This is a genomic window from Halobaculum sp. XH14, from assembly GCF_032116555.1.
In the GTDB taxonomy this organism is placed as follows: domain Archaea; phylum Halobacteriota; class Halobacteria; order Halobacteriales; family Haloferacaceae; genus Halorarum; species Halorarum halobium.
Window position 1 is genome coordinate 115344 of record NZ_CP134951.1, and the last position, 80756, is coordinate 196099.

Annotated in this window: 84 protein-coding genes and 2 pseudogenes (1 of these 86 only partly in view); 52 read left to right on the top strand and 34 right to left on the bottom strand. The window is 71.3% G+C overall.

The features are described from left to right. Positions 1-231: the 5' portion of a CBS domain-containing protein gene (locus RJT50_RS18210; RefSeq protein WP_313696162.1), read on the bottom strand. Its footprint begins 174 nt before the window's first position; the window shows 231 of its 405 coding nt (coding positions 1-231); its start codon is at positions 229-231; its stop codon lies beyond the left edge, outside the window. Positions 232-538: 307 nt separating this feature from the next. Here RJT50_RS18210 and RJT50_RS18215 point away from each other — a divergent pair, with 307 nt between their 5' ends. Genes RJT50_RS18215 through RJT50_RS18235 form a run of 5 tightly spaced genes read left to right on the top strand, consistent with a single transcriptional unit; the run spans position 539 to position 6097 of the window. Further along, positions 539-2305, top strand: a complete 1767-nt coding sequence (locus tag RJT50_RS18215) for a nitrite/sulfite reductase (RefSeq protein ID WP_313696163.1) — start codon at positions 539-541, stop codon at positions 2303-2305. After that, positions 2298-2435 (top strand): hypothetical protein, encoded by a 138-nt coding sequence (locus RJT50_RS18220; RefSeq protein ID WP_313696164.1) that lies wholly within the window; start codon positions 2298-2300, stop codon positions 2433-2435. Before RJT50_RS18215 ends, RJT50_RS18220 begins: the two co-directional genes overlap by 8 nt. Then, positions 2432-4612: an assimilatory nitrate reductase NasA gene (nasA, locus tag RJT50_RS18225; RefSeq protein ID WP_313696165.1), complete on the top strand. Its 2181-nt coding sequence runs from the start codon at positions 2432-2434 to the stop codon at positions 4610-4612. The genes RJT50_RS18220 and nasA overlap by 4 nt, the downstream gene beginning before the upstream one ends. Next, positions 4605-5933 carry an MFS transporter gene (locus RJT50_RS18230; protein ID WP_313696166.1) on the top strand — a complete coding sequence of 443 codons (1329 nt, stop codon included), beginning with the start codon at positions 4605-4607 and terminating at the stop codon, positions 5931-5933. The genes nasA and RJT50_RS18230 overlap by 8 nt, the downstream gene beginning before the upstream one ends. Continuing rightward, positions 5933-6097 (top strand): hypothetical protein, encoded by a 165-nt coding sequence (locus tag RJT50_RS18235; protein WP_313696167.1) that lies wholly within the window; start codon positions 5933-5935, stop codon positions 6095-6097. The genes RJT50_RS18230 and RJT50_RS18235 overlap by 1 nt, the downstream gene beginning before the upstream one ends. A gap of 18 nt (positions 6098-6115) precedes the next feature. Here the strand turns inward: RJT50_RS18235 and RJT50_RS18240 are convergent, their stop codons facing one another. Together RJT50_RS18240 and RJT50_RS18245 are read right to left on the bottom strand one after the other, a co-directional pair. Then, positions 6116-6544, bottom strand: a complete 429-nt coding sequence (locus tag RJT50_RS18240) for a Rieske (2Fe-2S) protein (RefSeq protein ID WP_313696168.1) — start codon at positions 6542-6544, stop codon at positions 6116-6118. 86 nt (positions 6545-6630) lie between these two features. Beyond that, positions 6631-7611, bottom strand: coding sequence for an oxidoreductase (locus RJT50_RS18245; protein ID WP_313696169.1), 981 nt, complete (start codon positions 7609-7611; stop codon positions 6631-6633). A gap of 198 nt (positions 7612-7809) precedes the next feature. Here RJT50_RS18245 and RJT50_RS18250 point away from each other — a divergent pair, with 198 nt between their 5' ends. Beyond that, positions 7810-8370: a sugar O-acetyltransferase gene (locus RJT50_RS18250; RefSeq protein ID WP_313696170.1), complete on the top strand. Its 561-nt coding sequence runs from the start codon at positions 7810-7812 to the stop codon at positions 8368-8370. A 138-nt stretch (positions 8371-8508) separates the two neighbouring features. Next, entirely contained in the window at positions 8509-9564 is a 1056-nt protein-coding gene (locus tag RJT50_RS18255) for an AI-2E family transporter (RefSeq protein ID WP_313696171.1), read from the top strand. 62 nt (positions 9565-9626) lie between these two features. Here the strand turns inward: RJT50_RS18255 and RJT50_RS18260 are convergent, their stop codons facing one another. After that, complete coding sequence (locus RJT50_RS18260; RefSeq protein ID WP_313696172.1) at positions 9627-11948, bottom strand: PQQ-dependent sugar dehydrogenase; 2322 nt, start codon at positions 11946-11948, stop codon at positions 9627-9629. Between the two features lie 379 nt (positions 11949-12327). Between RJT50_RS18260 and RJT50_RS18265 the strand changes: the two genes are divergently transcribed. After that, on the top strand, positions 12328-12957 hold the full coding sequence (locus RJT50_RS18265) for a cupredoxin domain-containing protein (protein WP_313696173.1): 630 nt from the start codon (positions 12328-12330) through the stop codon (positions 12955-12957). Between the two features lie 70 nt (positions 12958-13027). Here the strand turns inward: RJT50_RS18265 and RJT50_RS18270 are convergent, their stop codons facing one another. From RJT50_RS18270 to RJT50_RS18290, 5 genes are all read right to left on the bottom strand, one after another. Next, the gene (locus tag RJT50_RS18270; protein ID WP_313696174.1) at positions 13028-13288 is read right to left on the bottom strand and encodes a PRC-barrel domain containing protein; all 261 of its coding nucleotides are present in this window, start codon (positions 13286-13288) and stop codon (positions 13028-13030) included. A 72-nt stretch (positions 13289-13360) separates the two neighbouring features. After that, a complete protein-coding gene (locus RJT50_RS18275; RefSeq protein WP_313696175.1) occupies positions 13361-13744 on the bottom strand; it encodes a DUF7344 domain-containing protein in 384 nt (127 codons plus the stop codon). A 237-nt stretch (positions 13745-13981) separates the two neighbouring features. Further along, complete coding sequence (locus RJT50_RS18280) at positions 13982-16024, bottom strand: bacterio-opsin activator domain-containing protein (RefSeq protein ID WP_313696176.1); 2043 nt, start codon at positions 16022-16024, stop codon at positions 13982-13984. A gap of 237 nt (positions 16025-16261) precedes the next feature. Continuing rightward, on the bottom strand, positions 16262-17089 hold the full coding sequence (gene otsB / locus RJT50_RS18285; protein WP_313696177.1) for a trehalose-phosphatase: 828 nt from the start codon (positions 17087-17089) through the stop codon (positions 16262-16264). A gap of 1 nt (position 17090) precedes the next feature. Then, positions 17091-18677 carry an alpha,alpha-trehalose-phosphate synthase (UDP-forming) gene (locus tag RJT50_RS18290; RefSeq protein ID WP_313696178.1) on the bottom strand — a complete coding sequence of 529 codons (1587 nt, stop codon included), beginning with the start codon at positions 18675-18677 and terminating at the stop codon, positions 17091-17093. A 564-nt stretch (positions 18678-19241) separates the two neighbouring features. Between RJT50_RS18290 and RJT50_RS18295 the strand changes: the two genes are divergently transcribed. After that, positions 19242-20096 (top strand): GNAT family N-acetyltransferase, encoded by an 855-nt coding sequence (locus RJT50_RS18295; RefSeq protein ID WP_313696179.1) that lies wholly within the window; start codon positions 19242-19244, stop codon positions 20094-20096. 52 nt (positions 20097-20148) lie between these two features. On the opposite strand, the gene RJT50_RS18300 is transcribed toward RJT50_RS18295, so the two are convergent. Next, positions 20149-20457, bottom strand: a complete 309-nt coding sequence (locus tag RJT50_RS18300) for a DUF7553 family protein (RefSeq protein ID WP_313696180.1) — start codon at positions 20455-20457, stop codon at positions 20149-20151. Between the two features lie 53 nt (positions 20458-20510). After that, positions 20511-21020 (bottom strand): hypothetical protein, encoded by a 510-nt coding sequence (locus RJT50_RS18305; protein ID WP_313696181.1) that lies wholly within the window; start codon positions 21018-21020, stop codon positions 20511-20513. 294 nt (positions 21021-21314) lie between these two features. Here RJT50_RS18305 and RJT50_RS18310 point away from each other — a divergent pair, with 294 nt between their 5' ends. From RJT50_RS18310 to RJT50_RS18325, 4 genes are all read left to right on the top strand, one after another. Next, the gene (locus RJT50_RS18310; RefSeq protein ID WP_313696182.1) at positions 21315-22244 is read left to right on the top strand and encodes an endonuclease/exonuclease/phosphatase family protein; all 930 of its coding nucleotides are present in this window, start codon (positions 21315-21317) and stop codon (positions 22242-22244) included. A gap of 202 nt (positions 22245-22446) precedes the next feature. Continuing rightward, the gene (locus RJT50_RS18315) at positions 22447-23436 is read left to right on the top strand and encodes a CDP-glycerol glycerophosphotransferase family protein (protein ID WP_313696183.1); all 990 of its coding nucleotides are present in this window, start codon (positions 22447-22449) and stop codon (positions 23434-23436) included. Continuing rightward, entirely contained in the window at positions 23424-24086 is a 663-nt protein-coding gene (locus RJT50_RS18320; RefSeq protein ID WP_313696184.1) for an NTP transferase domain-containing protein, read from the top strand. The genes RJT50_RS18315 and RJT50_RS18320 overlap by 13 nt, the downstream gene beginning before the upstream one ends. Before the next feature lie 50 nt (positions 24087-24136). Beyond that, a complete protein-coding gene (locus RJT50_RS18325; RefSeq protein ID WP_313696185.1) occupies positions 24137-24289 on the top strand; it encodes a hypothetical protein in 153 nt (50 codons plus the stop codon). 22 nt (positions 24290-24311) lie between these two features. Here the strand turns inward: RJT50_RS18325 and RJT50_RS18330 are convergent, their stop codons facing one another. Next, the gene (locus tag RJT50_RS18330) at positions 24312-24521 is read right to left on the bottom strand and encodes a dodecin family protein (protein WP_313696186.1); all 210 of its coding nucleotides are present in this window, start codon (positions 24519-24521) and stop codon (positions 24312-24314) included. Between the two features lie 397 nt (positions 24522-24918). Beyond that, a complete protein-coding gene (locus RJT50_RS18335; protein WP_313696187.1) occupies positions 24919-25806 on the bottom strand; it encodes a CBS domain-containing protein in 888 nt (295 codons plus the stop codon). A gap of 163 nt (positions 25807-25969) precedes the next feature. Here RJT50_RS18335 and RJT50_RS18340 point away from each other — a divergent pair, with 163 nt between their 5' ends. Then, the gene (locus RJT50_RS18340) at positions 25970-26329 is read left to right on the top strand and encodes a hypothetical protein (protein WP_313696188.1); all 360 of its coding nucleotides are present in this window, start codon (positions 25970-25972) and stop codon (positions 26327-26329) included. 17 nt (positions 26330-26346) lie between these two features. On the opposite strand, the gene RJT50_RS18345 is transcribed toward RJT50_RS18340, so the two are convergent. Further along, positions 26347-27213, bottom strand: a complete 867-nt coding sequence (locus RJT50_RS18345; RefSeq protein WP_313696189.1) for a helix-turn-helix domain-containing protein — start codon at positions 27211-27213, stop codon at positions 26347-26349. A 74-nt stretch (positions 27214-27287) separates the two neighbouring features. Continuing rightward, positions 27288-27626 (bottom strand): DUF5789 family protein, encoded by a 339-nt coding sequence (locus RJT50_RS18350; RefSeq protein WP_313696190.1) that lies wholly within the window; start codon positions 27624-27626, stop codon positions 27288-27290. A 138-nt stretch (positions 27627-27764) separates the two neighbouring features. On the opposite strand from RJT50_RS18350, the gene RJT50_RS18355 reads away from it, so the two are divergent. From RJT50_RS18355 to RJT50_RS18435, 17 genes and pseudogenes are all read left to right on the top strand, one after another. After that, a complete protein-coding gene (locus RJT50_RS18355) occupies positions 27765-28100 on the top strand; it encodes a TFIIB-type zinc ribbon-containing protein (protein ID WP_313696191.1) in 336 nt (111 codons plus the stop codon). 133 nt (positions 28101-28233) lie between these two features. Continuing rightward, positions 28234-28902, top strand: coding sequence for a helix-turn-helix domain-containing protein (locus tag RJT50_RS18360; protein ID WP_313696192.1), 669 nt, complete (start codon positions 28234-28236; stop codon positions 28900-28902). 251 nt (positions 28903-29153) lie between these two features. Then, positions 29154-29426 (top strand): annotated as a pseudogene (locus RJT50_RS18365) (winged helix-turn-helix domain-containing protein); the annotation flags it as partial. Between the two features lie 181 nt (positions 29427-29607). Continuing rightward, positions 29608-29910, top strand: coding sequence for a DUF8036 family membrane protein (locus tag RJT50_RS18370; RefSeq protein ID WP_313696193.1), 303 nt, complete (start codon positions 29608-29610; stop codon positions 29908-29910). A 141-nt stretch (positions 29911-30051) separates the two neighbouring features. Further along, complete coding sequence (locus RJT50_RS18375; RefSeq protein WP_313696194.1) at positions 30052-30717, top strand: COG4315 family predicted lipoprotein; 666 nt, start codon at positions 30052-30054, stop codon at positions 30715-30717. Between the two features lie 53 nt (positions 30718-30770). Then, entirely contained in the window at positions 30771-31091 is a 321-nt protein-coding gene (locus RJT50_RS18380; protein ID WP_313696195.1) for a DUF7471 family protein, read from the top strand. Between the two features lie 25 nt (positions 31092-31116). Beyond that, complete coding sequence (locus RJT50_RS18385) at positions 31117-31635, top strand: winged helix-turn-helix transcriptional regulator (protein ID WP_313696196.1); 519 nt, start codon at positions 31117-31119, stop codon at positions 31633-31635. A 57-nt stretch (positions 31636-31692) separates the two neighbouring features. Next, positions 31693-32100 carry a hypothetical protein gene (locus tag RJT50_RS18390; RefSeq protein ID WP_313696197.1) on the top strand — a complete coding sequence of 136 codons (408 nt, stop codon included), beginning with the start codon at positions 31693-31695 and terminating at the stop codon, positions 32098-32100. Between the two features lie 55 nt (positions 32101-32155). Beyond that, positions 32156-33451: a DUF7405 family protein gene (locus RJT50_RS18395; protein WP_313696198.1), complete on the top strand. Its 1296-nt coding sequence runs from the start codon at positions 32156-32158 to the stop codon at positions 33449-33451. Between the two features lie 191 nt (positions 33452-33642). Next, positions 33643-35058: an ATP-binding protein gene (locus RJT50_RS18400; RefSeq protein WP_313696199.1), complete on the top strand. Its 1416-nt coding sequence runs from the start codon at positions 33643-33645 to the stop codon at positions 35056-35058. A 226-nt stretch (positions 35059-35284) separates the two neighbouring features. Continuing rightward, complete coding sequence (locus RJT50_RS18405; RefSeq protein ID WP_313696200.1) at positions 35285-36424, top strand: ABC transporter ATP-binding protein; 1140 nt, start codon at positions 35285-35287, stop codon at positions 36422-36424. After that, the gene (locus RJT50_RS18410; RefSeq protein ID WP_313696201.1) at positions 36417-37202 is read left to right on the top strand and encodes an ABC transporter permease subunit; all 786 of its coding nucleotides are present in this window, start codon (positions 36417-36419) and stop codon (positions 37200-37202) included. Before RJT50_RS18405 ends, RJT50_RS18410 begins: the two co-directional genes overlap by 8 nt. Then, on the top strand, positions 37199-38002 hold the full coding sequence (locus tag RJT50_RS18415; RefSeq protein ID WP_313696202.1) for an ABC transporter permease subunit: 804 nt from the start codon (positions 37199-37201) through the stop codon (positions 38000-38002). Before RJT50_RS18410 ends, RJT50_RS18415 begins: the two co-directional genes overlap by 4 nt. 66 nt (positions 38003-38068) lie before the next feature. Then, positions 38069-38677, top strand: a complete 609-nt coding sequence (locus tag RJT50_RS18420; protein WP_313696203.1) for a TetR/AcrR family transcriptional regulator — start codon at positions 38069-38071, stop codon at positions 38675-38677. 154 nt (positions 38678-38831) lie between these two features. Beyond that, positions 38832-39617 (top strand): rhodanese-like domain-containing protein, encoded by a 786-nt coding sequence (locus tag RJT50_RS18425; RefSeq protein ID WP_313696204.1) that lies wholly within the window; start codon positions 38832-38834, stop codon positions 39615-39617. 129 nt (positions 39618-39746) lie between these two features. Then, positions 39747-40826 (top strand): DUF7350 domain-containing protein, encoded by a 1080-nt coding sequence (locus RJT50_RS18430; protein ID WP_313696205.1) that lies wholly within the window; start codon positions 39747-39749, stop codon positions 40824-40826. 167 nt (positions 40827-40993) lie between these two features. After that, positions 40994-42136 carry an MFS transporter gene (locus tag RJT50_RS18435; protein ID WP_313696206.1) on the top strand — a complete coding sequence of 381 codons (1143 nt, stop codon included), beginning with the start codon at positions 40994-40996 and terminating at the stop codon, positions 42134-42136. Between the two features lie 24 nt (positions 42137-42160). Here RJT50_RS18435 and RJT50_RS18440 read toward each other — a convergent pair whose 3' ends face one another. Continuing rightward, positions 42161-44791: a heavy metal translocating P-type ATPase gene (locus RJT50_RS18440; protein WP_313696207.1), complete on the bottom strand. Its 2631-nt coding sequence runs from the start codon at positions 44789-44791 to the stop codon at positions 42161-42163. 151 nt (positions 44792-44942) lie between these two features. Between RJT50_RS18440 and RJT50_RS18445 the strand changes: the two genes are divergently transcribed. After that, positions 44943-46223, top strand: a complete 1281-nt coding sequence (locus RJT50_RS18445; protein WP_313696208.1) for a CaiB/BaiF CoA transferase family protein — start codon at positions 44943-44945, stop codon at positions 46221-46223. 50 nt (positions 46224-46273) lie between these two features. On the opposite strand, the gene RJT50_RS18450 is transcribed toward RJT50_RS18445, so the two are convergent. Then, entirely contained in the window at positions 46274-46750 is a 477-nt protein-coding gene (locus tag RJT50_RS18450) for a cupin domain-containing protein (RefSeq protein ID WP_313696209.1), read from the bottom strand. Between the two features lie 108 nt (positions 46751-46858). On the opposite strand from RJT50_RS18450, the gene RJT50_RS18455 reads away from it, so the two are divergent. The 5 genes from RJT50_RS18455 (at position 46859) to RJT50_RS18475 (ending at position 49952) form a co-directional block, all read left to right on the top strand. Continuing rightward, on the top strand, positions 46859-47197 hold the full coding sequence (locus tag RJT50_RS18455) for a CHY zinc finger protein (protein ID WP_313696210.1): 339 nt from the start codon (positions 46859-46861) through the stop codon (positions 47195-47197). 72 nt (positions 47198-47269) lie between these two features. Next, entirely contained in the window at positions 47270-47689 is a 420-nt protein-coding gene (gene nikR, locus RJT50_RS18460) for a nickel-responsive transcriptional regulator NikR (protein WP_313696211.1), read from the top strand. 121 nt (positions 47690-47810) lie between these two features. After that, positions 47811-48203, top strand: coding sequence for a VOC family protein (locus RJT50_RS18465; protein WP_313696212.1), 393 nt, complete (start codon positions 47811-47813; stop codon positions 48201-48203). Positions 48204-48442: 239 nt separating this feature from the next. Beyond that, entirely contained in the window at positions 48443-49135 is a 693-nt protein-coding gene (locus RJT50_RS18470) for a GNAT family N-acetyltransferase (RefSeq protein ID WP_313696213.1), read from the top strand. A 115-nt stretch (positions 49136-49250) separates the two neighbouring features. Then, a complete protein-coding gene (locus RJT50_RS18475; protein WP_313696214.1) occupies positions 49251-49952 on the top strand; it encodes a YqjF family protein in 702 nt (233 codons plus the stop codon). A gap of 10 nt (positions 49953-49962) precedes the next feature. On the opposite strand, the gene RJT50_RS18480 is transcribed toward RJT50_RS18475, so the two are convergent. The 6 genes from RJT50_RS18480 to RJT50_RS18505 form a co-directional block, all read right to left on the bottom strand. Beyond that, positions 49963-50661, bottom strand: a complete 699-nt coding sequence (locus tag RJT50_RS18480; RefSeq protein ID WP_313696215.1) for a hypothetical protein — start codon at positions 50659-50661, stop codon at positions 49963-49965. A 144-nt stretch (positions 50662-50805) separates the two neighbouring features. Beyond that, a complete protein-coding gene (sod, locus tag RJT50_RS18485; RefSeq protein ID WP_313696216.1) occupies positions 50806-51408 on the bottom strand; it encodes a superoxide dismutase in 603 nt (200 codons plus the stop codon). Between the two features lie 106 nt (positions 51409-51514). Next, positions 51515-52813: an ABC transporter permease gene (locus tag RJT50_RS18490; protein WP_313696217.1), complete on the bottom strand. Its 1299-nt coding sequence runs from the start codon at positions 52811-52813 to the stop codon at positions 51515-51517. Then, positions 52813-53781, bottom strand: coding sequence for an ABC transporter permease (locus RJT50_RS18495; protein WP_313696218.1), 969 nt, complete (start codon positions 53779-53781; stop codon positions 52813-52815). The genes RJT50_RS18490 and RJT50_RS18495 overlap by 1 nt, the downstream gene beginning before the upstream one ends. Next, entirely contained in the window at positions 53778-55136 is a 1359-nt protein-coding gene (locus RJT50_RS18500) for an oligopeptide/dipeptide ABC transporter ATP-binding protein (RefSeq protein ID WP_313696219.1), read from the bottom strand. The genes RJT50_RS18495 and RJT50_RS18500 overlap by 4 nt, the downstream gene beginning before the upstream one ends. Beyond that, positions 55133-56161 (bottom strand): ABC transporter ATP-binding protein, encoded by a 1029-nt coding sequence (locus tag RJT50_RS18505; protein WP_313696220.1) that lies wholly within the window; start codon positions 56159-56161, stop codon positions 55133-55135. The genes RJT50_RS18500 and RJT50_RS18505 overlap by 4 nt, the downstream gene beginning before the upstream one ends. 201 nt (positions 56162-56362) lie before the next feature. Between RJT50_RS18505 and RJT50_RS18510 the strand changes: the two genes are divergently transcribed. After that, entirely contained in the window at positions 56363-57463 is a 1101-nt protein-coding gene (locus tag RJT50_RS18510; RefSeq protein ID WP_313696221.1) for a hypothetical protein, read from the top strand. 13 nt (positions 57464-57476) lie between these two features. Here the strand turns inward: RJT50_RS18510 and RJT50_RS18515 are convergent. Together RJT50_RS18515 and RJT50_RS18520 are read right to left on the bottom strand one after the other, a co-directional pair. Then, positions 57477-57692, bottom strand: a pseudogene (locus RJT50_RS18515) (ABC transporter substrate-binding protein); the annotation flags it as partial. 24 nt (positions 57693-57716) lie between these two features. Beyond that, the gene (locus tag RJT50_RS18520; RefSeq protein ID WP_425499743.1) at positions 57717-58637 is read right to left on the bottom strand and encodes an FAD-dependent oxidoreductase; all 921 of its coding nucleotides are present in this window, start codon (positions 58635-58637) and stop codon (positions 57717-57719) included. A gap of 442 nt (positions 58638-59079) precedes the next feature. Between RJT50_RS18520 and RJT50_RS18525 the strand changes: the two genes are divergently transcribed. Then, the gene (locus tag RJT50_RS18525) at positions 59080-60174 is read left to right on the top strand and encodes an ATP-binding cassette domain-containing protein (protein ID WP_313696223.1); all 1095 of its coding nucleotides are present in this window, start codon (positions 59080-59082) and stop codon (positions 60172-60174) included. Beyond that, positions 60171-60941: an ABC transporter permease gene (locus RJT50_RS18530; RefSeq protein ID WP_313696224.1), complete on the top strand. Its 771-nt coding sequence runs from the start codon at positions 60171-60173 to the stop codon at positions 60939-60941. The genes RJT50_RS18525 and RJT50_RS18530 overlap by 4 nt, the downstream gene beginning before the upstream one ends. 113 nt (positions 60942-61054) lie before the next feature. On the opposite strand, the gene RJT50_RS18535 is transcribed toward RJT50_RS18530, so the two are convergent. Next, a complete protein-coding gene (locus RJT50_RS18535; RefSeq protein WP_313696225.1) occupies positions 61055-61963 on the bottom strand; it encodes a DMT family transporter in 909 nt (302 codons plus the stop codon). Positions 61964-62646: 683 nt separating this feature from the next. Next, entirely contained in the window at positions 62647-63045 is a 399-nt protein-coding gene (locus RJT50_RS18540) for a MaoC family dehydratase (RefSeq protein WP_313696226.1), read from the bottom strand. An 87-nt stretch (positions 63046-63132) separates the two neighbouring features. Between RJT50_RS18540 and RJT50_RS18545 the strand changes: the two genes are divergently transcribed. Further along, positions 63133-63942: an alpha/beta fold hydrolase gene (locus RJT50_RS18545; protein WP_313696227.1), complete on the top strand. Its 810-nt coding sequence runs from the start codon at positions 63133-63135 to the stop codon at positions 63940-63942. Then, positions 63935-65626, top strand: coding sequence for an AMP-binding protein (locus tag RJT50_RS18550; protein ID WP_313696228.1), 1692 nt, complete (start codon positions 63935-63937; stop codon positions 65624-65626). Before RJT50_RS18545 ends, RJT50_RS18550 begins: the two co-directional genes overlap by 8 nt. A 130-nt stretch (positions 65627-65756) precedes the next feature. Here the strand turns inward: RJT50_RS18550 and RJT50_RS18555 are convergent, their stop codons facing one another. The 4 genes from RJT50_RS18555 to RJT50_RS18570 form a co-directional block, all read right to left on the bottom strand. After that, positions 65757-65978, bottom strand: a complete 222-nt coding sequence (locus tag RJT50_RS18555; RefSeq protein ID WP_313696229.1) for a hypothetical protein — start codon at positions 65976-65978, stop codon at positions 65757-65759. After that, entirely contained in the window at positions 65975-66139 is a 165-nt protein-coding gene (locus RJT50_RS18560; protein WP_313696230.1) for a hypothetical protein, read from the bottom strand. The genes RJT50_RS18555 and RJT50_RS18560 overlap by 4 nt, the downstream gene beginning before the upstream one ends. A 144-nt stretch (positions 66140-66283) precedes the next feature. Beyond that, a complete protein-coding gene (locus RJT50_RS18565) occupies positions 66284-66631 on the bottom strand; it encodes a DUF7344 domain-containing protein (protein WP_313696231.1) in 348 nt (115 codons plus the stop codon). Between the two features lie 45 nt (positions 66632-66676). After that, a complete protein-coding gene (locus RJT50_RS18570) occupies positions 66677-67360 on the bottom strand; it encodes a helix-turn-helix domain-containing protein (protein ID WP_313696232.1) in 684 nt (227 codons plus the stop codon). 231 nt (positions 67361-67591) lie between these two features. Between RJT50_RS18570 and RJT50_RS18575 the strand changes: the two genes are divergently transcribed. Beyond that, positions 67592-68293: a helix-turn-helix domain-containing protein gene (locus tag RJT50_RS18575; RefSeq protein WP_313696233.1), complete on the top strand. Its 702-nt coding sequence runs from the start codon at positions 67592-67594 to the stop codon at positions 68291-68293. A 46-nt stretch (positions 68294-68339) separates the two neighbouring features. Here RJT50_RS18575 and RJT50_RS18580 read toward each other — a convergent pair whose 3' ends face one another. Further along, positions 68340-68774 carry a hypothetical protein gene (locus tag RJT50_RS18580; protein ID WP_313696234.1) on the bottom strand — a complete coding sequence of 145 codons (435 nt, stop codon included), beginning with the start codon at positions 68772-68774 and terminating at the stop codon, positions 68340-68342. 191 nt (positions 68775-68965) lie between these two features. Here RJT50_RS18580 and RJT50_RS18585 point away from each other — a divergent pair, with 191 nt between their 5' ends. From RJT50_RS18585 to RJT50_RS18610, 6 genes are all read left to right on the top strand, one after another. Next, the gene (locus tag RJT50_RS18585; RefSeq protein WP_313696235.1) at positions 68966-70390 is read left to right on the top strand and encodes an ABC transporter substrate-binding protein; all 1425 of its coding nucleotides are present in this window, start codon (positions 68966-68968) and stop codon (positions 70388-70390) included. Then, entirely contained in the window at positions 70391-71257 is an 867-nt protein-coding gene (locus RJT50_RS18590; protein WP_313696236.1) for an ABC transporter ATP-binding protein, read from the top strand. It abuts the gene before it with no gap. Positions 71258-71295: 38 nt separating this feature from the next. Beyond that, positions 71296-71988, top strand: coding sequence for an ABC transporter ATP-binding protein (locus RJT50_RS18595; RefSeq protein WP_425499744.1), 693 nt, complete (start codon positions 71296-71298; stop codon positions 71986-71988). Between the two features lie 92 nt (positions 71989-72080). Continuing rightward, positions 72081-73061 (top strand): branched-chain amino acid ABC transporter permease, encoded by a 981-nt coding sequence (locus RJT50_RS18600; protein ID WP_313696327.1) that lies wholly within the window; start codon positions 72081-72083, stop codon positions 73059-73061. 247 nt (positions 73062-73308) lie between these two features. Further along, positions 73309-74499 carry a branched-chain amino acid ABC transporter permease gene (locus RJT50_RS18605; protein WP_313696328.1) on the top strand — a complete coding sequence of 397 codons (1191 nt, stop codon included), beginning with the start codon at positions 73309-73311 and terminating at the stop codon, positions 74497-74499. Further along, a complete protein-coding gene (locus RJT50_RS18610; RefSeq protein WP_313696238.1) occupies positions 74496-75560 on the top strand; it encodes a 3-oxoacyl-ACP synthase in 1065 nt (354 codons plus the stop codon). The genes RJT50_RS18605 and RJT50_RS18610 overlap by 4 nt, the downstream gene beginning before the upstream one ends. A 141-nt stretch (positions 75561-75701) precedes the next feature. Here RJT50_RS18610 and RJT50_RS18615 read toward each other — a convergent pair whose 3' ends face one another. Together RJT50_RS18615 and RJT50_RS18620 are read right to left on the bottom strand one after the other, a co-directional pair. Beyond that, a complete protein-coding gene (locus tag RJT50_RS18615; RefSeq protein WP_313696239.1) occupies positions 75702-76541 on the bottom strand; it encodes an ABC transporter permease subunit in 840 nt (279 codons plus the stop codon). 88 nt (positions 76542-76629) lie between these two features. Beyond that, entirely contained in the window at positions 76630-77331 is a 702-nt protein-coding gene (locus RJT50_RS18620) for a TOBE domain-containing protein (protein ID WP_313696240.1), read from the bottom strand. Between the two features lie 65 nt (positions 77332-77396). On the opposite strand from RJT50_RS18620, the gene RJT50_RS18625 reads away from it, so the two are divergent. Genes RJT50_RS18625 through RJT50_RS18635 form a run of 3 tightly spaced genes read left to right on the top strand, consistent with a single transcriptional unit; the run spans position 77397 to position 80320 of the window. After that, positions 77397-78443, top strand: coding sequence for an extracellular solute-binding protein (locus tag RJT50_RS18625; protein WP_313696241.1), 1047 nt, complete (start codon positions 77397-77399; stop codon positions 78441-78443). A gap of 6 nt (positions 78444-78449) precedes the next feature. Beyond that, complete coding sequence (locus tag RJT50_RS18630; RefSeq protein ID WP_313696242.1) at positions 78450-79256, top strand: molybdate ABC transporter permease subunit; 807 nt, start codon at positions 78450-78452, stop codon at positions 79254-79256. Further along, complete coding sequence (locus RJT50_RS18635; protein ID WP_313696243.1) at positions 79253-80320, top strand: ABC transporter ATP-binding protein; 1068 nt, start codon at positions 79253-79255, stop codon at positions 80318-80320. Before RJT50_RS18630 ends, RJT50_RS18635 begins: the two co-directional genes overlap by 4 nt. Positions 80321-80756 lie beyond the last annotated feature (436 nt).

Genomic DNA, 80756 nt, shown 5'->3' on the forward strand with positions numbered 1-80756 from the left:
GGTGCTCATGTACGCGGAGACGGGCGTCTCGTCCTTCGGGCGGCGTTCGGCGACGATGCGGACGAAGTCCGTGGAGGTGAGGATGCCCGCGAGTTCGCCGTCGTCGTCGGTCACCAGCACCGAACTGATCTCGTGGTCGAGCATCGTTCCGGCCGCGTCCTCGACGAGCGTGTCCGGCGCGACGGTGATGGGGTCGGAGGTCATGAGTCGCGCGACGAAGATGTCGTCCATGGAACTCCGTTCGTCGGTCGGGTGTTAAGAGTTGTCGTGAGGATGACTCACAACGGGGCAAACGCTGACGGGTGTCGAATTATCCGGTTCTAGACCTGGAGAATAATGTCCGTTCGTAGTGTGTATCCCATTCGAGACGATTATACATCCCCCGGAAACGCATATTCGTGATAACTCTTCCAGCAATTTGGCTATAACTAGGACGATTCAGGAGTAGATTTTTACCCGAGATTCCGTACGGATCGGACCGAAACGGCTGTCGTTTGGGCACGATTGAGCCCAGGAATCACCCGTTCACCCACGGACCATGGTACACGAGAAGGAGCACTGGAAGGAGGAGTTGTACGGCGACGACCTCCGGGAGCGGATCGAGTCGTTCGCCGAAGCGGGATGGGAGTCGATCCCCGAGGACGAGCGCGAGGAGTGGTTCTCGCGCTTCAAGTTCTGGGGCGTCTTCCACCAGCGGAGCGGCCAGGAGAGCTACTTCATGCTGCGGCTGACGAACTGCGGCGGCGTCCTCGAACCGGGACAGCTCCGGGCCATCGGCGAGGTCGCCCGCGAGTACGCGACCGGGCCGGTCGAGAACCCGGAGTTCGGTGACGCCTGGATCGACCTCACGACCCGCCAGTCGGTCCAGCTCCACTGGCTCAAGCTGGAGGACATCCCCGACGTGTGGGAGAGGCTGGAGGCCGTCGGCGTCTCCTCGCGCTCGGCCGGCGGGGACACGATGCGGAACGTCTCGGGCTGTCCGGTCGCGGGCAAGGACGAGCACGAGTACGTCGAGACGCGCCCGCTGCTGGATCGCATCCAGCACGAGCTCCGCGGCGACGACGCGCTCTCGAACATGCCCCGGAAGTTCAACATCTCGGTCACGGGCTGTCGGGAGGGCTGTGCGCAGGACGCCATCAACGACGTCGCGCTCGAACCCGCACGGAAGCTCGTCGACGGCGAGGCGGTGACGGGGTTCAACGTCCGTGCGGGCGGCGGGCTCGGCGGGCGCGAACCGCGCCGCGCCCGCCCGCTCGACGTGTTCGTCACCCCCGACCGGGGGTACGAGATCGTCCGGACGTTCGTGGAACTGTACCACGAGGCGGGCGACCGGAGCAACCGGAGCAAGAACCGTGCGCGCTTCTTCGTCGACGACTGGGGGACGGAGGCGATCCGCGAGGAGCTCGCCGACCGGGTCGCGTTCGACCTCCGGCGTGCGGGGACGAGCTTCCGCACGGAGTACACGTACAACGCCGGCCGGAAGTCCGAACGCGGGAAGCACGACCACGTTGGGGTCCACGACCAGCCCGACGGCCGGAACTACGTGGGGCTCAGCGTCCCGGTCGGCCGCATGGGTGCCGAGGAGACCATCGAACTGGCCGACATCGTCGACGAGTACGGCAGCGGCGAGGTGCGGCTCACCCGCCGGCAGAACCCCGTCATCGTGGACGTGCCGGACGGGGCGCTCGAGGACTTGCTCGCCGAGCCGCTGCTCGAGACCCACACGCCGGAGCCGGGCGTGTTCGGCCGGGGCGCGGTCGCCTGCACCGGCACGGAGTTCTGCTCGCTCGCGCTGACCGAGACGAAGGCTCGGACGGCCGCGATGCTGCGCTGGTTCCGGCACAACGTGGAGGTCCCCGATGACGTCTCGCAGCTGAAGCTCCACTTCTCGGGCTGTACCGCGGACTGCGGGCAGGCGATGACCGCGGACATCGGGCTGCAGGGGATGCGCGCCCGCAAGGACGGCGAGATGGTCGAGGCGATGGACGTCGGCGTCGGCGGCGGCGTCGGCGCGGAGCCCTCGTTCATCGAGTGGACGCGCCAGCGGGTCCCGGCCGACGAGGTGCCGGGGATGATCCGCAACCTCGTCGGGGCGTTCGCCGCGCTCCGGGAGGACGGCCAGACGTTCCGCGAGTGGGTCGACATGACGGGCCACGAGACGCTCGTCGAACTCGCCGAACCGGAGGAGACCTCCTACGAGGACCCCTGCCTCCACGACGCGAAGCAGTCGTGGTACCCCTTCGACGACGGCGAGAGCCCGGCCCCGACCGACGTGAACGACGAGCCGCTCCCGAGCGATGACTGAGGGGGACCGGCACCCGGCGACCGGCCGCGAGCACGCGTCGATGGACGCGGCACCGGAGCTGTTCCCGCTCGACTGGACCGCCCCGGACCCGGTTCTCGACAGGGAGCGGCCGGAGGGGGGCGAGCGGTGACCGACCCCGTCCCGACGACCTGTATGCGGTGTGCCGTGGGCTGTGGCCACCTCCAGCACGGCGTCGACACCGGCTACGGCATCGCCTCGGTGCGCGGCGACGTCACCCACCCGACGAACCGTGGGCTCGCGTGCCAGCGCGGCATCCGCGAGACGGCGGACCCTGCGGGCGAGTGGCTCACCCGACCGCTGATCCGCGAGGGCGACGCGCTGCTCCCGACGACGTGGGACGTCGCGCTCGACCGCGTGGTCGAGGGGTTCTCGAACGCGCTCGCGGGCGACTCCGACGGCCTCGCCGTCCTCGGCAGCGGCCAGCAGACCAACGAGGCCGCCTACGCGCTTGGGAAGCTCGCCCGCGGCGGCGTCGGCACGCGGTACTACGACGCGAACACGACGCTGTGCATGGCCAGCGCGGTGACGGCCTACTACGACGCGTTCGGCAGCGACGCGCCGCCGTGCACGTACGACGACGTCGACGACGCGGCGACACACGTCGTCTGGGGGGCGAACCCGGCGGTCGCGCATCCGGTGATGTTCCGCTGGATCGAGGAGAGCGCCCGCGAGGACGACAGCAGGCTCGTCGTCGTCGACCCCGTCGAGACGAAGACCGCGGGCGTCGCCGACGAGCACGTCACCCCTGACCCGGGCACCGACCTCGCGCTCGCCCGAGCGGTCCTCGCGCGGGTCGTCGAGCGCGGGGGGGTCGACCGCGCGTTCGTCGACGCGGCGACGGAGGGGTTCGCGGACCTGGCTGCCGCCCTGCCGTCGGTGGCCGACGCCGCCGAAACCGCCGGCGTCGACGTCGAGACGGTCGACGCGCTGGCGGCGGCGTTCGCCGACCCAACCCTGGTCTACTGGGGGATGGGCGTGAACCAGAGCGTCCAGGGGACCGACACCGCGGCCGCGCTCGTCGACCTCTGCCTGGCGACCGGGAACCTCGGTCCGGGCACGGGGCCGTTCTCGCTCACCGGCCAGGCGAACTCGATGGGCACGCGCGTCGTCTCCTCGAAGGGGTCCTGGCCCGGACAGCGCTCGTTCACGGACCCCGACGAGCGCCGGGTCGTCGCCGAGGCGTGGTCGGTCCCCGTCGACCGCCTGCCCGCCGACCCCGGCCCAGGCCCGGTGGGAACCGTCGAGGCCGTCGAGGACGGCCCGGTGGAGGCCGTCTGGGCCGTCGCCACGAACCCGGTTGCGGGGATGCCCGACGGCTCCGTCGTCCGCAAGCGCCTCGAGGACGCGTTCCTCGTCGTTCAGGACGCCTTCCACACCGAGACGGCCGAGGTCGCCGACGTGGTGCTCCCGGCGGCGACGTGGGGCGAGTCCGACGGCACGACGACGAACATGGAGCGCCGGGTCTCGCGCGTCCGCCCGGCGATGGACGTGCCGCCGGGGGTCCGGACCGACCTCGACGCCATCACGACGGTCGGCGACCGGCTCGTCCCGGGGCTGTTCGACGCGACCGAACCCGAAGCGGTCTTCGAGGAACTGGCCGCGCTCACCGCCGGCACGCCCGCCGACCTGTCGGGCATCAGCTACGACCGGCTGGACGCGGCGGGAGCGGTCCGCTGGCCGGCGCCCGACGCCGTCTCGGAGGGCGGCTACCGCTACCTCGCGGACGGCGCGGCCGGCGAGCCGGACGGTTGGACGTTCGAGACTCCGTCGGGCCGGGCGCGGTTCTCGTCGGCCCGCCACGCCGGCGTCCCCGAGCCCGTCGACGACGACTACCCGCTCACGCTGACGACCGGCCGCGAGGCCGACGGCTACAACACCGGCGTCCGGTCGCGCGACGCGGACTCGCCCGCCTCGCCGCTGGCTCGTGTCAACCCGGCGACGCTCGACGCGACGGGCGTCGCGGCGGCGACGGGAACTGGCAGCGGCGACGGCGACGCAACCCCCGGGGACGAAGGCGACCACGGCGACCGGGGCGACGGCGGAGCGACCGCGCTGCTCGACTCCCGCCGCGGGCGCGTGCCGGTCCGCGTCGATTCCGACCCGGCGGTCCCGGAGGGGCTCGTCTGGCTCCCGATCCACCACCCGCGGACGAACGAGCTGACGCTGCCCGAAACCGACCCCCGCTCCGACGAGCCGAACTTCAAGCAGTGCGCGGTCCGGCTAACGCCGGCGACGGGGACGGGCGAGAGCGCCGTCGCGGACGCGGAGGCGATCCGCGGTGACTAGCAAGGTCGAACAGCTCTGTCTCGCCACGCTCGGGTTCTTCTGGGCGTTCCTCATGTGGTTCTCGACGGCGGCGTTCAGCCCGAGCATCGGCGTCGCGTTCGGGCTCACGACCGGCGAACTCGCGCTGCTGGCGAGCTCGGCGCTCTGGCTCGCCCCGCCGGGTCGCGTGCTGGCGGGCTGGGCCGCCGACCGCGTCGGCGCCCACACCACGTTCACCGTCATCCTCGCGGTCACCGGACTGGTGAGCATCGTCTCCTCGTTCGTCACGAGCTACGAGGTGCTGTTCGTGGCCCGACTCGTCGTCGCCTCGGCGGGCATCAGCTTCGTCGTCGGCATCCAGCACGTCGCCCAGTGGTTCGACGAGCACGAGATGGGCACCGCGGAGGGGCTGTACGCCGGCACCGGCAACGTCGGCGCGGGCGTCGGCGCGCTGGTGCTCCCGCGGCTCTACGGCGTGAACTTCGGCGACGCGTTCCTTCACCTCGGCGTGGGCGCGCTGCTCATCGCGGGGCTCTACTGGTGGCGGGGCGTGCCCGCGAAGGACGCCGCGTCGGCCGAGGTCGCCCGGTCGAACGCGTCGCTGAAGGACACGCTGTTCGTCTGGACGCGCTACTCGGCCATCGCGCTCATGCTGGCGTACGCGATGTCGTTCGGCCTCGAGACGGCGATGAACTCGTGGCTGCCGAGCTACTACGCCACGGGCTTTGCGAACGAGATCGGCGATCTGGGTTTCGAGGGCGTCGCCGCCGTCCAGACGGCCGCCGGGACGTTCGCGGCCGTCCAGTCGTTCAACGCCTCGCTCTGGCGGCCGTTCTCGGGGTACATGTCCGACCTCTGGCAGCGCAAGGGGTGGACGCCGTACCCGGTGCTCGCGGACGACCGACCGTACTCCCCGCGGGTCCACTGGCTGCTGACCGCGCTCGTCTGCATCACGGTCCTGATGGTCGCGCTCACCGTCGTCGGGATGCTCGGGCTGCTCCCCGCCTCGGTCGTCGTCTTGGCGGCGTTCGGCGTCGCGGTCAGCTTCGGCACGGGCGGCGTGTTCGCCATCGTGCCGGTCCTGTTCCCGGATCGACCGGGGACAGCCTCGGGGTTCATCGGGGGGATCTCCACGACCGGCGGCATCGTCTACCCGGTCGTGTTCGGCGGCGTCGGGAGCATCCACGCGGGCTACGCGGTCGTCGCGATCGCGTTCTTCCTCCCGATCATCGCCTTCTACGTCCGGGTGATGGGTCGCGGCGGCGGGGTCGCGGAGGGTGGAATCGGCAGCCGGGAGCGCTGGCTCGGCGAGGAACCGGCCGTCGCCGGGGGCGACGACTGATGTCCGGCGGCGAGCCGACGCCAGACGAGGACGACGGTCGCGGACACGACGACTGGTACCGCTGGGGGCGCGCGGTGCTGTACGCCGAGATGGCGCTCGCGGTGCTGGTCACCGTGTTCTCGCTGTATCTCGCGTTCACCGGGCGGGCCGGGCTCCTGACCTGACGCGCCCGCCGCCCGCCCTCAAAACGAGAGGTGGGAGGTCGAACTCGGGCCGTCGTCGTCGCCCCAGCCGTCGTCGTCCTCGATGCCGCCCTCGTGGACGAACGCGTAGCCGTCGTCGGTGAGATACACCGTCCCGTCCTCGACGCTCACGTCGACGCCGACGAGCGTCGTGTGGGCGGCGTCGCCGTTGTCACAGTGGCCCGAACAGGAGTCGAACGTCGACCCGTGTTTCGGACAGATCAGCTCCCCGTCGCGCATCGCGACGCCCATCCCGCGGTCGAGCCGCTGGGCCTCGTGCGTACAGCGGTTCACCCACGCCTCCACGCCGTCCTCACAGGGGACCAGGATCACCTCGTCGTCGGTGCCGTGGGCGTCGGTGGCCGTGAACAGCCACGAGCGCCCCTCGCGGACCGCCTCGACCGTCGTGAGTTCGGTGCGTGTGCTCACATCCGCGAGACCCGCCCGTCGGCGAAATTTCTTTCCCTCGGCGCGTCCCCGCGACCGACGTCCCTCCGAACCCCGTGCAGGGACCGCTACTGCTCGGCCGGAGGGGCCTCGTCCTCGGGGCGCGGCAGCGGGAACGAGACGCCGGTCTGCTCGCGCGAGACGGCCCAGAGCCGTCGCGCGGCGGCCCGGTCGTGCGAGCGGTCGGACGACTCCTGCCGCTCGGGCGCGCCGCGCATGTTCATGAGCCCGCCGGGACCGTAGTACGCGCCGCCCTCGACGTCCGGCGCGGTGGCGGCGTACAGCGACGGGAGCGCGCCGGCGGCCGCCGACTGGCCGAGCACCGCGTTCGCCGCGCGCATCACGAGTGCCTTGAGGCGCGAGCCGTCCATCTCCGCGCCGCGGGACTGGAGGTTCGTGGCGGCGTAGCCGGGGTGGACCCCCACGCTCGTCACGTCGGCCGGAACCGAATCTGCCGCTGTTTCCGCCGATTCTGCGTCGTCCGCGCGCCGATCCAGTTCGTACGCGAACAGCAGGTTCGCCAGTTTCGACTGGCCGTAGGCGTCCCACCGGTCGTACTCCCGCTCGCCGTGCAGGTCCTCGAAGTCGATGCGGCCGTTCTCGTGGAGGCCGCTGGAGACGGTGACGACCCGCGCGTCGTCCGCGAGGTCCTCGAACAGCAGGCCCGTGAGCGCGAAGTGGCCGAGGTGGTTCACCCCGAACTGCGTCTCGAACCCGTCGGCCGTCTCGCGCCGGGGGATCGCCATCACGCCGGCGTTGTTGAGCAGCACGTCGATATCGGGCTTCTCGCGCTCGTCGGCCGCGAACGACCGGACCGAATCGAGGTCCGCGAGGTCGAGTTCCGCGACCGTCAGGTCCGCGTCGGGGACGTCCCCGCGGACGTCCCTCGCGGCCGACTCGCCGCGTTCGACGCCCCGGCACGCCATCACGACCGTCGCGCCGGCGCGGGCCAGTTCTCGGGTCGCCTCCAGTCCGATGCCGCTGTTCGCCCCGGTCACGACCGCGCGTCGGTCGGACTGGTCCGGAACGTCCGCCGCCGTCCAGGTCATACCGGTCCGTGGGGTGCTACGACCTAAACCTGTGGCCCCGACCGGCGCGCCGCCCGAACCCGCGTTCCGATACACCTAAGAAATAAATGTAGTATTGAAATCTGTTACGTTCGAAGATCGATCCGGCTCCTCCGGGGAGAGGCCCTCGCCGGCGGGAACCGCGGGGACCTTTGCGGTCCGTCCACGTAGCCGGAATGAATGGCCTCCGAACGCGAGAGGATGCTGAACGGCGATCGCTACGACCCGACCGACCCGGAACTCGTGGCCGAGCGCGAGCGGGCGAGGCGACTCGTCCGACGGTACAACCGGACGACTGCGGACGAGTCGGACCGACGGGACCGGTTGCTCGCGGAGCTGTTCGGCACGGTCGGTGACGACCCGTACGTCGAACCGCCGTTCCGCTGTGACTACGGCGACAACGTTCACGTCGGCGAGAACTTCTACGCGAACTTCGACTGCGTCGTGCTCGACTGCTGTCGCGTGGAGTTCGGACGGGACTGCAAGCTCGGCCCCGGCGTCCACGTCTACACCGCGACGCACCCGCTCGACCCGGCAGAGCGGGCCACCGGCACGGAGTGGGGCGAGCCCGTCACGGTCGGCGACAACGTCTGGATCGGCGGGCGGGCGGTGCTCAACCCGGGAGTCACCGTCGGCGACGACGCCGTCGTCGCCTCCGGCGCGGTCGTGACCGAGGACGTCCCCGACGGCGTCGTCGGGGGCAACCCTGCGACGGTGATCAGGGGGAGCACGCGGGACTGACTCGGCCCCGATCCGCGGGCCGAACTCGTCCAATCATTTCGAACTGTCTCATGTACTGTCAGTATACATATCTTTTCTCGTCTTCCCGGATTCGACCGTCGGGAGAGCGCTTTTCGCGTCTCCCGCCGAGATGAGGGTATGGACGGCGCCTGGGAGCAGAACCGCGAGCGGCTCGCGTGGGCCGCCGTCGGCCTCCTCATCACGGGACTCGCGGCCTACCTCGCCCGCTCGTTCGTCGGCTCGATCGTCGTGGGCGTGTTCCTCTACTACGCGACACGGCCCGTGTTTCGACGGCTCGCGGCCCGGACCCGCCGCCGTGACGTGTCCGCGCTGGTGACGCTGCTGGTCGTCGGGCTCCCGCTGCTGCTCGTCATCGCCTACACCGGGCTCGTCGCGCTCCGCGAGGTCGGACAGCTGTTCCAGGGCGATCAGCTCGAAGCCTACCGGGAGATGCTGGCCCCGTACGTGAACATCGCGTCGCTGGCGCGGCCGGACGAACTGGTCGGGCTCCTGGGTGAGAACGCCGACCTGCTCGCGGACTCGGCGGGGGCCATCTTCATCTGGTTCGTCCGCCTGTTCGTCATCCTCACGGTCGCGTTCTACCTGCTCCGGGACGGCCACGCTGCCGCCGCGTGGTACCGCCGGACGTTCGGCGGCGTCGACGGCGCGGTGGCGTTCGCGGAGGCCGTCGACGCCGACCTCTCGACGGTGTACGTGGGCAACGTCCTCACCGTCGCCATCACGGCGGTCATCGCCGCCGTCGTGTTCCTGGCGTTCAACCTCGTCGCCCCGCCCGACGCCGGCGTCACCCCGCCACTCCTGCTCGCGCTGCTCGTCGGCGTCTTCACCCTCTTGCCGGTGCTTGGCATCAAGATCGTCTACGTCCCGTACGCCGGCTACCTGCTCGTCCGGAGTCTCACCGGCGACGTGGTGCCGCTGTGGGTTCCGGTCGCGTTCTTCGTCGTCACCGTCGTCGTCGTGGACACGGTTCCGGACGTGTTCATCCGCTCGTACGTGTCGAAGGGGAACGTCAACATGGGGCTGATGCTGCTCTCGTACGTGTTCGGCACGTTCGCGTTCGGCTGGTACGGGCTGTTTCTGGGTCCCGTCGTGCTGGTGCTGTTCGTCCACTTCGCCACGCGGATCCTCCCGAACCTGGTCGAGACGGGTCGGAAACGGGTGTTCACCGAGTGACCGGTCACCCTCGTAGCGGTCGCGGGGCGGGGGAAACGGCGGCCGGCGAACCCCGGCCCGTCCTACTCGGTAGTGTTGGTGGTATCAATGGCGTCGGTGGCGGTGGTACCGTCGGTCGTCTCGGTCGTCTCGTTGCCCATCGCGGTTCCGGTCGCCGTCCCCGTCGCGTCGGTTTCGTTTCCGACGGCGTCGGTCCCGGTCGGCGTCCCCGTCTCCTCGGGCGTCTCGCCCTCCTCCGGCGGGACGATCCTGACGACGCGGCCGGTGTCGCCCTCGGGGACGCCCTCCTCGTTGACGAGGACGTACAGCTCCCCGTCGTTGTCCCGCCCGAACATCCGGACGAAGAAGCTGAACCCCTCGGTGAAGACGAGTTCCTCCATCTCCCAGAGCTCGTCGCGCGGCACGTCGCCCTCGGAGGGCCCCCCGGGGGTCCCCGTTCCAGTTCCGGTCCCGGTTCCGGTCTCCGTGCCGCCCCCGGTCTCGTTGCCGACGGCCGTGCCGGCGTCCGACTCGTTCCCGCCGGCGGTCCCGGTACCGTCGGGCGTCGTGGTCGCCCCGTCGCTGTCGAACCCCGCGGGCGGCGTCGCCGTGAGCACCCGACCGTCGGGTTCGGCACGGGCCGGGTCCGAGGTCCACACGCCGTAGACGTACTTGCCCGTCAGGCCGGGGATGGTGCTCGCCTCGTAGCGGTGGCCGCCGACGATGGTGATGCCGACGCTCTCGCCCTCGTACTGGTGGGGGAACTCCACGATGGGGTCCTGCAGTTCCGACCCGTCGTAGGGAGCCTCGTTCGGCTCCGTGTCGGGACAGTCGGTTACGGCGTCGACCTGGCTCGGGTCCTCCGTGCTGAAACAGTGGGTACCCTCCTTCACGTTCCAGCCGTAGTTGCCGCCGTTCTCGACGAGGTCGGCCTCCTCCCAGAGGTTCTGGCCCGCGTCGGCGACGAACAGGTTCCCCTCGCCGTCGAACGAGATGCCGAACGGGTTGCGGAAGCCGTAGGCGTAGATCTCGTCGAGGCCGGGGGTATCCTCGCCCGCGAACGGGTTGTCCTCGGGGATGCCGTAGTTCCGGGCTCCGGCGTCGCCGTCGCCCGGAGCGGCCGTCTCCGTGCCCTCGGGCGTTCCGGTCCCGTCTTCCGTCGCGGTGCCGGCGGGCGTCCCCGTCGGCGTGTCGGTTCCCGTGCCGGTTCCCGCGTCGCCCGCGGCGTCGCCGCCGTCGACGTCGATCCGGAGCACGTCGCCCAGGAGGTTGTCCTCGACGTCCTGCCCGTTTCCGCCCGCGTTGGCGTCGTACCAGTCGTCGACGTGGCCGTACATGTCGTCGTTGGCCCCGCCGCCGTCTCCCATCGGGACGTAGAGGTAGCCGTCCGGGCCGAACGCGATGGGGCCGCCGTCGTGGTTGTACTGGGGCGAGGGGATCGAGAGCAGGCGCGTCTCGCTGTCCGCGCTCGCACTGCTCAGGTCTTCGGCCGCCTGGAACTCGGAGACGACCTCCACGTGGTCCCAGCCCATGTCGATGAGTTCCTGGGTCGGGGGCGCGCTGTAGTGGAGGTAGAACCGCCCGTTGCTCGCGAACTCGGGGTGGAACTCGACGCCGAGCAGGCCGCGCTCGTCGTACGACTGCGTCTGGCTGGCGTAGGAGCCGTAGAACGTCCCGAGTTCGACCATCAGGTCGCTCACGTCGACGAACGGCTCCGACCGGCGGCCGCCCTCGGGGGTGACGACCCAGAGTTCGCCGGTCTGGTCGGCGACGAAGTAGCGTTCCTGCTCCCCGTCGGCGACCGCGAAGTCCGTCGGCGCGGTCATCCCCTCGGCGACCGTCTCGTAGCCGACCTCCGTGCCGGGGGCGAAAAAGCCCGTGTTCCCGAGCGCGTCGGTCCCCCCGCCGCTCCCGCCCGCCGTCTCGACGTCGCCGATCATCGTGTTCGGGTGGGCCTCACAGAGGTACGTCGTCATCTCCTCGCTGGCCGTGAACGTCACCGTCTGGGTCGCGCCCTGCTCGCTCATGAGCTCGGTCCGGACGAGGTCGTTCCCCTGGTCGTCCTGCACGACGAAGTTGTGCGGCTGTCCGTCGCCGTTCTCCCACGTCACCTCGTACTCCTGGCCGGGCTGTAGCCGGAGGGTCGGGTTCGTCGTGCTCGTCCCGCCGATGTACGGCGCGGACGTGTCCCCCTCGTACTCCCACCCGGGAGTCACGCCGAGCAGTTCGATCACGGTCGTCTGCTGGGCGAAGCTCGCGCCGGCGAAGCCGGACGCGATTCCTCCCGCCGCCGCGGCACCCAGGAGCCGCCGCCGTGACGTCCGCCAGGTCCCCCGTGGTTCGCGGCCGCCCGCCTCGTCCGTCGACGCCTGCTCGTGCCGGTCGGATGTCTCATCTGGTGGCATGAGCGAAAACGTATCGACCTGCCGTTCAAAAAATGCCCACGTTCGTTTACCCGTGCTCGACCGGAATAACACCGTCATTCGTCCCGTCAGGTGCTGAAACGGTGTCTTACGTCCGCGATGTCGGCGTCGTCACTCCGCCGGACGGGTCGCGTTCGCTCCGATCCCGTTCGGCGGGCTTACCGCCGATAGCCACCGTCTATCCCCCGGAACGGTCGAGTATCTGAACGAACCATCGCTCGGCGGGGCCGCGAGGGGCCGCCGGCGTCTCACGCGCGGGTCGTGGCGACGAGGATAGTCCCGTCGAACGGACGGTAGGAGGGCTGAAACCCGGCATATACAACCCGACCCGTCAAGCGGACGCTGTCGCAACGCGGGAGGTATGGACCGTCGGACGCTGCTTCGTGGAGCGAGTGTCGTAAGCATCGGCGTCGCCGGCCTCGCGGGGTGCTCGTCGCCCCAGGACGGCGAGGGGCTGGGCACCGAGACGGACGCCGGCGACGGAACCGAACCCGCGACCGGAACGCCGACACGAACCGCGGAGGAGACGTCGACGGAGACCGACACCACCGCGGGGGAGGCGACCGACACCGCGACCGGGGAAGGGACGGACACCGAAACGGGGACCGAAACCGACGCCGCCACCGGGACCGAAACGGGGACCGGAACCGAAGCGGGAACCGAAACGGCCGGCGGTGCGGGCAGCTACGAGTTCACCGGGGTGGTCGAGGCGTGGACGGGCGAGGCTCCCGCCGCGATCGCCGGACGGGAGAACCCGACGCTCCAGTGGCAGGCGGGCCAGCAGGTTGAGGTCAGCTGGGAGAACGGCGACGGCCAGCCCCACGACTTCACGGTGCAGGACGCCGACGGCAACGTGCTCGAACAGAGCGAACGGACCTCCGAGCAGGGCGTGGTGACGACGTTCTCGTTCACGGTCACCGAGGAGATGACGACCTACGTCTGCACGATCCACCCGACGACGATGGTCGGCGAGATCGCGGTGAGCGCCTGAGGACGGATCCTCCACGCGTCGGCGGCCGAAGAAGATCGGCGGGGTGACCCGGTCGGTCCGGGCGTCCGTGCTACAGGTCGGTTCGGAGACGGACCGCGTCGTCGGTGACCCGCGCCACCGTCTCCTCCTGGAGCGGATACGCTCCCTCCTCGTCCGACGCGTCCGCCCAGCCAAGTTTCGCCGAGATGGTCTCGACGATTCCCGGGTCGGGGTCGACGTACGCCGTCCCGTGTCGCACGTCGACGATTCGCCCGACGGTGTCCTCGCCGTACACGACCTCCTTGCCGACGTCGTCCTCGGTGACCGAGCGGTCGGTGTCGTTGTTTTCCATCGCGGGAGACGATTGGTCAGGTGCCGGAAAACCCCCGTGCCCGTATTTGCAAGCGGGACGCCCGTCCGGGGGTCAGTCGACCGACGAGTCGACGAGCGAGCGGAGCCGGGTCAACAGCGCCAGTTTCTCCCCGTCCTCGACGGTGACCGTCTCCGTGCCGTAGTCACAGTCGACGAGTCCGACGTCCTCCAGTTTCGGCAGGTGGCTGTGGAACATCGTCAGCCGGACCTGGTCGTGACGCTCGACGTCGGGGCCCTGGCCCCGCGCGCGGCGCTCCTGCCGGACGACGTCGGCGACGAGGTCGTCGAGGGGCCGTTCGTCGGCGTCCTCGAGCGCCCGGAGGAGGTACCGGCGACGCGGGTGACGGAGGACGTCGAACAGCTCGTCGACCTCACTCGACTCCAGCGTCCGGATTCCTGCAGGCTGGGGCGACGCAGTCCTGTCGGTGTGGGGCATACAGGTGGAGATGGAACCGCCGAGGGATATGCATACAGCCTCAACACTTAGGCACTGCGTGTGCACCGGTAATCCGATCCCACCGACGGACGGCGTTCCGGCGGGACGGCGCGTCGCCTGCTCGTCGAATCGGCGTGGGACGGACGTCGAGTGAACGGCGTGCGTCCGTCGAGGTGTCATCGGGCGCACGGTGAGCGCACCGACCGGCCGCCGGAACCGGCCCGCGACCGCAACCGCCTACGACGAGACCGCGACCTCCGAGAGGAGCTGTTCGAGCACGGTGCCCTGGGCCTTCCGCAGGTGCTGGTGGAACGTCGACCCGGCGATGTCGAGCGACTCGGCGACCTCCTCGCCGGTCGCGCCGCGCGGCCACTCGAAGAAGCCGGCGAAGTAGGCCGACTCGATCACGGTGCGCTGGCGCGTCGTCAGTTCCCCGAGCACCGACGTCCCGAGCGTCCCGGGCCGGGGCGACGGCTCGGACACCTGGCGCTGGGAGACGAACTCCACGTCGGGGTACGACTCCCGGACCGTCCGCAGGACCCGCCGCACGTCGGTTCCCGGCGACAGCTGCACCACGATGTGGTAGTCGCCGTCCCTCACGACCGCCTCGGTGAGCCGGCTCCCGCGCCTCGCCATGATGCAGCTCAGCGGCGGCTCCGAGAGTCGCGACTCGAACCGGACGCGCGCGTCGGTCTCCTCGCGGACGTGAAGCTCGTCCACGAAGTCGAGCCGGTCGGGCAGCAGCCGCAGCGTCTCGACCATCTCCGGCGTCGCGGTCCCGTACTCGAGGTACTCGCCGCCCTCCAGCGGGATCGCGCGCTCGAACCGGATCTCCCCGTCGGCGTCGGGCAGGTCGAACGCCGACGGGAGGTCCCGGAGGCGCAACTCGAGTTCGACCATCTCGTCGTTCGTCAGCGCCCGCTTCCGCTCGAGGGCGGCGATGGCGTGGCCGACCGTCCTGCCCAGCCCGTCGACCATCGCCCGGCGCTCGCCCGCGAACGCGTTCGGGCGGCCGGCGTACACGTTCAACACGCCGTAGCGCGTGTCCTCGTGGCTGATCGGGACGGCGACCGCGGAGCGGTAGCCGTGCTCGCTCGCGTGTTCGCGCCGGTGCTCGTACTCCGGGTCCGCGCGCACGTCCGAGACCACCTGCGGCTCGCCGGTCCGGACCGCCCGGCCGGTCGGTCCCCCGCGACCCTCCTCCCGGAACTCGATCCCGGTCCCGTCGAGATACTCCTCGACCCCCGCCTCCGCGCGCAGGGTCACCTCCTCGCTCCGGGAGTCGATCCCGCCGATCCAGGCGAACGCGACGGCGTCGACGGCCGCGAGCCGGTCGCAGACGAACCGCTCGATCTCGTCCCGGGTCGGCTGCCGGACGACGCCCGCGCTGATCCGGCTGACGATCGCCGCAAACTCGTCGTCCCCGCCACGTCGCTCCCCCGTCCCGTCGGCCGGATCGCCCGCGGCCGTCCGGTCGGTGGCGTCGACGACGACGCCGTCGATGGCGACCGGCTCCCCGTCCGGCCCGCGAACCGCCCGACCGTACTCGTTGACCCGACGGGTGCCGCCCCCGGCGGGCCGGATGCGGTACGCCGTGGCGAACGAGTCCCCCCGGGTCACCGCCTCCCTGACCGCCCCGCGGACGCGGTCGCGGTCCTCGGGGTGGACGACGTCGTCGCGCCAGCCCACCGCGCCCGACTCCAGCGCCTCGGGGTCGTAGCCGGCCACGTCGACGCTGCCGTCGGTGACGACGTCCGGGGTCCCGCCGGGGTCACGGCAGCGGTAGGCCATCGCCGGCAGGTCGTCGACGAGCCCCGGGAGGTCCGGGCTCGCGTCGATCGACCCGTCGTCGGCCGGCTCGCCGAGGACGGCGACGGTCCGACCGGCCGCGGCGGGGCGGGCCGCATCGAGCCTGAGTTCGCGCGCGAGGCGCTCGCCGTCGCCGGTCACGAACCGGGCGCGGACGGCGTCGAACCGCACCCCGTCGGTCGCGTTCTCCGAGTCGTACCAGCTCAACACGGCGGAGAGACGCGGGCGGTCGTCCGCCACGACGAACGCCGAGAGCGCCTCGCCGAGCAGCGCCGACCGCTCGCGGCCGAGGGTTTCGAGGAACGCGCCGTTGACCTCGACGACCGCGCCGTCGGCGTCGAGCCGACAGACGCCCGTCTCGAGCAGCCCGAGCAGCGGGTCCCGCTCCGCTCCTCCCGTCAGGTTCCGGTCCCCGTCCGTCGTCCGGTCCCGGCCCGAGCCGAGCCTCGACTGCGCGTCGCGGTCGGACATCCTGATTGGTCAAGGTGTAAGGCCGTACAAGAAATTACTGGGTTGAACCGACGAGAGAGACGATGAGGACCGATTTTTCGTCGTTTTCCGTCCAGTTTATATCGGGTTACGTGCCTCCCGATTGGCGGAAAGTCGTACGTGGTTACCAGTAGGCTTCGTTTGCTCACCGGTACCCGCCGCCTGCTCTTCGTGGCCTGCTCCCGGCCTGGTGACGACTCCCGCCCGTCGAGCCGCCGGTCAGGTGCCGGCTCCCGGGCCGTCCGCGTCGGCGCGAACGTCCGCGACCCAGTGGAGGAACGCCGCCGCGTCGTCAGGGGCCGGCACGCGGATCGACGCCGCCGTGTCCTCGCGGTCGCCGACGAGGACGGCGACGCCCTCCGTCGGGAGCGCACGGAACGCGTCCTCGTCGGTGACGTCGTCGCCGACGAACAGCGGGAGCGCGTCGGGGTGGTGCTCGCGGAGCCGCCGGACCGCGCGGTCCTTCCCGCCGGGGACGTCGGGCCGCAGTTCGAGCACGCGCTTGCCCTCGGTGAGCCGGAGCCCGTCGGTCGCGGCGGCAGCCTCGCGGGCCGCCTCGCGGACGGTCGGGACGTGTTCGTCGGGCGTCCGTCGGTAGTGGACCGACGCGGTGACGCCCTTGTCCTCGACGATGCAGCCGGGGACGCCGTCCAGTTCCGCCCGGAGCCGCGCGACGGCGGCCTCGACGGCCGGCCGTCGCGCGACGGCCTCCGGGTCCACCGTCGACGCCGAGCCCTCGTCGAGTTCGAGCCCGTGGTTGCCCGCGTGGACGACGTCCGCGACGTCGACGCGCTCGCGGAGGTCCGCGAGCGAGCGACCGCTCACGACCGCCACCGTGACGGTCGGATCGCCGGCGAGCCGCTCCAGCGCCGCGCGGGCCGCCGGGAGCAACTCGGCGTCCGCGGGGTCCTCCACGATGGGCGCGAGCGTCCCGTCGAAGTCGAGACAGCACAGGATTCCCGGCGCCGATGCGAGCCGGTTCCCGAGCGCCGGATGCGGCTCCAGATGGGTGAGCGCCGGGGGACCGTCGGCGATCCCGTCGGACACCTCAGCTCCCCCCCGGTCTGGCCTCGCGGACCGCCCCGGCCGTCTCCAGCACGTCGTCGAGCCACGCCGAGAGGTCCCCCTCGTGAACCCGGCGGCGGAGCGCTCGCATCCGGGAGCGGCGCTCCCGGTCGTCCATCTCGATGGCGCGCTCGATGGCGGCCGCGCCCGCCGCCGTGTCGTACGGGTCGAGTTCGACCGCGCCCTCGGCCAGCGCCTCCGACGCCCCCGCGAGCGGGCTGAGCAGCAGCACGCCGTCGTCCTCGACCTGGGCCGCGACGTACTCCTTGGCGACGAGGTTCATCCCGTCCCGCAGGGGGCTGACGAGCGCGAGGTCGCTGAACCGGTAGAGCTCACAGAGCCGGTCGTAGTCGAACATCTCGGTCGTGTACACCACCGGCTGCCAGTCGTCGGTGCCGAAGCGGTCGTTGATGCGCTCGACGCCGTCCTCAACGCGCTCGCGGAGCCGCTGGTAGGCGGGGACCCGCTCGCGCGTCTCGCCGCCCTTCTGGACGTACGTGAGCTCCCCACGCAGCGACGGGCGCGTCTCGAAGAGGTGTTCGAGCATCTCCAGGCGCTCCGGGATGCCCTTCGTGTAATCGAGGCGGTCGACGCCGAGCGCGACGGTCACGTCGTCGTCAATGTCGTGGGCGTGCCGAAATCGCGTCCAGAAGATGCCGTCCGCGCCCTCGCTCTTGGCCCGGATGTCGTCGGCGTCGACGCCCAGCGGGAACGCCCGGACCGTCGTCGTGTGGCCCTCGTAGTGGACCTCGCCGCCGCCCCAGTCCACGGCCGCGCTCGGCAGGTGTTCGTCGACGCACTCGAGGAACCGGGCGCAGTACTGGGGACAGTGGAAGCCGAGGAGGTCGTTCCCCAGCAGCCCGTCGAGCAGGGCCGCCCGCTGGGGACAGATGCGGAGCACGTCCGCGGCCGGCCACGGGATGTGGAAAAAGTGCATCAGGAACGCCTCGGGTTCGGCGGTCTTGACCATCCGCGGCGCGAGCGCGAAGTGATAGTCCTGGAACCAGACGACGCCGCCCGACTCCGCGTGGGAGAGGACGGCGTCGGCGAACTCGCCGTTCACGTCCCGGTACCGCTCCCAGTGGTCGGCGTCGAAGCGCGCCCGGCACGTCGCGGTGTGATAGAGCGGCCAGAGCGCCTGGTTCGCGTAGCCGTCGTAGTAGCCCCGGACCTGCTCCTCGGACAGTCGGACCCGCTGGAGCGTGTAGGCCGGGTCCTCGGGCGGGACGGCGACGCGGTCCGCCTCGTCGGCGACCGCGAAGTCGGCGTCGCCGTCGCCCCAGGCGACCCAGGTGCCGTCGAGCCGACGCATCACCGGGTCGAGCCCGGCGGTTAGCCCGCCGACCGGGCTGTCGACGGCGACCCGCCGCCCGTCCTCGGCCGACCCGCCGCCCCCTCCTTCGTCGTCGCCCGCCTCGTCGGTTCCCGCGTTCTCCCCCCCTGCGTTGTCGACTGCCTCGTACCGGTGACGGTACGGCTGACGGTTCGAGACGAGCACGAGGTTCTCCCCGATGCCGTACGTCTCCGGCCGCGTCCGGCCGACCGGAGTCGACTCCGAGTTCGGATTCATGTACCCGTCGTCCCCTTCCCGTGCTGGACCCTATCCTCGTTGCCGGCATATTCATCCCGCCCGCTCGGCGGCGCGGGACCGCGGCCGAACGACGCGCTTACACGGGGCAGGCGAGGCCCCCGGGACCGCGACGCGAGGCGGACGCCGGCCGTCGTGTCGGGGGGAAAGCGCCTCGAAACCGGCGCGGTCGGGGCGAGGCTCACCGGTTAGGCGGGCCGTCGAACGGCCCCGGTGACCGCTCGAACCCGGTAACCTGGGCTGAACGACTCCCGCGTGACTGCGGGGCGGTCGGCCGGCCGCATGTGCTTGAATCTGCAAGCCGAACAGTTTCGTCCCCGTACGGGACCGCCTCGCCCGCCGGGAATCGGCCGCGAGACCCGTCGAGCGCCGCCGGCCACTGCCGGCACGACAGTTACGGATGGCGGTGGGTCCGTCCCGGAGCCTGGCGCCGGACGGGGCGTTTGGAGCGCCGGGCGGCGGTGGCAGGGTGGTTGGCGGCACAGGGCGACCGCGCTGGGCGGGGGCGCGAACGGATTTATTGGCCGTGGCGACGAACCGGAGCCCATGGAGTTCGTCCCGCTCGACGTCGCGCGCGACGCCGCGTCGGTCGCCAACGTCGTCTCCCGCTCGATGCGGGCCTCGTACGCGCTGAGCCCCGACCAGATCGACGCCGTCGTCGACGAGGAGTTCGCCGAGGCGGCGCTCGCCGGGAAAGCCGACCGCGAGGACGTCGTCATGCTCGTCGCCCGCGGGGAGGGCGACGCCGGCGGCGGGCCGGCCGGAGCCGCGGACGAGACGGGGGACGGCACGGAGGTCGCGGAGCCGGGGGAGGGAAAACCGGTCGAGGGGTTCGCGGAGGGCGAGTTCGGGGACGACGGCGCGGTGATCCGCTGGCTCCACGTCGACCCCGAGGCGCGCGGCGCGGGCGTCGGGACGGCGCTGTTCGAGCGGCTCACGGACGCGTTCGACGAGCGCGACGCGCGGACGGTCCGCTCGAACGTCCTCGCCGAGGACGTCGAGGGCGGCACGTTCTGCGAGCAGTTCGGCTTCGTCCGCGTCGACCGCGCCGACGTCGAGTTCGGCGACCTCTCGCTCGTCGCGGAGGTGTACGCCAGCCCGAACGCGGTCGACCCCGCCGAGACCGAGGGGTTCGACCCGCTGGCCGAGGGCGAGGAGCCGCCCGAACGCGCCGAGGCTCCCGACGGGACCGAGGTGTTCGTCGACCCCGAGGACCCGCTCTCCGGCACCATCGCCCCGTTCTTCGCGGCGTTCGAGTCCGCGGAGTTCGAGGCGCGCCACGGCTACTTCTGCGGGGCGTGCCGGACCGTCACGACCGAGGTCGACCAGCAGGACCGGGTCGTCTGCCCGGCGTGTGGCAACCGCCACCGGCCGTCGGACTGGGACGGGTCGTACCTCTGAGGACCCGACGGTCCGTGGTCGCCGCGGCCGCGTCCGGATCGGCGCCGGCGTCTCACTCCTCCGAGACGTCGCGCCAGTAGCCGGCGATCAGCGCCTCCGCCGTGTTGATTCGCCGGTTGACCTCCCCGTCCGTCCGGCCCGCGAGCGCCGCGAGCTTCTCCTCCAGCTCCTCGATCCGGTCGGCGTGCGGGGCGGCGTCCGCGGTCGCCTCCCCGCCCACGATCTCCCGGAACCCCTCCTCGATGGAGCGGAGCTGTTCCCTCCGTTCGGCGTCGGCCGCGGCGGCGGCGCGGTCGAGTTCCTCCAGGGCGCGCCCGGGTCTCCGCCCTCCCTCCGACTGGCCGTCCTCCTCGTCCACCATGGGGACCGTTGGCCGAGCAAAGAAAAAAGCGTACGGCCGGCTGGTCCCGGCCGCTACTCGTTCGACCCGACCCAGGTGCCGAGCGTCAGCCCGTAGACGAGGTGGCTGACGTGGAAGACGAACCGCTCGTCGGGGTCGAGGTCCAGGCCGAGCAGGCGGTCGAGGAGGACGGCGACGCCGAACGCCGACAGCAGCGCGCCGTAGGCCGCACCCAGCGCCGTCGCCCGGCGCTCCCGCGTCGCTTCCGCCCCCGACAGGAACGGGTCGGTAAGCACGCCGAAGACGCCGCCCGCGACCGTCCCGTACAGCAGGTGCAGGAGGAGGCCGACCCCGACGTGGTCGGACGGATCCCCGCCGCGAACCCGTGCGAGGAGCCACGCCGTCGGCGGCGGCGACCGCGCGACGGGAAGTCGGAACGCCGACATGACTCCCGTGGCCAGTGCGCCACCGGACAGGCCGACGACCGCCGCGTGCAGGCGTCGCTCCGCGTCGCTCGCCGCCCCGTCGTCGCCGTCCGTGACCGACCGCGCGGTCGACCGCGCGAGTGACTTCAGGCTCGTCACCGTGGGGAGACTGTCGGACGGCAGCGGGAAAAACGTGGGCGCTGCAGGGGCACGGCGACGGACGGCCGGGTCGACGACCGATCGGTGTCGACCGCCGGCCGGCCCCACCGGAGTAGGGTGACCTTTCCAACCGCCGACGGACGGGGTGAACCGATCCACAAGGCATATGCGTAGGCTGGCATCCAACCCGAGTATGAGGACGGACGACCCGCGCGGCGCGGGACAGGGGGGTTCGACCGGCCGGGGGGACGGCCCGGCGGGACCGCGGGGAGCGGTAGGACGGGTGAAACCGCAGTGAGTGACGATGACGCCGGGACGGCGGGCACGACGACGCGGCTCTCGGTGATGTCGTACAACGTGCGCTTCGACAACCCGCCGGTGGACCCGTTCACCTGGCGCGAGCGCCGCGACGACGTGGCGAGCGTGGTTCGGTTCCACGGCCCCGACGTCGTCGGGCTCCAGGAGGCGCTCCACGACCAGCTCGCGGACCTGCGCGAGCGGCTGCCCGGCTACGAGTGGCTGAGCGCGGGCCGGGCGGCGGCGCGCAACGCCGGCGAGTACGCCGCCGTCGGCTACGACGCCGACCGGTTCGAGCGCGTCGACGGCTCGACGTTCTGGCTCTCGGAGACGCCCGACGAGCCGGGGAGCGTCGGCTGGGACGCCGAGTTCCCGCGGCTGGTCCGGTGGGTTCGCCTCCGCGAGCGGACGACCGGCGCGGAGCTCGTCCACTTCAACACGCACTTCGACCACAAGGGCGAGACCGCGCGGGTCCGGAGCGCGGAGCTGCTCCGCGAGCGCGTCCGCCGGCACGCCCCGGGAACGCCGGTCGTCGTGACCGGCGACCTGAACTGCCTCGCCGGCGACGCGCCGTACCGGCATCTGGTGGGGACCGAGCGGGCCGGCGAGGTGGACGAGGCGGACCGCGGAGACGAAGCGGCGACGCCGTCCCTCCGGGACTGCCACCACGCCGCCGAGACGCCCCACCACGGCCCGCTGACGACCCGGACCGAGTTCGACGCGCTCGTCCCCGACCGCAAGATCGACCACGTGCTCGCCTCGCCGGACGTCCCGGTCACGAGCCACGCGATCGCCGCGGACACGACCGCCGACGGCCGCTACCCGTCGGACCACCTGCCCATCGTGGCCGACCTCGCCGTGCCGGTGCCCGACCGGGCGGGCGTCTCGACGCCGGCGACGGGGACCGGCAGCCCTGTCGGCGAGTAGGGGCGGCGTACGTCGCGGTCGCCGCCCGTCGGCCCGCCCGCGTTCCGGCGATAGCGGCGTCGAATCGGACGAATTCGACCCGATCGGGGGTCGCGTGGCGCACCTTTATGCGGTAGTCGGTAAAACAAACGGTGTCATACGGGCCGGTATGGAGCGGCCGAGCGCTATCGCCGTCAGCTCCCGAGAGGCCCACCGAGGTGATATGATGGTACCTATCCTGTACACGTTCGATCGGCCGTTCATGCGGAAGACGTACGAGGCGATCGACCGACACGTCGACGTCGAGTCGGCCTTCCTCGCGCTCGGGCCGGAGGCCGAGGGATGCTCGGACGCGCTCCGGGAGGTCGAGCGCGAGCCGGGCGAGTCCATCGACGCCGCCGTCGAGCGGGTCGACCCGGCCGTCGTCGTCCGGAACCACACGCTCGACCCCGGCGGGTTCGCCTTCGATGGCGAGCGAACCGTGGTCCACGTCCGCCACGGCGCGTCCGTCGGGCGGGGCGAGGTCGGGACGACGCTCGGGCGGCTCCGCGACGTCGTCGACGTCGCGCTCGCGCCGGGCGAGCGCTGGGGCGAGCGCTACCGCGAGGGGTTCCCGGACGGCGTCACGGTGGCAGTCGTCGGCGTCCCGGAGGCCGACGCGCTGGTCGAGGCCGACCCGCCCCGCGAGGGGCGAGTACTCTACGCGCCGACGAACCACAACTACGGCGGCGGGAGCTACCTGCACACGGCCGAACACGTCCTCGACACGTTCGCCGACACCGAGTACGAACTCCTGTTTCGCCCGCACCCGATGGATCGGCGAGAGGAGCCAGGGAAGTCGGTGACAGAACGGTGCCGCGAGCGCATCGCGTCGCTGCCGAACGTCACCTTCGACGAGGGAGGGACGCCGGGCGAGAGCCTGCTCTCGGCGGATGTACTCGTCTCCGACTACTCCGGCATCGTCACCGAGTGGCTCCACACGGACCGCCCGCTGATCCAGCTCACGGCCCTCGACGCGGACGACCGCGAGGTTCCGCCCGCGGGCTACCGGACCGATCGACTCGACCTCGAGACGGTGGACGACCTGTACGCGCACGGCCCGCCCGAGGCGGTTCGGGAGCGCCGGGCGGCGTTCCGGGCCGACCTCGGGATCCCGATGGACGGTCGTGCCGGCGAACGCGCGGCGACGGAGGTGCTGGCATGCACGCGGTGATCCTCGCCGCCGGGGAGGGGAGTCGGATGGGCGAACACACCGAGGACGTGCCGAAGGCGTTCATGGAGGTCGGCGGGCGGACGCTGTACGAGTACCAGCGCGAGGCGATCGACCCGCACGTCGAGGACGTGACCGTCGCGCTCGGCTACCGCCATGAGAAGGTGCTCGACCGCGTGCACACGGCCCAGGCCGTCGTCGTGGAGGCGTGGGACGAGTACGACAACGCCGAGTCGCTCTACCGGGCGCTGGAGGGGATCGACGACGACGTGCTCGTGCTCAACGGCGACGTGGTCGTCACGCCCGAGGCGGTCGCCAGCGTGCGCCGGCGCTACCGGGACCTCGAGGGCGAGAGCGTCGTCGTCCACCTGCCCGGGATCCAGACCGAACACACCGCCATCCGGCTGGACGAGCGGAGCCGAGTCACCGACTACGGGGAGATCACCGGCTTCCGCCACGCCGGGATGGGCGTCCTCGACCGCGAGCACATCGACGCGGCGGCCGCCCACCTCCGCCGGAACCGGGGCGGCTGGTACCCCTCGATGTACCTCACCGTGCCGACCCGCGGCGTCGAGATCCCGGAGTCTGACCACGTCGAGATCAACCGTCCGCGGGACAGGCGCGCCGCGAAAGGACGGCTGCCGCTGGGCTGAATCGGTGCGCCGGACACCCGTCCACGCGGCGAACACGCCGGGGTGAGCGGATGGTCGAGGCCTACGAGGTCGCGCTCGTCGGGGCAGTCGTCCTCCTCTCGGCGGTCGTCCACGGGGTCTCGGCCAGCGCCGTGAAGGACGCGGTCGACCGCCGGACGGACGCCCGGGTCGACGCGGAGGCCGGGGACGGGACGGCCGAGTAGCCCCCGCGGGGAGCCTCCCGCGTTATCGCTCGTCGTGGACCGGGAACGCCACCTCCGCGGTCGCCTTGTACTGGGTGATCTCCCCGTCCTCGACCTCGGCGGTCCAGCCCTCCACCTCGACGCCGTGGATGTCGTCGATCGTCTCGTTCGCTTCGGCGATGGCCTCCTTCGCTGCGTCCTCCCAGGACTGCTCGGACGTCCCGAGGACTTTGATTATCTTGATCGTCGTCACGGGCGTAGTACGACGAACTCGGATTAGGTTCTTGGGGTGGTTCGCTCCGTCTCCCGGCCGAAGCCGTCGCGTTCGGCCGAACGGAGGGAGACTGACGCGACGTAAGAAGAGCTTACCCCCGCTCCCGACGTGGAGCCGGGGAACCGGGACGGGTTGTTACAGTACTAGCTCTGTAATTGCGTTGGCTCCCCCACGCGTCGGACGTGCGGGACGCCCCCGCCGGAGTAAGCCGGTGTTAGCCCGGAGTAGTCGGCGTGAATCGTCAGCCGGGGGCGGCGTGGGGGGTCGTGCTCCACGCGGCGGTAGGTCGGGTGAAACCCGCGGCCCGGGCGGCTCCTCGTCCGCCGGGTGTGCTCCCGGATTCGGCCGACTCGGGCGGCTCGGCCGTCCGACGGCGTCAGTACCGGGGCGACTGTGCCCGGATGATCGCCGCTGCGTCGTCGAGTTTCGAGCCGAGCAGGACGAGGACGTCGTCGAGCGTGACGATTCCCTCGAGCCGTCCGTCGGCGTCGACGATGGGGAGCCGGCGGACGCCGGCCTCCTCGAGGACGCCGATGGCGTCGAAGACGCTCGACTCCATCGTCGCCGTCACGGGGTCGGTCGTCATCACTTCCTCGACGTCTCGCTCGGCGACGTCGGGCGTCGCGTCGAGCGCCAGCGCCACCGAGCGGTCGGTGACGATGCCGACCGGCCGGTCGTCCTCGACGACGACGATGCTCCCGACGACCTCCTCGGCCATCGTCCCGACGGCCGCCGACACCGGCTCGTCGGGCGCGACGGTGACGACGTCGGTCTGGACGACCTCCTCGAGCGCTACCGGCCGAAGCCGGGCGCGCCCCCCGAACTGCTGGTCGCCGCCGGCCTGCGCGCTCGGTGGCTGCATCTGAGACTGCATCCCTCGTCCCTGGGGCTGCTGCTGTGACGCGGTGTTCGGCTGGTGTCGATACTGGGGCGTTCCCCGGGGTGGCTGCTGGGCGTACCCCTGCTGAGTCTGCTGTCCCTCGTAGCCGGACTGGCCGCCGGCCCCCTGGGGGTGCTGGCCGTAGCCCTGCTGGTCGAGTCCCTGCTGGTCGAGTCCCTGCTGGCTCACTCCCTGCTGGTTCATCCCCTGCTGAGTCTGCCGTCCCTGCTGTTGTCGCTGCGGGTTCTGCCGGGAGCGGGCCCCCGCCGGCTGCTGGCCCTGCTGCCCGTAGCCCTGGCGGCTCCGCCGTGCTGACTCGCGCTGGGGGTGCTGATACGACGCTTCCGTGCGAGCGTAGGGGTCGTTCTCCGTTGGTCCGTACATGGTGATACCTGCTAGCCGACGCGCCGGCGCTAGCAAGGAGCCGATACGCGTGACGTCCCGATAAAACCGGGGGCACGCCACGGGCGTCGGCCGCCCGCGAGGGGACAGCCGCGGACGCGCGTAACCCGGCTATAACAAAGCCTGCGGCCGTGGGGGAGGAGACATGGCACTCATCGACACCGTCATCGTCTTCCTCGTCGGCCTCCTCATCGGGGCCCTCGGGATCTACGTCGGGGCACGGGTGCTCACCGACGCCGACGACTACACGTACGCCATCGTGACCGCCCTGATCGGCTCGGTCGTCTGGGCCGTCATCGCCTTCTTCGTCGGCGGGATCCCCTTCCTCGGCCCGCTGCTGGCGCTAATCGCGTACCTCGGGGTCATCAACTGGCGCTACCCGGGCGGCTGGACCACGTCGGCCGGCATCGCGCTCATCGCCTGGGTGTCGGTGCTCGTCATCCTGTACGTCCTGGCGTTCCTGGAGCTCGCCACGTTCGAGGCCGTGGGGGTCCCCGGGCTCTAGGGCGGCGAGTCAGTCCCTCACAGAGCGCGGGGTCCGTCGGGACGCCGTCGGCGTGGCCGGGGCGGGGATCGCCGTCGATACCGCCAGCCGTCGCCACGGACACGACTCACGCCGGGAAGCCGGGCGAACGCGGGGCGGACGAGTCCGGCCGTCCACGCGTCCGGCGTCGGGTAACCGGCGGGGTGGTCCGGGAACGTGGCGGCGGCGACGTCGCGCTCGGACGCCTCGCCCCGCCGCCGGACGACGCCGAACGCGGCCCGGACGGCCTCCCGTTCGGCCGGAGCGAGCGCGAGCGACTCGATGGCCTGTTTCACGCTGCCGAACGGACGATGGCCGCCGCGGCCGAGCCGCCGCGTGCCGTCCGCGCCCGACGTCGCCGATTCGGGCGGGCCGGCGTACCGCCAGGAGTCGGTCGGCCGCGTCGGCGCGACGACGCGGGGGAGCGCGGCCAGCGGGTCGCGCACGCAGTCGGTCCACCACGTGTCGCCGGTCGCGTACCCGGCGGGTTCCTCACGGTGGATGGCGTCGATCAGTTCGTCCGGGGTGGCCCGCCCCCAGTAGCGGAGGAACGCGAACGAGTCCCTGACGGCGTCGGCCTCGTCCGGACGGAGCCGGAACGTCGCGAGCACGCGCTCGACGGCCGGCGTGGTGTCGATGCGGCTGTCGGTCGCGCCGGCACGCCTGGCGGCGACGCGACGACCGCTGTCGGTCCGCCGAACGTCGCCCCCCGTCGACTCCGTGACCAGCCCGTTGTCCGCGAGCGCCCGCAACCGACTCCGGAGTTCGTCCGACGGGCGGTCGAGGTCGGCCGCGAGCGCCTCGACCGTGTGCTGGTCGTCGCCGAGCGCCGACAGGAGCGCCTGGTCCGTCCCATCGAGTTTCATTCGCGGATGTACCGACGGGGGCCCGGGGCTTCAACCTGCACGCTCGGCCCCGGCGGACTGACGCGGGACGCGACTCAGCGGTCCGTGGTCGACCCGCCCTCGCTCCCCTCCAGGCGCCCCTCCTCGAACTCGGAGACGAGCGCCTCGAACGCTTCGTCGGGATCCGCGAAGCTCCGGTCGAGGCGGCCGAACGCGCTGCCGAGCGACTCCGTCTCGTTCGGCAGGTCCGTCGGGTCGTCGGCGTAGTAGGCAGCCAGGTCCTCGCTGGTGACGGGGTACTGGTGGGTCCCGAGGTCCGCCCGAACGGCCTCCAGGGTGGTCTCGACCGACTCGGCGCGCTCGTGCTGCCGGCGCTCGGCGGCGTCCTGGACGCTGTCGCGAGCGTCGCGCTCGGCGGGGTCGTCGGGTGCCATGGGTGCGTGTCGGGTGCGATGACTCAAGTATTCACGGTCGCGGGTCCCTCCCGACCGTCTGGGGTCGCCCGTCCCGCGCTTCGGGACGGGTCGGAGCCCACGGATAGACCTTTGCTCCCAGCCCCCGAATCGGGTCGTATGAGCGGACGTGGAGAGACGCCGATGGAGGAGGGCGAGGACGCCGGCGCCGACGGAGCCGACCTCGCGTTCGGACAGACGCTGTACACGGAAGAGGGCGACCCGGTCGGGATCATCCGCGGCCTCGAGGAGGGTGGCCTGTTCCTCAGCCTCCGGGACGGCGTCGAGTCGCTCAGCATCGCGCACGCCCGCTCGGGGCAGGCGTTCGGCGAGGCCGAGCTGATGTGGCGCTGTCTGAACTGCGGCGAGATGGGCGAGATCGACGACGGCCTGCCCGCGCGGTGTCCCAACTGCGGCATCGAGCGCGAGGCGCTGATGTACTGGACGGAGGACTGACCGTGCGGGCAGCGTCCCCGGGCCGCTCGACCGCGCGCGGCCCCTCCGGCCCACCACGGCACGCCCGCCGCGAGGGACCTCAACAGTTAGGGGAACACCTCTTATCCGATAGTTGTGAATCCACCATAGCACCATGACGACGATCGTGAGAGCCACGCTACCGGCAGGACAGTTCGCGCTCGAGAACACGTTCCAGCGGGTGCCCTCGGCCGAGTTCGAGATCGTGCGCGTGGTCGCCAACAGCACGGACCGCGTGCTCCCGCTCCTCTGGGCGACCGCCGACGACGGGGCCGCGTTCGACTCGCTTCCCGACGCCGTCCGGGAGGACCCGACGACCCGGGAGGTGTCGGTCGTCACCGAGTTCGACACCGAGTACCTCCTGAAACTCGAGTGGGAGATGCACGTCCGCGTCCTCTTTTACGTCCTCCAGGAGGAGGACGCGACCATCCTCGACGCGAGGACGAAAGCGGACGACTGGCACTTCCGGATCCTGTTCCCGGAACACGACTCGGTCGCCTCGATGTACCAGTCGTGCCAGGAGTACGACGTGTCACTCGACATCAAACAGATAACTCAACTTTCCGACTCGTTCAGGCGGGGGTGGTTCGGACTGACCGAGCACCAGTACGAGACCATCGTCGGCGCGTACCGGGAGGGGTACTACGCGGTCCCGCGGGAGGCGAACCTGGAGGAGCTCGCGGGCAGCTTCGGCGTCTCGCATCAGGCGCTCTCCGAGCGGCTCCGGCGCGGTCACGAGAAGCTCATCGCCAACGCGATGCATCTGGAAACGTCCACGGTCTGAATCGGCGGCGACGGTGACGGCCGCGACGTGAGCGATGTGTTCGCGGTGAGACGTGGTACTCTTTCCGGAACTACGTCATAGTTCCTTTCGAACTTCTTAGTTTTCTTCTTTTAAGTACCTGACCGGATCGAACGGCGGCGGAGCCGGGCGAGGAGTTCGGTGCGGGACCGGGCGTCTCGGGCGGGCGGCCGTCAGTCGCCGCCCGGGGCGTGGGAAGGAGTAAAACCCCCTCCCCGGAAACGGGACCCCCGATGGAGGACGTGCTCTGGTACCTGCTCGCGAGTTCCCGCGGCGGGCCGACACGGACGCGTCTCCTCCGACTGCTCGACGAGCGGCCGCGCAACGCCAACCAGCTCGCGACCGCGCTCGAGCTCGATTACACGACCGTCAGACACCACCTCGACGTGCTGATGGACAACAACGTCGTCCGGCGGGCGGGCGACGACTACGCGGCCGTCTACCTGTTCACCGAGCAGGTCGAGACGAACTGGCACACGGTCGAGGAGATCCTCGACACCGTGGACGGCGGAGACGCCGCGGCGACGGGTGACGAGACGGGAGCCGGAAGCGAGCCGGAGACCGGGGCGGAAAACGGGAGCGGGACGGCGACCGAGGAAACCGACACGGAGGACACCGAAGGCTCATGATTTCGGACGAATATGGGACAGCACTGAAAGGGGCGGCCGACCGACCGCGGAGGCGACGATGACCATCTGGCTCGAGGCCGCGCGGGTCGCCGCGGGGGTGAACACGCTGTTGCTGCTCGCGCTGGGCACCGTCTGGCTCCGGAACTACCGGCGGCACGGCGCCGAACACACGCTCGGCCTGCTCGTCGTCGCCGGATTCCTGCTCGTGGAGAACCTGCTGTGGCTCTACTTCTATCTCGCCCACCCGGCGTTCATCGGCTGGTTCGTGGCGTCGGGGGCCGACGTGCAGGCGGGCGTGACGATGCTGTGCGGGCTGGAACTCGTCGCGCTCGCGTTCCTCGCGCGGCTCACCCTGCGCTGACCGACGACCGACCCGACGCCGTCCACAGCCCCCGCACCGGATCCGACGCCGCTCCCGCCGAGCCGAACGTCACGCGACGTTGGACGAACTTTGGACGGAGTCCGGAAAACGTTCTTTCGCCGATTTCGCGTCCTCCCGGCCATGGCACCGACACGACGCGCGCTGCTCGGCGCTGCCGGCGCGGCTGCCGCGACGCTCCCCCTCGCGGGCTGTATCGGCAGCGACGGCGGCGACGGCGGCGACGGCGGCACGGACTCGCCAGGGTCGACCGAGGAACCCACCGTGGAGCCGACCGACGAGCCGACGGCTGCATCGACCGACGGAACCACGACCGGATCCGACGCCGCGGAGGCGACGGTCGCCGTGCGCTCGCATCCCGAGCACGGCGACGTCCTCGTGGGTCCGGACGGGCTGACGCTGTACATGTTCGACTCCGACACGCGGGGCGCGGGCGCGAGCACCTGTTATGACGGCTGCGCGTCGGCGTGGCCGGCGCTCACCGTCGACGGCGAACCGACCGCAGGCGAGGGCGTCTCGGCCGAACTGACGGCGTTCGAGCGCGAGGACGGGGCCACGCAGGTCTCGGCGAACGGCTGGCCGCTGTACTACTTCGCCAGCGACGCGGAACCGGGCGACGCCAGCGGCCAGGGAGTCAACGACGTCTGGTGGGTACTGACGCCGGCGGGGGTTCCGATCCGTCCCGGCGAGGGGACGACGACCCCGGCGGGGACTGCCGCGACGACCGCCGCCGGGGAAACCTCGACCGCCGCCGACGGGGACGGTTCGGGCGACGGCGGGCGCTACTGAGCCCGCGTCGCGGACCGAAAGCCCGACGTACTCCGGCCGCCGAAGACGGACGAATGCGATCTGTGCTCCTCGCCGGCGGCCACGGCGGCGACCCGTGGTACGCGCTCGTCCTCGGCCTCGCGGCCGTCGGCGGGGCGATCCTGCTTGGCGGGGGGTTAGCGGCGTTCCTCCGGCGCGGCACGCGGTCGTACCTGCTCGTCGCGCTCGCGCTCGGGACGCTCCTGGCGCGGACGGCGCTGGCGGTCGGCGCGGCGTGGGGCGCGGTCGACGCGAACACGCACCACTTCGGCGAGCACGTCCTCGACGTGGCGATGGCGGGGCTGGTCATCGCCGCGGTCGTCTACGCCCGCAGGACGGGAGGTGTCGGCTCGTGAACCGCCGGGGGAGGTGGCTCGCCCGATGAGCCAGCCCCCGACCCGGGAGCGGGTCGCCTCGTACGTCCGGAGCCACCCCGGCCTCCACTTCAACGAACTCGTCCGCCGGCTCGACCTCGCGCCGGGGCAAGCCCAGTACCACCTCCGCGGGCTGACCGGCGACGGCGACCTGTGCCGCGAGGAGGTGTCGGGCCGGACCCACTACTTCCCTGCCGAGTACGGTCCCGACGACCGCCTGCTCGTCGCGCTGTTGCGCCGCGAGACCGCGCGGGACGTCTGTCTCGAACTGCTCGAGACGCCCCGCCGACCGGCGTCGCTGGCCGAGGACCTCGACGTCGCCCGGAGCACGCTGGAGTGGCACCTCGACGGCCTCGTCGACGCCGACGTGGTCCGAAAGCGGCGCGACCAGCGCGGGCGCGTCACGCTCGAACTCACGGACCCCGAGGCGACCGCGCGGGGGCTGCGGGTCGTCCGCCCGTCGCTCCCGGACCGCCTGCTCGACCGCTTCACGCGGCTGGTCGACGGGCTGCTGGAGGGCGAGTGAGTTCGGGACGGCCGAATCCGACGAAAGGACTACCCGTCAGCCGCCCCTGCGGCCGCCGTGTTCGACGCGGAACCGGGGCGGCGCGTCCTCGCCGTCGGCCTCGCGGGCGTGGCGGTCGCCGCGCTCGGCACCCTCCTCCCCTGGGTCGCCGAGACGCGGCTGCAGGTGTACGTGCTCGGGATGGACTCGGGGCTCGAACGCCGCTGGACGAGGGCGCTCGCGCTCTGCCTGCCGATCGGAACTGTCGCCGTCCTCGCGGCGGTGGGACGGTTCGATCGGGGCGGCCTCGCCGCGCGGCTGCTGGCCGTCCTCGGCGGGCTCTCGGTGCTCGTCGCGGTGCTGGCGAGTCCGCTCACCGGCCGCTGGACGCCCGGCGTCGGCGTCTACGTGACGATTCTGGGCGGGGTCCTCCTGCTCGTCCCCGCCGCCTCCGCCGGGTCGAGGCTCCTCCCCGACGCGACGTGAGGCGTTCGACGGCCACACCACAACCCCCTTTCGTGCGGCCCGATTACCGCCGGCAATGACCGACACCGACGGCCTCTCGCGGCGCGAGTTCGGGAAGGCCGCCGTCGCCGCGGGCGGCGCTGCCGCGCTCTCGGCCTGCGTCGAGCGGCTCGACCCGGCCGACCCCATCCCGTCCGGCGACGGTGCCGCCGCACACCCGACCGGCCAGCACGAGTGGAACGAGTTCCTCCGCACCGACGACGCGGGCAACCATCGGCTTCCCCGACACCACGTGTTCCTCTACTGTTCGGTCTCGGGCGGGGGGACGCCCGGGACGGCCGCCCGCGAGTCCGTCGCCGGGGCGTTCGACGCGCTGGACGAGGCGTTCGCGTGGGGGCCGGAAGGGCTGTTCCACTCGGTCGGCTACTCGCCCGCGTACTTCGACCGCTACGACGGGTCGCTCCCCGACTCGGTCGACCTCCCGCACCCCGAGCCGCTGGCGCCGTTCGAGACGCCGACGTTCGACGAGCAGGACCTGCTCGTCCACCTCGCCTCGGACCGTCCCGACGCCGTGCTGGCCGCCGAGGAGGCGCTGACGGGCGAGCGCGACCGGGCCAACGGCGTCGCGGTCCCGTCCGCGCTCGCCGGGGCTGCAACGGTCGACTCGCGCCGGACCGGCTTCATGGAGGTCGGCAAGCCCCACGCGGAGGGCGACGACCTCTCGGGCGTGCCACAGCCCAACCCCATCCCCGAGGAGTCGCCGCTGTTCATGGGGTTCGTGGCCGGCCTCCGTGCGAACCAGGCGACCGAATCGTACGTCACCCTCCCCGAGGGCCCGTTCGCCGGCGGCACGACGAAGGTCGTCTCCAACTGGCGACAGCGCCTGAACGACTGGTACGGAGAGCAGGGCGACGAGGAACGCGTCACCGAGATGTTCTCGCCCGGCCACACGGCCCGGGGGCTCGTCGAGGGCGTCGGGGAGAACCTCGGCGACGACAGCGGCGTCGACGCCTTCATCGACGACGTCGTCGCGGACGCCGAGGAGTACGGCCGGGTCGGCCACGCGCAGAAGGCCGCGCGGGCGAACCGCGACGAGGACGGCAACGTGCGGCTGCTGCGCCGGCACGTCGAGTCGACCGACGACGACGCGGCGAGCCTCCACTTCCCGGCGCTCCAGCGCGGGATCACCGCGTTCGAGGAGGTGCGCCGCGCGATGAACGGCACCGACGCGACGGCGGCGACGCCGGCGGTCCGCCAGCGGGTGAACAACGGCATCCTCGAGTACATCTTCGTCCGGCGGCGCGGCTACTTCCTGATCCCGCCGCGGGACCTACGGGCGCTGCCGCGACCGGTCGGGGGCGCCGGGGGGTAGCGGCCGCGTCGGAGGGTCGGAGGAGGTTGGGGACGACGTGCAGTGGGAGTCGGCGGGGGCGACCGCCGGCGGTGGCTCGACCGGAACGCCGTGCGGGAGCCGGTGGATCGGTGGGATAATTAGAGTTCAGACTATAATAGTCTTGTTTCTAACTCCGAAGAGCCTATGTCGCCCCGGTCCCACGTGCGGCCGTGAAACAGTTCGTGGATCGCGCCGCCGAACTCGACCGGCTTCGGACCCTGTACGGGACCGACGAGGCGGAACTGGCGGTCGTCTACGGTCGGCGACAGATCGGGAAGAGCGAACTCGTCCGGCAGTCGATCGCGGGCCGGGACGACGCGGTGTACTACCAGGCGGTCCAGGGGACGCCCACCGTCCAGTTGAACCGGTTCGTGGAGGCCGCCGAGGACGCGTATCCGAGCGTCACGTCGATCAAGGAGGAGTGGGAGCCGCTGCTCGCACACCTGATCGATCGGGACGCGGTAGTCGTGATCGACGAGTTCCCGTACCTCGTCGAGTCGAACGAGGCACTTCCGTCCGTCGTCCAGCACCTGTGGGACACGAGCGTGGACGGGAGCCGGGCCACGGTCGTGCTGACCGGCTCCGCCGTCGGGATGATCCACACGCACGTCCTCGACGGGGGCGCGCCGCTCTACGGGCGCGTGTCGCAGCATCCGAACGGTCGGATCGAACTGGAACCGCTCCCGTTCCGGGCGACGAAGGCGTTCGTTCCGGGGTACGACGCCGAAGAGCGGGTGTTCGTCCACGGCGTGTTCGGAGGGACCCCCCGGTATCTCGACCCGCTCGACGCCGATTCGAGCGTCGGGGAGAACGTCTCCCGACTCCTCCTCGACCCCGACGGGACGCTCCACGACGAGCCCGAGACCGTGCTGCAGATGGAACTCACGGAGGTGAACACGTACTTCTCGCTCCTCGAGTCGATGGCGAGGGGGAACCGGAGCCGGAACGACATCGCCCAGGACGCGGGCGTCGAGAGCACGAACACGTCGTACTACTTCGACCGCCTCGAGACCCTCCGGATCGTGGGAACCGACCACCCGGCGCTCGCCGACCCCGCACGGAGCAAACGGACCCGCTACCGCATCCGTGACCCGCTGTTCCGGTTCTACTTCCGGTACCTGTACGGGCGGGACGGTCGGTACGAACTGTACGGCGAGGACGCCTACGCCGACCTCGTCGAACCCGAACTCCCGGACTTCGTCAGCGAGACGTTCGAGTCGCTCTGTCACGGGGCGCTTCCCGCGCTGTATCCGGCGTACACGCTCACGCGGGTGCCCGGTCAGTGGTGGCGCAAGGGGCGCGAGATCGACGTCGTCGCGCCGACCGACGAGGGGACGCTGCTCGTCGGGGAGGCGAAGTTCACCGGCGGCCCCCTCGGGTACGGGGTGCTCTCGACGCTGGAGGAGGACGCCCGACGGGTCGACTGGACGCCCCCGGGGGGCGGCGAGCCGACGTACGAGTACGCGCTGTTCAGTCGGAACGGGTTCACCCGGTCAGTCGGGGAGGCGGCGGCCGAGCGCACCGACCTCGAACTCGTCCACCTCGCCGACGTGGTCGCCGCGCTCGACGGGACGGGAGCCGGGTGAGCGACCGCGGGAGAGCGACTGCGGGTGAGCGGCTGCGGGAACACGAACGACGAGGCGGAGACCGAACCGACACGGGCCCGCCGAGCGGGGTGAAGTCGTACCCTTCGAGCCACAACGGTATCGGCCGTAATCTGTCGGAAGCAGCGTCGTACGGGGCGGGATCATCTCATACCATCGTAATGAACGAAATATTCAAATGTTCATGATCCGAACCTCGACGTGCCAAATGACGCCGATTCACCTGGACGACCTGACGAAGTACTACGGGGAGACCCGGGGGATCGAGGACCTCTCGTTCGACGTCCGCGAGGGGGAGGTGTTCGGGTTCCTCGGGCCCAACGGCGCGGGCAAGACCACGACGATCCGCACGCTGATGGGCTTTCAATCCCCGACCGGCGGGAGCGCGACCGTGCTCGGCCACGACGTCACCGACCGGGCGGGGATGATCGAGGCCAAGCGGCGGATCGGCTACGTCCCCGCCGAGATGGGGTTCGACGAGGGCGTCACCGGGCGGCGCTTCCTCCGATACCAGGCGTCGCTCAAGGGCGACGAGCGGAGCGGGGAGCTGTTGGAGCTGTTCGACCCGCCGATGGACCGGAAGATCGGCGAGTACTCGACGGGCAACAGGCGAAAGCTCGCGGTCGTGCTCGCGTTCATGCACGATCCCGACCTCGTCGTCATGGACGAGCCGACCTCGGGGCTCGACCCGCTGATGCAGGAGCGCTTCTACGAGTTCGTCCGCGACGAGCAGGAGCGCGGGACGACGTTCTTCTTCTCCTCGCACGTCCTGAGCGAGGTCCAGAAGATCTGTGACCGGGTGGGGATCGTCCGGAACGGCCACCTCGTCGAACTCGAGGACGTCGGGACGCTGCTCGACCGGGGCGGCAAGCGCGTCTCGGTGCGCGTGAGCGGGCCGGTCGACGCCCGGGAGTTCGCCATCGACGGGGTACACGACGTTACCGTCTCCGGTGACGAGCAGTCGCGGGAGCCCGCCACGGCCGACGGCGGCGAGCGCGACCGGTCGGCCGACGACGGGTCCGAGCGGGCCGACGACGTCCCGGCGACCGAGGACGCCGAACGGCCGGACGGGGCGGGCGACTCCCCCGGCTCCGGCGGGCGCCAGGGGACCTCGGTGAGCTTCACCTTCACGGGCGATTACAACACGCTGCTCGAACACCTGCTGGGCTACGAAATCCTCGATCTGGACGTCTCGGACGCGCCGCTGGAGGACGTGTTCATGCGCTTCTACGGCGACGTCGACCCCCAGGGAGGGACCGGGGCTCTCGAGGGGCGATCAGATGGCGGGACGGTCGGTGAGGCGCGGGCTGGTGGGGAAGGAGGCGACGGGGGATGGGCGGATGTTTGAGGTCGCGCGCTACGAGGGCGAGCGCCGGCTGGTGCTCGGGGCGACCATCGCGGCCGCGGCGAGCTTCTACGGCGCGATGTTCGTCGCGCTCTCGCCGGCGTTCACCGACTTCGACGTCGAGGCGATCTTCGCGAACTTTCCCCGACAGTTCACCGAGGGGCTCGGCGTCACGGCGCTCGACACCCTCGCTGGCCTGCTCGCGGTCGAACTGTTCCAGGTCGGCTGGGTGCTGGTGCTCGGCCTCTATCTGGCCTACAGCGCCGCCTCGATGATCGCGGGCGAGGTCGAGTCGGGCCGGATGGACACCCTGCTCGCCGCGCCGATCTCCCGGTCGAGGCTCGTCCGCGAGGAGTTCCTCTCGCTCCTGGTGCCGATCCTCGCCGTCAACGTCGTCACCCCCATCGTGCTCTACGTGGGCTCGGTGGTCATCGGCGACCCGCTCGTCGTCGCGAACCTCGTCGTGCTCCACGCGCTGGCGGTGCCGTACCTGCTGTGCTGTGGGGCGGTCGGGTTCGCGGCGTCGGCGTTTCTCCGCGATGAGAGCCTCGCCCGGTACGCCTCGATGGGCGCGCTGCTCGTGGCGTTCCTGGTCGAGACGCTGCTCATCGGCACCGACTACGAGGTCCTCGGCGTGATCGCCCCGATGAACTACTTCGACCCGACCGAGATCCTCGTCGAGGGCACCTTCGACTTCGCGGGCGGGGCCATCCTGCTCGCGGCCGCCGCGGCGCTGGTGCTCGCGGGCCAGTGGCGGTTCGAACGGGTGGACGTCCGATGACGCTCGACGTGTTGCGCTACGAGGGGAGCCGCCGGGTGAGGAGCGCGCTCGGGATCAGCGTCGCGTTCGCGCTGCTGGCGCTGCTGTTCGTGGCGACCGCCCCGCTGATCACGACCGACATCGCGGCCAGCGCCGAGTTCGAGCGGGTCATGTCACAGCTCCCCCAGCCGTTCGTCGAGGCGTTCGGCCTCCGGAGCATGACGAGCCTCGCGGGGCTGCTCGCCGGGGAGTTCTACACCCTGATCTGGGCGGTGTTCTTCGGCATCTACCTCGCGTACAGCGCGGCGGGGTCGATCGCGGGCGACGTCGACGCCGACCGGATGGACGTGCTGCTCTCCGCGCCCGTCTCGCGCACGAGCGTCCTCCTCGAGAAGTTCCTCGCGCTGCTCGTGCCCATCGTCGTCGCGAGCGTCACCACGCCGGCCGTCGTCCACGTCGGCTCGCTGTTCATCGACGCCTCGATCGACCCCGCGGCCCTGCTCGCGGTCCACGCGCTCGCGGTGCCGTACCTGCTGTGCTGTGGGGCCGTCGGGCTCGTGTGCTCGGTGTTCCTCGACGGCGAGGACGCGGCCCAGAACGCGGCCGTCGGCGTGCTGTTCGCGCTGTACCTGCTCCAGTCGTTCGTCCCCGTCACCGACTACGGCTGGCTGGCGAACGTCGCCCCGATGACGTACTTCGACGCGAACGAGATCATGCTCGACGGGACGTACGACCTCGCGGGCGCGGGCATCCTGCTCGCGGCGACGGTCGTGCTGCTCGTCGTGAGCCAGGTCAGGTTCACACGGATGGACATCCGGTGAGCCGAGTTGCGCGCGAAACCGGTGGAACCACACGCATGACCCCCGAACCCACTGACGACACCGACGATGCCACGCTTCACTGACGAACGGCGGGAGCGGATCCGGGAGACGCTTCACGAGACCGGGCGCGAACTGTTCGCCCGGTACGGGCTGGGAAAGACGACGATCGCCGAACTGACGGAGCCGGCCGGCATCGCCACCGGCACGTTCTACCAGTTCTACGACTCGAAGGAGGAGCTCTACATCGAGATTCTGGAGGCGTACGGCGAGGAGCTGATCCCCCGGCTGCTCGGCAACTCCTTCGAGGCCCACGACGATCCGGAGGAGGCGATCACGGCGTTCCTCGAGCTGCTGCTCGCCGAGTTCGAGTCGAACCCGTTCGTCCACCAGATCATCGTCGAGAACGAGTACGAACGCATCAAGGCGCAGTACACCGAGGAGGAGCTGGAGGCCGAGCGCGAGCGCGGCGCGGCCTACATCCTGCCGTACGTCGAGGAGTGGTACGACGAGGGCCGGATCGACGGCCCGGACCCCGAGACGATCGCACACGCCATCGAGTCGGTGTCCTACGTCGCGCTCCACGAGGACGACATCGGCGAGGAGCGCTACCCGGCGGTCCGGGACACGGTCATCTCGGCGGTCGCGGCCGGGCTGACGAGCGACGAGCCGTCCTGACCGACGAGCCGCGGGAGCGACGAGCGGCAGGGTCGACGGTCCGGGGCCGCCGCGCGCACGCGACGGCGACCGCCGGCGACGCCGACGCGGCGACCGCCGCCCGGTTCGACGGGCGAACCAGAACCCCCTTCTCCCCGAAGCCGATAGCGGGAGCATGGACAGACGTTCGTTCCTCCGGGCCGCCGGCGCGGCCGGGATTACCGGGACCGCCGCCACGGCAGGCTGTCTGGGCGGCTCGGGCGGCGAGCCCGTCGAACTGACGAACGAGACGGACGGCTACCCGCAGCCCCCCGAGAACGTGCCCGAGGAGCGCTCCATCGACACCGCGAGCTTCTCCACCACGAGCGTCGAGGGGACGGACGTCCCGCTCGCGCCCATCGAGGCCGCGCTCTACTGGCACCGGCGCCGCGAGGCCCGGTTCGCCGACGCGCGCGGCGAGAGCCAGTACGAGCGGTCGCGGATCACCGGCGCGGTGCTCAGCCCCGCGCCCGACGGCGGCGACTCCGACCCGGTCGCGGCCTGGCCCGAGGAGGACCGGATCGTCTGCTACTGCGGCTGTCCCCACCACCTCTCGTCGTTGCGGGCCGCGAGCCTCATCGAGAGCGGCTACGAGGAGGTGTACGTCATCGACGAGGGGTTCTGGGCGTGGCAGGACGGCGGCTACCCGATGGCCGGCTCGGCGGTCACCGACCGCCCCGAGACGCGGGCGATCCGCGGGCGGACGGGCGCCGAGTTCGCCGGCGAGATGGCCTGGGCGTGGCACGACGCGTCGGGCCAGCGGGAGGCCGCGCCGATCGACGCCGACGGGGGGTACCTGCTGGAGCTGAAGTTCTCCGGGCTCACCCGGACGACGCCGATCCGCGTCGAGACGCCAGCCTACGAGCTGCAGGCGCCGCTGGGCGACCTCCTGTCGGGGGTCGTCACCGGGCCGGACGAGTAGCGTCGGACGGGTCCGGGCCGGTGACCTGCGGCGCGCGTCGAGCCCGGCACGTCGTCGAGCCTCGGCCGACCGGCAGCCGTTCGAGAGCCGTACCAGAACCCCCTTTTCCGCGGCCCCGATAGCGAACGCATGGACAGACGAACCTTCCTCCGGGCCGCCGGAGCCGCGGGACTCGCCGGGACGAGCGCGACGGCGGGCTGTCTCGGGTTCCAGCTCTCGGAGGGCGGCGTGCCGCCGGTCGTCGAGGACCGCCCCGACGCGGTGTACTACCCGAGCCACGTCGAGGGGATGGAGATGGCCGGGATGGGAACGGGCGGGGACTACCAGGTCGCGGTGATGTACTCGTTCCCGCACCGCTTCTGGAACGTGAACGCCGAGTCGGTCGAGCGGACCGACATCCGGGGCGAGGACGCTGTCCACCTGATGACGGCGATCTGGGACCCCGACACAGGGCAGATCCTCCCCGACACGGGGCTCTCGGTCGAGATCCTGCAGGACGGGGAGCTCGTCTCACAGGAGGTCATCTACCCGATGCTCTCCCAGCCGATGGGCTTTCACTACGGGGCCAACTTCCCGCTGCCCTCGGACGGCACCTACACCGTCCGCGCCGACGTCGGCGCGGTCACCACGCGCAAGACGGGCGCGTTCCGGGAGAAGTTCGCGGAGGCGGCGACCGTCGACGTCGCGTTCGAGTACAGCCAGTCCGCCGTGGACGACATCCAGTTCGAGACGCTCGACGACGCCGGCGAGACGGGCGCGGTCGAGCCGATGTCGATGGAGATGCTCCCGCCCTCGACCGCGCCCGCGACCGACGAGCTCCCCGGGCGAGTCGTGGGCGAGGCGACGAGCAACGACGCGGTGCTGGTGGCGACCGTCCTCGACTCGCCGCCCGAGGGCGTCGAGGGCGACGGCTCGTATCTGGCCGTCTCCGCCCGGACGCCGTACAACCGGATGCTCATCCCGGCGATGGGGCTCGACGCGGCGCTGACGCGCGGCGACGAGTCCGTCTACGAGGGCGAACTGACCGCGACGCTCGACCCCGACCTCTCGTACCACTACGGCGCGGTCGTCGACGGCGTCGAGGACGGCGACGAACTCGAACTGACGCCGACCGTCTGGCCCCAGACCGCGCGCCACGAGGGGTACGAGACGGCGTTCGGCGCGCTCCAGGGCGGAATGCCCCCGGTGACGATCACGGTCGGGAACTGAGCCCGCGCGACCGAAACCGATCCGCGCGCTCGACCGACCCCGCCCGCTGACTGCCGTCGGCTCCACGACGGTCGACGGTCTCAACGACGGTCGGCCCCTCCACAACGCGTTCCTACCGGACGAAAGGCGGGTGCTAACGATGGCTCCGGGGACGGACCCTCTCCACGATGGCGAGCGAGTCCGACGGGCAGGGGCGCCTCCCGACCGGAATCCCCTGGTCGTCGCCGACCGTCCGCGTCGTCCTGTTGAGCACCGTGCTGGCGCCGCTGGGCGTGCCGCTGATCAGCCCCGCGCTCCCGACCATCAGGGACGTGCTCGCGCTCACCGACGCGCAGGCGAGCCTGCTCGTCGACCGCGTCGGCCGGCGTCGCGTGCTTATCCCGTCGCTGTTCGCCTTCAGCCTCCTCGGGGCCGCCGTCGCGCTCGGGCCGCCGTACTGGGTCGTCCTCGCGGTTCGCGTCGTGCAGGGGACCGCCGCCGCGGCGCTTTTCATCACCACGGTCACGCTCATCGGGGACACGTTCGAGGGCGTCCGGCGGAACACGGTGCTCGGGGTGAACGTCGCGGTCCTCTCGGCCGGCGCGGCGGTCTACCCGCTCGTCGGCGGCGCGCTCGCGGCCGTCTCCTGGAACGCGCCGTTCGCGGTGTACCTCGTCGGCCTCCCGGTCGCCGTGCTGGCCTACCGCGTCCTGCCGGAACCGGCCGGCGAGCGCGAGCGCCGGTCCGTCTCGTACCTCCGGAACGTCGTCTCCGCGCTCCCGGCGCGGGAGGCGGCCGCCCTCTACGGCTCGGCGTTCCTGATCGAACTGCTGCTGTTCGGCGCCGCGCTGACGGCGGTCCCGTTCCTGCTCGACGGCACCTACGACCTCCCGGCGGTGCTCATCGGCGCGGTGGTGACGCTGACGGAGGTCGCCTCAGTCGTGACGTCCGCGCTGAACGGCGGGTTCTCGAGGCGCGTCTCGAACCACGGCATCATCGCCGCCGGCTTCGGCATCGTCGGCGGTGGCCTCGTGGCGGCGTGGTGGGCACCCACGCTGGGCGTGCTCGTCGCGGCGACGGCCGCGCTCGGCGCGGGCTGGGGGACGGTGCTCCCGTCGCTCGACGCCGGCGTGAGCGAGGGCGTCGAGACGCGCTTTCGGGCCGGGGCGCTGAGCTTCCGGAACAGCACGACGTTCCTCGGCCGGGCGCTCGGGCCGTGGCTGTTCACGACGCTCGTGGTCGGGCGCGGCTACCGGCCGTTGTTGCTCGTCGCCGGCGGCTGCGCGCTGGCTTTCGTGCCCGTCGTGCTGTTACTGGGACGGCGAGGGTGACGAGTGGACGACCGCCGGGGGTCGCTACGCCTCGGACGCCGCCGTCACGGCGTCCCCGGATTCGGCGCCCTCGTCCGCGGGCGAGATGCGCGCCAGCCGCATCGCGTTGGCCGTCACGCCCGTCGTCATGCCCGCGTCGCCGACGAGGACTGCCGCCCAGATGGGGACCAGCCCGAACGGGACGCCGAGCGCGAGCGCTGCCTTCGCCGCGAGGCTCGTCCAGACGTTCTGCCGGATGATGCCGTTGCCCGTGTTCGCCAGCTCGTAGAGGTACGGGAGCTTCGTGAGGTCGTCGGCCAGCAACGCGATGTCGGCCGTCTCCAGGGCCGTGTCCGTGCCGGCCGCGCCCATGGCGACCCCGACGGTCGCGGTCGCCAGCGCCGGCGCGTCGTTGATGCCGTCCCCGACCATCGCGGCCGTGCCGTGCTCGGCCTGCAACTCCTCGACGGCCGCCACCTTCTCCTTGGGCAGGAGTTCGGCGCGGTACTCGTCGACGCCGACCTCCTCGGCGATGGCCCGCGCCGTCCGGTCGTTGTCGCCGGTGAGCATCGCGGTGGCGACGCCGGCCTCGCGGAGCCGTTCGACGGTCCGTCTCGCCTCGGGGCGGACTTCGTCGGCGACGGCGATGACGCCCTCGAGTTCGTCCTCGGTTCCCACCAGGACGACCGTCTTCCCCTCCGACTGGAGCGCCGGGACGGTGTCCTCCAGCAGGTCGAGACAGTTGTGGCGCTCGCAGAGTTCGCGGGTCGTTCGGGTGACGACGCCCCCGTCGGTCGCGGCGTGGACGTGCGAGAGGTCGAAGCCGAGCTCCTCGAACAGCCCCGGCTTCCCGGCGTAGTGCTGCCGACCGCCGAGTTCGGCGGCGACGCCCTTGCCGGTGATGCTCTCGAAGGCCGAGATCTCCCGCTCGGCAGCGTCGCCGGCCGCGCCGTTCGATCCGGCCGATCCGGCCCTCCCGTCCCCGTTCCCCTCGGCGTGCTCGACGATGGCGTCGCCGATGGGGTGCTCCGAGCGGAGTTCGAGCCCGCGGGCACACTCCAGCACGTCAGCCTCCGAGCGGTCGCCCAGCGGGACGACGTCCGTGACCGCCAGTTCGCCCCTCGTCAGCGTGCCCGTCTTGTCGAACGCGACCGCGTCGACGTCGCCCATCGCCTCCAGGTGGTCGCCCCCCTTCACGAGCACGCCGTTGCGCGCCGCGCTCGTCAGCCCCGAGACGACCGTCACGGGCGTCGAGATGACGAACGCGCACGGGCACGCCAGCACGATCAGCGTCAGCCCGTAGACGACGTACTGCTGGGCCGGCGCGCCGAACGCGAGCGGCGGGACGACCGCGAGCAGCGCCGCCGCCGTCACGACGACCGGGGTGTAGTAACCCGCGAAGCGCTCGACGAACTGCTCGCGCTCGGTCCGGTTCGCCTGCGCGTCCTCGACGAGGTCGACGATGCGCGCGAGCGTGTCCTCGCCCGCCGCCGAGGTCACCTCGATCTCGAGGTAGCCCTCCTCGTTGACGGTGCCGGCGAACACCTCGTCGCCGGCCGTCTTGTCCACCGGGACGCTCTCGCCGGTTACTGGCGCCTGGTTCACCGCGCTGGTCCCGTCGCGGACGACGCCGTCGCGGGGGATCTTCTCGCCCGGCCGCACGACGACCGTCTCGCCCACGTCCACGTCCTCCGCCGGGACGGTCACCTCGTCGCCGTCGCGGACGACCGTCGCCTCGTCCGGCGAGAGATCCATCAGCTCCCGGAGCGAGGTGCGCGCGCGGTCCATCGCGTACTCCTCCAGCAGCTCGGCGACGCCGAACAGCGTCGCCAGCATCGCGGCCTCGAAGTAGAACGGCTCGGCGAAGCCGACGCTGACGATCACCGCCCCGGAGATGGCGACGCTCATCAGCAGATCCATGTCGAGGCTGCGGTTCCGGAGCGAGTAGTAGCCGTTCCGGAACACGGCGGCGCCGGCGAGCGCCACGGCCGCGAGGTAGAACAGCGTGCCGACGACGACGGTCGTCCCCGCCACCTCGACGGTCGGTCCGGTCGCCTCCGTGAGCGGGTTCGCGAGCAGGAAGCCGACCGCCGTCGCGCCGGCGGCGACCCACGTCGAGACCGCGCGCCTGCTCCGCCAGACGCTCCCGCGGTCGGCGGCCGACCCGTCGCTCTCGTCCGCCGTCTCGACGACCTCGTAGCCCGCGGACTCGACGGCCGCGACGAGCGCCTCGCGGTCCGTCGCGTCGGGGGCGTACCGCACGAGGACGGTGCCGGTCGTCGGCATCGTGTCGTACTCGCGGGCGCCCGCGACGCCCTCGATGGCCGCAGAGACCTTCCCCGCACAGGAGGCACAGTCCATGTCGGGAACCGAGAGCCGCAGCGAGGGTTCCTCCCCGTCGGCGACCTCGTAGCCGGCCGCCTCGACGCGCCCCGCGACCGCGTCGGCGTCGGTAGTGCCGCGGTCGTAGGTGACGACCAGCCGCCCGGTCGTCGGTCGTGCGTCGATCCCCTCGACACCGTCGAGCCGCGAAACGCTCGACTCCACCTTGTCGGCGCACGAGGCGCAGTCCATGTCGGGGACGGAAAGGGAGACGACGTCGCCCTCGTCGGGACGATCACCCTGGAACGGGTCCCCGTCGGCGGGCCCATCCGGTCCGTCGCTCGAATCGGTCATCGTCGGAGTTCGGGGGCGACCACCTATTAAACTGGCTGCTATGAGACGGCCGATGGAAGGTAATGAATAGTATTTCTACCCGGCTATTTTATTAACTCGTGTGGCGGGCGGCGGTCGTGACACACTTGGTGCGGGGCGGCGAGTCGGAGCCATGGTCGGAGAAGCCGAGCACCCGTCCGGGGAGACGGGACCGCTCGACGGCGTGACGGTGCTCGACGCCTCCCGCGTGCTCGTCGGGCCGTTCTGCACGATGCAACTGGGCGATCTGGGCGCGGATGTCATCAAGGTCGAACGGCCGGGCACCGGGGACGGGACCCGCGAGTGGCACCCGCCGCGCTACGGCGACGCCACGGACAGCGCCTACTACATGAGCGTCAACCGGAACAAGCGCTCGGTCACGCTGGCGCTCGACACCGAGGCGGGCCGCGACGCCTTCCGCGAACTGGCCGCCGACGCCGACGTGCTCGTCGAGAACTTCCGTGTCGGCCACATGGACGACTGGGGGCTCGGCTACGCAGACCTGCGCGAGCGCAATCCCGGGCTGATCTACTGTGCGCTCTCGGGCTACGGCGAGTGGGGACCCGACCGCGACCGGCCCGCATACGACATCATGATGCAGGCCGAGGGCGGGCTGATGTCCATCACGGGCGTCGACGGCGGCGCGCCGGTCCGCGTGGGCGTCGCGCTCGCCGACGTCGGGGCGGGGATGTACGCGACCCAGGCCGTCCTCGCCGCGCTGTTCGAGCGGGAGTTCGGCGACGGCACCGGACAGAAAGTCGACGTCAGCCTGCTCGACGGGCAGGCCGCCTGGATGAGCTACATGGCGACGAACTACTTCGCCACGGGCGACCCGCCGGGGCGGATGGGCAGCAAGCACCCGAACCTCGTCCCGTACCGCGCGTTCGAGACGGCCGACGACTACGCCGTCGTCGCGGTCGCCAGCGAGCACGTCTGGGAGCGCTTCTGCCGCGCGCTCGACCGTCCCGACCTCTACGCCGACGAGCGGTTCGAGACGAACAGCGACCGGGTCGCCAACCGCGAGGCGCTCGACGCCGAACTCGAACCGTGGTTCGCCGAGCGCGGGACGGAGGTGGTGCTCGCGCGACTCGAAGCCCACGACGTGCCCGCGAGCGGTGTGAACGACGTGGCCGACGTGTTCTCGCACCCGCAGGTGCTCGCCCGGGGGATGCGCGCGAGCGTCGAGCATCCCACCGCCGGGGAGGTGAACGACCCGAACCGGCAATCGACCGCCGGGGAGGTGGAGTTCCCCGGCAGCCCCATGCACCTCTCGCGGACGCCGACGACCGTCCGCCGCCACCCGCCGCTGCTCGGCGAGCACACCGACGAGGTGCTCCGCGAGCACGGCTACTCGGAGTCACGGATAGCGAACCTGTACGAGGCGGGCGCGCTCGGCGAGCGGGGCGACGAGTAGCCGTGGCGGCGGGGACCGCCCGCCAGCGTCGCCTCACTCCCGGTCCCGACTCACTCCTGGACGTTGCCGCACTCGGTGCAGGTCAGCCGGAACCGGCCGTCGGCCATCGCCACGTCCTTGACGCGCTCTTCGTCACACTCCGGGCAGTAGGCGTGCGACTGGAGTTCGTCCCAGTCGTGCATCGCGCCGGGCGCGCCGAGCGCCCAGCCGGCGACGCGCTCGTCGCCGTCGTTGTACCCCGTCTGGAACTGGCCCGGCGGGAAGCGGATCAGTTCGCCCGCGTCGACGGCCACCGACTCGCGGTCGACCCCGACGTCGAACGTCGCGGTCCCGGACTCGACGTAGAACACCTCCTCCTGGTCGTTGTGGCGGTGGAGGCCGCCCGAGAACGACTCGCCGGGTTCGAGCTCGAAGTAGTTCATGGCGAAGTCGGTCGTGCCGAGCGCCCGCGAAACGGGCTTGCGGACGCTGTGGACCTCCATCGGGTTCAACTCGTTCTCGACGGCATCGACCGCGACTTTCTCCATGGCGGGGTGCTGGGGCGAACGCGTCAAAAAACGGACGGCCTCGGGCCGAGGCGGCTCTCCGGCGACCGCTCCGAACCGCTTTTGCGCCCTGGGCACCCTCCCCCCCTCGTGCCCAGTCGACTCGTCCACGGCGTCCGGGTCCGCGGCGTCGACGTCGACTCCGAGACGCGGTGTGCCCACTACGGGACCGAACGGGACGTGATCGCGCTCCGGTTCGGCTGCTGTGGCGAGTTCTTCCCCTGTTTCGAGTGTCACGACGCGGTGGCCGAACACGGCTCCGAGCCGTGGCCCCGCGACCGGTTCGACGAGCCGGCGGTGCTGTGTGGCGGTTGCGGGGCCGAACTGACGGTCGAGGAGTACCGCGACTGCGACCACTCGTGTCCCCGGTGCGACGCCGATTTCAACCCCGGCTGTGCCGAGCACGAGGACCGATACTTCGAGCCGTGAAATGCCAACTCGATGGGCGAATCAGCCGTCAGTTCATCAAACTTTATTAATCCAAGCCGCCTCCATTCATACATGACGGTCGTCAGCGTCTCGATGCCGGACGAACTGGTCGACAGGATCGACGAGTTCACCGAGGAACACGGCTACACGGGCCGAAGCGAACTGCTGCGGGAGGCCTCCCGCAACCTGCTCGGCGAGTTCGACGACAAGCGCCTGGAGGACCGGGAACTGATGGGCATCGTCACCGTCGTGTTCGACTACGAGGGCACGGCCGTCGAGGAGCGCATGATGCAGTTGCGCCACGAGCACGAGGACATCGTCGCCTCGAACCTCCACAGCCACGTCGGCGACCACAACTGCATGGAACTGTTCATCCTGGAGGGAAGCCTCGAGGAGATCTCCGCGTTCGTCGGCAAGATCCGCGCGACACAGGACACGACCACCGTCGACTACTCGGTGACGCCCATCGACAGCGGCGACCTGCTGGAGTGACACGGGGTGAACGCCCGCCGGCCGAACTAGCGGCTGGCCCCGCCGATCACCGCGAGATCGGGAGGGATAGCACTCGAAAACCGGGGTGTAGACTTTTCGCGAAACGGCGCGTGGAGCACGTATGGACCCGCACATCACGATCGTCACGCTCGGCGTCGAGGACGTCGACCGCGCCATCGAGTTCTACCGCGACGGTCTCGGCCTGCCGATGCAGGACCGGAACGGGGAGGAGATCGCGTTCTTCGAGCTCGAGGGCGCGATGCTCGCGCTCTACCCCTGGGGCCTGCTGGCCGAGGACGCCACCGTCCCGCCCGAGGGGTCCGGGTTCAGGGGCGTCACCGTCGCCCACAACGTCGCCGACGACGACGCGGTCGACGCCGTGCTGGCGGAGGCCGAGGCCGCCGGCGGGGAACTCGTCAAGCCGGGGCAGGAAACCGACTGGGGCGGCTACTCCGGCTACTTCGCCGACCCGGACGGCCACCTGTGGGAGGTTGCCTGGAACCCGTTCCTCTGAGTTTCGGTGCCCCCGCCAGTCACCCGCCCGAACTCGCGGCGTCGAGCCGTGGCGTTCGGTCACGTCGCCGAACCGGGGTGTTCGGTCACGACGTCGAGTCACGGCTTCGAGTCCCGACGTCGAGACGTCCACGGGTCGATTTCTCACGGTCGACGTGTCCAATACCTCCTAGTATTCTTCCGTCTATTTTACGGAAAGCGCTAAAAAGGTGTTCGAACGATACGTAATCGAGACGAGAAATGAGTAATTCAGCCCTCGATCCCGACTCTCCTGTTCGTCCGTGGGAATCGCTTCCGCCCGACGACGCGGCCGAACCGCTCCCGACCCGGACCGCGACCGACCGCCGGGACCGCGAACTCGAACTCGCGGCGGTCGAGTACGCGTGCCCGGAGGAGATCGGCGACGTCGTCGAGATGTACGAGGACTTCGACGAGCGGCACGTCGCGCAGGGGCTGCCGCCCCGCGGCGACGACGCGCTCCGCGAGTGGCTGGCCGCGCTCGCGCGGGGGCTCCACGTCGTCGCCCGCCACGCCGGTCGGACGGTGGGCCACGCGACGCTCGTCCCGCGCGAGGACGAGGAGGACGAGGACGCCGGGGACGAGTCTGCCGGGAACGGAGCGACCGCCGACGAGGCGAACGAAGCGGAGAGGACGACCGGCAAGCGGGAGGAAGGGGCCGGGGAGTCGGGCCACGAACTCGCCATCTTCGTCCACCAGGACTACCGTGGTGCCGGCGTCGGGACGCGGTTGCTGGAGACGCTGTGCTCGTACGGCGAGCGCGTCGGCGTCGAGGACGTCCGGCTGCTCGTCGAACGACACAACCGCCCGGCGATCAGGCTGTACGACGGCATCGGGTTCGAGACGACCGAGGCGTGGGGCGGGACGATGGAGATGCGGCTCGACCTGCCGGCGGAGCCCGGCGCGGGGGAGTAACCGGGGTTTCAGTCACCGCGGTCCCGGATCTCCTCGGTCCGGCGTCGACGCCGATCACCGCGATCGGGTCCGGTCGGCGACGGGAGTTATACCGGCGAGCGCCCTTTCGGACGGTATGGGACTCCCCGTCGCGTTCGGCTGGCGGCACCTCCTCTTCGAGAACTGGCCCGTGGACGCGACCCTCCTGAACGATCACCTGCCCGACGCCCTCCCGGCCGCGACCCACGACGGCAGCGCCTGGCTCTCGGTCGTCCCGCTCACGAACGTCCACGTCAGGCCGCGCGGCCTCCCGGCCCGGGCCGGCGTTCGGCTCCCGGAGCTGAACCTGCGGACGTACGTCACCCACGACGGCGACCCGGGCGTCTACTTCTTCAGCCTCGACGCCCAGGGCGTCCTCAGCGTCCTCGGCGCCCGCCTCCTCCACCACCTCCCGTACTTCTACGCGCGGATCGACCACCGGGTCGAGGGCGACCGCGTTCGGTTCGAGAGCAGGCGACTCCACCCCGGCTCCCGGCCGGCCCGCTATGCGGTCAGCTATCGGCCGACCGGCGACCCCTTCGAGGCCGACCCAGGGTCGCTGGCCGAGTTCCTGACCGAGCGCCGGCGACTGTACACGCAGGGCCGGGACGGTGCAGTCCGGTACACGGACGTCGAGCACGACCGCTGGACGCTCCACCCGGCCGCCGTCACGACCGACGAGAACACGCTGTTCGAGGCGGGCGGGTTCGCCCACCCGGAGTCCGAGCCGGTGTGCTACTACAGTCCCGGCGTCGACGTCGTCACCGGCCCGAGCAGGCGTGCGACGCCGCGCGCGTGAGCCGGGTGGGTCACTCCTCGTCGTCGTCCGCATCCGCCCCGTCCGCGTCGTCTTCCTCCCCGGTCGTCTCGACCTCCTCGGCGGCCTGTTCCGTCGTCGCGGCGGCGGACTCGACCCGTTCGGCGGCCAGGTCGCCGCCCTCGTCGATCCGGGTGGCGGCCCGCCGGGTCCGCTCCCGGATCCGGGCGGCCGCCTCCTGGCCCCCCTGCTCGACGCGGTCGGCGGCCCCGCCGGTGACCTCCTCGATCTGCTGGGCCGCGCCCTCCGCCCCGTCGGTCGTGCCGCGGGCGACCGTCCGGGTCCGTTCGCCGACGCGGTCGAGGGTCCGCCCGACGGACTCCGACCGGCGGCCGAGCGCGTAGCCGAGCGCGACGAGGAGGCCGGCGCGGAACAGCCTCGAGAGCGCCCGCCGCCCGCGGCTCCCGCGGCCGGACCCCGCGTCGTCGCTCGGCCCCGTCGACCGGCGGCCGTCGTCCGATCCGCCCGCCATCAGCCGTCCGCGGAGCGCCCTGGCTGCCACGCCCACCGCGGCGACCACGAGCCAGCGGGGGAGCCGGCGGCTCCCGGACGTGGCCGACGGGTCCGCGGACGGCTCCGCGTCCAGTTGCGTCGTCGCTTCCCTGAGGCCCTCCCGGACGGCGACCGTCAGCGACCGTGCGAGCGTCTCCCTCCGCTCGGGCGTGAGAACAGCGTCTGTGGTTGACGGCATCCCCGGGTCCGTCGTCCACGGCGCGCAAAACCGTTCGGCCTGCAGGCTCCTGCCGTGTTTCACGTGGACCCGGACGAGGTCCCACGGTCGACCCGGGTCACGCGAGCGGCAGGGGGGAGCGATCGGAGGATCGCCCGCCCGTCGTTACTCGAACAGTTGGGTGGCCTGGTCGTAGCGGGCTGCGGGTTCCTCCCAGTCGACGACTTCGAAGAACGCGTCGACGAAGTCGCCGCGTGCGGGGCCGTAGTCGTAGTAGTAGGAGTGTTCCCACACGTCGAGCGCGAGGATGGGGTGACCGCCCCAGATCGCGCCCTGGTCGTGTTTGTCCACGACCACGTTGCGCAGTTGGTTCGAGAACGTGTCGTAGACGAGCAGCGCCCAGCCCGAGGCGTTGCCCGCGGCAGCCTCGAACTCGCCCTTCCACGCCTCGTAGGAGCCGAAGTCCTCGGCGATCCGGTCGGCGAGCGCGCCCGACGGCTCGTCGCCGCCCTCCGGGCTCATGTTCTGCCAGAACAGGTCGTGCAGGATGTGGCCCGACGAGTTGTGCGTCACGTTCCGGATCGCTCCCGGCGACGACCCGAACTCTCCGGATTTACGGTTCTCTGCAAGGGTTTCTTCCGCCGCGTTCCAGCCGTTGACGTACCCCTGATGGTGCGTGTCGTGGTGCCACGTCAGCACCTGCTCGCTGATGTGCGGTTCCAGCGCGTCGTACTCGTACGGTAACGGATCGAGTTCGTACTCTCCCATGTGCGTGTCCGAACACGCGGGGATGGGGGAAGAAGGTTCCCTGAAACCCGTTTCAGTAGCGGGGTCGGGGAGGGTTCCGTAGCGGGCGCGGGAGGGGTGATGCCGGTCACTCCTCGATCCGCTGGTGGGGCTGTAACACCTCGTAGATCGCGTTCCCGAGGTGGTTGATGGCGTAGGCCGTACAGACCAGCATCAGCGCCGGGAACAGGAACGCCCACCAGTCGAACGACCCGCCCGCCGAGAGCCCCGCCGCGATGGCGCTCCCCCACGAGTCCGTCGAGGCGTCGACGACGCCGAGATACGAGAACGTCGCCTCCATCACGAGGATGAACGGGATCTGGGTCGTCAGCCCCGCGACGATGGTCCCCGAGACGTTCGGGACGAGGTGGCGGCGGATGACGTCGAACCTGCTCGCGCCCGCGCTCTCGGCGGCGACGACGTAGCCCGCGTCGCTGCGGCGCGAGGCGTCGTTGCGGACGCGGCGGGCGACCCGGTCCCAGTCGAGCAGGCCGAACAGCAGCACGAGCGCGACGACGCTCGCCTCGTAGACGAACTGAATCATGAAGTAGGCGATGAACGCCGGGATCGCCTGCTGGAAGTCGACGTAGCGCATCAGGACCGCGTCGACGCGGCCGCCGAAATACGCCGCCACGGAGCCGACGACGGTGGCGATGGGGACGAGGATGACGGCGGTGATGACGACCACCTTCAGCGCGAGGCGCGCGCCGGTAAGGAGGAACGCGAGCACGTCGTACCCGCGGACGGTCGTCCCGAGCGGGTGGATCGTCGTCCCGTGACACCGCCCGTCGACCACGCCCGTCGGACACCAGTTCCGGCCCGCCATCCCCGTCGAGTCCCAGAACGGCGGGAGCGAACTCGGCTCGCCCCGCACGCGGAGTTCGGTCCACAGCGGCGCGTTCTCCGGGCCGCCCCACACCTCCGGTCCGAGCGCGGCCGCGAGGACGAACAGCCCGAGGTACGCGAGGCTGAGCTTCGCTCCCGGCTGAGCCAGCAGTTCCCGCCCGTATCGCTTCGTGAGCCGCGGCGACGACGCCAGCGGCACGACGACGTAGAACGTCAGGACGATGGCCGAGAACAGCGAGAGCCAGTCGAGCACCGTCGGGTTCCAGCTTCCGACGAGCAGCAGCCCCTTCGGGACGAACAGGTAGTCGTAGAGGAACAGCGCGAACAGCGCCAGCAGCGACCCCACGAACGCGACGGTCGTCCGGGTGACGAGGAAGCCCGACCCGTCGTACTCGTCCCAGTCGAGGTCGGTGAACGTCGGGCCGGCGGCGGCCGCGCCGCCGTCCGTTCGGGCACCTCCCCCCGTCGAAACGACGGGCGACCGGGCGTCGGTGTCCCTCCCGGCGTCGACGTCGGTGCCGACGTCTGCATCGTCCGCCATCACCCCTCACCCCCCGAGACCCGCGGATCGATGGCCGCGGAGACCACGTCCATCGCCAGGTTGGCGACGAGCGCCGTCGAGACGAGCAGCGTCACGGTCGTGAGGATGAGCCCGAAGTCCCGCTCCATGAACCCGCGGAACGAGACCATCCCGAGCCCCGGGATGCCGAGGACCACCTCGACGACGTAGATGGTGACGAACAGCACGACGAGCACCTCCGAGACTACCAGCGCGAGCAGCGGCGAGGCGGCGTTCCGGAGGACGTGCTCGTACACGCGCCGGGGCGACACGCCGTTGGCCCGGAGCATCTTGACGAACTCCTCGGCGAGGATGTCCCGCGTCTCGGTCCGCACCCAGAGCACCTGCGCGCCGTAGAGGTTGACGCCGAGGACGAGCGCGGCGGGCGCGAGCGCGAGGAGGTTTCCCGTGCTCGTGACCGGCGCCGACGCGGTGTAGCCCAGCAGCGCGTCGAGCCCGAAGTCGGTCTCGCCCGCGAGGATGATGAGCCCCTCGCCCAGCACGAACGCCGGGAGGCTGAGACAGAGGTAGCCGAGCGCCCGGGTCGCGCGGTCGGTGCGACCGCCACGCAGTGCCGCCGCGGTCCCGCTCGCCAGGCTGAGCGCGCTCGCCACGACCACGCCGGGGACGAGGTACGCGACCGTCCGCGGGATGGACCGCGAGAGCACCTCGGTGACGCTCGCCTCGTAGGCGAACGACGGGCCGAAGTTCAGCGTGAGAAAGGAGACGAGCCAGCCCCCGTAGCGGGCCAGCAGCGGCCTGTTGCGCCCGCGGACGGCGCGGTAGGCCGCCTGGGCCTCCGCGCCCTCCTCGCCGCCGCCGGCCGCCCATCCGACGAGCGCCTCGTTCGGGTCCGGCGTGAACGCCAGGAAGAGAAACAGGAGCGTGAGGAACAGCCACGCGGCGAAGGCGGTCCAGCCGACCCGGAGCGCGAGGAACCGCCTGTTCATCGGGGAGCCACCTCCGCGGGAGACGCGACGGCCTCACGGTGGAGGTGACACGCGACGCGGCGCTCGGCCGTTTCTTCGCCGCCGTCGACGGCGGCGCCCGGGAAGGCCGAATCCGGTGGCGCGGCCCCGGGGGCGACGTGGTCGGGCACCCGTTCCATGCAGGGCGACCGTAGGGGCTCGGCGGCGGCGGGAACGCCGGCCTCGCGCTCCCCGCGGACGATGCCGACGGCGGCCTCGACGAGCGCCGGTTCGGCTGTCGAGGCCGGTCCGTCGGCTGGGGCCGATCCGTTCCCGATCCCGGACAGGCCGTAGGCGTCACGGACGAGCGCCGGCAGGTCGTCGGTCGGGACGTCCGCGCCCGCCCGCTCGGCGAGCCCCTCCCGGTCGACCGCGCCCTCGCGGACGTCGACGTAGAGCCGCATCAGCCGGCGGTATCGCGCCGGGTCCAGCGCGACGTCATCTGGCGGGATGAGCGACGGACAGCGCGGGTGGAACCGGCAGCCGTCGGGCGGGTCCGCCGGGTCGGGCACCTCGCCGGCCAGCCCGCTCCGGGCGCCGACGTCGCCGCCGATGGTCGGCACCGCCTCGGTCAGCGCGCGGGTGTACGGGTGTGCCGGGTCGGCGAACAGCTCCTCGGTCGGGCCGACCTCGACGAGTTTGCCGGCGTACATCACGCCGACGCGGTCACACACCTCGCGGACGACGTTCATGTCGTGGCTGATGAGCAGCACCGAGAGCCCGAGCTCGGCACGGAGCGAGGAGAGCAGGTCGAGCACCTGCGCCTGGATGGAGACGTCGAGCGCCGACACCGGCTCGTCGGCGACGAGCAGGTCCGGGTTCAACACCAGCGCCCGGGCGATGGCGGCGCGCTGCTTTTGCCCGCCGGAGAGTTCGCGCGGGTACCGGGTCGCCACGTCGGCCGAGAGGCCGACCCGGTCGAGCAGGTCGAACACCACCGACTCGCGGACGTCGGCGTCGCGGACGCCGTGCAGCTGGAGCGGCTCGGCGACCGACTGGCGGACGGTCATCCGCGGGTCGAAGCTGTCGGCCGGGTTCTGGAGGACGAGTTGTGCCCGGCGGCGGAACGCTCGCAGTTCCTCGTCGTCGAACGCCGTGAGGTCCGCGCCGTCGAACCGGACCGTGCCGGCGGTCGGTTCCTCCAGCCGGAGCACGTTCCGCGCCGCCGTGGACTTGCCACAGCCGGACTCGCCGAGCAGGCCGAACACCTCGCCCTCGCGGACCGCGAAGTCGATGCCGTCGACGGCGCGGACGTGGCCGGTCGTCCGGTCGAAGAGGCCCGACGACACCGGGTAGTGCTTCTCTAACCCCTCGACCGAGAGCAGCGGGTCGCTCACTGCTCCACCCCCGTCGGCGCGGCGTCGTCCAGCGCTGCCGGGTCGGCCTCGACGCCGTCGTCGTAGTAGACGCAGGCGGCACGGCGACCCTCCGCCCGGCCGAGCCGATGGAGCGGCGGCCGCTCGCCGCCCCGGCAGGCGTCGACCGCGTCGGGACAGCGCGGGTGGAACCGACAGCCGGCGGGCGGGTCCGCCGGGTCCGGCGGCTCGCCCTCGATGGGGCGCATCTCGCCGCCCTGGCCGGGGAGGCTGGCGAGCAGCCCCCGCGTGTACGGGTGGGCCGGGTTCCCGAACACCGACTCGGCGGTGCCCGTCTCCATCACCGTCCCGCCGTACATGACGACGACGCGGTCGGCGACCTCGTAGACGACGCCCAGGTCGTGGGTGACGAGCAGGACCGCCATGTCGCGCTCCTCGCTCAGCTCCTCGAACAGCCGCAGGATCTGCGCCTCGGTCGTCACGTCCAGCGCCGTGGTCGGCTCGTCCGCGATGAGCAGGTCGGGGTCCGAGGCCAGCGCCATCGCCACGAGCACGCGCTGTTTCATGCCGCCGGAGAACTGGTGGGGGTACTCGTCCGAGCGGTCGCGGGGGTTCGGAATGCCAACGTCTGCGAGCAGTTCGACGGCGCGCTCGCGGGCGGCGGATTTGCCGACGTCACCGTGGGCGCGGATCGCCTCGACGAGCTGGTCGCGGACGGTATACACCGGGTCGAGCGCGTTCTGCGGGTTCTGGAACACGTGGCCGACGTCGTTCCCGCGGATCTCGCGGAGCCGGGAGGCGGGCGCGGCGAGGAGGTCCTCGCCGGCGAACTCCACCCGCTCGGCGCGGACGGTCGCCGGCGGGCTCGGGACGAGTCGGGTGATCGACTCGCAGGTGACCGTCTTGCCGGAGCCGGACTCGCCGACGATGCAGACCGTCTCGCCGGGGGCGACCGAGAGGTCGACGCCGTCGACAGCGCGGACGGTGCCCTCGTTCGTCTCGAACGTCGTCCGGAGGTTCCGGACGCGCAGCAGTTCCTCGCTCATCGGTCGCGTCGACCGGGGAGCGGGCGATCGAGCGATGCGAGACGGGGATCGAGGTGGGAGACCATACCGCGGTGGGCCCCTCGTGACACGTAAATCGTGTGAAAGCTGAAATCCGTGCTTCAGCGACGCCGCCGGTTCGCACGCGCTGAGAACGGGGACCCGCACCTTATGACCCCCCGGGCGTCATGCCGGGGTAGATAGATGGGCACTGCGGCAGCGGTCCTGTTCCAGCAGAACAGTCGACGGACGGCGACGCGCGTGTTCAAGGGGTACCGGCTCGCGGACGTCGAGGCCACCGACCGGCTGGTCGAACGGCTGGAGCGGTATCTCACGAGCCAGCGGTTCACCGAGACTGTCGACGCCCCCCACTGGCTCGACACGGGGACGCCGATCGGCGAGGCGACCCTCCCGGAGTTCGGCTCGCGGCTCGACGCGTTCGACACGTTCCTGCTCGTCGCCGTGACCGACCGGGCCGTCGAGACGTTCGTCGGCGTCCCCCTCGCGGTCGACGTGCTCCCGGCCCTCGCGGAGGGGATCCGCGTCCGGGAGTACGGCGCCGCCGACCGTGCGGACGGCCGCCCGCGGCCGGACGCGACCCCGGCCCGCACGTTCGACGCCGACACGTTCGGCCCGCCGCTGACCGGGGCTGCCGCCGAGGGCGGCCTGCTCGAGTGGTGGCACCTGTTCGCGCTCCAGGCCGGGACCAGGCTCCGGGAGACGCCCGCGGACGACCGGGAGACCGGCCCGGACGGCGTGGCGACCCTCCGGGTCGCCCACGGCGACGGCCTGGTCTGCGTCGACCTGCTCGACCCCGACGTGCTCGACGCGCTCGCCCGGGAAGCGGTCTACGTCAACGTCGGCTCGCTCGGCGAGCACGCGGCCGACGGCGGGGCAGGGGCGGGAAGCTCCCCAGCGGAGGGAGCGACCGCGGACGCGTCCCTCGAGGAGAAGCTGACCGGGACCCTGCGGACGACGGCGACGCGGCGATACCGCTACGCGCGACACCTCTGGGCGGTTCGACACGGAGGCGACGAGCGACTCGGGGACTCGAACGCGACGCTGGCCGAGGAGCGCGAGACCGCGCAGGCACACATGCTCGCCGACCTCGATTCGAGATGCGGCGAGGCGCTCGGGCCGTTCTCCGGCGGCTCGTTCGGCGCGCTGCTCCGCGCGGAGACCGCGACGCGGCCGGACACGTTCGCGCTCAACACCACGCCGGACCTGGATCGGGACACGGTGGCGAGCGACCTCGCCGGCATCGACCCCGACTACAACCCGGAGCACGACCCGATGCTCCGGTAGGTCGGGCGGCGGTTCAGACGTCGCCGTTGACGACCGCCGCGACCTCGGTCCGGTCGAACAGCCACTCCTCCTCGGGGATCTCCGGATAGTGCTCGCCGTCCTCGTACCCCGGCCGCTCGCCGAACCGGTCCGGGTGGAGCTGTTTCGCGCCCGTCTCGATCCGGAAGCGGTTCATGATCGGCCCCCGGTACCGCATGCCGACGGCGTACACGCGGTCCCCCTGGACCGCGCCGAAAGAAACGAGGCCCTTTCGTTACTCCGCCGCGTCCGCCGGGAGCGAGTCGGCGTACGTCCGGATCCTGTCGTCGGCGACGACCTCGAGCAGCAGGTCGTCCGGCAGGTGCTCGGCGAGCCGGCGCTTGCCGTCCTCGGCCCGCCCCTCGATCGTCTCCTGGTCGAGGTAGGCGTCGAGGCGGCGGTCGATCTCCCGCTCGCAGATCCGGTCGTACGGCTCCTCGGAGATGTCCACGCCGTCTGGGGCCTGCTCGGCGGCCCACTCGCGCCAGTGCTCGCGGACGCTCCCCTCGTCGTCGATCTCGCTCCGGCGGCGGAGCCAGTCCCAGTAGCCGTCGACCGGGTCCCAGTAGCCCTGCTCGCGCCGGCGGTCGCGGAGCAGTTCGCGCGCCACGCTGGCCCCGTGGCCGGCGGCGACGATGGCCTGGTCGGCCGCGCCCGCCATCGGCCCGGCGACGTAGAGCCCCTCGATCGGCGTCCGTCCGTCGTCGTCCGGGTACTCGCCGTCGAAGTGCTCGTGCTCCTCGCCGCCGTGCTCGTGCGTCTCGAACATCGCCGCCTCGTCGTCGAGCGGGCGCAGGTAGTCGGCGTCGTACTTCGTCGTCGCCACGACCGCCTCGGCCCGGACCGTCCGGCCCTCCTGGGTCTCGACGAGGAAGCCGCCCTCGTCCGCGCGCTCGACCCGCTCGACGAGGTCCGGGACGACCTCGCCGCCCGACTCGGCGACCTGGGCCTGGGCCAGGTCGGTGAACGTCCCGACGTCGATGCCGGCGGGGAAGCCGAGGTAGTTCTCCAGGTACGCACAGCGGGCCAGCGAGGAGTTCCCGCGGTCGAACACGAGCGTCTCCAGCCCGTAGCGCGCGGCGAACACCGCCGCCGAACAGCCCGTCGGCCCGCCGCCGACGACGACCACGTCCGCGGACGCCTCGGACCCGTCCACGTCGGTCTGCTCGCCCGTGCTCCCCGCGGACGTCTCTGCCCCGTTCTCTCCGGTCGACTCGGCCCCGTCCGCGTCGCTCACGCCGACCACGCTCCCGGCCCCGCGATCCCGGAGGACGTCCGGCACCGCCGGCTCGTTCGGTTCGTCATGTGGATTAGGCTCGCCTAAAGGCTAATAACGGTTTTCGTGTCGGCCGGCCGGGTCGGTCGGACACGTCGGACTGTCTCATCTATTCGGTTTAAGTGTGACACTCTCTCACGGACCGTTGGGTAAGCCCGGTTGACTGTCGGACTCGCCCACGCGGCCCCAGCGGGAGGGGAGCGCCCGTGGCGACACGGGCGCGATTTCCGTGCGACCGGTCGACGAGAGTTCCCGGGTTCGTGCCGCGGCGCGCACCCGTCCTACCGGGGAACTTATCACTGACTGACCGTTCAGTTAGCCCGTGTCTTCCACGTCCGAGGCCATCCGCGTCGAGTCGCTTCGCAGGGAGTTCGACGCGACGACGGCCGTCGACGGCCTCTCGTTCGCCGTCGAGGAGGGCGAGCTGTTCGGCCTCCTCGGCCCCAACGGGGCGGGCAAGTCGACGCTCATCAACATGCTGTGTACGCTCCTGGCGCCCACCGGCGGGACCGCCTCGGTCGCCGGCCACGACGTGCGGACCGACACGGCCGGCGTCCGCGACAGCATCGGCATCGTGTTCCAGGAGCCGGCGCTCGACGAGGAACTGACCGCCGAGGAGAACCTCGCCTTCCACGCCCGGCTGTACGGGCTCGACCGGGCCGAGCGCGCCGAACGCATCGGCGAGGTGCTCGCGCTCGTGGACCTCGTGGACGAGCGGGACACGCTCGTCAAGCAGTTCTCCGACGGCATGAAGCGCCGCCTGGAGATCGCGCGGGGACTCGTCCACCGGCCCGCCGTGCTGTTCCTCGACGAGCCGACGCTCGGACTCGACGCCGGAACCAGACGCGACACCTGGGCGTACATCCGCCGGTTGAACGACGAGGCCGGCGTGACGGTGGTGCTGACGACCCACTACATGGACGAGGCCGACCAGCTCTGTGACCGGGTCGCCGTCGTCGATTCGGGCCGCATCGTCGCGCTCGACGCGCCGCAGGCGCTGAAGGACGACCTCGGCGGCGACGTGATCTCGGTCGAACTGGCCGACGGCGACGACGCCGACCGTCTCACGGCCGCGTTGCGCGACCGTCCCTGGGTGGCGAGCGTCGAGGAGACGGCCGACGGGCTCGCCGTGACCGTCGAGCGCGGCGAGACGAAGATTCCCGCGCTCGTGGGCGTCGCCGCCGACGTCGGCGCGACCGTCACCGCCGTCGGCCTCCACTCGCCGACGCTGGAGACGGTGTTCCTCTCGCTCACCGGCACCACGATGGCCGAATCCGCCGAACCGGACGCGTCCTCAGAGGCGTCCGAGTCGGATGATTCCGGGAGTTTGGAGCGTTCGGACAGTTTTGACGGGCGGGACGGCCGGGTCGGCCGCGACGGGGCGACGGCCGCGACCGCCGCGGAGGGAGACGAATGAGTCTCGTCGAACCGGGCGCGATCTACGCGCTCTGGCTCCGGGACGTGAAGCGGTTCGTGCGGTCGCCCTCGCGGGTCGTCGGCTCGCTGCTGACGCCGCTGCTGTTCCTCGTCTTCCTCGGCTCGGGACTGAGCGGCGCGCGCATCCCCGGGATGCCGGAGGGGGTCGACTACCTCCAGTACCTCGTGCCGGGCATCGCCGGGTTCGCCATGCTGTTCGGGGCCTCGTTCGCCGGGCTGTCGATCCTCGCCGACCGGGACGTCGGCTTCCTCAAGGAGATCCTCGTCGCGCCGGTGAGCCGCACCTCCATCGTGCTCGGCTGGATCGCCGGCGGGTCGACGACCGCGTTCGTCCAGGGGAGCCTCATCATCCTGCTGTCCATCCCGCTCGGCTTCCGGGTGCAGAGCCCGCTCTCGCTCCCGCTCGCGGGGGTCGTGCTGGTGCTGCTGGCGACGACGTTCGTCGGCTTCGGCATCGCGCTCGCGTCCGGGTTCAAGGACAGCCAGGGGTTCGGGCTCATCATCCAGTTCGTCATCTTCCCGCTCTTTCTCCTCTCGGGGGCGCTGTTCCCGCTCTCGGGGCTGCCGACGCCGGTGCAGTACCTCGCGCTGGCGAACCCGCTGACCTACGGCGTCGACGCGCTGCGGGGCGTCCTCATCGGCACGTCGACGTACCCGCTGGCGCTGGATTTCGCCGCGCTCGCCGCCTCCGCGACCGTCATGGTGGCGCTCGGGGCCGCGCTGTTCGAGCGCGTCGAGGCTGTGTAGCGGGGCCGGACGCGACAGTCTCGGTTGCGAGGTGGGTGGGTGGGTGGGTAAATGCGGAGTGAGCGAGCGCGACACGGTCGGCGAGGGTGTACCGCAGTTGCCGAACTCTCCCCTCAGCCGAACGCGGTGATGACCCCGATTCCGACGACCACGCCGGTCGCGGCGACGCCGAGTTTCCAGGTCACGCGCTCCAGCCTGCTCGGCATGAACAGCGACGAGAGCACGACGACGAACAGCGTGTTCGTGATGATGACCGGCGTGACGACGCTCACGGGTGCGATCTCCAGGGCGACGTAGTAGCCGACCAGAAACAGCGTGTTCGAGAGCCCCGCGAGCACGAACCAGCGCATGTCGGCCGAGCGGAACGTCGATCGGGCCGGGAGCCCTCCGCGGAACCTGAGATAGAGAACCAGTCCGAGGATGGCGGCGACGGTCTTGACGACCAGGCCGACCGGGGCCGGCGTCCCGGCGGCGAACCCGAACTTGGCGAAGACGGGTTCCATGCCGTACGCGACCGCCGCGGCGACGGGGATCAGGAGCCCGAGCGAGAGCTCCCGCCGCGAGAGGTCGTCCGGGTTCTCGTGGTTCGTCTCCCACGCGATGACGACGATGCCGACGACGACGAGCGCGATGCCGACCGCGTGGATCGCGGACAGCGCCTCGTCGAGGAACACGACGCCGGCGACCGTCGAGACGAGCGCCCAGGCGGCGACGATGGGTGCGGTCCTGCTCGCGCCGATCCGCTCGATGCTGGTGTAGCTCAGGATGCGGCCGAGCATCGTGCCGACCATCCCCGCCGCGGCGAAGGAGAGCCACGAGACGGGGGTGAGTCCGTAGTCGGGGTAGTAGAGGACCGCGACCGAGGGCAGGAGGACGAGCACGTTCACCGCGATGACGACGACGACCGCGTCGGTCGCCCGGCCCTCGTCGGTCCCCTTCCGGACGAAGAGGTTCTGGGCGGCGATGCCGAGCGCCGCCACGAGCGAGACGAGCACGGCGACGAGCGTCGTTACGTCTACCATCGGATGTGTGCGTGAGGTTCGGGTTGTTCCGGTCCGGACATGAGCGGTTCGATTCCGGTGATTTGGCTGCTATGGGTGCATCGCGTTCGGTGGAGTCCCGGGTGTCGTGACGACCGGCTCGAAAGCCCCCGACTGGCTACGCTCCCGCGGCACGCTCTGTGCTCCTCGCGCTCCCTCCGGTCGCGCTGTGGTGCTTGAGGCGCCGGGGTTCGCGTAGCCAGCCGACCCTTTCAGTCCCACCCACCGCACCTCGCCCTCCCCAGCCTCCTGCGCTCCTCGCCTTCGGCTGCGGTGCTCGTCCCTCGCACGAGCGGCCGCGCGCCACGTAGCCCGTCCAGCCGAGTGCGGTCGGCGCGCGTGTCGGCGAGCCCCGCAGGGGCGAGCAGACGCGCGCGAGGGGTGAGCGAGGAGCGGAGCGACGAGCGAATCGGCTGGGGAGGCGTGTGGCTGTGCGGTGCGGTCGTGGTGGGTGGGACTGAAAGGGGCCGGCGCTCTCGGGGACGGCGGACGACGCAAGCACCACAGCGCGAGCGGAGCGAGCGCGAGGAGCGCAGCGAGGCCCCCGACCCGAGAGCGCCGGGGGCTTTCGAGGCGTGCGTCACAATGACCGAACCAACTCTCGCGGTCGCCACGAAACATCCCACGCGATACATTCCAACAAGTAACGGAATGTCGACCCAGAATCACTCCCCGTGCGGAACCGAGAGCACCACGGCCTCCCCGGACACGACCCGCTCGTCGTCGACGAACGCGACCGTCTCCACGCGAACCCGGTCGCCGCCGACGTGTTCGACCACCTCCACCTCGGCCCGGACCGTCGCCCCCGGCCGGACCGGGTTCTCGAACGAGAGGTCCTGCGAGAGGTAGATGATGTCGCCCGGGAGCGTCGCCAGCGCGGCGCTCACCACCCCGGCCGAAAACATCCCGTGGGCGATACGGCCGCCGAACGTCGTCTCCCCGGCGTACGCCTCGTCCAGATGAATGGGGTTGTGGTCGCCCGTGAGGTCGGCGTAGGCGTCGATGTCGGCGGCGGTGACCGCGCGCTCGGCGCTCGCCGCGTCGCCGACTGCTGCGATGGGCATACTCCCTCCTCCGCCCCGGCGGCGAAAAACGACCGGGTTAACATGTGAAGTGCGCCCTTGAAGGCGGAGCGTCGTGACCACCCGGCCATGCCGAGAGCGGACAACGACGGCGTGGCGCTCGTCTACGAGGAGCGGGGGCGCGAGGCCGCCGACGCGGGGACCGTCGTCCTCTGTGAGGGGCTGGGCTACGGCCGGTGGATGTGGAACTGGCAGGCCGAGGCGCTCGCGGACGACTACCACCTCCTCCTCTGGGACAACCGCGGCACCGGGGAGTCCGACGAGCCAGAGGGACCCTACTCCATCCCCGAGATGGCGGCCGACCTGGAGGCCGTCCTCGCCGACGCCGGCGTCGACGAGGCGCACGTCGTCGGCGCGAGCATGGGCGGGATGGTCGCCCAGCGCTACGCGCTCGAGTACGACCGGGCCGCCTCGCTCGCCCTGCTCTGCACCTCGCCGGGCGGTCCCGACGCCCACCCGACGCCCGAGTCCACGATGGCACGGATGCTGTCGGTGCCCGAGGACGCCGACGAGCGCGAGACCATCCGCTACCGAATGGCCCCCGCGATGACCGACGAGTTCGTCGAGTCCAACGACGCGCTGGTCTCGGACGTCGTCGACTGGCGGCTGGCCTCGGACGCGTCCGAGGCTGCCCGCGAGGCGCAGGTCGCCGCCGTGGCCGCCTTCGACGCGAGCGACGAACTCGGCGAGGTGGACGTCCCGGTCCTGCTCGCACACGGCACCGCGGACGAGGTGGTTCCGGTCGAGAACACGGAATTGCTCGCCGAGCGGCTCCCCCACGCGACCGTCGAGTACGTCGAGGACGGCCCGCACCTGTTCTTCATCGAGGACGCGGCGCGCGTGAACGACATGCTCTCGACGTTCCTCGCCGATGCGTGAGTTCGCGCCGGCCCCGCCGGCGAACGAGTGGGTGGGCGACTGGAGCGCCCGCCGCGCCCGCCTCTCGCCCGAGAAAGTGGGGCTCGTGGACGCGACGAGCGGCGCGGAGTTCACCTACGCCGAACTGGACGAGCGCGCGAACCGGACCGCCCGCCTGCTCCGCGAACGCAGCGTCGACAGGGGCGACCGGGTCGCGGTCGTCTCGCGCAACCGGCCCGAACTCGTCGACCTGTTCTTCGCGACCGGGAAGCTCGGCGCGGTGCTCGCGCCGCTCTCCCACCGGCTCGCGCCGCCCGAACTCGCCGAACTGCTCGACGCCGTCGACGCCGCGCTGCTCGTCGTGGAGGACGAGTTCGCCGACCTCGTGGGCGACGGAGCGGGCGACTCCGGCGGCGAACCGGCGGCCGAGCTCGCGGCCGGTGACGCCGGCACGCTCCCCGACGGGCTGGTCGTCGGCGACGACGCGGAATCGGTCGCGGGGGCCGCGGCCGACCTCGCGGGCGAGGCGGCCGACGACGTGGACGGCTGGGCCGACGCGCTCCCGGCCGACGGCTCCCCGGTCGAGCGCCCCGACGTGGCGATGGACGACCCGCACCTGTTCCTCCACACCGGCGGCTCGACCGGCGTCCCGAAGGAGACGATCATCCCCCACCGCGCGGTGCTGTGGAACTCGTTCAACACCATCACCGCGTGGGGGCTCCGGCCCGAGGACGCCACGCCGATGACGTTCCCGATGTTCCACACCGGCGGCTGGAACGTGATCACCGTCCCGCTGTTCCACCTCGGGGGCACCGTCGTCATCGCCCGCGACTTCGACGCCGGCGAGGTGCTCGGCATCGTGGACGAACGCGACGCGAGCGTCCTCGTCGCCGTCCCGGCGGTGCTGCGGATGATGGCCGACCACGGCGACTGGCCCGACACGGACCTCTCGTCGCTCCGGGTGGCCAAGTCCGGCGGCGGCCCCTGCCGGGGGTCGGTCATCGACGCCTGGCGCGAGCGCGGCGTCGACCTCTCGCAGGGGTACGGGCTGACCGAGTGCGGCCCGAACAACTTCTCCATGCCCGACGGCTGGGACCGCGAGAAGACGGACGCGGTCGGCGTGCCCGCGATGCACGTCGACGCCCGCGTCGTCGACGGCGACGGCGACCCGCTCCCGGACGGCGAGGTCGGCGAACTCGAACTCTCCGGCCCGCACGCGGCCGACGGCTACTGGCGGAACCCGGCCGAGAGCGGGGCGACGTTCGGCGCCCGGAGCGACGGCGCCACGGATGGCGATGACGGGTCGGCCGACGCCGGGGGCGACGCGGCCGGGTGGGTGTCGACGGGCGACCTCGCCCGCGTCGACGCCGACGGCTACTACCACATCGAGGGCCGGGAGAAGAACATGTTCGTCAGCGGCGGCGAGAACGTCTACCCGCCCGAGGTTGAGGACGTCCTCGCCGACCACCCGGCCGTCGACGACGTGGTCGTCGTCGGCGTCCCCAACGAGGAGTGGGGGACGGTCGGCCTCGCGGTCGTCGAGGGCGACGAGTCGCTGACGCTCGCGGCGCTCCGCGAGTTCTGTGACGGCCGGCTGGCGCGGTTCAAACACCCCCGCGACCTGGCGTTCGTCGGGGGACTCCCCACGTCCGGCCCGTCGAAGATCGATCGCGTGGCGGTGCGGGAACGCTTCGGCGACGGCTAGACTGGTCGGCGACGCCACGGGCTCACGCCCGCGCCGTCGACGCCGTCGAGCGGTGATTGGCCGCGGACGGGAGAGACGCCGCGGGCAGTCGAGACGCACGGGGCGACCGAGACGTCCCGGGAGGGACGGCCTACGGGTCCCGACGTGACTCCTCGATCCCGGTCAGCGCACGGAACGCGAACATCAGTCCCGGGCCGATCTCGGCGCGGATGGGCGGGAGCGACGGCGAGTCGTCGGAGCTGATCGAGTGTCCGGTCTCCCTGGCGTGGTCGATGGCGCGCTCGGAGGAGTCGGTTCCCGTCCGGTCGGCCGAATCGCGGCTCGACCACTCGCAGTCGAGACAGTACTTCATTCGGACGCGGCGTCGTTGCGGGCGTCTTCGAGCGGGTCGATGGCCTCCGGTAACGACGCACGGTCCGTCCGGTTCGGGTCCGTCGGGCCTGCGGGCTCGCGGACGGTCGTCGCGGACGGCGGCGTGCCGTCCGCCTGGGGGGTCTGGCCGGAACGGTCCACATCACGCGTTCCGCGCGCTATCGGTTAAGGGCGGGGAAAAATCTCTCGGCGCAGCCGCTGAACGGAAGGCCGAATCCGTGCGGAGTCGTCGAGTCGTGGCTCGAACCGGCAGTCACCCCGTTCGAGCGGGCGGGCGGGAGCGAGTCACGCGGTCTCGGCCTCGGTCACCCCTCGAACCGTCCTCAGGACGGAGACCGCGCGGTCGAACACGGGACCGGTCCGGACGCTGTCGTCCGCCGGGTCGTGTTCCACGACCGCCGCGTCGGCCAGTTTGGGGAGGTGGTTGTGGTGGATCCGGATCCTGACCGAGTGGAGTTGTTCGGTCGAGAGCTCCCGAATCGGGGTCTCGTGGAGCCGCTTGGCCACGTGTTCGACCAGCGTCGAGACCGGGAGGGCCCGGTCGACTTCGTCGAGCACTTCGAGGAGGTGCCGCCGCTGGGCGGTGTCGAGCAGCCGGTGCAGGTCGTCGACCTGACGTGGCCCTTCGACCATACCGTATCGAGCCGGCCCGGCCGGAGGAACCCTCGCCCTGAAATTTCAGTCGTTTATCCCGGAGACCGGCGTGTCCTCCGAGGGCGGGGCGATCGTGAGCGCGTTGGCGATCCAGGTCTGGTTGGCCCGTCGCAGCCGCCCCGACAGCGACTGGGCCGAGATGCCCAGCTCGTCCGCCACCTCCGTCAGCGTCGCCTCGCGGGGCGTCTCGAAGTAGCCCGCCTCCCAGGCGGTGACGAGCGCGTCGTGCTGCTTCTGGGTCAGCCCGTACTTGACGCCGCTCTGCGGGTTCGAGATGTCGTAGAGCCGGCGGAGTTCGAACGAGATCTCGTTCGCCTGGCAGTACTCGCGGAAGTCGGTGAGCCGTTCGTGGCTGTCGAAGCGGATGCGGAGCTCCCACTGGTCGTTCTCGCCTTTCGCCTCGAGGATGGTCGCGCCGACGTTCGTGTAGGCGTACGCGATCGCCTCCGTGTTCTCGGTCCACTCGGCCCGGTAGAGCGCGGACTCGTCGAACTCGTCGAGCTTCCGGAGGCGCTGGACCGACGGGTCCTCCGCGACCGCCGCCTCGAACGCGTCGAACTCCGTGACCGAGACCCAGAAGTACGGGGTGAGCAGTTCGCGGCTCGCGACGACGCGCTCGATGTCGATGACGGCGTCGGGGACCGACTGCAGGGTCCGGTTGAGCGCGAACGCGTCCGAGGGGACGAGGAACTCGCCGAAGAGAGTCACGGCTCCAGTTCGGCGTCGACCGACAAAAACTGCCGGGCGGGCCGGCCGCCTCGGCGACGAGCCTCGGACCTCAGGCGACGCGATTCGGCGGCTTCGCGGGCCACGCGTGCCGACGATGGCACACGACCCGGCGGAACTACCGGCAATAGTTACAGACTGTTCGCCGTGGACGGAACCGTAAACCGTATTACCGGCCCAACGAGAGGTTCGCGCCAACCCGAGTGAACGACCGTGTTAGATGTCACAATGGACGTGGAGCAGTACGACTGCCCGTTCATCGACGCCACGGAGGAGCACGGGGTGGCGTTCTCCGCGGTCCACTGGGAATTCGACACGGCGACCGAGTCGCTCGAGACCCGGATGGTCGTCGAGGGCGAGGACCGGCACGAGCTCGCGTCGGGGCTCACCGAACTCCGGGACCACGAGACGCTGGGCGACTACTCGCTGCTCTCGAAGGCCGACGGCGTCGCCCACATTCGCACGATCATCGACCAGACGGCGGCGATGGAGACGATCCGCGAGGGCGGCGGCTACATCACCGGCCCGTTCTACATCGCCGACGGGAGCGAGATGTGGCACGTCGGCTTCGACGACCGCGGCGAGGCCGACGGGACGCTCTCGCGGCTCGACCGCGACAACGAGTACGAGATCGTCGAGCGGCGCGAGCCCGACATGCCCGAACTCCAGGGGTTCGTCCAGAACGTGGGGGCGGCGATGACGCTCATCGAGGGCTGTCAGGACCTCTCGCCGGTCGAGCGCGAGACGCTGGAGACGGCGGCCTCCGAGGGCTACTTCGAGAGCCCGCGCTCGGCGACGCTGGGGACGCTCGCGGAGCGGTTCGACGTCTCGAAGCCCGCGGTGTCGAAGAATCTCCGGCGAGGCCAGCGGAAGATGCTCGAACGCGTCGTCGAGGCGATGGGCGAACTGGAGTAGCCGGTCGTCCCCCTGGTCTCACGGCTCCCCCGGCCCCGCCGCGTCGTCACCGCGGCTCCTCCGCCAGTTCGATGCCGTCCCGGTACTCCTCGAACGCGTGGTCGAGCTCCCGCTTGATCGCGTCCCGTTCGGCCTCCGACAGCTCCCGGCCCTCCTCGGCGGCCAGGATTCCGCGCGCGAGCAGCTCGTTGCTCATCCGCATCGACGGCCCGGCGAAGTTCGTCGAGAGGTCCTGCCGGTCGCGTGCCATTTGGTTCCAGACGCCGCCCTCGGTGTAGAGGTAGGTGAACGCCAGCGTCCCGGCGCCAATGACGCCGATGAGCGGCCAGGCGTACTCGCCGTGCCCGTACTGCCGAAGCGTCAGCGTGGCCGTCGAGATCCCTGTCAGCCCGAGCATCGCCAGCCGAATCATCCCCGACACGCCGTCCACCCTCGCCAGCCAGCGGGCGGCGAGCCGGACCCACCATCTGTTCGCTGTCATGCGTTCACCGGAGAGAGTTCGCCGCTCGGATAAAAAGGCGCGGGCGACGGGTCGGGGGGCCGACATCGATCTCCCGTGACGGGGACCGCGATCTCCGACGCCGGGCGGACTCGCCGCCGGAGGGCCGAATCCGGCCGTGTTCACATGTTAACCCGGCAGTATTTGGGGTATCCTTTTATAGAACACTCCGTATGAGCCAGCGTATCACACGGCGCCGGGCCATCGCGGCGATCGGCGCGGCGGGCGTCACCGGCCTCGCGGGCTGTTCCGGGGGCGGGGACGGGACCGACACGCCGACCGACGCCAGTGGCGGGAACGACACGGGGACGACGCAGAACGGGACAACAATGGGAGATTCAGGCGGCGCGTCCGGGTCGGTGAAGATCGGGGTTCTCCAGCCGATTTCGGGGGATCTCCAGTACTACGGCCAGCAGTCGGTGTGGGGCTTCTCGTCGGGGCTCGCCTACAAGGCGGGTACGGAGCCGCAGGTCGCCGCCGAGTCCGGGAGCCAGACGGTCACCGTCGGCGACGTCGACTACGAACTGCTCGTCCGCGACAGCGGCTTCTCGGCCGACCAGGCCCAGTCGCTCGCGACGAACCTCGTCACCGACGAGGAGGTCGACATGCTGTTCGGCTGTGCCTCCTCGGGGGCGGCGACGCGGGTGAGCGAGCAGGTCGCCCAGCAGGCCGACGTCCCGTACATGATGGGCCCGGCGGCCTCCGCGGCCGCGACCGCCGAGCAGTCGAGCTGTGGCGACATGATCTTCCGCGCCTCCGAGAACACGGCGATGGACGCCCGCTCGGGCGGGAAGTACGTCGCCCAGGAGTCGGACGTCTCGACGGTGTACCTGTTCGGCGCGGACTACTCGTTCGGCCGCGCGGTCGTGAACAACTACGAGGACGTGCTCACCGAGGAGGGCGTCGAGATCGTCGGCAAGCGCTTCGTCCCGCAGGGGTACAGCGAGTGGGAGGGCCTGCTCGACAACGCCGCCGAGGCGGGCGCCGAGGGCATCGTCACCGGGTTCACGGTCGCCACGCTCCCCAACCTGTTCACGACGTTCCTCAACGGCGACTACGAGTTCCGCGCGTTCGGCGGCATCGCCACCGAGATCACCAACGCGGTCATCGGCGGTCTGCTCCAGAACTCGCTCGGCGAGCCGCTCACCCAGGAGAAGCTCGACGGGCTCGGCATGGGGCCGTTCACGACGCGCTACCACTGGAACCAGTACGACAACGAGATCAACACGACGTTCGTCGAGGGGTACACGAACGCGTACGGCAAAGTGCCGGACCTGTTCAGTTCGGGCACGTTCGCGGCCGCCTCGGCCATCGTGCAGGCCGTCGAGGCGGGCGGCTCCACCGAGGGGGCCGACATCGCCGCGGAGCTCACCGGCATGACGATCGCCGAGACGCCGAAGGGGACGGACGCCTACACGTTCCAGGAGTACAACGGGCAGGCCCGCTCGGAGATGACCGTCGCCAACCTCGTCCCGACCGCCGACGAGTGGAGCGAGTCGTGGGGGTCGGCCGTCCAGCCCGGCGAGCCGACCGCGCGCATCCCCGCCGACCAGACGACCATCCCGGCCGACGCGGACGGGATGAACTGCTCGCTGTAGATGCTGCGGACCCGAGGGCTCACCAGACGGTTCGGCGGTCTCACGGCCGTCGACGACGTGGGCCTGGCGCTCGGGGAGGACGAACTCTGTTCGCTCATCGGTCCCAACGGGGCCGGCAAGACCACCTTCTTCAACCTCCTCACGGGGGCGCTCGACCCCTCGGAGGGAACCGTCGAGCTCCGGACCGGCCGGGCCGGCGGGAACGCTGAATCCGACGACGCCGGCGTCGACGCGGACGGCTGGCGCGACGTCACCGGCGCGTCCCCCCACGAGGTGGCCTCCATGGGCGTCCACCGGTCCTACCAGATCACGAACGTCTTCCCCGCGAGCACCGTGCTAGAGAACGTCCGCGTCGCCGCGCAGGCGGCCGGCCCCGACGCCGCGAACTTCTGGCGCAACGCCGGCCAGCTGGACAGGTATCTCGACGAGGCGTACGCCGTCCTCGACCGCGTCGGCCTCGCCGACCGCGCCGAGGAGCCGGCGAGCGCGCTCTCCCACGGCGCGAAACGGCAACTGGAGGTCGGCATCGCGCTCGCGGGCGACCCGGACGTCCTGCTGCTCGACGAGCCGAACGCCGGGGTCTCCTCCGAGAGCGTCGACCGCGTCGTCGACCTCATCGAGGACGTCGCGGCCGACCACGCCGTGCTGCTGGTCGAGCACAACATGGACATCGTGATGGAGGTCTCCGACCGCGTGGTCGTGCTCAACCAGGGCGCGGTCATCGCTGACGACGAGCCGGCGGCGGTCCGCGAGGACCCGGCGGTCCAGGAGGCGTATCTGGGCGGCTACGAGCCCGGCACCGCCGGCAGCGACGCCGACGGTGAGGCCGACGAATCGGGGGCCGCGACGGGAGGTGAGGCCGCGTGAGTTCGGACGCCGACGCTCCGACTCGGGGCGGCACACCGCTGCTCGAACTCGAAGGCGTCCGGACGTACTACGGCGAGAGCCACGTGCTCGAGGGCGTCGACCTGGAGGTCCGCGAGGGCGAGGTCGTCGCGCTGATGGGCCGGAACGGCGTCGGCAAGACGACGACGCTCCGCTCGGTGCTCCAGCTCACCCCGCCGCGCGAGGGCTCGGTGCGCCTGCGCGGCGAGGAACTCGTCGGGCGCGGCACCCACGAGGTCGCCGACCGCGGCGTCGGCTGGATCCCGGAGGACCGCCGGATGTTCGCCCAGCTCACCGTCGAGGAGAACGTCCGCGTCGCGGTGCCCGACGGCGACGCGACCGACGAGGGGCTGGAACTCGCCTTCAAGACGTTCCCCGACCTCGCGGAGCGCCGCGAGGCGAAGGCGGGCGACCTCTCGGGCGGGCAACAGCAGATGCTCGCCATCGCCCGGGGGCTCGTCGGCGGGAACGACCTGCTGCTCGTCGACGAGCCGAGCGAGGGACTGGCCCCGCAGATCGTCGAGGCCGTCGCCGACGCGCTCGCCGACGCCGCCAGCGACACGACGATGCTGCTGGTCGAACAGAACCTCCCGCTCGCGCTCGACGTCGCCGACCGCTTCTACGTGCTCGATCACGGCACGGTCGTCGACGAGGGCGACACGGCGGCGGTCGACGCCGACTCCGACCGGCTCAGGAGGTACCTCTCGGCATGAGCCCCGCGGCTTCCTCCCTCGCCGCCGTCGTCTCGGCTGGAAGCTCCCTCGCCGTGACGCTGTCGGCGGTCGACTCGGTGACGGTCGCGCCGCTGGTCGTCGACGCCATCGTCGAGTTCCTCTCGCCGAGGACGCTCGCGGAGGTGTTCCTCCGGGGGCTCGCGGAGGCCGGCCTGTACGTCATGATCGCGGCCGGCCTGACGCTCGTGTTCGGGCTGATGGGCGTGCTCAACTTCGCGCACGGCTCGCTGACGATGATCGGCGCGTACCTGGGCAGCCTCGCGCTCGTCGCCACCGTCGGGGGGTCGAGCGGCGCGGCGTTCCGGCTCCTCATGTTCGGCGTCGCGGTCGTCGTCGCCTTCGGCGCGCTCGCCGCGCTCGGCGGCGCGCTGGAGGTCGGGCTCATCAGGCCCATTTACGACCGGCCGCCGCTGTACCAGATCCTGCTCACGTTCGGCGTGACGCTGATGCTCGACGAGATCGCGCGCATCCTCGTGCTGTTCTACGGGCTCCAGCCCACGACCGTCTGGCAGGACGTGCTCGGCACGAAGCCGGCGTTCCTCTCGGAGACGTACGGCGGCCTGATCGGCGGGCTGGAGCTGTTCCAGCTCCTCTTCGGCCTGCTCACCGTCGTCGGCGTCCACCTGTTCCTCACGCGGACGCGCTACGGCCTGTTCGTTCGCGCCGGCAGCGAGGACAGCGAGATGCTGAGCGCGCTCGGCGTCGACGTACGCCGGGTGTTCACCGTCGTGTTCGCGCTCGGCACGGGGCTCGCGGGCGCCGCGGGCGTGCTGCTCGCGTGGGACTCCGCGTGGGGCGCGTCGGTGCCGCTGGCCGCGGAGACGCTGCTGCCGGCGTTCGTCGTCGTCATCATCGGCGGGCTGGGGACGTTCCGCGGCACGGTCGTCGCGGCGCTGCTCGTCGGCCTCGTCGACGCGACGATGACCTGGTGGTTCCAGAACTACATCGCGTTCACGGGCCTCCCCGAGATGACCATCTTCCTCATCCTCGTCGTCATGCTCGTCGTGAAACCGCAGGGCCTGTACGGCGTCTCGGAGGTGGGAGGCCATTAGCGACCCCGACCGTCGCGACGTCGGGGCGGGCGATTCGGCCGGCGACGCCCCCGCCGGGTCCGACCGGACCGACGGCGGCGAACCCGCCGACGGCAACGCGGGCGTCGACGTGGCGGACGCGAACGACTCCGCCGCGGCCGAAACCGGGACAGGGCGGGCGACCGCCACCGACCCCTGGTACCGTCGCTACGCGCGCGACCACCTGGTCCACCTCGCGGTGGTGCTGGCGTTCGCGGCCTACCCAGGCGTGTACAGCCTGCTGGTGAACTCGCCGCTGTCTGCCGAGTTCGTCGCGCTGTTGCCCCGCGTGGAGACGCTGGTCGTCGTGCTGTTCTTCGCGCTGTTCGCCATGTCGTTCGACTTCATCAGCGGCTACACCGGCTACCTCTCGTTCGGCCACGCGGCGTTCTACGGCACCGGCGCGTACGTCGTCGTGCTCGTGGCCAATGAGAAGCTCGCGGTGACGGTTCCCGTCCTGGGCACCCTGCTCGGGCCGGAGACGCCGTTCATGCTGCTGCTGGTGCTCGCGGGCGTCGCCGCGGCCGTCGTGGCGCTGGCCATCGGCAGCGTCTCGTTCCGGCTGTCTGGGGTGTACTTCGCCATGATCACCCTCGGCTTCTCGCAGGTGCTGTACGTGTTCGTCCGCGGCTGGGACTTCGTCGGCACCGCACCCCAGGAGGGCATCGCGGTCACCGGCCCGGTCGGCGGCTTCGAGATCGGCGTCCCGTACGTCGACTCGCTCACCGTCGCCATCGGCCAGTTGACCGGCGACTCCGTCGAGGGCCTGCTCGGGTTCATCAGCCTGAGCCCGACCGAGGTGTCCTTCTACGCCGTCGGCACGGTGGTGCTGGTCTGTTATCTCCTCATGCAGCGGCTCATCCACTCGCCGTTCGGCACGGTGATGCTCGCCATCCGCGAGAACGAGGAACGGGCCCGCGCGGTCGGCTACAACACCTACGCGTACAAGCTGGGCGCGTTCGTGATCTCGGGCTTCTTCGCCGGCGTCGCCGGCGCGCTGTTCGCCGGCTTCCGCCGGTCGGTGACGCCCGAGAACGGGTTCTACTTCCTCGTCGCGGGCGACGCGCTGCTGGCGTCGATCATCGGCGGGTTCGGCACGCTCGTCGGGCCGCTGTACGGCCACCTGCTCGACGAGGGCGTCCGCGAGTTCCTCTCGAAGGAGGGCGGCGGGGGCGGCCTGCTCCCGTACCTCCGCGCGAACCTCGGCGAGGACACGTTGGCGACCGAGATCTACAACGGGCTGACGTTCGGCGAGGCGATCGACACGTTCCTCAACGGCCACGCCGCGCTGTACGTCGGCCTGCTGTTCGTCCTGTTCGTCCTCTACGTGCCCAACGGGCTGCTCGGGACGCTCCGCGACCGGCTCGGCGGCCGGGTGGCGAAGGCCGCGCCCGCACACGTGCGACGGTGGTTCCAGTGAGCGAGGAGGCCACGGGAGCCCGACCGGACGCCACCCACCTCCGCGAGGTCGGACTCACCGGGCTCGGGACGTACGTTCCGGACGAAACGGTCTCCGGCGGGGAGATCGCCGCGGCGAGCGACATCCCGCGGGACGTCGTCGTGGAGAAGATGGGCGTCCGCGAGAAGCACGTCGCCGCGCCCGACGGGGACCACGTCACGGACATGAGCGTCGCTGCCGCCGAGGAGGCGCTGTCCGACGCCGGCCTCGACGCCGCCGACCTCGACCTCGTGCTCTATCACGGCAGCGAGTACAAGGACCACGTCGTCTGGTCGGCCGCGGCGAACGTCTGTGACCGCATCGTGGCCGAGGACGCCTACGCCCACGAGTCGTACGCGCTCTGTGGCGGCGCGCCCGTCGCCATCCGCCACACGGCCGCACAGCTCCGGACCGGCGACGTCGACACGGCGCTGCTCGTCACGGCAAGCCGCGAGGAGGACCTGGTCGACTACGGCGACGAGGACGCGAGCTTCATGTTCAACTTCGGCGCCGGCGCGGCCGCGACCGTCCTCGAGGCCGACCCCCCGGACGACCGCACCCGCGCCGTCGTCCGGGAGTCGGCCGCCCACACCGACGGGAGCTTCTCGATGGACGTGGTGATGCCGGCCGGCGGGTCGAAGCGGCCGGCCTCGGCCGACACCGTCGCCGAGGGGCTCCACGCCCTCTCGGTCCCCGACCCGGAGGACATGAAGGAGCGGCTCGCCGAGGTGAGCGCCCCGGCGTTCCTCCGCGTCGCCGACGGGAGCCTGGAGAAGTCGGGGTACGACCGTTCGGACGTCGACTTCGTCGCGCTCACCCACATGAAGCGCTCGTTCCACGAGCACCTCGTCTCGGAACTGGGCGTCGGCGAGGACGGCCACCACTACCTCGACGGCTACGGCCACGTCCAGAGCGCCGACCAGGGGCTCGCGCTCCGGGAAGGGCTGGACTCGGGGCACGTCGAACCGGGCGACGTGGTGCTGTTTCTCGCGGCCGGCACGGGCTACACCTGGGCCGCGACGGTGCTGGAGTGGCGCGGGTAGGCGGCCCGTCGTCGCCGCCCGACCCGCCGCTAGCGGGGGCCGGTCCCCCGAAAAGCACTCGAAAACCGGTGTGTGTTCGGCCGGCGGGCGCGGCCTAGTTCCGGCCACGAACGGCGATCGCCGGACGCTCGGACGGTCGGTTCAGTGGACGTCCAGCCCCTCAAAGCGCAGGTAGCCGAACGCGAGCGGAACCGCGGTCCAGAGCCCGAGGACCACGAAGCCCATCCAGTCCTGGAGGTAGAACGCGCCCCCGGACGGGTAAACGGAGAGCTCGGCGTACTCCGGGATGACGGCCCTGGCGGCGTGCATGAACGCCGTCGAGGGGTTGAGCAGCCCGAGCAAGAGGAACCAGTCCGGCAACCCGGCCTCCGGGATCTCCTGCCCGTAGACCGCGAGCTGGAGGAGATACAGGAGGACGTCCCAGCCCAGCAGGAACAGCGAGTACAGCGCGCCGGCGCCGACGAACGCCCGCATCCGGGAGGCCATTCCCGCCGAGAAGCCGGTCGCGAGCGCGACGTATACCGCGCCGTAGAGCACCGTAATCAGCGTGAGGCGGGCGAACACCGAGACGTCGAACGTGTCGTAGGTGAGGAGCGCGACCGCCCCCGCCACGGCGTACCCGACCAGTATCGACACGGCGATCACGCCGGTTCGGCCGACGAACTTGCCGAACACGACGTCGGCCCTGGAGTTGGGAAGCCCGAGCAGGAGTCGAAGGCTGCCGCTCTCCCGCTCGCCGGCGACGGCGTCGTACGCCAGGACGAGCCCGATCAGCGGGACCAGGAACACCGTCGGCTGTCGCATGCTGTTCAGCAGCGCCAGCGTGTCCGTCCCGAGCGCGGCGTCCCGGTACACGGGCGGGACGAACTGGATCGCGGCGAGCCCGGTCGCGAACAGCGCGAACAGGAGGGTGAGCCCCACCAGGGAGAACGAGCGGATCGAGTCGTGGAAGTCCTTCCTGCCGACGGCGGACAGACCCATGATCGACGGTTCCTCGAACCGCTGTTGAACCTTGTGGAGTCGATCCGCGCCCACCCGGTGGCGAGCGGCACGGCCCGATCCGCTCGGCTCAGTCCTGGCCGTACGAGCCCGCCGGGAACGCCCGCGTCGCGGTCGCCTTGAACGAGGCGACGACCGGCGAGTCCGGGGCGAGCGCGAGGGTGTCGACGCTCGTCCGGGTCACGAGGACGGTCAGGTCGGCGTCGGCGCCGACGTCGACGACGACCAGCGCGAGCGCGTCGCCCTCGGTGACCTCGCGGACCTCGCCGTTGAACCGGTTCCGGGCGCTCGTCTCCGTCCCCGGGACGCTTCCGGGCGCGTGGAGCGTGATGGCGTCGGCCCGGACCGCCAGCCGAACGTCCCGGGCGGAGGCGGGGACGATCGCCCGGACGGGCCCCGCGTCCGTCTCGACCGTCCCGAGTTCCCCGTCCGTCTCGACGACCGTGCCGTCGAGCACCGTCTCCTCGAGTTCGGTCAGGTCGGTGAACTCGGCGGCCACCCGGTCGAACTCCGCGAGGAGCCGGTCGGCCGCGTCGGTCAGTGAACTCCCGCCGCCGCCGGACCCACCGCGCTGGCGGTCGACCAGCCGTCCGAACGCGTCCTCCAGTTCGACGACGCGGCGCTGCGAGCGGGAGTAGGACCGTCCCAGCGCGGTCGCCGCGCCGTTGAGCGACCCGTGCTCGTGGACCGCCCGGAGCAGCTCCGCGTCGCGCTCGCCGAACTGCACCCCCGCCCCGTCCAGTTGCGTGTCCACGTCGACCTCGAGGTCCATGCGGTCCCGTCTCCCCCGACGGGCAAAACGGTTATGCCGAGTCCGAAACAACGACGGTTGTGTCCGTGCGGAAACAACGACCGGAAGGGGGCGGCCGTTCGCGCCGGCGGTTCCTGCGAGCGACCGGCGTGGCGGGCGCGGCCGGGCTTGCGGGCTGTCTGCGCGGCTGGTCGCCCGCGGGGGCGACCGGAGACGACGCCGGCGAGGAGTCGCCGACCGTCGCCGTCCTCTCGGCTGGCAGCCTCCAGCACGCGCTCGAACGCGGGCTCGAACCCGCGGTCGACGTCCCGGTCCGGATCGAGTCGCACGGCTCGGCGACCGTCGCCCGGCTGATCGACGAGGGGCAGCGCGACCCCGACATCGTCACCGTCGCCGACACGGCGCTGTTCGAGCGGCCGCTGTCGCCGCCGTGGTACTCGGTGTTCACGAGCAACGCCGTCGTCCTCGCGTACAACCCCGACACGGCGGGCGGACGCCGGGTCGCCGGCGCGAGCCCCGAGCGGTGGTACGAGCCGCTGGTCGAGCGCGAGGTGCGGCTCGGCCGGACCGACCCCGACCAGGACCCGCTGGGCTATCGCACGCTGTTCGCGCTCGAACTCGCCTCGCGGTACTACGACGACGCGCCGGACCTGCGGGAGCGAATCCCGCGCCGGGAGCAGATCTACCCCGAGACGGGGCTGCTCAGCCGGTTCGAGACCGGCTCGATCGACGCCGCGTTCGCCTACCGGAACATGGCCGTCGAGCGCGACTACGAGTACGTCGCCCTCCCGGACGAGATCGACCTGGGCGACCCGGGGTACGACGACGGCTGGTACTCGACGGTCTCCTACGAACTGCCGAGCGGACAGGTCGTCCGCGGCGGGCCCATCGAGTACGCGTCGACGATCCGCCGGATGAGCGACGCCGCGCGCTCGGTGTTCGCCGTCCACACGACGGGCTCGTACCTCGCGGAGTCCGGGTTCGTGGGCAGCGACCGGTTCCCGCGCTACGAGGGCGCGGTCCCCGACGAGGTGCGGCGGGCGACGGACGGATCGAACGGCAGCCGATCGAACCGCCCGCCGACCGAACGCGCGCCCGGCGACGCCGTCTCGGAAATCACGGTCCTGATCTGACCAACCATGGCAACACGAACGACGCACCGGGGGTGGCTCCGCTCGCTCGACTGGCTGTCGATGGCGCTCGCGCTGGGCGGGCTGTTGCTCGTCTACTACCTCGCGCCGATGGCGTCGCTGTTCCTGTCGGCGTCGCCGGCCGAGGTGCTCGGCGGGCTGTCCGACCCGACCGTCCGATCGGCGGCGACGACGTCGCTGCTGTCGGCCTCCATCACCACGGCGCTCGCCACGGTCCTTGGCCTCCCGCTCGCGTACTGGCTCGCGCGCGCCGAGACGCGCTGGACGACCGCCGTCCTCGCCGCCGCCGTGCTCCCGCTGGTGCTCCCGCCGACCGTCGGCGGGGTCGTGTTGCTCACCGTGTTCGGCCCCGACACGCCCATCGGCGGGGCGGCCGCCGCCGCGGGCCTCCCGCTCACCCGGTCGCTCGCGGGCGTGGTGCTCGCCCAGACGTTCGTCGCGTCGCCGTTCGTCGTCGTGACGGCCAAGGCGGCCTTCGAGAGCGTCGACCGGACGCTCGAACACGCCTCGCGCTCGCTGGGCAAGAGCCGCTGGCGGACCGCCCGCCACGTGACGCTGCCGCTCGCCGGACCGGGGATCCTCGCCGGGATGACGCTCGCGTTCGCGCGGGCGATGGGCGAGTTCGGCGCGACGATGATGGTGGCGTACTACCCGCGGACGATGCCGGTCGAGATCTGGGTGTCGTTCCAGGCGCTCGGGCTCGAGCGCGCCTACCCGGTGGCGATACTGCTGGTCGTGATCGCCGTCGGGGCGCTCCTGCTCTTCAACACCGTCGCGTCGAACCCCTGGGCATGACGCTCGAACTGTCCCGACTGTCGAAGACGTACGGCGGGTTCTCGTTCGGCCCCGTCGACCTGACCGTCGAGACCGAGGTTCTGGCGGTGCTGGGGCCCTCGGGCAGCGGCAAGACGACGCTCCTCTCGGCGGTCGCGGGGATCGCCGATCCCGATTCGGGGTCGATCCGGCTCGACGGGCGGGAGCTGGTCGGCCGGTCGCCCGAGGACCGACGCGTCGGGATGGTGTTCCAGGAGGGGGCGCTGTTCCCGCACATGACCGCCCGGGAGAACGTCGAGTACGCGGCCGTCTCCGCCGACCGCGTCGACGAACTCGCGGCGGTGCTCGAACTGGACGGGGTCCTCGACCGGCCGCCCGCGACGCTCTCTGGCGGCGAGCGCCAGCGGGTCGCGCTCGCACGAACGCTGGCCGCGGACCCGGACGCGCTGCTGCTCGACGAACCGCTGTCGAGCCTCGACGCCCCGATCCGGAAGCGCCTCCGCGACGAACTCCACGGCCTGTTCGAGTCGCTCGACGTCCCGATCCTCTACGTCACGCACGACCAGCGGACCGCGACGGCGCTGGGCGACCGGATCGCCATCGTTCGGGACGGCAGCATCGAACAGATCGGGTCGCCCTCGCGGGTGCTCGACCGGCCCGCCAGCCGGTTCGTCGCGCGCTTTACCGGCACCGAGAACGTCCTCGAGGGCAGGGTGACCGAGCGGACCGGGGACGGCGCGTCGGTCCGGGTCGGCGACGTTCCGTTCCGGACCGGCGCGTCGGACTCCAGTATCGCTCCCGACGCGCCAGTCACGGTCTGTATCCACCCGGCGCGGGTCGAGCTCCGGGCCCCCGACGGAGCCGGCGAAGCCGAGGCGGCGAGCGCCGTCGCCGGGACCGTCGACCGCTGGGTGAACGAGGGGAACGAGTACCGGGTCGACGTCGACGCGGGGTCGTTTACGATCACCGCGAGCGTTCGCCCGCCGACGTTCGAGCGACTGGGGATCGACGCCGGCGCCGAACTCCGGGTGCTGATTCCCCGGGAGTCGATCCATCTGATTCCTGAGCAGGGGAGTCCTCGATAGGCTATTCAGCCGGTCCGCGGCCGATGCCGCTCCGGTGGAGAGCGACGCACCCGGAGTGGCAGCCGGACCCGCCAGCGTTCGAACATGTATATAGCGTGTGATGGTGTACGAACCCCGATTTCGGCCGCAACGGGACGCGACGGGGTCGGACCGTTCACGCCACGATGGGCGACGCGCCGTGGCCACCGCGGCCCGCCCGTGAGTACCGGGGGTGCGTCGGACGGACGATCCAGCCGATCGTACTGTGCCGGGTCGGACGGCCGACCCGGTTCGGGAAGTTCGAGCGCGTGGGACAGTTCGTCCGGGTTGTCGGGTGCGGACGGGAAAGCGGTCCGAAGAGTCCCGGAGAGCCGAACTGCGCGAGCCGTCAGAACGGGGTGAGAGGGCAGAGACCAGCGAACGAGGAAACCCATCCAAACTGTACGAACTGGACAAC

Coding starts and splice junctions, on each gene's coding strand:
- RJT50_RS18215 (WP_313696163.1), top strand. CDS start 539: ATGGTACACGAGAAGGAGCACTGGAAGGAGGAGTTGTACGGCGACGAC.
- RJT50_RS18220 (WP_313696164.1), top strand. CDS start 2,298: ATGACTGAGGGGGACCGGCACCCGGCGACCGGCCGCGAGCACGCGTCG.
- RJT50_RS18235 (WP_313696167.1), top strand. CDS start 5,933: ATGTCCGGCGGCGAGCCGACGCCAGACGAGGACGACGGTCGCGGACAC.
- RJT50_RS18245 (WP_313696169.1), bottom strand. CDS start 7,611: ATGACCTGGACGGCGGCGGACGTTCCGGACCAGTCCGACCGACGCGCG.
- RJT50_RS18250 (WP_313696170.1), top strand. CDS start 7,810: ATGGCCTCCGAACGCGAGAGGATGCTGAACGGCGATCGCTACGACCCG.
- RJT50_RS18255 (WP_313696171.1), top strand. CDS start 8,509: ATGGACGGCGCCTGGGAGCAGAACCGCGAGCGGCTCGCGTGGGCCGCC.
- RJT50_RS18260 (WP_313696172.1), bottom strand. CDS start 11,948: ATGCCACCAGATGAGACATCCGACCGGCACGAGCAGGCGTCGACGGAC.
- RJT50_RS18265 (WP_313696173.1), top strand. CDS start 12,328: ATGGACCGTCGGACGCTGCTTCGTGGAGCGAGTGTCGTAAGCATCGGC.
- RJT50_RS18270 (WP_313696174.1), bottom strand. CDS start 13,288: ATGGAAAACAACGACACCGACCGCTCGGTCACCGAGGACGACGTCGGC.
- RJT50_RS18275 (WP_313696175.1), bottom strand. CDS start 13,744: ATGCCCCACACCGACAGGACTGCGTCGCCCCAGCCTGCAGGAATCCGG.
- RJT50_RS18280 (WP_313696176.1), bottom strand. CDS start 16,024: ATGTCCGACCGCGACGCGCAGTCGAGGCTCGGCTCGGGCCGGGACCGG.
- RJT50_RS18290 (WP_313696178.1), bottom strand. CDS start 18,677: ATGAATCCGAACTCGGAGTCGACTCCGGTCGGCCGGACGCGGCCGGAG.
- RJT50_RS18295 (WP_313696179.1), top strand. CDS start 19,242: ATGGAGTTCGTCCCGCTCGACGTCGCGCGCGACGCCGCGTCGGTCGCC.
- RJT50_RS18300 (WP_313696180.1), bottom strand. CDS start 20,457: ATGGTGGACGAGGAGGACGGCCAGTCGGAGGGAGGGCGGAGACCCGGG.
- RJT50_RS18315 (WP_313696183.1), top strand. CDS start 22,447: ATGATGGTACCTATCCTGTACACGTTCGATCGGCCGTTCATGCGGAAG.
- RJT50_RS18320 (WP_313696184.1), top strand. CDS start 23,424: ATGCACGCGGTGATCCTCGCCGCCGGGGAGGGGAGTCGGATGGGCGAA.
- RJT50_RS18325 (WP_313696185.1), top strand. CDS start 24,137: ATGGTCGAGGCCTACGAGGTCGCGCTCGTCGGGGCAGTCGTCCTCCTC.
- RJT50_RS18335 (WP_313696187.1), bottom strand. CDS start 25,806: ATGTACGGACCAACGGAGAACGACCCCTACGCTCGCACGGAAGCGTCG.
- RJT50_RS18340 (WP_313696188.1), top strand. CDS start 25,970: ATGGCACTCATCGACACCGTCATCGTCTTCCTCGTCGGCCTCCTCATC.
- RJT50_RS18345 (WP_313696189.1), bottom strand. CDS start 27,213: ATGAAACTCGATGGGACGGACCAGGCGCTCCTGTCGGCGCTCGGCGAC.
- RJT50_RS18350 (WP_313696190.1), bottom strand. CDS start 27,626: ATGGCACCCGACGACCCCGCCGAGCGCGACGCTCGCGACAGCGTCCAG.
- RJT50_RS18355 (WP_313696191.1), top strand. CDS start 27,765: ATGAGCGGACGTGGAGAGACGCCGATGGAGGAGGGCGAGGACGCCGGC.
- RJT50_RS18360 (WP_313696192.1), top strand. CDS start 28,234: ATGACGACGATCGTGAGAGCCACGCTACCGGCAGGACAGTTCGCGCTC.
- RJT50_RS18370 (WP_313696193.1), top strand. CDS start 29,608: ATGACCATCTGGCTCGAGGCCGCGCGGGTCGCCGCGGGGGTGAACACG.
- RJT50_RS18375 (WP_313696194.1), top strand. CDS start 30,052: ATGGCACCGACACGACGCGCGCTGCTCGGCGCTGCCGGCGCGGCTGCC.
- RJT50_RS18380 (WP_313696195.1), top strand. CDS start 30,771: ATGCGATCTGTGCTCCTCGCCGGCGGCCACGGCGGCGACCCGTGGTAC.
- RJT50_RS18385 (WP_313696196.1), top strand. CDS start 31,117: ATGAGCCAGCCCCCGACCCGGGAGCGGGTCGCCTCGTACGTCCGGAGC.
- RJT50_RS18395 (WP_313696198.1), top strand. CDS start 32,156: ATGACCGACACCGACGGCCTCTCGCGGCGCGAGTTCGGGAAGGCCGCC.
- RJT50_RS18405 (WP_313696200.1), top strand. CDS start 35,285: ATGACGCCGATTCACCTGGACGACCTGACGAAGTACTACGGGGAGACC.
- RJT50_RS18410 (WP_313696201.1), top strand. CDS start 36,417: ATGTTTGAGGTCGCGCGCTACGAGGGCGAGCGCCGGCTGGTGCTCGGG.
- RJT50_RS18415 (WP_313696202.1), top strand. CDS start 37,199: ATGACGCTCGACGTGTTGCGCTACGAGGGGAGCCGCCGGGTGAGGAGC.
- RJT50_RS18420 (WP_313696203.1), top strand. CDS start 38,069: ATGCCACGCTTCACTGACGAACGGCGGGAGCGGATCCGGGAGACGCTT.
- RJT50_RS18425 (WP_313696204.1), top strand. CDS start 38,832: ATGGACAGACGTTCGTTCCTCCGGGCCGCCGGCGCGGCCGGGATTACC.
- RJT50_RS18430 (WP_313696205.1), top strand. CDS start 39,747: ATGGACAGACGAACCTTCCTCCGGGCCGCCGGAGCCGCGGGACTCGCC.
- RJT50_RS18435 (WP_313696206.1), top strand. CDS start 40,994: ATGGCGAGCGAGTCCGACGGGCAGGGGCGCCTCCCGACCGGAATCCCC.
- RJT50_RS18440 (WP_313696207.1), bottom strand. CDS start 44,791: ATGACCGATTCGAGCGACGGACCGGATGGGCCCGCCGACGGGGACCCG.
- RJT50_RS18445 (WP_313696208.1), top strand. CDS start 44,943: ATGGTCGGAGAAGCCGAGCACCCGTCCGGGGAGACGGGACCGCTCGAC.
- RJT50_RS18450 (WP_313696209.1), bottom strand. CDS start 46,750: ATGGAGAAAGTCGCGGTCGATGCCGTCGAGAACGAGTTGAACCCGATG.
- nikR (WP_313696211.1), top strand. CDS start 47,270: ATGACGGTCGTCAGCGTCTCGATGCCGGACGAACTGGTCGACAGGATC.
- RJT50_RS18465 (WP_313696212.1), top strand. CDS start 47,811: ATGGACCCGCACATCACGATCGTCACGCTCGGCGTCGAGGACGTCGAC.
- RJT50_RS18470 (WP_313696213.1), top strand. CDS start 48,443: ATGAGTAATTCAGCCCTCGATCCCGACTCTCCTGTTCGTCCGTGGGAA.
- RJT50_RS18475 (WP_313696214.1), top strand. CDS start 49,251: ATGGGACTCCCCGTCGCGTTCGGCTGGCGGCACCTCCTCTTCGAGAAC.
- RJT50_RS18480 (WP_313696215.1), bottom strand. CDS start 50,661: ATGCCGTCAACCACAGACGCTGTTCTCACGCCCGAGCGGAGGGAGACG.
- sod (WP_313696216.1), bottom strand. CDS start 51,408: ATGGGAGAGTACGAACTCGATCCGTTACCGTACGAGTACGACGCGCTG.
- RJT50_RS18490 (WP_313696217.1), bottom strand. CDS start 52,813: ATGGCGGACGATGCAGACGTCGGCACCGACGTCGACGCCGGGAGGGAC.
- RJT50_RS18495 (WP_313696218.1), bottom strand. CDS start 53,781: ATGAACAGGCGGTTCCTCGCGCTCCGGGTCGGCTGGACCGCCTTCGCC.
- RJT50_RS18505 (WP_313696220.1), bottom strand. CDS start 56,161: ATGAGCGAGGAACTGCTGCGCGTCCGGAACCTCCGGACGACGTTCGAG.
- RJT50_RS18510 (WP_313696221.1), top strand. CDS start 56,363: ATGGGCACTGCGGCAGCGGTCCTGTTCCAGCAGAACAGTCGACGGACG.
- RJT50_RS18530 (WP_313696224.1), top strand. CDS start 60,171: ATGAGTCTCGTCGAACCGGGCGCGATCTACGCGCTCTGGCTCCGGGAC.
- RJT50_RS18535 (WP_313696225.1), bottom strand. CDS start 61,963: ATGGTAGACGTAACGACGCTCGTCGCCGTGCTCGTCTCGCTCGTGGCG.
- RJT50_RS18540 (WP_313696226.1), bottom strand. CDS start 63,045: ATGCCCATCGCAGCAGTCGGCGACGCGGCGAGCGCCGAGCGCGCGGTC.
- RJT50_RS18545 (WP_313696227.1), top strand. CDS start 63,133: ATGCCGAGAGCGGACAACGACGGCGTGGCGCTCGTCTACGAGGAGCGG.
- RJT50_RS18550 (WP_313696228.1), top strand. CDS start 63,935: ATGCGTGAGTTCGCGCCGGCCCCGCCGGCGAACGAGTGGGTGGGCGAC.
- RJT50_RS18555 (WP_313696229.1), bottom strand. CDS start 65,978: ATGAAGTACTGTCTCGACTGCGAGTGGTCGAGCCGCGATTCGGCCGAC.
- RJT50_RS18565 (WP_313696231.1), bottom strand. CDS start 66,631: ATGGTCGAAGGGCCACGTCAGGTCGACGACCTGCACCGGCTGCTCGAC.
- RJT50_RS18580 (WP_313696234.1), bottom strand. CDS start 68,774: ATGACAGCGAACAGATGGTGGGTCCGGCTCGCCGCCCGCTGGCTGGCG.
- RJT50_RS18585 (WP_313696235.1), top strand. CDS start 68,966: ATGAGCCAGCGTATCACACGGCGCCGGGCCATCGCGGCGATCGGCGCG.
- RJT50_RS18590 (WP_313696236.1), top strand. CDS start 70,391: ATGCTGCGGACCCGAGGGCTCACCAGACGGTTCGGCGGTCTCACGGCC.
- RJT50_RS18615 (WP_313696239.1), bottom strand. CDS start 76,541: ATGGGTCTGTCCGCCGTCGGCAGGAAGGACTTCCACGACTCGATCCGC.
- RJT50_RS18620 (WP_313696240.1), bottom strand. CDS start 77,331: ATGGACCTCGAGGTCGACGTGGACACGCAACTGGACGGGGCGGGGGTG.
- RJT50_RS18630 (WP_313696242.1), top strand. CDS start 78,450: ATGGCAACACGAACGACGCACCGGGGGTGGCTCCGCTCGCTCGACTGG.
- RJT50_RS18635 (WP_313696243.1), top strand. CDS start 79,253: ATGACGCTCGAACTGTCCCGACTGTCGAAGACGTACGGCGGGTTCTCG.